The following is a 115,343-nucleotide window of genomic DNA, read 5'->3' on the forward strand; positions in this document are numbered from 1 at the left end:
ACCTTATGACTCCTTTTATTAAGGGAGGAAAGGTTGGACTCTTTGGTGGAGCGGGCGTTGGAAAAACAGTTTTGATTCAAGAACTTATTCACAACGTTGCGTCCGAACACGGTGGGCATTCAGTGTTTGCCGGAGTAGGAGAGCGTGTGCGAGAAGGTAACGACCTCTACCACGAAATGAAAGAATCTGGTGTGCTTGATAAAACGGCACTTGTGTTTGGACAAATGAATGAAGTACCAGGAGCACGAGCTCGTGTTGCGCTTTCAGCTCTCACCATGGCTGAAGCCTTCCGTGACGAAGGCGGAAAAGACGTTCTGTTCTTCATGGATAACGTATTCCGATTTGTACAGGCCGGTTCTGAAGTATCATCACTTCTTGGACGTGTTTCTTCTGCCGTTGGGTATCAGCCAACGCTTGCTGAGGAAATGGGGCTTCTGCAGGAACGTATTACTTCAACTAAGAGTGGTTCTATTACGTCTGTACAAGCGGTATACGTACCAGCTGACGACCTCACTGACCCAGCACCAGCAACAACTTTTGCTCACCTCGACTCAACAGTGGTACTTAGCCGTGCGCTTGCACAGCTTGCCATTTACCCTTCAATCGACCCACTAGAATCTGCATCGACCGCGCTTGCGCCTGAAATCGTAGGGGAAGAACACTACCGAGTTGCTAACGAAACAAAGCGTGTACTTCAACGATACAAAGATTTGCAAGACATTATTGCCATTCTTGGTATCGAAGAACTTTCAGACGAAGACAAAACATTAGTATACCGAGCACGAAAGATTCAGAAGTTCCTTTCACAACCATTTAATGTTGCAGAAATTTTCACTGGAAAAGCTGGACAGTATGTGTCGCTTGAAGAAACTATTCGCGGGTTCGGAGAGATACTCGATGGAAAACACGACAAAGTAGACGAGCAAGATTTCTACATGAAGGGTGGTATTGACGAAGTTCTTGCAGCAGGAAATAAATAATCTCTATGTCAGATAAATCATTTACATTGCAAGTAGTTACCGTTGCTGACGCGCTTTTTGACGGGCAAGCAACAGAACTGCACTGCAAAGGTTCTGATGGACAGATGGTTGTTCTTGCGCACCATGAACCATTTATAACTCGTATTGAAAAAGGAACCTTGAAAGTTGTACCGACAACAGGGGAGCCGCAAGAATTTCCAATAGTAAGCGGCGTGCTTGAAGTTGCAGACAACAAAGCAGTGGTGTTATGCTCAAGGGGTGAGTAGAACATTCCAACGGAAAAAAGAAAACTTTGTGTGTGACAATTGCGGCGCGAATGTAGTAGGTAGTGGCTATACGAACCACTGCCCAGAGTGTTTGTGGAGTAAGCATGTTGATGTCTATCCTGGAGACAGAGCAGCACAATGTGGTGGGCTTATGAAGCCCATCGAAGTACTTCGAGAAGGAGACTCGTATATACTGCTACATAAGTGTATACACTGTCAGTACGTTAAGAAAAACAAATTGGCTCGCGAGGACAATATGGAAACAGTTATCGCGCTTGCGCAAGAAATAGCAAATAAATGAATACTCACGATTTAGTTTACGTAGTACATAAACATGTTGGGGAAACTCCACTTCAGGCAATTGAAGCATCGCGTGCTGAGCGTGGTATTGCTGACGGTATTCCTATGGCGTACGCGGGAAGACTTGACCCAATGGCAGAAGGAAAGCTGTTAGTACTTACAGGAGAAAAGTGTAAAGAGATTAAAAAATTCTGGGATTTAGATAAGGAATATAAGATATCGGTAGTTCTTGGAATATCCAGTGACTCGCATGACGTGCTTGGCCGCCTTTCTTATTCTGCTAATCCACTTAAAACAATCGACGCAGCTGAAATCAAAAAAGCTGTTAAGGATTTTGAGGGCGAATATAGCTGGCCCTATCCTGTCCTTTCATCTAAACCAGTAAAAGGGAAGCCTCTATTCCAGTGGTTCTTGGAAGATAGACTCGATGAAATTGAGATTCCGAAGTCGGAGGGTAAAATTTTTAATATAGAACTAACAAATATACGGACAGCGACCCCAAAGGAACTGAAAAAACGTACGCTCGAAAAGATTCACGCACTGGCAATCGTAACTGATGAATCAAAGCGTTTAGGACGTGATTTTAGGCGTCATGAGGTTATAGATTCCTGGAACACGTGGTACAAAACAGATGCTCAACCATTACAAGTACTCGATATTACCTGTACTGCAAGCTCAGGTACCTACATGCGCACACTGGCACATGAGTTAGGAGAACGATTAGGAACTGGTGCTTTGGCTCTTGAAATAAACAGAACAGAAGTAGGGAAGTACGCACAGTTTGGACCTCTTAAATTTTGGAGAAAAAAATACTAGAAAAATATGGACATCCGATGTCCATATTTTAATATAAGAGCTTCACTACAGAGTTTAAAAGTACACAAGAGATTACCTTGACCAAGGTTCGACCTTGGTCAAAATATACGCATGCCAGTAGGTTATATATATCAGTTAACTGATATATTTCTTCATCTATGAGGGCGAGAAGAAAACTGTATTGAATTGTGTTTAAGAAGACGTTTAAAAATAGTTTCTTGAATACTCCAGTTAACTGGAGTATTTGATGTATGATTGAAATTTTAACGGTAAACGCCTCAGTAATTGAGGCGTTTAGTAAAAAGACCGCACAACAGTGCAGTCTTTTTACCTTTTCTATTCTTCAAACTTTCCGGGCCACCGAGCGTAGATTGAAGGCACCAAGAGCAAAGTAATAATGGTTGCAAAGGCAAGTCCGAACATCAACGCGTACGCCAACGGCACCCAAATAGCTGCAGCAAAGAGAAGTGGTACTACACCAATCACTGTTGTTAAAGCAGTTAAGAGCACGGGGCGTAATCGTGATGTTGTTGCATCGACAATAATCTCGTTAACAGACTTCGTATCTCCAAAACGACGGCGTTGTGTATTGATGGTATCAACAAGAATAATAGAGTTATTTACCACAATACCCGAGAGCGCAATGAATCCCATAATGGAAGGGAAGGAGAGTGGACTTCCGGTTATCATTAAGCCGCCAAAGACTCCGATAAGTGAAAGTGGGACAATTGCGAGCACATACACAGCATAGCGGAATGAATTGAACTGAAGTACAAGAATAGCAAACATACTTACCATTCCAATAATGAGTGCGACGAACATATCTTTAAATGATTGATCAACGTCTTCACTCTCTCCACCAACGGAAATAGAGACGCTCTCAGGAAGTACATACTCCTCAATCTTCTCTTCAAACTCTGCTGAGATTTTTACGGCGTTTCCTTCCTCGGTGAGGCGGCTTGAAACTGTTGCGATACGCTCACCATCGTCGTGTCGAATGGCCGAGCGGCTTGGTTGTATTGATACCGTAACGAAGGATGAAAGGGGGACAACTCCCGTTGGTGTTGCGACTTCAATTTGTGCAAGTGTGTCTATGGTCGTTGCATTTGTTGCAAATGCGTCGGCACCATCTTGTGTATCAAGTGCGAGGCGAGTGATGACATCAATGTCATCACCGAGTTGTTTAATTTCCGTTGCTTCTTCGCCATACAGAGCTGCACGAAGAGTTGTTGCGATAGTTCCAATACTTACGCCTTGAGCAATTGCCTCAGCTCGATTAATACTGAATACAAACTCATTGGTATTATTTTTTGTGCTTGATGTAATGTCAGTGGTGCCAGAAATTTCTTCAAGTACTCGCTCAACGACAGTCGCAGCTTCTTCTAAGTCCGTAAGGCTGTCACCTGAGAGGGTAATCGTCACTGGGGCAAGCGACGGAGGACCATCGCTTAGCTGATCGACACGCATCTGGGATGTATGAATCTCACTGAGCTCTCCTCTAATATCATCGATGATTTCAGTACTTTCTCGCTCTCTATCTTCATCGAGTGTAATAAAGATGTTTGCAAACCGAGCGTTAGACGACGAGCCGCCTGTGGTATTTCCAAAGGCACTGGTGCGCCCTACTGTTGTCACAAAAGAGGTTGCTTCAGGAATGGTGTAGAGAATCTCTTCAGCTTTACGGATTTCTAAATCAGTTCGCTCGAGGATGCTTCCCGTTGGTAGTTCAGCTTCAATGAAAATCCAATCGGAGTCAGTATCTTCAAAGAAGATAACATTCACTGCACCAGTTATTGGGAGAGATAGAGACACTACAAAGAGAGCAAATAGGGTAACAATAATTGTGTTTTGAGATTCACGACTTGCAAGGAATCGGGACAGATGCGCTCGATACCATTCTTCGATTGTGTGCACAATCTCATCACGCTTGCGACTTACCTGAGCTCCGAGCTGTTCATGCGAGCTCTGTTTTATTCGCGTATGCGTGGTTGGAAATAATGGGTTGACCCAAACTAACATGAGGATAAAGTTCCCAAAAGAAGCTAAGGTTCTAGCGAACGTACTTCTTTCTACGATCACTTCTTCGTGTAGAGATTCTTTTGTAGCTGGCTTATTTCGACGCAATAATTTTGTTGCGAACATTGGTACAAATCCAAGTGCCACTAACAAAGATGAAAGAAGGACGAAAATAATGGTAAACGGAATACTTTTTATAAACTCACCGGTGATACCTGAAACCATCAACAGTGGTGCAAATACCGCAACGGTCGTCATTGTTCCGGCAGTTAGCGGAACATGGAACTCACGAACGACATCGAGTGCTGCGCGTGATTTTATTTTTTCGCGCTCTTTGTTAGATTCACCTTCATGCGATTCGAGTTGGTGGAGACGGCGGTTTATACCCTCAACAATAACAATCGTGGAGTCGACAATAATACCAATAGAGAGAATGAGAGCAAAAAGACTTACGAAGTTTAACGTGTTTCCAGAAGCTTCAAGTCCTATAAATGCGGTAAGAAACGAGAGGGGGATAGAAATTGCAGCGATAAGGGCTTCGCGCCACCCAACGGCAAGTAACAACACAATAGTAACCAACAGAACGGTTTGTAGACCACTCCGCGTGAGTGTTGTAAGGTCATCTTGCAAGAGCTCGCCGTTGTCGAATACCACATGAACCTGCATACCCTCAAGCAATTCGCCCTCTTCTTGGAGTTCAGCGAGCTTCGCTTGTACATCTTTGCTCACTGAGGTGATCTTTGCACTTGAGCTCTTAAATACATCGAAAGACACTGACTCGATTGACGGTGCGCTGTTTATACTCGTACGACTATACGTTTTTGGCTCTTGGCGACCATCAACAATGCGTGCGATGTCACGAACGTATATTGGTGTGCCTCCAACAGAGAGGATGGGGATATCAGCAACTTCTTGCGTTTCACTAATATCGCCAGCGAGACGGACAGGGAACTCCGCGTCGCCTAATTGAATATTACCAACCGGAAGTGCTACGTTTGCAGCAGAAATTGCACGCGTTACATCCGTTATTGTAAGACCTAACTGAGCCAGCGCATTTCGGTCGATAACAACAGTTACTTCGCGTTTTTCAACTCCTCCAACACTTACCGATGATACCCCGCGTACCTTTTCTAGTTCATCTGCGGCATCTTCGCCAAGTTGGTACAAGAGCTCCTGTGGAATATTGGCAGAGAGCGTTGCAGTCACAACTGGGTCTGAGCCAAATTCGATTTCAATAATTCGAGGGTCAAGCGCTTCAGTTGGCAATTCACTTTTAGAAACATCGACTTGGTCACGTACGTCACTGATAGATTTCTCTATATCAGCACTTGCCTCAAACTCAATAGTAATATTCGATACGCCCTCACTTGAATTTGAAGTGATGTTTCGTACATCACTCAGACTATTTTTTAGAGGTTCCTCAAGAACATTCGTGACAAGTTTCTCAACGTCTTCGGGGGAGGCACCGGGTAAGACAGTCGAGACAACAGCAATAGGCACATCAACTTCAGGTGCTGATTCTTTAGGGATATCAAATATCGCCGTTATTCCGAGAAAGAGTATCGCGAGAATAAGAATAATGGCAAAGCGGCTGCGTTTCGTAAAAAAGCTCCAAACGTTATACATACATCTGTTAGTTAGAAACTATTACAGTCGCGCCGGCAGCGAGTCCGCGAGCATCAAGAACGATTTCTGTGTCACGAGTAATACCATCGACAATTTCAATGGATGACTGGACAACAGAGCCAAGCTCCACTGCAATTGCTTCAAGAGTACTCTCTTCAGTCACGATAAATACGAATGCATCATCTCCCACAAGTTTAAGAGAGGCTATCGGTACAAGAATTTTTGTGTCGTCTTCACTAATGTTTTGGCTTGCAAGATTGAGAAATTCTACTGAGACACGTGAACCGTGAGTTAATGGTACGTCGTCAGCAACAAGAGCAATATGCACTTCCACCTGACGTTTAACGGGATCAACCCCTGGCGCAATGCTTGTAATAACACCTTCGTGCTTTCGGTTTATAAGCGCGCGCCCACCCACTGCAATACGATCAATTGCGTTTGAAGCGACAAATGTTTCTATTTCGAGTGCATTATCGTTTGCCACAAGCCCAATGTCTTGGAATGAAGTTACGAAATCACCTCTATCAACAGTAAGAATAGTAACAATGCCAGTTACTGGTGCTCGCACTCGTGTGTTTTCAAGCTGTGCAACGGCTTGGGCAAGCGTTGCCTGAGCTGACTCTAATTGAGCTTGTGCAACTTCTACATCTTCCTGCTGTGCTCCAGTCACACCTTGTGATTCGTTTTCTTGCGCTACAGTTAACGCAGTTTGTGCGCCATTAAGTGCACCGCGAGAAGCTGAAAGGGAAGATAACGTACCAAGGATACTTGTTCGTGCAGCGATAGCTGTGGTTTTGTAACTTGCAATAGTTGTTGAAGTAACTGATGCAGTCGTCACTGCGCCGTCAAGTGCAGAAATGACATTGTCGAGCGTATTTTTAATCTCGATCATTTCTGTTTCTAAAGTATCAATTTCTGATAGAACTTGTGCGGTTGATAGGATTGAAACATCTCCTGAAGCCGCAGCATGGCGATTGATAGTGCTTTCCAAGATAAAGCGCCCATGTTCGGCTGCTGTTGCTTGAGAGCTATTTGTTGAAACAAAAGTAAGCTTTGGGTTTGCTCCGTCAGGGTTGTTAAAGAAAACATCAATACCACCTGAAAAAGCTGCATCACTTGCAGCGTAGGCACTGAGTAACGTATTGCGGGCTGAAGCTGTTGCTTCATTCATACCTTGCAGTGCACTTGCAGTATTTGCTTTGAGTACTGCTAGTTGTTCGTCACGAGTACCACCGGACACTTTACTAAAATTTGCGGTAGCCTGTGCGACACTCGCTTGGGCCTGCGCAACGCTTGCCCGTTCGGATGCATTCTCGATTGATGCGATAATAGTCCCAGCTCGCACACGTTGACCAACCGTCGCGTTCACACTCGTTATAACACCTGCTCGTTGTGCGCGAAGATCACCTTGTGTTTGAGATTTTACCTCCCCTGTAGTTTCAAGGACAGATTCAAGCTGAGATACAAGACCAGCGGGTGCAGTTGTTACCTGTCGCGCAACAACTGTTCTTTCTGAATCATCCTCTCCAGTAAACAAGCTCTTGGTTACACCAAATCCTAAAAAGATAACGACAATAAGAAGTGCGATTCCAGTTCGTTTTGTAGAGTACCGGCTTACAAAAGCCCGGGTGCGTGGCATTGGCATTGCGGTATAAGCAGAAATGATTACGTGACCAAGGTCACCTAGCTTTCGTCGCAGAGTTGAGAATGAAATCATATAGTTTGTATAGTTGTAATTATTATTTGTGCCCTATAATGCGTTTAATTATATATATCGTCAAGGTATCGTTGCGCTGTGTAGCTTTTTCTATACAATGGTTGGAATACACATAAAAGCGAACTAATAATACACTATGTTTAAAAATTTTCTCGTAAAAAAGTTGATGAAATCACAACTTAAAAATATGCCTAAGGATCAGGCTGACATGATTGGTGCAATGATTGAAAAAAATCCAGAGCTCTTTATGAAAATTGCAAAAGAAGCACAACAACTTGTAAAAGGTGGGAAGGATCAGATGGCAGCTATGATGGAGGTCAGTAAAAAGTACCAAAAGGAGCTCCAGCAGTTGATGTAATTATTTGACAGATACCCGCAAATGTCCTTTGTTGGAAAACTGTGTTGACAATTTTTTCCCATTTGATATCTTATCGGAACGGTAGTCAGCTTGCTGATTGCCGTACTGGTGACTACTTCAAGTCTTCGGACTCGAAATGGCCACCATGTAGGTCGACTCTTCGGAGTTGATCTACATGGTGTCCGTTTCAATCTTTTGACCTTCGGGGATAGGGAAAGAAATGAACACCAATGAAAAATGTCTACTTCGGTAGGCGTTTTTCATATCTGAGTAAATAATTACAAAAAGCCGCATATATGCGGCTTTTTCTATTGCAACATAGGTATATTTATGCAACTATCAAGCAAGTTTGTACTTTTTGTTCAACTAGTCTAGTCATGAAAGGGAGACTAATAATGGCTACGGTTGCAAAACTTGAATCGACTGAAGAAGACTTCAGTCCAAATACTATTTACCCTGTGACGCTGAACCAAATTCTTCCATTTCCGGACCAGCCTCGGCAACATTTTGACGAACAAGGCATCAAGGATTTGGCAGAAAGTATTCAGGAAAAAGGCCAGCAAACGCCCGTCGTTCTCTGCAAGAACCCCAGTTATCCTGAACATTTTATGCTCGTCGGGGGTGAAAGACGCTTTCGGGCGTTCACTCTCATAAGTCAGCTTACTGGGAAAAATCCTGAAGTCCTTGCGGTGTTTAAGCCGTTCGAAAATGGGGAAAATCATTTCCGGATTGCGTTGCTTGATAATCACCACAGAAAAGGTCTTTGCGAACTTGATGAAGCACATGCATTCGCGAAACTTCATCATAAATTTGGCGACACAATTGCACGTATCGCCAAAGACATGGGAAAGTCAGTTTCCCATGTTAACCAATACATTCTGGTTGCCGGCCTCCCTGAGGAGGTAAAGGAACTGATGAATCCAAATCTTCCCAGAATCGAAAGGCTCAACATAAGTGCGGCAATAAAGATTGCACAAGGGGTTCCTAAGAGCAATCCCGATCTGCGTATTGAACTTGCCAGGGAATCTGTGGAAAGAAGTCTGCCGGTAGTTGAGGTTAGTGCATTCGTCGAAAGGAGAACTGAGCAAGCCGGATACCGCATTGGTGGAAGCAGAAGAAAACCTTCTGATGATTATAAGGCGCTTCTGGGGTTTTTCGGGAGAACAAAAACCCAGCTTAAGCGTCACTGTGCGCATCCAAATATCGAAGCGCTATTCCTAAAACGAGACGATCCTGCAGCTGATAAAAAAGCAGCTCTGGAGAGTATCGATTCCGTTGTGCGACAACTGGAATCACTTCGTCGCAAAATTGCAGGCGATGAAACGTAGACAACCAATGAGACAACAAAACTGGGCAAGACGTTACGACGTCTTGCCCAGTCTTTTTATTGACAATAAACGAAACCTGCGGTTAACTCACGTATAGTATTGTTCCTAACCAACCAACAAAGGAGAGGTTCTATGAAAATTCTCTGTGTAGGTGTTGATGAGACTACGCTAGAATTCTTGAGAGCACATGGATTCGCGATCGAGGAGGGATCGGACATTGAAACTGCTGAAGATCTCGATCCTTACTTGCTGGGTCTTGAATCTGCTGCTGGCCTTGTAGACGTTGAGGCAAGTGGTCTTGGAATTTTCTTTCCACGATCAGTTCGCAATGCAAGAAACACCACGCCACTTGTCGGAATCGCATCGGTCAACAAAGACGAAGCATGGTCAGAAACATGTGCCGAATTTTTGGAAATCGGGGGAGACTATTTGGTCAAACGGCCGGTAAGTCCGCGAGAAGTAATTGCTGCCCTAAGTTCGAGCATACGCCGATCAAACAACGGCTTGCATGACATCGTCTTCTGCGAACTGCAGGATCCTAAATTGGGAGATCTTACTCTCAAGATCAATACAACGACGAGCAGAGTGTATGTCGATGATAAAGAGATCCTTCTTACTGGCAAAGAAAGAAGCTGTATTCGTACGCTTGCTTTGGCCGTAGACAGAGTGCTTTCAAAAGAGCAGATTCTCAACAGCATGTACGCCCTCGAAATTGATGAGCCGGAATTAAAAATTATCGACGTCTTCATGTGCAAGATTCGTAAAAAACTGGCAGAAGTCGATCCACGTGCCAGCATTTTTATTCAGACAATTTGGGGTCGAGGCTACTCTTTGGTAAGCCTGCTTGCCCTAAACAACTCTGAACAAAAGGCTGTGTGACAAAATGGACCCGGAGCATCGAAATGCACCGGGTCCTTTTTTAATGACGACGCGTCACGCGAAGCCCTTTCACACCGTCTTTTTGTAAGGTAGTTCGCCACTCGATAAGCGTGTTCGCGTCGACATCGTACTTTTTTTCTAGTCTCTCAAAAGAAAGGATGCCTAGATCGACAGCTCTCACAATCATCGCCTTACGTCCAGGTGTCCAGCGAGTTATGGTCGGAGGAAGATCTTCTTCCCTCAAAATGGAATTGCCCTCAGCATCATACAGAGTTCCACTCACAGTTATCTCCTTTACCTGTTCAAGTGCCTAATTTGAGTATATGATAGGCCATATATTTTGTCCATATTACCCATTGCTCAAAATAGAAATAATATATGTCACTTTCCATAGGTATCGTAGGACTTCCAAACGTCGGTAAATCGACGCTTTTTAATGCACTCACGAAGAAGTCAGTTACCGCAGCAAACTTTCCTTTTTGTACTATCGATCCCTCAGTTGGTGTAGTTGCAGTACCAGACGCACGTCTCAATCAACTTGCAGAAATGTCGAAATCAGAAAAAACTCTACCCGCCATCGTTGAGTTTGTTGATATAGCGGGACTCGTCAAAGGAGCATCTGAAGGTGAGGGGCTTGGAAACCAATTCCTCGCTAACATCCGTGAGGTAGATGCAATTGCGCAAGTTGTACGTGTTTTTGATGATGAGGATATTACGCATGTACACGGAGCAGTGGATCCTATACATGATATAGATATTATAAATCTTGAGCTTGTTCTTGCAGATACCCAAACTGTGGCAAAACGTCTAGGCACTATTGAGAAAGATGTTAAAGCTGGGAACAAAGAAGCTGCAATTCTAAAAAGTGCATTAGAGAAATTGCTCGTAACTCTTGAGTCAGGAAAACTTGCGAGTGTCACTCGACTGGATGAGAAAGAACTTGTACAGGTAAAAGGCTTGCAACTGCTGACAATGAAGCCCTTTATGTATATCTTAAACAAAAAAAGCTCCGGATTTAATGTCCATGAACAACCAGATGAACGTGGTGTTCAGCTAAAAAGTTTCCTTGAAGACGCAGGGGTATACTGGGTAGAAGTCGATGCAAGCGTTGAAGACGAACTAAAAGATGTGCACGGGGATGACGCACAAGAATTTAGACGTGAGTTTGGAATTCTACAAAGTGGAGTAGATGAGCTTATAAAAACTGGGTATTCGCTCTTAAACTTAATTTCATTCTTCACCACAGGCGAAAAAGAAACACGTGCATGGACAATTAAGAAGGGGAGTACAGCACCAACTGCTGCTGGAGTTATTCACACTGATTTTGAAACAAAATTTATTCGTGCAGAAACTATTTCGTGGGAAGAACTTCTTAACGCTGGTTCGTGGAGTGCAGCAAAAGGAAACGGGAAAGTGCGTACAGAAGGTAAAGAATATATCGTACAAGATGGTGACGTGATGGAGTTTTTGCATAGTTAATTGACTTCAATTATACGCCCATTCATGTACTATATTAGTATTAACGTACTAACATAATTATTTATGAATGAAAAAGCAAAAGTGACACCCAAAGATTTCTTCTTCTGGGCTGGAGCCATGGTCACCTTATACTTCTCGATAGGAAGTTTTATTACACTATCGTTTGAATATATCGACCGTCTCGTGGGCGAAGGTGGTGTTGTTGGTTATGATCCATATTCAAGTGGTATTCGTCTCGCAATCGCAAGCCTCATCGTCCTTTTCCCTGTATTTATTACCTTAACTCGTTTACTACAGAAGGACATTCGTGTTCATCCCGAAAAGAGCGACCTTTGGGTACGCCGATGGTTAATCGTATTAACGATTTTCGGCGCTGCTGTAGCGCTTATTGTTGACCTCATCGTTCTTCTAAACGCATTCTTAGGCGGAGAAGAACTAACCGCAGCATTCTTACTTAAGATTCTCACGGTTCTTATAGTGTTCGGTGGAGTGTTCTACTACTACGTACAAGCAATTCGTGGTGTATGGGTAGAAAAAGAGAAACTTTCGAAAATGATTGGTGCTGGAGTCTCAGGATTGCTCGTTATATTCATCATCCTTGGTTTCTTTATAATGGGTTCTCCTGCAGCGCAACGAGAATTTCGTAACGATGACCAAAGAATAAATGATCTCAGTAGCATCCAATCACAAGTAACAAACTATTATCGCGCAACAGAACGACTACCGGATACACTTGAAGATCTCAAAGACCCACTAGTTGGTGGGTACATTAGTTCCGACCCACAAACAGATGAGGATTATGAGTATGAAAAGACAGGAGCGCTTACATTTGAGCTCTGCGCAACATTTGAGCGGGCATTGCCAGAAATCGATGAAACAGGCGGGCAAAGTAATGACTGGCGCATTCAAGACTTAAAACGAACAGCGGAAGATTGGGCACACGGTGAAGGTCGCACGTGCTTTGAGCGCACAATCGACCCAGAACTTATAAAGCCCTATCCAGAACAGGGAGAAATCCTTCGATTCTAAGACGCTCCTCTTCACGAAGAAAAACAGCCGCTTTCACGGCTGTTTTTCTTTTCCAAATAAGAACCTATGCTACTATTAGCCTCATGCGAAAATACGATTATGCCAAAATTGAAGCGAAATGGCAGAAACAGTGGGAAGCTTTAAAAAGCAACACTATTGATAAAGACGATGCATCGAAAGAAAAATTTTACCTCCTCGACATGTTTCCGTATCCATCAGGTGACGGATTACACATGGGGCACACTGAGGCCTACACCGCTAATGATATATTCTCGCGTTATAAAAAAGCGCAAGGTTTTAACGTGCTTCATGCAACCGGCTTTGATTCTTTCGGGCTACCGGCTGAGAATTATGCAATAAAAACTGGTACACATCCAAAAGAAACGACCAAAACGAATGCAAAGAACTTTGTACGGCAATGGAAAGCGCTTGGTATCAACTATGATTATGATGACGCAATCTTTACTTCAGATTCAAGTTACTATAAGTGGACTCAGTGGTTGTTCTTACAATTTTTTAAGAATGATTTAGTATACAAAAAAACGACGATAGTAAACTGGTGCGAATCATGCAAAACGGTGCTTGCGAATGAGCAAGTAGAAAACGGTGCATGTGAGCGGTGTAAGAATGACGTGATACAAAAACCAATTCCAAGCTGGTTTTTCAAAACAACTGAATTTGCAGAAGATCTAATTACCGGGCATGAAAAAATAGATTGGCCTGAAGCGACACGAAAAAATCAAATAAATTGGATAGGGAAAAGCGAGGGTGCGGAGCTCACGTTTACTATAAAAGAACGAGAAGAAAGAATTGCCGTATTTACCACACGTCCTGATACACTCTTTGGTGCAACGTATGTGGTTCTTGCTCCTGAACATCCTCTTATCGATATATGGACATCCAACGTCCATATATTGGAGAATATGGAAGAGGTAAAGAAGTATGTTGAAAGTGCTCAAAAAAAGACTGATCTAGAACGAACAGTAAATACAAAGGAAAAGACAGGTGTGGAGTTAAAGGGGGTTAAAGCTATTAACCCTGCAAATCAAGAGGAGATTCCTATATACATTGCAGACTATGTGCTTGCACAATACGGAACTGGGGCAATTATGGCAGTTCCGGCTCACGACACTCGAGATGCTGAATTCGCGACAACTAGAGACCTTCCTGCACTAAGAGTTATCACGGGAGGAGAAACTGGCAAGACAAATCCAGTTGAAAAAAATAAGAAAATTGTAGTTACTGATTCTGCTAAGGTAGCCATAGAAGTAAAGCTAAACGTGTACTCTGGAGAAGGGGAATTGGTTAATTCAGGAGAATTCGACGGCCTTACTTCAGGCGAGGCAAAGCAAAAAATTACTGAAAAAGTTGGAGGAGTAATGAAAACCACCTATAAGCTGCGTGATTGGTCAATCTCTCGACAACGCTACTGGGGGACTCCTATCCCTATTGTGTACGACCCTGAGGGTACTGCTCATCCTGTACCAGAAGAACATCTACCATGGATACTTCCAGAGGATGTTGATTTTGTGCCCACTGGCGAAGCACCACTTGCAAAGTCAAAGGAACTACAAGAGAGAACTGAAAAAATATTCGGAAAAGGATGGGCGCCAGAAGTAGACACTATGGATACCTTCGTGTGTTCCTCATGGTATTACTTACGCTATCCAGACCCTTTTAACGAAGAAGAATTTTGCAGTGAGAAGCGCTTGAAACATTGGCTACCTGTTGATCTCTACATTGGAGGCGCAGAGCATACGTATTTACATCTCATGTACGCTCGTTTCTTTACGAAGGCACTAAACAAAATAGGACTTTTGGATTTTGATGAACCATTCCTAAAGATGCGTCATCAAGGAATGGTCCTTGATGAGCACGGTGTAAAGATGAGTAAATCGAAGGGGAATATCGTAAACCCAGATGACATGGTCAAAAGGTTCGGTGCTGACGCTGTTCGTATGTATATGATGTTTGCCGCACCGTTAGCCGATGAAGTTATCTGGAATGAAAATGGAATAGTAGGAACCGCTCGTTTCCTTGAACGGTTTTGGAAATTACAAGAATCACTTGTTGAGACATCCTCGAGAGAATCAGAGCGCGCGGTACATAAACTTATCCGTAAGGTGGGAGCTGATATCGAAGATTTGAAATTCAATACAGCTATAGCTGCGTTTATGTCATTCCTTAATACAATTGAACGGACAAGTATCAGTAAAAAAGAATACGCGACGGTTATACGCCTTCTTGCACCATTTGCACCACATATATCTGAGGAGCTCTGGGAGGCAACTAGTGATTCGAAAGAATCAGTTCATACGCAACCATGGCCACACTACGATACAGAGCTTGTGACTGATGAGAATGTGAATATTGTAGTACAAGTAAACGGAAAACTTCGTGGACACGTGCAGGTTCGAACAGATACACCTGAAGAGGGTGTGATTGTAGCCATACGAACTGACGAGAAATTGTCATCGTACTTAGAATCTGAACCAAAGAAAATTATCTACGTTCCTAATAGGCTAATTAATTTAGTAGTCTAGAGAAATGTTTGACAAATATGTGATTACGTGGTTTTATGGTCTGACGTAGATATTTTTGCTCGCAAGGGCGCGCTCGAAATGGATTTGACGTGACAGCATTGTCGTGATAAAACTGTTCTACACAAAGAGATTCAAATTATGGATACTATAAAAATTACATTCAAACCAAAGCAAATTTCAACGCGTTTGGTAAAAGTCATTGATAACGACCGCGCACGTGATGTGCTTATGCGTCGTTACGGTTTAACTGATACGGGCGATATAGAAACACTCGAATCTGTTGGGCAATCATATGGCATCACACGTGAGCGAGTTCGCCAAATTGAAAATCACGCCCTTAAGAGCATTCAAAAATCAAAAGATTACCAGGAGCTGGCAGAAGCGTTTACTGAACTTGCACAAACAATTGATCAACTTGGAGGCATTGCACCTCAAGAAGAACTTTTGAGTCACCTCAGTGCGAAACCAGCAGAACAAAACGATATTCTTTTCCTTCTACATGTTGGAGACGCATTTAATAAAAAGAAAGAAGGTGGAGACTTTGTACACCACTGGTTCCTCGATGAAACTCAGGCAAAAATCATTCGTGATGCCACCCAGAACCTCTACGGAACACTTGCCGATACTGTTGTCCTTCCAGAAGAAGAAATCATTTCTCGTTACAAAAGCGAACTAGCAAAAGCACAAGTTGCACAAGATAACGCAGAGACTCTTTTACGATGGCTTTCTCTATCAAAAAAAATTGCTCGTAACCCGCTTGGCGAATGGGGTCGTGCATCATCACCGTCAGTTCGCGTAAAAGGAATGCGTGATTTTGCATACCTAACCTTAAAGCGACATGGTTCACCTATGCACTTCTCAGAAGTTGCTCAGCAAGTAGAAGAACTCTTCGGACGCAAAGCGCACGTTGCAACAACACACAATGAACTTATCAAAGACCCGCGATTTGTACTTGTGGGACGTGGCTTGTACGCACTTGCAGAATGGGGGTACTCAAAGGGCGTTGTAAAAGATGTTATTCGTGACCTGCTTAAAGAACACGGGGCGCTTACTAAGAAAGAAATTATTGACCGAGTAAAACGTGAACGATACGTGAAAGACAACACCATTGCCGTGAATCTACAAGATACCGATACGTTTGTACACCAAAAGGACGGTCGTTACGCTCTCGTCTAACCACAATATACTTTAAGCTATCTGTAGCCACGCTTAAACGCGTGGTATTATAGAGCGTATTGCTATGATGTCCTTCTTTAAGATTAAAGATACCCATTACCTAGGCATTGCCTACTGGGTCCCACTGCTGTTTCTTTTTATAGTTCTGAGTGTGATTCTTAGTACATTGTACCCGCCACTTATCGTGGCTGTTCTGACATGGATTTTTATATTGGCTCCACTCTGGGCACCTGTAGTTCTTGGTACCATATGGTGGTCGCAGTGGATTAAGTATATCCGAGCAAATTTCATTTCTGCTCAGCCACAAGTACTCTTAGAGATAAAACTTCCTCGACAAATTTTAAAAACACCAAAAGCTATGGAGGCAGTTCTTTCTGGGCTCCATGTTGGTCCTGGAGAAACAACGTTTATATCTCGTTCTTGGGAAGGAAAAGTGCGGCCGTGGTGGTCACTTGAGATTGCTTCAATTGAGGGCAAGATACATTTTTATGTGTGGGCGTGGGAAAAACATCGAGATTTTGTTGAATCACAATTTTATGCACAATACCCAGACATAGAGATTCACGAGGTGGAAGACTATTCTGCAGGTCTAACTTATGACCCAAGCAAAAATAATGTATGGGGAATGGAATATAAACTTGCTAAAGACGATGCCTATCCAATCAAATCATACATAGACTTCGAACTCGACCAAGATCCAAAAAAAGTCGAACATGTTGTTGATCCATTGTCAGGTGTGTTTGAAAAGCTAAGCTCATTAGGACCTGGAGAACAAATGTGGATTCAAATTCTCATTCGACAAAATAAAGGCGCCACTATCGATCATACGTTCGGACGTCGAACTAAATCGTGGAAAGACGAGGCTCAAGAAGAGATTGAAAAAATTTACAAAGACTCAAAGCCGCAGGAAATCGATATCGCTACCGGAGAGATTACTGAAGGGAACTACCCACTCTTAAAACCAGCACAAGTAAACACAATCAAGGCACTCGAACGCAGTGTTGATAAGCAAGGATTCGATGCAGGCATACGGGCGGTGTACATAACAAAGCCAGATGTCTTTAAGGGAAACAAAATTCCTACAAACATAGTTAATCTTTGGAGCACATTCGGTTCTGGCCATTTAAATAAATTCGTTCCGGGTAATACATGGCATGTATCGCTTGATTATCCATGGCAGGATTTTAAAAATATGCGCGCTGCACATTTTTCACACCGTATACTTGATGCGTACCGTCGCAGAAGCCTCTTCCATCCACCCTACGAGCGGCCTCGATTTGTACTCACAACCGAGGAGTTAGCAACTATTTATCATTTCCCAACAGAAGAAACAAAAGCGCCTGGAATCCAACGGATATCATCCACCAAAGGGGATGCGCCAACAAACCTTCCAACATAGTATGTTTGAGCACTATAAAGAAAAACTAAAAATGTCTTTTGAACGTCTGTATGTTCGTTTTATATCACATCACGAGAGTGTAAGTGATGCAGTGTACGATTGGCATGACACACGACTAGACAACTTAAACCGGCGAACATTCGTTATACTCGCAATTGGTTTAATTTTTGTATCTGTACTGTACGTAGAAAGTTTTCATCCAACGGATGATTTTCCTATTGAACAGTACATAACAATTGAAGAAGGGGAAACGTTGCAATCGCTTGCCCAAGTACTAGAAGACGAGGACATCGTACGAAGCGCCCACTGGTTAGAAATTCTTGTTCGGCTCCGTGGTGGACAACATTCAGTTCACGCCGGAGATTATCTGTTTGCAAAGCCAGTCGGAGCGTTTTCGGTAGCACGCATTATTACCACTGGAGCGTACGGTCTTGAGCCAATTAAAATCACTATTCCTGAAGGGGCTACTGTTGCCGATATGGCAATCATTTATGACAGGCGGCTCTTCAAATTCGATGCAGACAAGTTCCTCCGCGATACGAATGATCTTGAAGGCTACCTTTTCCCCGATACGTATCATTTCCTTCCGAATGTTCGTGAAGATGAAGTAATCCGTGTAATGCAAGATACATTCCAATCGCGTATTGCAGAGTTTGAAGACGACCTTGCTGAATCTGAGTATTCGCTTCATGAAATAATTACACTCGCTTCTATTATTGAGAAAGAAGCGTGGAAGCCAAAAGACCAAAAACTTATATCTGGCGTACTACACAATCGTCTCGACGACGGTATGCGCCTTCAGGTGGATGCAACGTTTACATACACGCACGACAAGGGTACCTATGACATAACACTCGCTGAACTCAAAGACGAGGAAAACCCCTACAATACATACGTGCATAAAGGACTCCCACCCGGACCAATTGCGGCAGTTGGTGAATCTGCAATAAGCGCAGCGTTGAGACCAACACCAAGTAGTTTTTATTTCTATCTCGCTGACCGTACTGGAACAACCTACTTCAGCGCAACGTACGCCGAACATCTTGCAAAAAAACGAGTATACGTTGACTAAGTAGAGGTGGTTATATATTCTCCTCATACCTATGAAAAAAGTTTTTGTTGCACTTTCAGGTGGCGTCGATAGTTCAGTTGTCGCTCACATATTACAAAGCCAAGGGTGGGATGTTACCGCGGTTTTTATACGTGTGTGGCAACCTGATTTCATGCCCTGTACCCAAGACGAAGAAGAACGCGCGGCACTTCGTGTCGCAGCATCACTCGGTATACCATTTCGACGCCTTGACCTCTCTGACGAATATAAGAAAGGTGTCGTTGATACAATGATCTCAGAATATCGTGCGGGGCGTACACCAAACCCTGATGTGCTGTGTAATGCTGAGATAAAATTTGGTGCATTTCTTAAATACGCCAAACGTGAAGGAGCTAACAAAATAGCAACAGGTCACCACGCTCGTGTACATACGTCTAATGATACATACACACTCCTACGTGGGGTTGATGAAACTAAAGATCAAGCGTATTTCTTATGGAAACTCACTCAAGAAGAACTGAGTCATACGTTGATGCCAGTTGGTGAAATGTCTAAGACAGACGTTCGAGAATATGCAGAAAAACACGCGCTTCCAAGTGCACACAAACCTGATAGCCAAGGGCTCTGTTTTATTGGTCACGTTGATATGAAAACGTTTCTAAAAAACTTCATCGAAGCAAAGTCAGGACGTGTGCTGGATGAAAACGGAAAAACAATCGGAAATCACGAAGGTATTGAATTCGTTACTCTTGGACAACGAGGGGGGTTCACCATTACAGACAAAGACGCTCATGGTCGCGTGTACTATGTTGTACAAAAAGATGCAGCAGCTAATACAATTACTGTTTCTACCCAACAGAACACTATCGACACAGAAAAGGTGGAGATAAAACTTACCGATACCAACTGGCTTATGCCAATTGTGTCTTCAAAAGAATATACGTGTGAAATTCGCTACCATGGTCTACCTATTGTGTGCACGGTAGAAATAACGGGAGAACATGAAGCACGTGTGCATACAACTACTCCAATCCTCGTAGCAAAAGGACAATCTGTTGTCGTGTATGAAAAGGATGTCTGCTTCGGCGGAGGAGTGGTTGCCTAATTTTATACACGCGAAAAAATGTAATATTTTTCTCTTCGCGTATAATCAGCCTATATGGCTACATTAATTACAAAGATGAACGGTGAGCAAGAACCGTTTAATCCAGAAAAACTAGACCGTTCACTTGCACGCGCTGGAGCCTCAGCAGACATACGCAAAAAGATTGTCCAACACGTAGTCGAGACAATTCATGATGGCATAACGACACAAGAAATTTACCAACATGCTTTCGATTTGCTTCGCACAGAAGAACGACAACCAGTTGCGGCTCGCTATTCAGTAAAACGTGCCGTATTAGATTTAGGGCCTTCTGGATTTCCATTTGAACAGTTTGTGGCTGCAATTTTTGAATCGATGGGATATACGGATGTACAAACAGGAGTTGCTGCACAAGGAAAGTGTGCACCGCACGAAGTTGACGTCATGGCTGAACACCAAGGAAAACGCATTGCCGCTGAAGTAAAATTCCACAACAGCCTTGGTATCAAAACAGATTTAAAAGTAGCTCTCTATGTAAAAGCTAGATTTGATGACCTAACTAATAAGGGACGTGCTGTTGATGAAGGGTGGCTTATTACAAATACACGGTTTACTCGTAATGCAGCGCGCTTTGGAAATTGCAGTAACATGCATTTGTTGGGCTGGGACTACCCGCGAGGTCGTGGACTTGAAGTTCTTATCGACCAAGCGGGGGTACACCCAATTACCGCACTCACTTCTATTAATCAAACAGAGAAACGAGCATTGCTTGATGACAACATTGTCTTATGTCGACAGATGCCAAACACTGATGAAGACATGGCGCGCTATGGGATACATGGGGACAACCAAGAAGCTGTTCGCGAAGAGGTGAATGGGCTTTGCACTATCCCAAAAGTTACACCCATGACAGCACAGTAATTAATCGCTACAATACACATATATGACAAAAATAATTGGAAGCTTTGGGGTAGGATTCGTTCTTGGACTTATTATAATTTTAGGATGGAATGCCTATACTGATGCACGTTTAGAAAAAGCGCCAGGACAGACAACAGCACCAGACTCAATCCCTGCAGAGGCGATTGCCCCTACAATAAACACCCAAGACGGTGACCCAGTAGCAAACGAAGAAATAACTGCAGCTACACCTTCGGAATATATAACAGTAAACGACCAATCTGCTGGGAGTGCAGTAACCGTTAGTTTTGCAACACTTTCAGCAAACGGCTGGATTGTAGTACACGAAGAGAGAAATGGATTTATCGGAAATGCGCTTGGTGCTAAGCGAAAAGATGCCGGTACTCACCAAAATACTGTTATTCCACTTTTGCGTGATACACAGGAGAATACTCGTTACTGGATTGTTCTCTATAGCGATGACGGTGATAAACAGTTTAATCTTTCTACCGATTTTCCACTTCGAAATACTGAAAACGACCCAATTACTAGTTCATTTCAGGCACAATAAGTATGTTCTTCGAATTTGATCCAACTCTTTTCACTATCTTTTTTCAGCTCACCCTTGCCGCAGTGCTCGGGCTCATTCTTGGTGCTGAACGATCTATCGCCGGAAAAAGCGCCGGAATGCGAACATTTGCGCTTGTATCACTTGGTGCCTGTTTGTTTACCGTTATTTCTATTCTTATAACAACAGAATACTTTGGGAAGGTAAACTTTGATCCAATGCGTGTTCCTGCAGCTATTATTACTGGTATTGGATTTATTGGTGCAGGTCTTATTATGTTTCGCCAAAACCTCATGCGCGGATTAACAACAGGTGCAGGTATGTGGATTGCCGCTGGAGTAGGAATGGGAGTTGGCTTTGGCTTATATGCCATCGCAGCATACACAACAGCTTTAACACTCTTCATCTTCACTGCTGTATGGTTTATCGAAGCAAAATTGAAAGTACACTTTGGTCGGCATAATGTAGAACCGATACGCGGTACTGAGGGCGAGACAGAAGAATAGAAAGGTATGTCTTCTTTTTATAAACCTCATCGAAAAACAGATTGGAACTACGGTGGCCCGCGATGGAGATTGTCTCGATCAAAAATAGATCTTTTTGTATCGTGTCCTCGCTGTTTTTATATAGACAACAAATTAGGAACTGCACGTCCTCCAGGCTTTCCATTTAACCTTAACTCAGCAGTTGATGCTCTATTTAAGGTTGAGTTTGATTTGCATCGTAAGGCTCAAACACCACACCCGATTATGGAAGAGTACGGTATCGACGCCGTGCCATTTCAACACGCGGACATAGACGAGTGGCGCGAAAACTTTAAGGGTGTTGCCGTGTTGCATGAGCCAACGGGCTTTACTGTTTCAGGGGCGGTAGACGATGTGTGGGTAAACAAAGAAGAGGAGTTATTCGTTGTTGACTATAAATCAACAAGTAAAGACGAACGCATAGACGCACTCGACCAAGACTGGCATGATGGATACAAACGACAGATGGAGATATACCAGTGGCTGCTTCGACAAAAAGGCTTCACTGTTTCTAACACTGGATATTTTGTGTACGCAAACGCACGAAAAGACAAAGAAATGTTTGATAATCGCCTTGATTTTGAGACAACCCTCATTAGCTACGATGGAAATGATAACTGGATTGAACAAACTCTCGCCAACATACAACTATGTCTTGATGATCCACGGATTCCGAAAGCATCAACTGAATGCGATTACTGCACATACCGTGAAGCAGTTGGGACTGTTGTACTCAAAAACAAAGAAGCCCGCACAAGTACCAACTCACCAAAAGAAATACCGAAACAGAAAAAGAATGATACGCTTTTTTAGTATGACCAAGAATGTTGCATTTTCAGAAAAAGTAAGAGATGTAGTGCGCGCTATACCGAAAGGGGAAGTGCGAACCTATAAAGAAGTAGCGATTGCAGCTGGTTCACCTCATGCTGCACGCGCCGTAGGTACTATAATGCGGAACAACTATCTTGAGGACGTACCGTGTCATCGAGTTATTCGTTCAGATGGTGGTTTAGGTGGCTACAATCGAGGTGGCGTTGCAAAAAAGAAAGAACTTCTTACTCGCGAAGGATTTTATAAAAAATAAACACCACCACAAGAGTACTTCACTATTTCTAAACACTGCGTATTAAGAAAAATGAACGCCTCAATTGACTGAGGCGTTCATTCATTTTGCCCATTAACCACGGTGTTTCCTGCCGTTTTTGTCTCTATACTTTTAAAAGCTTCAAAAACGCTTTTTCGTCTGTGTGAGGACCAATGATTGTCAGGTTTAGGTTCTCTGTTTTAAACAAATCTTTTGCAACCTTGAGCAGTTGTTGTGCCGTGACCGCATCTACTTTTTTATTGAACGCATCGAGGCCACTTTTCTTACCACGCACAAGTGCTGTGTACCCAATAAACTGTGCCTGTGCGTCCGTAGTATCAAGAGACAGGGCGAATGTTCCTTTTACGTACTCTTTTCCTTTTTGTAGCTCTTGTGATGTCACAGCTTTTTTAGTTATCTTCTTCAATTCTTTCACAATCATAGCGATAGCGTCGTGTGCACTGATGTTTGCAACTCCCGCTCGCATGTAAAAACTTCCGACATCACTGTACACATCATTTTCTGCGCGCACGTAGTAGGCAAGCCCTCTCCTTTCACGAACTTCACTAAAAAGCCTACTCGACATACCGCCTCCTAAAATTGCAGCGAGCACTTCGGCTGCTGCTTCATTCGCATGGTCAAACGGATATGAGGGTACTGATATCACAAGGTGTGTTTGGTCGGTTTTCTTCTTTTTTATATTCACGCGAGGTTCATGTTGCTCCTCTTCGTACGGAGCACATTCAGGAGTCTCGCCAACTCTCATGTTCTTAAATAGTTTCTCTGCTTCTTTGAGAACCTGTGTCTTAGAGAAAGAACCAGCAATACACAGTGCTGAGTTACTCGCCACATAGTTTCGATTAAAGTATTCAGTGAACTGCTTTCGTGTAAATGAAAGAATGTTTTTCTTTGGCCCAAGGATAGTTCGCCCCAATGGGTGGTTCGCACCAAACAACGTAATGTCGGCATCATCTAACACTGAGCGCATTGGCATGTCTTCGTACATATTAATCTCTTCGACAACCGCACCTCGTTCTCGTTTTATTTCTTCTGGTGGCAATGTTGGATTCAGGAAAATATCTGAAATAACACTCAACGCAGTACTAATGTGCTTCTTATCTACCTTAGCGTAATACGCAGTGTGATCTTTTGACGTAAACGCATTCATTTGCCCACCAACTGCATCTATCTCTTCTGCTATTATCCGAGCACTCTTTCTGTTCTTTGTGCCTTTAAAAAGCATGTGCTCAAGGAAGTGAGCCATACCGTTTTCTTCTTTTGTCTCATACCGTGAGCCAGTTCCTGTCATCACCATAACGGTTACAGACTCTGAGCCGGTTGAAGGTGCGAGCAATACGCGCATTCCGTTTTTTAGTGTATGTGTTTCAAATTTCATAGTCTGCATAGCATACCTCTTTTGCTCAGATTCACAAAAGTGGTATGCTAGAACAATGTTATTTTGGGGATTAACGCTAGGAATTATTGGAAAAATTTTACTCGGTGCAACGGTCATTATGGTGCACAGTAAGATTACTCACGAGAAACGAATTGACGGGCTTGTCCTTATGGAAATGAAACGAGAAAAGAGGATTGCTCTCTTAGGGATTGCTCTGATGGTTATTGGGTATGTTCTTGAGCTTACTTTCTATGACTTCCTTGGATTTATATCGTTCTAGTGGTACGTTCTTGTAAATAGTGATATGAATGCAAATGATGTTCGAACAAAATATTTAGATTTTTTTGCCGCACGTGGACATGCGATTATTCCGTCTGCTTCCATCGTTCCAGAAAACGATCCTACGACACTTTTCACTGGTAGTGGCATGCAGCCGATGCTTACCTACTTTCTCGGAGAAACACACCCAAAGGGAACACGCATTACCGATTCGCAAAAGTGTTTTCGTGCTGAAGATATTGACGACATAGGCGACAATAGGCATACCACTTTTTTTGAAATGCTTGGAAACTGGTCGCTCGGCGATTATTTCAAGGAAGAACAAATTCCGTGGATTTTTGAATTCTTAGTAGATGAAATAGGACTCGACCCTAAAAATTTATACGTCACTGTATTTAGCGGTGAAGAAAAGAACAACATTCCAAAAGATGAAGAAACCCCAATGCTTTGGAAAAAAGTGTTCGATGAGGCTGGTCTAGATTCAAAGATAGTCGACATGGGATCGCAAGCAGACGGTGCATCAAAAGGAATGCAAGACGGTCGAATATTCTATTACGATTCAAAAGAAAACTGGTGGAGCCGAGCAGGCGTGCCCGATAATATGCCAGTTGGTGAACCCGGAGGACCAGACTCTGAAATGTTTTATGATTTTGGCACTGAACATGACACACGTTTTGGCGAGCATTGCCACCCAGCGTGCGACTGTGGACGATTTATGGAGATTGGAAACTCTGTATTCATGCAGTATGTCAAAAAAGGGGAAGGAGTTTTTGAAGAACTCGAACACAAAAATATAGACTTCGGCGGTGGGCTAGAGCGAATTGTAGCTGCGGCACAAAACATGCCGGACGTATTTCTTGCAGTAAGCTCACTTGCGGATATCATTCGCCACCTCGAAAATGCTAGTGGTAAAAAATACGAAGAAGACGTACGAAGCTTCCGTATCATTGCCGATCATATTCGTGGTGCACTCTTTATGATAGGAGATGGGGTGCGACCATCCAATACAGAGCAAGGATACTTTGCTCGTCGTCTTATTCGTCGGAGTGTTCAATATGCTGATGCGTTAGGCATTGCCGAAGGAACATTAGTTGATGCCGTGAGTATTGTTACCAAGTCCTACGAGGAACACTATCCAGAACTTACAGAAAAAGAGACAGGAATAAAAGAACTCTTTGCTGCTGAAGAAACTAAGTTTCGAAAAACACTGACTAAAGGTATGCGAGAATTCGAAAAACTTGCTGAAACTGGAACCATAACTGGGGAGCAGGCATTCCTTCTCTTTACCACGTATGGATTTCCTATTGAACTCACTCAAGAACTTGCAGAGCAAAAAGGTATCATTGTAGACAGAGATGCCTTCACTACGTTCATGAAGGAACACCAAGCAAAAAGTCGCTCAGGAGCTGAGCAAAAGTTTAAAGGTGGACTTGCTGATCATTCAGAAGCCACAACAATGCTTCATACGACACACCATATTTTACTTCGCGCATTACAGATTGTTCTTGGAGATCACGTGAAGCAGCGGGGAAGTAACATTACAAGTGAACGGCTTCGTATTGATTTCTCCCATGATGAAAAAATGACTGATGAGCAAAAAAGTGAAGTGGAACGGATAGTTAACGAACAAATTGAAGCAGGTGTTCCTGTCATGAAGACAATACTGCCGAAAGAAGAAGCTGAACGGCTTGGAGCTCAAAAGGAATTCGGCCAAAAGTATCCAGACATGGTTAACGTCTATTCTGTTGGACCCAAAGATGCCACTGAGGGCGACCCAAAAATTGAACAAGCATACTCGCTTGAATTTTGTGGAGGACCACATGTTACAAACACAGGGAACATCACCGGGGTATTTCGTATCCAAAAAGAGCAAGCATCTTCAGCAGGAGTACGTCGCATTAAGGGAGTACTTGAATAACCTTTACACAGAGCCTACGTGTCGCTCTACCGAAGCATTGCTATACTAATAGATATGGATGTTCTTTCACTCTTGCAGAAAAAAACATACTCACTTGTTTTTGATATCGGCAGTGCAACGGTTGGTGTTGCAATAGCGAGGTATTCAAAAGGTAAACCTATACACATACTGTTTACGCACAGAGAACTCATACAGTACGGTGAGACACAAGGTGCTACTGCATTGGGAAACTACCTTGCAGATACTATTGAAAAGGCTGGGAGCAAGGCACTCGAAGCATTAGGTACATTAGGTGATCGAGATATTTCGTACTCTCTGTACGCCTTTGCTCACGCTCCATGGGCACACACACGTGCGCAACACGTTGAAGGAAATCTCCAAAGTGAAGTCCCAATTACCAAAGAATTGCTGCAACAATTTATGGCAAAAAAAATGCCTGTTTCGAAAGTCCAAGGGAGGACGCAACTCGAAAGACATATAACCAAGATTACCCTGAATGGATATCCGACACTCGATCCGTACGGAAAAAAAGCAACACACATTGCAATAACTGCACTGGAAAGCGATGTGTCAGATGTTGTCCACAATTCAATATCTAATGCATTTCAAAATGTATTTCCAAATCATCGTGTGAGTCTGGACTCTTTTCTTTTTGCCGCCACTCACTTACGAGAGTTTTTTGAGAAATCAGATACCTATACAATGATGGATATAAGTGGTGAATATACTTCCTTGAGCATCATTCGCGACGACACTATTGCTGCAAGTACCTGGGCTGGATTTGGGACCGAGTATCTTATACGGTCATTGCTTACCGGAGAAAAAACTGATAGGCAAAGTGTCGTATCAGAACTCGCTATGTACATTGATAATACATGTACCCCATCTCAGTGCAGAAAAATTGAAACTGCGCTTGTAAGCACTGAACAGGAGTGGGTAAAAGCATTCGGTGATGCTTGCGCAACTTTGAGCAAGCACTCCCGAATTCCAACCCGAGTATATATATCAGTTGATACTCGTTATGGAAAATGGTTTAAGACAGTTATTGAAAAAATTGATTTTGCTCATTTCACCATTACCGGGAAGCCTCTTCAAGCACATATTTTAAACCTTGATAGGACACAAAAGCCCATAAAATATAAAGAGGGAGTGAAACAAGATACTGTATTGGCTTTAGGGGTGTTGTTTGTGGATAAATAGGCACTTTTGGATGACGTGTTTATCGTTTTTATTGGTATACTAAACAGATATGGGAAGAGCTATTTTTGATGATATCAAACCACCAGAGGAAAGTGGTAACAACGATGACACTGCCTCAGCTGCAGACCACTCAATACGAAACGTAGCACCTCTGGAAACACAAGAGCGAGAAACTCGACGTGCAAAGCGCGCAGAGCGCCGAAGAGTTCCTGAAGTGTTTGAAGGAACTACTGCAAAAAAACGATCAAGTGCACGTGGGATTATTACAAAGTATGGTGTATGGGCATTAGCTGTTGTAGTTCTTGCATTAGCACTGTCAGTTGTTGGCTTTGTCTTTATTGGTAAAACAACGATAGACATCGTACCTCAACAAGATGCTGTAACTCTTTCATCAAACATTGTGTACACGGCATATAAAGATGCTGAGGATGGGGAATTACAATATGCAGTTATCACACACACTACAGAGGCAACCGAAACAATTACCGCAACAGGCAGCGAGACAGTAGAAGAAAAGGCGTCAGGTAAAATAATTGTTTACAACAACCATAGCTCAGCATCGCAACGCCTCATTAAAAACACTCGCTTTGAAGCGCTAAACGGTGAGATTTATCGAGTACGAAACTCAATAGTCGTTCCGGGTAAGAAAAGCGATGGAACTCCAGGAACTATCGAAATAACAGTTCATGCGGACAAGGCAGGTGAGGGTCAAAATATTACTGCGATTGGTTCAAAGTTTACTATTCCAGGCCTTAAGGGCGATCCACGATACGATACATTTCATGCAGAATTAAGTGCTCCAATCATAGGAGGTTTTGTCGGAGAACGTGCAATTGTAGATGAGGATGTTCTTAACGCAACACAGACAAAACTGCGAGGACAATTAAGGGACGCGGCACTGGCAACAACGCAAGAGCGTATATCAGACACTATGGTGTTCTTTGGAGAAAACTCTCTTTTTACTTCTTTCGAATCAGCACCGGTAACATATACGAATGATAACGAAGCACTCGTTCGAGAAATTATGTACACTCATGCAGTAGTCTTTAACGAAAACGAACTCGCCCGTATGCTTGCATCCGCTGCACTTGCAACGCCAAACGACGGGGAGATATTGATCGACAACCCTGATGATCTTTCTATGACTATCGTTAACAAGGATGGTGTCGACATACAAAATGATGCACTTATACAATTCACTTTCGAAGGGAGAGCTGCTCTAACATGGCAGGTGGATACAGAATCACTAAAGCAAGATCTTGTTGGCAAAAACAGTGAAGCCTTAAATACTGTTATGAGTGGATATCCCGGAATAAAGAGTGCACAAGCAACAATTAGACCATTTTGGAAGAGTGAATTCCCATCAGAAACGGCTGGAATATCAGTCGAACTACACCCGGTAAACTAATTCTTAGTAGTATTTTCTCTATTTTTAGCACATCTCGTCTGACTGGCGCAGATGCCAAAATAATCTAGCTTTACTCTTTATCCACAATACGGCAGAAGGGCTTGTCAAAATGAGTACATTCTGTTACGATAGCGCAGCACTGTGAGTGAAGATACCAATGAAAACAAAGATATTGTAGAGGGAGTTGTCGTAGAGGCACTGCCGAACGCACTTTTTCGTATTGAACTCAAGAACGGTGAAGAGGTAATTTCTTACCTTGCAGGTAAGATGCGTTTGCATCGAATCAAAGTTTTACTCGGTGATACAGTTCAAGTCAAAGTTGATCCGTACGGTGGTAGAGGAAGAATCGTGAGACGTGGTTAATCGTCCACATTTTTTAATTATATGAAGGTTAAAAGTTCAGTAAAAACACTCTGTAAAGAATGCAAGCACGTTCGCCGTCGTGGACGCCTTTTTGTCATTTGTAGCAACCCACGACATAAACAACGACAAGGTTAATTTTTAATATACTATGCGAATATCTGGTATCACAATCCCTGACTCAAAGCGTCTCGAAATCGGCCTCACCGAAGTTTTTGGTATTGGACGCGTTCGCGCAGAACGAATTCTTACTGAAGCAAAAGTTGATTTCGGAAAGAAACCTACAGAATTAAGCGCAGATGAGGAAAGCAAAATCTCGGAATTAGTAACTGCACACAACATTGAAGGGGAACTGAGACGCGATATCAGTGGAAATATAAAGCGTTTGAAGGACATAAAAAGCTACCGAGGTGAACGACACTCACGTAACTTACCTTCACGAGGACAACGAACAAAGACAAACTCGCGTAGTGTTCGAGGAAACGTTCGAAAAACTATGACGAGTGGTCGCCGTAAAGTAGATAAGAAATAATATGGGTAAGAAACGAATTGTTAAAAAGTCAGGTGGTACTGTAAACAAGGGATTGCGATCTCGAGCACTCGGAAACTCACCGAAGCGAAAAATGCTTTCTGGTATTTTGTACGTTCAAGCAACATACAACAACACGAAAGTACAGCTTACTGATGGAGAGGGTAACTCTGTTATGTGGTCATCTTCAGGCGCACTTGGTTTTGCAGGAGCAAAAAAGGGAACTCCTTTTGCAGCTGCGAAAGTAGGTGAACTTATTGCTGAAAAGGCACAGACAATGGGATTGAAATCAGTAGACGCTATCATTAAAGGAGTTGGCGCAGGACGTGAATCAGCTCTTCGGGCGTTCGCCGGAAAAGGTATCGACATTACTAGTATCTCAGACCAGACACCTGTTCCATTTAACGGTCCTCGTCAACGTCGTCCACGCCGTGTCTAATACACAATATTTTTATGTTATCTAAACCAAAATACAAAATCTGTAAACGTCTCGGTAATGGAGTTTACGAGAAATGTCAGACAGAAAAATTTGCTCTTTCTGAAGCTCGTGTAAAGAAAACCTTTAAACGAAGAAAAAACTTAAGTGACTTTGGACGTCAGTTACTTGAAAAGCAAAAAGTACGATATGCCTACGGAATTACTGAGAAACAACTTCGGAAGTATGTAGAAAGTGCAGTACGAACGAAGGAACCAGCAGCAGAACTTTTCAAAGGACTAGAAACTCGATTAGATAACACAGTATACCGATTAGGATTCGCGCCAACACGTCGCGCAGCGCGACAAATGGTTAGTCATGGTCATGTTACCGTAAACGACAAGAAGATGACCGTTCCGTCACACATTGTAAAAACAGGTGACACAATCTCAGTTCGAGAAGCAAGCAAGATAAAACCTTTGTTTGTTGGAAACATGGATACTATTACTAAACACACGGCACCAAAGTGGCTTGCGGCAGACTCGAAGAAGCTTACTTCATCAGTTAAGGCAGCGCCGGAATACAGTGCCACAGATTCAATCTTTGATTTCCCAGCCGTATTCGAGTTCTACAGTCGATAATATTAATTCATTAGTAATTTTAAACCTATTTGTATGTCAGATCACCAAGTAACAGTCCCCTCAAAACCACGCGTTATAGATGAAAAGGATTTCGCAGGTACTTACGAAATCAATGGTTTATACCCCGGCTACGGGCACACACTCGGCAACTCCCTTCGCCGAATCATTCTTTCATCACTTCCAGGTGCTGCTATTACGCATGTAAAGATTGATGGTGTTTCTCATGAATTCTCAACTATTGAAGGAGTTTCAGAAGACACAGTAATGCTTTTACTTAACCTTAAACGTGTACGAATTAAGATGCTTACTGAAGAACCGCAGGTTTTACGGTTACGTGTAAAAGGTCCAAAATCAGTTACTGCTGCGGACTTTGAAGTTCCTGGCCAAGTTGAAATTTTAAACCCAGAACAACATATTGCCGAAGTATCAGGAAAAATAGACTTCGATGTTGAAGTGACTGTCGAGAGAGGTTTGGGATACGTTGCAAAGGAAGTACATCAGAAGGAGAGAGTAGACATTGGAAGTATCGCACTTGATGCAATTTTCTCACCAATCCGGCGAGTTAATTACGAAGTCGAGAATATGCGTGTCGGTGATCGTACAGACTTCAACCGATTGCGTGTATTCATCGAAACTGATGGAACAATTACTCCACGAGAAGCGCTTGAAGATTCAATCGCAACTATGATCCATCAACTTAAGGCGGTGATTGGTTTCCAAGAAGAGACTGAAACACCAGTTGAAGAAACACCGGCTAAAGAAGAAGAGGAATCGGAGCCAGTGGAGGACAAGAAAGAAGCTGACAAGGAATCTTTCAAGACTCGGATTACTGAACTCGAACTTTCTCCTCGCGTTGAAAGCTCACTTGATGAATCTGGAATCCGTACTGTTGGAGGTCTTGCACGAAAGCACGAAGAAGACATCCTTGCCATCGAAGGGCTTGGTCAGAAGGGATTGCAGGAAATTAAACGATCATTATCTAATCTTGGAATTACACTTCGCAGCTAATCTGTGTTAGAGTATCGCAGCTCATGAAGCATCATAAATCACAACGTAAATTTGGCCGAGTACGGAAAGTCCGTGTTGCTCTTTTGCGTAGCCTCGTACGAAGTTTGGTACTACACGAACGTATCGAAACAACTATTGCAAAGGCTCGTGAATTACGACCACAGGTTGAGAAGCTTATTACCGTGGCACAGAAAGATACACTTGCGTCACGTCGTTTAATAGCAGCACGTCTTGGAAACGATACGGAAGTATCAAAGAAACTGCACGAGGTATTGGCACCACGTTACAAGGAGCGTCCGGGAGGATACACACGTATTAGCAAACTGGGAACATTTGAAGACGCAAAGCGAGACAAGGCAATCATAGAATTTGTATAATATGACTGACAATATGACCAAAAAGCGAGAACATACTATCGATGCAAAAGGAAAGCGACTTGGTCGCCTTGCTTCATCAGTGGCGCATATTCTCCTCGGGAAAGATTCTACGGATTTTGCAAAAAACATTATTGCACCAGTTACAGTAACAGTAGAGAATGTTGATGCACTTGAAATCACCGAAAAAAAGCGAGAAACAAAGATATATGATCGCTACTCTGGATACCACGGTGGTCGCACAGAAGAGACTCTTGAAGAATTGATCGCAAAGAAGGGTGTTGCAGAAGCTTTAAAGAAAGCGGTATACAACATGCTTCCCGGCAATCGTCTTCGTAAGGAGCGAATGAAAAATTTGATAATTAAGTAATATGGCTAAAGACGAAAAATACATTGAAGCAGTAGGGCGACGAAAAACGGCAACAGCTCGTATTCGTTTATTCCCTGCAGCTAAAACAACGTACGTTGTGAACGACAAGAAAGCTGATGAATACTTCCCAACAGCTCACCTGCAAAAGATTATAAAAGATGCATTTGTTGTAGCTGAAGGAGTTGCCTTTAAGGTAAGTGCTAAGGTGATGGGAGGTGGTGTCCCAGCTCAAGCTGAAGCAATCCGTCTTGGTATTGCACGAGCACTTGTGAAAGACGACCAGATGCGACGAAAAGAGCTCAAAGCAGCTGGATACCTAAAACGAGATCCTCGTATGAAGGAACGAAAGAAGTTTGGACTTCGTGGAGCACGGCGTGCTCCGCAGTGGTCAAAACGTTAAAAGAAAAGCGACACGAAGGTGTCGCTTTTTGCATTTGTGCTATATAATCACGCCAATGAAAAAGGAAGAAGAAACAACTGAAGAAATTGTCTACGAAGAAGATCAGGGCGCTGAACTTGTAAAGAAGCTTCGTGCCAAATTAAAGAAATGCGAGCAAGAGAAGAAAGAATATCTCGATGGCTGGCAACGCCTAAAAGCTGACACAGTAAATGCTCAGAAGAATCAGAAACAAGGTTTGGAATTATCTCAGAAACGTATAGTGCAAAATTTCGTTCAGGAATTGCTCCCAGCACTAGACAGTTTTGATATCGCAACACAAAGCGGTGCGTGGGAAAAGGTAGACGTCGTGTGGAGACAAGGTATTGAGTATGTACACGCGCAGCTTTTAACTAGTCTAGAAAACAGTGGGGTTGAAAACTATGGTGTAGTAGGTGATACATTTGACCCAGCACTCCATGAAGCTGGAGGACACGCTGAAGGGGGGGAGAGTGATATCATTGCGCGTGTTGAACGACGTGGATACAAAATGGGAGATACTGTTATTCGCCCTGCACAAGTTGTGGTATACAATTAGAAAAATATCCTGTCAAGATTGCTGCACGTCACACTTGTAGCTACAATGTAGCCACAATGTCTGTTAGAAAGCATTACATTATTATTGGTAATAGGCGACATGGGTACACACTCTATCCCGCACAAAAAGTGACAACTCTTGTTTGCAAGAGCGCAAATATATCAGCACGGTTTCCTAATGAGGAAATCCCAAATATTCTTGCTGATTTACCTCAAGCAATCTTAGAGCGATACGGGACAGTTGAGAGTGAGCCGCAAACTGAAGTTCTTCGGTTTCGAGTCTCAGAAAGTGAGAAGGAGCAGATAGAACAAAACGCCTATGACGCTGGTTACGAATATGTTTCCGCATATTTACGTGATGTGTCGCTGCAAAGAACAGACACCAATTAAGACTTAAAAGATACTAATTAACTAACATACTATGTCTAAAATTTTAGGAATCGACCTCGGTACTACAAACTCAGCAATGGCTATTGTTGAAGGCGGAGAACCAGTAATAGTTGAAAACACCGAAGGAGCACGAACGACACCATCTATCGTTGGTATTTCTAAGAATGGAGAGCGTATGGTAGGAGTTCTCGCAAAGCGTCAAGCTGTAACGAACCCACAAAACACCATTTTTGGTGTAAAGCGTTTTGTAGGACACAAATTCACTGACGCGTCAGTGCAAAAAGATAAAGATATCGTCCCGTACGAACTTAAAGAAGGAACAGATAAAGGAGTTATGATTACGCTTTCAGGCAAAGAGTATCGACCTGAAGAAGTTTCAGCAATGATTCTTCAAAAACTTAAAGCAGATGCTGAAAAGAAAACGGGTGAGACGATAACAGAGGCGGTCATTACAGTACCTGCATACTTTGATGATGCTCAGCGTAAGGCAACGAAAGATGCGGGTAAAATCGCGGGACTTGATGTAAAACGCATCATTAACGAACCAACGGCTGCTGCTCTTGCGTATGGCTTCAATAAGAAGAATGACGAACAAATAGTCGTATTCGACTTTGGTGGTGGAACCTTTGATGTATCAGTACTAGAAGTTGCAGATGACGTAATTGAAGTAAAAGCGACAGACGGTGACTCACACATGGGAGGACGCGATATTGACCAAAAAATTATAACGTGGATCGTAGATGAATTTAAGAAAGAGTCGGGTATTGATGTAAGTAAAGATGCTCTTGCCCTTCAGCGTCTTGATGAAGCAGCCGAGAAAGCGAAGATTGAACTCTCTACTGCAGCAGAATCAGAAATAAATATTCCATTTATTACCTCAGATGAATCTGGTCCAAAACACCTTATTTTAAAGCTCACTCGGGCAACTCTTGAAGAGCTTGCAGATGAATACGTACAGCAAGCGCTTGCCATTACAAAGCGAGCAGTGGAGGCAAGTCCTTTTGAAATTAATGATATCGATGAGGTAATTCTTGTTGGTGGACAGACTCGAATGCCTATCATTGTTGAGAAAGTGAAAGAGCTGTTTGGCAAAGAACCAAATAAATCTATCAACCCGGATGAAGTAGTAGCGCTTGGAGCCGCACTACAAGGTGGCATTCTACAAGGAGACGTTAAGGATGTGCTCTTGCTTGATGTTATTCCACTTTCATTAGGAATTGAAACTATGGGCGGTATTGCAACGAAGCTTATTGAACGAAACACAACAATCCCAACAAGTAAATCTCAAATATTCTCTACGGCAGCTGAGAACCAACCTTCAGTTGAGATTGTAGTATCACAAGGAGAACGTGAAATGGCAGCAGACAATAAAATTCTTGGACGCTTTGTACTTGATGGTATTGCGCCTGCTCCACGTGGTGTTCCTCAAATTGAAGTTACTTTTGACATCGATGCAAACGGTATCTTGCAAGTGAAAGCGCTAGACAAGGGAACCAGCAAAGAACAATCAATTCGTATTGAAGGAAGCTCGGGGCTATCAGAAGAAGAAGTAGAGAAAATGAAAGCCGATGCTGAGGCGCACGCTGATGAGGATAAGAAAAAACGAGAGATTATTGAAGTGAAGAATACCTCAGAACAAATTGTGTACGCTGCTGAAAAAGCACTCAAAGAACATGGAGAAAAAGTTGACGAAGCAATTACAAAAGATATTACAGAAAAAATTGATGTACTAAAGAAAGCACGCGAAGGTGATGACGTAGCTGCTATTACTACAGCCTCAGAAGGCCTCAGTGCTGCTATAAGTAAGATTGGAGAAGCAATGGCCAAGCAAGCAGAAACAACACAACCTGAAGGTTCTGAAGAGTCAAAAGAAGATGCTCCTGAAGATCAAAAAGACGCAGGTGAACAAGAACGTGATGCAGAGTTTGACGAGACTGATGAGAAGAAGTAGTCTGATGGCACAATGAAAGATTATTACCAAATCCTCGGATTACAAAAGAGTGCAACTGATTCTGAAATAAAGAAAGCATTTCGTGCACTCGCACAAAAATACCATCCAGATAAAAAGACTGGCGACGAAGCTAGATTCAAAGAAGCCAGTGAAGCCTACGCAGTACTTGGAGATAAAAAGAAGCGTGCTGAGTACGATACCTACGGACGTACGTTTGCTGGCGGTGGACAACAACAAGGTGCTAGCTTTGGCGGGTTTGATTTCTCACAATTCCAACAAGGGTTCGGCGGCGGTGCCGATGGCGTTGAATTTGACCTTGGTGATATATTCAGTGAAGTATTTGGAGGTGGCGGAAGATCGCAAGCACGTCGCGGGCGAGACATTTCGATGGACCTCGAGCTTGATTTTAAAGATGCTGCCTTCGGCATAGAAAGAACAGTACTCTTAAACAAAGTTGGCTATTGTAGTGAATGTGAGGGGAGCGGTGCCAAAGACAAACGAGATGTGAAAACATGTACCACCTGCAACGGTAAAGGTTCTGTACACGAAACACGCCGTTCAGTACTAGGTACCTTTACCAGTGCACGAGAATGTAAGGAGTGTCATGGTATCGGAAAGATTCCTAAAACTCCTTGCAAAACTTGTAAAGGGAAGGGTGTACTCCAAAAACAAGAAGAAATTAAGCTCGCGATTCCTGCCGGAATTGATAATGGCGAAATGATTCGTCTTATGGGAAAAGGAGAGGCTGTGCAAGGAGGTACCGCAGGAGATTTATATATAAAGATACATGTGCGTCCGCATAAAGATTTTGTTCGCAGCGGGAAAGATATTCGTATGAGTTTGAATGTAAAGCTCACTGATGCACTTTTAGGAAGTACGTACACGATTCCTACTCTTGAAAAGAATGTAGATCTTAAAATTCCAGCAGGTATTACGCACGGCGAGGTGCTGAGGATAAAAGGCAAGGGAATACCTCGTGAAGACAGTAGCCGAGGAGACCTCCTCGTTGCGGTTCATATAGATCTTCCGAAAAAATTATCGCGTTCTGCAAAAAAACTTATCGAGGGGCTACGAGACGCAGGTATCTAAAATATCTGTATGTCACAGTTTTCTTCTTTCTCAATACGGAAAATACAGCTTTTAACACCATCGCTTCTACAAGGTTTTGCGTGGCCGTTCGGTCGCTTTGCAGTACATTTTTTTACCCATCTTACAATAGAGGGTAAAGAGAACATAAAAAAAGCATCGCACTATAGGAAACAAAACGATGTCGGTACTATTTTTGTAGTAAACCACACACATGAGCTCGATTTTCTCTTTCCTCTTGTTGGAGTGTCACCATTATCATCCCTATTCCCCATGTTCTATGTTGCGCATGCGAGAAAAAAGTATAGTGAAAAAACTGGATTCGGACTCAGGCGATATATTTATAGCTTTCCTGCTTTTCTAACATCATGGGGTGCGCATCCATATATCGCAGATCAAAAGGATTACAGTAAATCAATGCCCTATCACGAAATTTTATTGCGTAATAAAAAAAGTGTTTGTATCTTTCCCGAAGGAGGAATACGAAAAGAAGGTGCGGACCGGAAAATCCGTGGAGGGGTAGCTTACCTTGCTGAAGCAACAGGAGCGGCAATTCTTCCTATAGCCATTTCAGGTGCAAAAGGTATGAATTCACGCTCCTTCTTTAAGAGAGAGAAGATGATTACTATAAAATATTTACCGCCACTTTTCATAAAGGATATCGAAGATACTACTCTACCAATACCTGAACGCTACAAAGATTCTGCAAAAAAACTAATGAATATCATTGAACAGAAAGTAAAAACTAACTAACATAGCCACATAAAACGAACCTGATAACTGCTATACTTTTATCATGGGTTCACTTTTTAAATTAATCTCGCATACGGCTCGAGATTTGGTTGATTTACTTATTCCTCAGCAAGGATACAAGGATATGTATTCATTTGCTTTTCTTGTACATCCTCGAGATGAACGAGATATGCATAGACGTTTCCCATTCCTAGCTAAAACACCTGCATGGCTCAAACGTTTGATACAACATCATTTTTGGCCTATTACAGTCTCACATATAACAGGATTACAGTCTGCGGAGAGCGGAGAAGAAATTCCTGGGTTTGTAATTACAATCCCGATGACCGCTGATGAAATGTTAAAAAACCGAGAGCGTGCTAAAAAACAAATAATTCGTGCTACTACATTAGCTCGCAATAAGGGTTCAAAAATTGTAGGTCTTGGTGCACTTACTTCCTCATTGTCTCGCGGAGGACTAGACTTACTAGAAATAAACGGTATCGCCGTAACGACAGGACATGCGTATACTGGCTACACGGTAACACAGACACTACTGAAGCAACTAAATGACGCACAAGTCAATTACAAAGAAACGGATCATCCTATTGGAATAGTTGGAGCCGCTGGATCAGTTGGTTCTATTTCGGCAGAAATTCTTGTACATGCTGGAGTAAAATCTCTTCTTCTTATTGATATAGATAGAAAGATGGAGTCAGTAAACAATTTAAAAACGCAACTGATTTCTTTAAATCCAAACCTAAAAATTGAATGTAGCACAAACATGGGAATACTAAAAAATGCACTTGGAGTTATTACTGCAACAAACGCACCAGATACCTTGGTAAAAGACGAACACATTTCTGCTGGCACAATTATTGTAGATGATGCACAACCAAGTGATATATCTCCAGAATTATATGACAGGGAAGACGTGCTGGTTCTTGAGGCTGGTGCGGTTCATACACCCAACATATCTACCAACTTCAATATGGGACTTGCTAATCGCAATGATAACTTCTGCTGTCTGGCAGAAGTCCTGATTCTGGCTTCTAAAAAGCACGCCCACAACTTTGTAATAAATAGAGCAACTCTTAGTGACGTCGAGCACATACGAAAAGGCGGTGATGAATTAGGCTTTACACTTGCAGAAGCGCAAAATGAGCATGGGGTCATTCATAAAGAAAAAATACAACGAGTAGCATCACTTGCCCAAAAACGCTAACCTTCATTATGAATCTTTCATTCGACACGATAAACGCACTTATTGCCCTCGCTACTGTAGCGAACCTGCTGTATGGATTTCTCGTATATAAGAGAAACAGTGCTTCAGCAAGTAATATAGCTTTCTTCTTGCTTACCATTGCAGTCACGGGGTGGGGAGTGACGATGATTATTTTTCGTAGCACAACAGCTATCGAAATAGCATTAAACGCGTCCTATTGGCTTTATGCCGCTGCGGCTGCAATACCAACATTCTTTTTATTATTTGCCATATTGTTTCCAAGTGAGAAGTATGTTCTAGAATCAAAACACACTGCTTATATTTTTATCCCGTTTAGCCTAGTCCTTTTTTCTATTTTCTACCCTGACCTATTTATAAAAACTGTAATCTTTGAAACAGGTAAGGAGCATGCAATCGTCTTCGAGCCATTTTTACATATTGGATACGCCTTATATGTGAGCGGGATGTTTTTAGCCAGTTTTTTTGTTCTTATTAGAAAATATGCAAAGAGCGCTGGAATACTGCGCTCACAAGTTATATATATCTTGATAGGAGCTTTAGTACCAACCTTCGTTGGCTTATTTTCAAATCTTCTCCTACCAATCATGGGAGAATTTCGTTGGAATTGGATGGGGCAAATTAGCATAGCAGTAACAACCGGGATAATAACGTACGGTATTCTTCGCCATCGTATATTTAACATACGAATTATTGCAACAGAAATTCTTATTTTTATAGTATGGTTTATTGCGTTCTTACGAATAATTTTTTCAGATACTCCCCCTGCTGTTATATTCAATACAGTCGCGTTTCTTGCACTCGTAACTGTTGGATTCTGGCTCGTACGAAGCGTATCTAGAGAAGTCGATACGAGAGAAGAGTTAGAGGTTCTTACTAAACAATTAAAAAAAGCAAATGGTCGTCTTAAAGAACTTGATAGACAGAAGTCAGAATTCCTTTCAATAGCAACTCATCAACTTCGTGGTCCACTGGCAGGTATACGTGGGCATCTATCATTAGTTATAGACGGCTCATACGGAGAAATTCCACAAAAGGCACTGACTATCATAGCGAAGGTATTCGAGGCAAGTGGTACTCTTACGGGGACAATAAACGATTTTCTTAACGTTTCTCGTATTGAACAAGGTCGTATGCAATACGATAAAGAGCACTTCCGTTGTAGTGAATTGGTAAAAGACATCACCGAAGAACTCCAGCCAGTGGCACAAGCGAGGAAACTTGAACTCAAATTCGTAAATAAGTGTATAGGAACGTGTGGGATATATGCTGACAAGAATAAGTTGCGACATATATTTACAAACCTCATTGATAACGCAATTAAATATACCGAAAAGGGTTGGGTGAAAGTAACCGTATACGATGATGAAAAAGAAGAGAGGATACGCGTAGAAGTATCAGATAGTGGAATTGGAATAAACACAACAGAAAAGGAGGAGCTCTTCCAAAAGTTTGTAAGAGCACGTGGTGCTTCAGGAATAAATGTAAATGGGACAGGATTAGGACTCTACGTCGCTCGTCAAATGGTCGAAGCGCATAAGGGTAAAATATGGGCAGAATCAGAAGGCGAAGGTAAAGGATCGACGTTTATCGTAGAATTGCCAACAGCTACTGATACACCGGATGCGGAAGAGAAATAGCGCTTTCCAAAGCCGTTCAATGCTGCTACCATGCCTATTATCATGCAGGAAAAAAAGCGATTACTCACCGGCTTACAGCCTTCAGGGACACTCCATATAGGAAATTACTTTGGTGCACTTAAGCCATTTGTGGATTTATACGATTCATACGATAGCTACTTGATGGTTGTTGACTATCATGCGCTTACTACAATGCGAGACCCTGAACAATTACAACAGAACATTCGCAATATTGTTAAAGACTATCTTGCTGTTGGTGTTGATCCCGAAAAAATTACTTTGTTTAAACAATCAGACGTAGCGGCACACACTGAACTAGCGTGGATTTTTGAATGCTTAGTGACTGTACCATTTCTTATGCAAGCACATTCATACAAAGACAAAGTTGCAAAAGGACTAGAAGCGAACGCCGGATTATTTAATTATCCAATGCTTATGGCGGCCGATATTCTTCTCTATGACACACAAGTAGTCCCTGTAGGGGAAGACCAACGGCAACACATAGAGTACGCACGTGAAGCAGCACATAAGTTTAATAATGCATTTGGAGAAACATTCACTGCGCCAAAAGAACATATCGTTGACGGTGTAGGTGTTGTTCCTGGAACTGATGGAAAGAAGATGAGTAAAAGCTACGGGAATACTATTCCATTGTTTGGTACAAAAGAGGAAATCACTAAAGCAGTAATGGGAATTGTAACTGATTCATCTGGCGGGCGTCCGGAGAATGTATACGCGATACATAAGTTATTGCGATCAGAATCAGAACTAGAAACCCTCTACAAAGAAAAAGAAGGTAATTACAAAGAGTTAAAGGAGGCACTCATCGAAGACATTGAAACGTTAGTTGCACCAATGCGAGAAAAACGAGATAGCATCACTGATGAACAAGTACGAGAGGCTCTTGCATCTGGTGCAGAGAAAGCACGAGCATACGCTCACGTAAAGATGCAAGATGTTAAAAACAAAATTGGTGTAACAGTATAATTATGGAAAGAACCACAATCGGAGATATTTCAGCACACAAAGGAAAAAAGGTACACATCAAAGGATGGGTAGATGTTCGACGCGATCACGGGAAATTGATGTTTCTTGTCTTGCGAGATAGAAGTGGCACAGTGCAAGCTATTATAAAAGATGGCATTGAGGCTTTCACAAAGGCACAGAAATTACGCGAACAGTGGGTAGTAAGTATCCAGGGAATTGTTACTGAGCGGCCAGAAAAAATGATCAAGGATGAGCAAAATGGGGATGTAGAGTTACTCATAGAGGATCTGCAAATTCTTTCAGAAGCTGCGGAACTTCCCTTTGATATGGAAGCTGAATTAAATCTCGACACCTACCTCGACAACATGCCGCTAACACTACGAACACAGCGTGCGCGAGACGTTTTTACAATTCAAGCAACTATAACTGAAGCGTTCCGAGGCTTCCTACGAGATAATGGATTTACTGAGTACCAAGCGCCGGCGCTTGTAGGTGGAGATGCTGAAGGTGGAGCTTCGGCCTTTAAAGTGAATTACTATAACGATAAGGATGCCTACTTAGCAACGAGCCCACAGCTCTATAAACAAATTATGGTTGGAGTTTTTGAAAGAGTTTTCAGTATCGGGAAAGTATTCCGAGGAGAAGAACATGCGACATCGCGACATATTTCTGAATATTCTTCTTTGGACTTTGAGATGGGGTTCATTGAGGACCACAAAGATGTAATGGAAATGACTCAAGCCGTTTACACTTACATTTCTAAAACAATCGCAGAACGTCATGCTGACATACTGAAGCGATTCGGCATTGAAGCACCTAAAACTCCAGAAAAGTTCCCAGTGCTGAAATTAAGCGAGGCTCAAGAAATCATTGAGAAAGAATTTGGAGGTAAAGCAGTTGGCGAACCAGACCTAGAACCAGAGCATGAGCGACAGCTATCTGAATGGGCTCTCAAAAACCATGATTCTGATTTTGTGTTTATTACACATTATCCAGTATCAAAGCGCCCATTCTATACATACGAAGATAAAGACGAACCAGGGACTACAAAAAGTTTTGACCTATTGTTCCGCGGTCTTGAAATCACCACCGGAGGACAGCGAGTACATGACCATGACGAAATGATAGAAAAAATAAAGGAAAAGGGAATGAACCCAGACCTCTTTTCTTTCTATCTGCAGGCATTTAAGTACGGCATGCCACCACACGGTGGTACAGGTAACGGACTTGAACGTGTAACTGAACTTATGCTTGGTCTAAAAAATATCCGTGAAGCAACGCTCTTCCCTCGCGACATGAATCGCATTGATACTCGCCTTTCAGAATAACGTATATGAAATTCCACATTAACCAAAGTCCTACAAAAAAGCACGTAAAGGTTTCTTTTGATGCGAAAGAAACCCTGCGCGTAAGCGAAGATACTATCCGTATTGGTGTAGAAGGTGCAAAAAAGATTTCAATGAAAAAGTTTTCACGCCTTGCACGAAGTGTAGTGCGTACTGCACATATGCATCGCGCGCCACAACTAACCATAGCCTGGGATGAATTCACGCAGTTTCCTGTGCTTGCTAATTTTTCTGATGCTGAACTTGCAGAGCGCATCGCAATAGAAATGCTTCTTGCAAACTACTCTTTTACTGAATACAAGACAACACCAAAAAATGGATGGCCAACAGTCAAAGATGTTCTTCTCACTGATGTCCCAACAAAGAGTCTTTCCACTGTAAAGTCAGCACTAGCACGCGCTACTATTATTGGAGAAGAGATAAATGCTGCACGAACTCTTGCAAACACTCCCGGGTGCGATATGCCACCAAAAAAGATTTCATTCGCTGCACAAAAAGCTGCAAAAGGTATCGCTGGGTTAAAAGTAAGCGTCTTGGGTACAAAGGAAATGACAAAACTAGGCATGGGGGCAATTCTTGGTGTAGGCCAAGGTTCGGTGCATGAGCCACAATTTATCGTACTTGAATATTCTGGAGGAAAAAAAGGCGAAAAACCTTTGGCCCTGGTAGGAAAAGGTATCACCTACGATACAGGTGGACTGGGCCTCAAACCGGCAGACGCCATGATGGGTATGCATATGGATATGACAGGAGGTGCACTGGTAATGCATGCAATTATCCTTGCCGCACGATTAAAAACTAAAAAGAATATTGTGGCTGTGGTTGCTGCAGCTGAAAATGCTGTTGGCAAAGAAAGTTACCGCATGGGGGATATTCTCAAAGGGATGTCAGGAAAAATGATAGAAGTACGTCATACAGACGCAGAAGGTCGTCTTGTGCTATCTGATGCGCTTACGTACGTACAGAAAAAACATAAACCGGGTCTTATTATAGATGTCGCGACTCTTACTGGTGCTGCATTAGTCGCACTGGGTCAGTCTGCTTCAATACTTCTTTCGCGCGACGAAAAGTTAGCTTGGGATATACATCTCAAAGGAAATGCTGTCGGTGACTATACGTGGCCGCTACCTTTATGGGATGATTTTAAACCAGAACTTGAAAGTAAGGTTGCAGACATATCAAACATCGGAAGAACACGCTATGGCGGCACAATAAATGGCGGTATGTTCTTAGGAGAATTTGTAGATGAAAAGCAGCCATGGGTGCACATAGATATTGCACCTCGCATGGAGGCAGTAGAAGGAGACCAACTCGCGGACGGTGCAACAGGAGAGCCAATGCGCCTACTTCTTGCATTAGCCCAAGACTAACTCACTATACACAACTAAAAGCTCCAACTACACGGTATAATACAAAACATGGCATCGGTATTTACACTAGAAGTGGGGGAATTTAAAGGACCACTCGAACTTCTTCTTGATCTTATTGAACGACGAAAACTTGAGGTTAGTGACATTTCTCTTTCGACAGTTGCAGATGAGTATGTCGAATATATAGAAGACAGGTCCCACATACCTCTTTCTGAAACAGCACAATTTGTAGTTATCGCATCGACATTACTTCTTATAAAATCGAGAGCCCTATTACCTTCACTAGCACTTACTACTGATGAGGAAGAAGATATACGTGATCTTGAGCACAGATTAAAGCTTTATGCCCATGCACGCCACGCTGCAAAATTACTACGAGCGCACTGGGGTAAAAGCGCGTACTTACCAAAAAATCCGCAAAAGAGTGAGGTTATTTTTGCGCCAGCAAATGACATCACCGAGTCGAACATACTTCTGGCATTAAAGAAAGTAATGGAAGCTATTCCAACTTTTACAAAAGCTCCTATTGCTCAAATAGCACGCGAAATTAGACTTGAAGATATTATAGATAGCCTTACTACACGTATGCAGTCAGCTTTTACTGACTCTTTCAAAAACCTAACATCTAAAGCTGACAGAGTAGAATCTATTGTTCATTTTCTGGCACTCTTAGAATTGGTAAAACGCGGTACACTAGGAGCACAGCAACAAGGAAATTTTTCAGACATAACAATGAACCACGAAGATGTAGACACACCACACTATGGATAATACTATTCCTCACAAATTACAAGCTGTGCTTTATGCGCACGGTGGCGAAATGAAGAAAAGTCAAATACTGACTGTCCTCAGTATTAGTTCAAGTCATCTTATCGAGGCACAAAAAACGCTCCAAGAAATTATTGCAGGGCAGGGGATAGAATTATTTGAGACTGACACCACGCTATCTCTGCGAACTGCAACACAGTATGTAGATTTTTTGAAGGAGCTGCGGCAAAAAGATGATGAAAAAGACATCGGAACTGCAGCGCTTGAGGTGCTATCCATAGTTCTGTACAAGAACGGTACGTCTCGTAGTACAATTGATTATATTCGCGGGGTCAATTCAAGCGGTACACTGCGTCAGCTTGTTCTACGTGGACTGTTAGAGCGATCACGCAGTACGACAGATACACGGGCATGGGTTTACACTGCTACCCCCGAATTGCTTGCTCATATAGGAATTTCCTCATACCATGAGCTTCCTGAGTACTCAGAACTCTCGTCTGCACTAAACGAGCAAGAGCAGCTGGAAATTCAACAATTACACGATGAACAATAATTCAAATGCATTCTTAAGATATATGGCGCTATTTTCACTTATAGGTGGGGTGGGACTAATAGCAAGTTCACTAAATATTTTCTTTACCCAAGCAGCAGCAACACAGCAAGCTTCAGTAGTGCTAGCAGTAGAACAACCATATGATTTCTCTGACACTACTGTCATGGCAAAGAGTGCGTATGTTTTTGATATAAACGAAGGAAAGGCACTTTTCAAAAAAAATGCAGAAGCTCAGTTACCATTAGCGTCAATCGCAAAAATTCCTGTTGCACTATTGGCTAAAAAATATCTTGATCCAGAAGAAATGATTACGATTACTCCATATGCGCTGACACCAGAAGGCGACTGGGGATTTACAATAGGTGATTCATGGAGAGTACGTGATCTGATTGATTACACACTGATGACATCATCTAATGATGGCGCAGCAGCTCTTGCTGAAAGTATTGAAATAGAAACAGGGAAGAAAATAGTGACGCTGCTAGACGAACAAGTAAGCGAAATTGGATTACAACAAACGTACTTCCTTAATGAAACAGGTTTAGATAGCAGCATTGCATTCAGTGGTGCGTATGGGTCAGCACAAGATATAGGAGCACTCTTTGCTCATGCGTATGCTGTTGCACCCGATACACTCATGGCCACTGCAATCTCAGAACGTACGTATTACAGTGCAGAAGGGTTGGAGTACGAAGCAAAAAATACAAATAAGGCAATTGGGCAGCTTCCTGGTCTTGTCTTCGGAAAAACTGGTTTTACTGATTTAGCTGGGGGTAATCTTGCTGTTGTTACTGAATCAGAACCAGGACATCCTTTTGTAATTGTTGTGTTAGGCTCAACGCTCGAAGAGCGCTTCAATGATGTTGTGAAATTAACACGCGCAACACTGCGCACCCCTGCTAAATGATATGGAACTTCTAAACATTATTAAGATAATTACTCCAACACTTGTAGCCTTTACAATTGGAATTCTTATTACACCTTTGCTAACAAAGCAGTTATATCGACACGGTGCCTGGAAGAAGAAGCCTGGCAAGCAAACACTAGAAGGAACGGAAGCAATTGAATTTAATAAGCTCCACAAAGAACGAGAACGTGAAGTACCACGTATGGGAGGTATTATTATTTGGATGAGTGCACTTATAACCATCTTCGGATTTTGGTTTGTTTCGTTCATCTGGCCATCAGCAGAAACTATAAAAATGGACTTCCTCAGTCGTGCACAAACATGGATACCACTATTTGCACTTGGTACCGGTGCGTTAGTAGGTCTTCTGAATGATATATTGGACATCTATTTCAATGGTAATGGCCTTTCTCTAAGGCGGCGCCTTACAGTGGTAATTGGAGTCGCACTCTTCATTGGTTGGTGGTTTTATGAAAAATTGGAAATTATATCTGTGGGAGTACCTTTTGGTGAACCTATCGAGATTGGATGGTTGATTATTCCATTCTTCGTCCTGGTGACTTTGGCAATCTATGCAAGTGGTATTATCGACGGTATCGACGGATTAGCAGGGGGGGTGTTTGCTATGATTTTTACCGCGTATTCAGTCATCGCACTAGCACAAAACCAAATCGATCTTGCGGCATTTTCTGCGATGCTTGTTGGAGCAATCTTGGCATTTTTATGGTTTAACATACCACCGGCTCGTTTCTTTATGACAGAAACAGGAACCATGGCTCTCACTCTTACGCTCGCTACGGTAGCCTTTATGACAGATACGTTAGGTGATGGTATAGGTATTGCCGTTCTCCCAGTGATTGGCTTCCTACTCGTTGCTACTGTTGCAAGTGTGATTCTTCAGGAATTCTCAAAAAAGGTTTGGAAACGAAAACTCTTTAGAGTTGCCCCCCTACACCACCATTTTGAAGCATTAGGATGGCCAAGTACAAAAGTCGCTATGCGGTACTGGGTACTGGGTGCAGTCTTTGGTTTTTTTGGTGTCGTCTTAGCACTCATCGGATAGGGTTATGCGCGGCGTCGGAAACAAAATAGACCGACCACTTCTTATAATTATTGCGCTACTTGTATTTGTAGGATTCTTTTTGTTTTCCTCTGCCTCTCTTGGTCTTCTTGCTCGCGAAGGCGCGCGTTTCTCTTCTGTCGCCTTCAGTCAGCTCGTGCTTGGAATCGGACTTGGATCAGTTGCTCTTTTTATTGTAAGTCGCATTCATTATCGATTTCTTAAACAGTATTCAATTTACTTCTTCATTTTCGCCTTAATCCTTACATTGCTTGTTTTTGTACCATCTTTTGGGTTCTCCTCAGGTGGTGCAACACGATGGATATCTCTTTTTGGCTTAGTATCTATACAACCAGCAGAAATACTTAAGATTGCTACAATACTCTACCTTGCAACTTATCTTGCAAATATGCGCGGTAAACTCAGTTCATTTAAAACCGGTCTTATTCCGTTTGCACTTATACTTCTTGTTCCAGCTATCGTCCTTCTTCTTCAACCAGATACGAGCACACTTGTAGTAATAGCAGCTGCAGCGGTTGGCATGTTTTTTGCTGCCGGTGCTAAATGGCGAGATATTGGAATCCTCATACTTGTCGCCATACTTGCTCTTGGTGTCCTTGTTACAGCCCGTCCGTATGTGCTCGATCGTATCACTACCTTCATGCATCCAGCACAAGACCAACTCGGGTCTGGTTACCAAATAAAGCAATCTCTTATTGCTGTTGGTTCTGGAAAAATTGCCGGCCGTGGTTTTGGCCAAAGCGTTCAAAAGTTTGGCTATCTGCCTGAACCAACAGGGGACTCAGTGTTTGCAGTTGCAGCAGAAGAGTTTGGTTTCATTGGTGCAGTTTTAATACTCGGGCTCTTTGTTGCGCTTGTTATTCGCGCACTATGGGTTGCCGTCCGTGCACCTGATTATTTTGGAGGTTTAGTGGTTATAGGGCTTACGCTTCTTATTAGTACACAAGCGCTTATAAACATAGCTTCTATGCTTGGTGTAATACCTCTTACTGGCTTACCTTTGCCATTTATTAGCCACGGCGGAACAGCCATGCTCGTTATGCTCGCAAGCATGGGAGTAATCTTGAATGTTTCGAAATATGCAAAATAAACCCTTTGTTAGTGGCCTTCGTGCGGTTATACTAGTGGAATGAAAATCGTTTTTACAGGTGGCGGCACGGGAGGACACTTCTATCCCATTATTGCTGTAGCAGAAGAAATACACGAAATTGTACAAGACGAAAAGCTCCTCAGTCCTGAACTGTACTATATTGGTCCGAGTGTCTTGGATTATGAAGCCCTTGCTGAACAAAATATTACCTGGAAGAAAACGAGTGCTGGTAAAATGCGGCGCTACTTTTCAATACGAAATGCTTTCGACTTAATTAAAGTAACCGTGGGTGTAGTTCAATCAGTAATACAATTGTTCTTCCTATATCCTGACGTTGTATTCAGCAAAGGTGGCTATGCTGCTTTTCCAACTACGTTTGCTGCACGTATTCTTCGTATACCTGTGATAGTTCATGAATCAGATGCACATCCAGGTAGGGCAAATGTTATTGCCTCAAAATGGGCTCGAGCAGTCGCCATTTCTTTCCCGGGAGTTTCTGAGTATTTCCCTGGAACTGACAGATCTAAATTCGCACTTGTTGGAAATCCAATTCGCCGCGTTCTCTTCAAACCAGCTCGTGAAGGAGCCCATTCATATCTAAATCTAAAAGATGACATACCAACACTTCTGATACTTGGTGGCTCACAAGGAGCTCAGACAATCAACTCCGTGGTTCTTGATGCACTACCACAATTACTAGAAAAGTATCAGGTAATCCACCAAACAGGGAAAGACAACATCGAACATGTACGTGGTATTGCAAGCGTTTCTCTGCGTGATAATCCAAACAAAGATCGATATCGTCCATTTGGCTTCTTGAACACACTTGCAATGCGTATGGCAGCAGGTATTACCTCTGTTGTTGTAGCTCGGGCTGGAGCTGGAAGTATATTTGAAACTGCAGCGTGGGGAATTCCTGCAATAATCATTCCATTACCGGAAGATATATCTCATGACCAAACAAAAAATGCATTCGCGTATGCTCGCGAAGGAGCTGCTACTGTTATGAAACAGAAAAATCTCTCAAAGAACCTACTTATTGCTGAAATCGATCGAATTATGGAAAGTCCTGAGATCCAAGCAGATATGACCGATGCTGCAAAACGCTTTGCACAACCAGAGGCTGCAAAGAAGATAGCCCGAATGATTATAAATACCGCACTAAAGCACGAAGAATAGATATGTCAGAAAAAATAATAGTTCGCTTTCCGCCATCCCCAACTGGAAGTCTTCACATCGGAAACATCCGTACACTTCTTTTTAATTATCTCTTCGCACGACAAAGTGGTGGGGAAGTTGTAATGAGGTTTGAAGATACAGACAGAGAGAGAAGCGGTATTGAGCACGAAGCGCTAGCACTCGAGGCACTTAGTGAACTCGGATTAGACTTCGACAAAGGTCCGTTCCGTCAATCTGAACGAACTCAAAAGTACGTAGACGCACTACAAGCAATGGTCGAAAAAGACCTCGCCTACGTTGCAGAAGAATCAGAAGGGGAGGCAGGGAAGCATGTCATTCGTTTCCGCAACCCGAATAAGAAAATCACTTTCAACGATTTAGTACGAGGAGAAATAACTATCGACACAACGGACTTTGGTGACTTTGTGATTGCTCGTTCCGAAACAAATCCTATTTACCATCTCACAGTAGTAGTAGATGATTTAGAGATGGGCATTACTCACGTGATTCGCGGAGAAGATCACATAACTTCAACCCCACGCCAAATTCTTCTCATTGAAGCTCTCGGTGGAACAATACCAACATACGCCCACCTTCCACTTATCATCGGGGACGATAAAAAGAAACTGGGAAAAAGACATGGTGCGGTAACATATCAAGAATTTCGCGATCTTGGTTACATACCCGCTGGAATTCTTAACTACCTCGCACTATTAGGGTGGAACCCTGGAGATGACCGTGAGTTTTTTACCAAAGAAGAACTCATAAAAGAATTTTCCCTTGAACGCGTAAACAATTCTCCTGCGTCGTTCTCGTACGAAAAATTTGATTCTGTAAACAAACACCACCTATTAGAACTGCCAACAGAAGAATACAAAGCATATGTAAGTGCATTCCTTGCGGCACATGCTGACGGTTCAAAAATAGCAGGACATCCTAATTTCGATGAAATAGTAGAGAGTATATTACGTGAGCGGGTGCACAAATTTTCAGATATTACTACCATGCTTAATGAAGGAGAGTTTAACTGGATTATTAATCAACCAGTAGTAAAAGCAGAAGATATTCTCTGGAAAGAGACTCCCGCTGAAACTATCAAAAAGCACCTAGAATATGCCTACAAAACGCTTGAAAATGCCTCAAAATGGACTCCTGAGAGCATCAAGGAACAATTATGGTCCTATGCTGAGGAACAGGGAAAAGGAGAGGTTTTATGGCCTTTACGGTTCTCGCTAACCGGTCAAAAAAAGTCACCCGACCCATTTACTGTAGCTTATATTCTTGGAAAGGAAGAGGTTCTTAATCGTCTACAAAATGGCATACAGTTGTTAGAATAATTATCTATGATTCTTTCCATTCGAAGTTTATTTGTTGGATTTTTAATCGCCACACTATGGGTACCAGTCTTTAGTGATGCCCAAAATGCAGACGATCTTCGAGACAAGATAAACGAACAACAAAGCGAAATCGCTGAAATTGAAACAGAAATCAAAAAGTACGAGCAGCAACTGACTGAAATAGGAAGAGAGAAACAGACACTTGAAAGTGCCGTTAAAGAACTTGATGTCTCTCGCCAAAAAGTGAGTGCAAGTGTTTCTCTCGCACAGCGTCAAATTAACGCAACAAATTCTAGCATCAGTGAACTTTCAGATGATATCGATGCGAAAGAAATACTCATAGGCCAAAATCAGGACGCGTTGGCTGAAACACTTCGCCGGATACACGAAACCGAGTCTGGTTCATTCGTTGAGGTAATCCTCGGAAGCGACGATATTTCAAACCTCTGGAATGACCTAGATAGTATCCAGCAATTCCAAATTGTCGTACGAAACGAAGTGGAAATTCTTGCGGAACAAAAAACACAACTTGAAGACGTTAAAACAAAAAAAGAAATAGAACAAGGTATTCTTGTTGAGCACAAAACAGAATTGTCTACACAAAAACGCTCCTTGGATATTAACCGCCAAGCAAAAAACAACCTTCTTAAAGAAACTCAAAGTCGCGAATCTACCTACCAAGAACTCATAGCAATTAAACGACAGGCTAAAGAAGAGTTCGAAGCTCAACTGCGAAGTTTTGAAGCTGAATTACAATACATTTTGGATCCGACAACAATCCCACCAGCAGGGAAGGGTGTGCTCAGTTGGCCTCTTTCAAATGTAACCATTACACAGAATTTCGGAAACACGAAGTTTGCAAGCTCTGGTGCATACAACGGGAGTGGCCATAACGGGGTAGATTTTCGTGCAGCAATTGGTACACCAGTAAAAGCCACCCTCTCAGGAAACGTAAAAGCAACAGGGAACACAGATGCGTTCAGAGGATGTTATTCCTACGGTAAGTGGATACTTATTGAGCACGTAAATGGTCTTGCAACGCTCTATGCTCACTTATCTGATATAAACGTAAGTCCAGGAGAAGCTGTTGGTACTGGAAAAGTTATTGGCTACTCAGGTAACACAGGATTCTCGACCGGCCCTCATCTTCACTTTACTGTGTACGCCAGTGACGCTGTACAAGTCGTACGACTTGGCGACGTTAAATCAAGAACAAACTGCGCAGATGCAAAAATTCCAGTAGCATCATGGAGTGGATATCTTAACCCTCTCGATTATCTTTAGTACGATTTCTAGCAGATAAGTTCTTCAGACACTTTGCGGCGGAATTAGTTTCCTATCCTAGGTTTCTCTGCATACAATGCATCATAAGGAAGTGATGTCGCACAATTTTTGGGAGGCAGAAGAGCTCCAAGACAGGCGATAGAGGTATCAAAGTGTACCAAAAGTTTACACGAAGGTTTCAGGGAGTTTCATCCTGATATAGAGACAGCTTTATAGATAGAAAAATATGCGAATCCGAACAAAAAATTTTGAAAATAAAAAATAGTAAAAGTATAAAAACGAACGTAAAACAAAAGAGTGCAAAAGAAGTAACAATAGTCGTCGAAAGCGATGGATTAAACCTAATCCGCACATCCGCATCACTACAGCCATTCTTACATTGCGTGATGTCGCAAAAGATATATTGTAGGGCGTATAACACTTCTTTCCCGTCACTCTCCTGTTAAAGGAAGACTAGGAAGAAAACATTATATGCTCTACATTTAAGTAGAGTAAATAATGAAGTATAAACGTCCCACAACCCGACCGAATCCTGTTTCTCATTTTGATGAGGTGTCTGATATCGTGCCTACTGAAAAAGGGGTGTCCTCTACCCTGTCTCAAATACCTACTGCAAATTTTTGAATAATTCTTTCTGCCTCTATGCGGCCTGTATCCATCAACATGCACTCGCCTTCTCTATATGTAATCAAACGTGTCTTATGCAACTTTTCAGTAAGCACCTCTTTCTTAAACCGATGTTCATTTTTATATTCAATTGATTCAAACAACTCAACATCTAGTTGTTCATCTTTATAAAAAAGCAATACCAGCACCTCTTCCTCTGTCTTCAACCCAGTGTATTGCACCCTAACTAGCGACCCATTTTTCCAAAGCAGTGGAATTTGCCGCTCTGTGATTTGATTAACAATTTGTTGAGTATCTTCAATTGATAAATTTGATTTTAATCGAACTATCTCAGATAAGACCCATTTTATAGAATACAGAATCAGCGTAGAGTCCATTTCATTTGCTGAAACTAACCCAGGAACATGTCCTACGCCGCGCTTATTGCGAATATTATAGACGCTCCACAAAATCCTTGGGATAAATTGCCTGAACGCAATATCCCCTGATGCGTCTTGATAACGCTTTATTTCCCTCTCATCAAATCGTATTAGAGACTGAGAAAATGGTGTTCGCTTAAGATTAAGCTCTATCTCAATAATTCTGCGTACTACTTCAACAAAGTGACCTGCATCAAGTTCAGACGGCTTCCATTTTCTAATAGCAAAACTGTTTTCAACCTCTGTGTAAGACTGTATTAATTTATCAGCAATATCGTTTCCATATGCTGACTGCAAAAATTTATGAACTATCGGATTCATCGTTTGAACGAATGGACTTGATTAATTTTACCGCCTCCTTTTTTCCTGGGTTTGAAAGAGCGGCAACCTGATCCTTTCCCTTTCCTGAAATAGTTATCAGCTTTGGCTGGCTTTTAAGGTGTGCAGCAAAATTCTTTTTATGAAGGCATCCCTGTTTTTCACACTGAGATCTAATTTTCGACGTTGAGTCTTTTGTTTCGTCACCACCAGTGAGTTTTTCAAGTAAATATAAGTATATTAATGCTGCTTCTTGTGTATTTTTCTTATCATTGTTTTTATGTTGAAGGTCATAAACTAGCCTAATCTCACCATCTACCAACTGGGCGATATCCTCAAAATCATCGTCTCCTATATGCTCATCGGCGATATCATCCTTATGATTGTCCTTATCTGGAATGTTCTTTACTTTTTTTGTTTTAACCTGCCCAATCGTGTTACGAATCTCTTTATCAAAAGACTCTATCATCTCCCTTACAAACTTCTCTGTCCCCATAACCTCAAATATTCCATCGTTGAGAGAGAAGACTGCGTGTGTTTTTTCCTTTTCCATATAAAGACATATTCCTACTGTTTAAGGACATTATCAAGTTCAATAGGTGCATAAGTCGTTTGATGTCTTTTTCTTGACCTAAACCTCTACAGTTTATCTCCCCCCACCCCGCCGCATCCATTGAACACCACGGAACAATCTGATACATTTCTTGTACTGGTTGATGTGTACTGGCCACCACATCACTTCCCGCAAGGGCGACACAGTCGGCTAACGCACAAGGTTTAGAGTGTGGGGATGCGCAACAATGATAGCGCTTGTAAAAACCGATCCCCACTATACTCTACTCCTTGTGCGTTTTTTGATATCCATATAAAAACCCCCAGGAGGAATCATACGCGTCATCGAAACACACTAGATTCAACTCCCAGGGGTCAGTCCCTGCACCTGGTCGCTATTATGCAAGAACTACGAGGGAGGTCCTACCAAAACCTATATCCCTCGCAGGTACATTTATACTTGAATGGTTAATGGTTTGCAATGTGTTTCCCTACCCTGTTGTGGTGTTTGGGTGAAGCTATCCCCATTCGCACATCCACCCTATTGCATTCCACCTACATCGAGGCGTAGTATGCGAGGATATGTTAAAAGAACGACAGGCAGCAATTCCTATTACGGATGAGAACACTTACTATCTATATATTGATGATTCAGGAGAGCGTCTCTCCCATGTACCACAAAATCCAAAACGAGATGATGGATTGGACTATTTTGCTCTAGGAGGAATTCTGATCAAGAAAACTGACCGTGATTTCGCAATCACTAAGTATAAAGAGCTCAGAAAAAAATGGAGGCTTACGTACCCTCTTCATTCAACAGAAATTCGTCGTTTTCGCAAAAACTTTATTTGGCTTATTGACACTAAAACCAGGGAAGAATTTATGGTTGATCTTGAAAAGTTTTTGTATGAAATACCTGTCATTGGTTTCGCAGCAGTGATTGATAAAGTTGGATACAACAAACGATATGAGGAACCGTATGGGGAAAAACGTTGGTGGTTATGTAGAACTGCCTACTCTATATTAATTGAACGAGTAGCTAAATATGTTCATTCCAAAGATGGGTATCTTAGAGTCGTTTTTGAAAACGCTGGTACGAATGAAAACAAAGCAATATTACAATACGCTAAAGACCTTAAAGATACTGGGATGCCATTTAATAATGACAATTCTTCTAAATATGGGGCTTTTAGTCCTGATGATTTCAAAAAAGTTGTGCTCGGAGAACCTAAACGTCACGAGAAAAAATCTCCTCTAGTTCAAGTTGCGGATATATATTTATACCCAATGGTTCGAGGTGGCTATTATAAGGATTATCCACCCTATCAAAGCTTATTAAAAAGAAAAAAACTAATAGACGCACTCCTGCCTGGTGCTGATTTAGATAGTATGGGGATCAAATACAGCTGTTTTGATTCTCGGTAGATGGCAAAATTTAGATAACAAAATCCCCAGTCGAAACTGGGGATTTTGCCAGCCCGCAACGCGGACTCGGGGGCGTGGTGCCCATACCTAGAATATATCATGTAATATGTCTTATTACAAGAATTTGGGGATAGTTCCGACCGCTTAACAGAGCCATATTTTGGCCATTCTGTGTACAATTCGTTCTTTTTTTATTAACATTCGTAATTTGACAGACCTCCCTCAAAAAAATAAAATTAAAAATATTCAAAAGATTTTTAATTTTATTTTTTTGAGGTTACTTTATTGTATAATCCAAAAATAATTTAAACATTCTCTGTTTATTACAGATTGTGTTTAACTGGCTCGTTTAATTCTTATGGTAAGATTCATCTGTGAAATTTGATTTAGCAGATTTATTTTCATTCCTAGCAGGATTAATTTTGGGAATACTTCTAGGAATTGAACTCGTAGTAGATTTTCTAAATAAATGGCAAACAATTGTAGGTGCACTTATTGGAGCCGCTGCCCCACTCATAGTTTATTTTATAGGAAAACGACAGGACGAATATTATGCATATCTCGTACGGCTTGATAAGAGCCTCTCGCTAGCTGTTGTGAACTTAAGTGAAATTGATAATACTCTACATACATTTGTACGCGGAAGCTTGCAGAAACTAATAGATTCTGTCACGCAGACAGCAAAGCAAGATGAATTTGTTGCAAGAGCTTTTGTTCCTCTTCTATTTACTTACGAACTTCCTGAGGAGATTATTAAATTGAGCACCAAAACTGCATACATAGATAATAACTTACTACTCGTATATTCACGTTCTAAGGAGCTAGATCCTATGGTCGCAGACATAGGAAGACAATATGATAAAACGTACGAACTGCAGCTAACTTTGGTGGGCTCGAAAATGACTCCTGGTTCACAAATTACGACGGACTTGAATTCCATGTACGCTCAGAACCTTGAATCATTCAAAGCGTATATCGAAGAATATTGGGCTAAAAACAATATGCCGATTTACCTTAAAGAACTTGTTCAGTTGCAAGTTGCTGTCAGAGAATTGCGAGAAATGCGACGTCTTGGTTGGATAGTATGGCGCTGGAAATATGAAAAGGGAGCAGCTGATGATTTTGCTGTCATGCAGGAGTCTATCGACAAATCTTTGGAAAAGAAAGTTGGAGAAAGATTAGACCTAATCAAAAGAACAGCCTTTAATCGCTACAAGAAGAACGATTAAAGGATTTTCTGTGCCAATTCGGATCCATAAATGGAGGAAAATATATATTTCCAATGATTTCGATTTCTTTTGAATCACCCCCCCTTTTTTCTTTATTTCATCATTCATATAAAAGGTGTCGCAAAACAACGCTAGTGCGTCACCTCCCCCCACCCCGCCGCACTGCCAATTCCTTATCATTGACATACAGTATAGACATGGTATAGTACACCTCCACAACAGCAAGGAGTTTCAAATGAATCTCGCAGATTTTCTTATAGCACTCGTCATTCTTGCGGTTATTGGTGACATCATCGTGATGATTATCCAAGCCGTTTGAGCAGAGAGCTGATTGAAACCTGAGTACATGTGGAAGGACTCAGCTTCATGATTCCAGGCTGAGTCCTTTACTGTTTTTATTCAATATCGCCGCACCCAAATAGAAAAGTCTCAGAGTACGCGGTGCAATTTGCATACACCCTCTGAGACTTCAGCCAGACAAATGAAAACAATTCACCTGCTCTATTAAGGCTTCTTCTTTTATATCATAAGTGGTGTGGTGGTGCTACTTCCCTGCCATACTCCTCATTTGATGGGAGTTTAATTATCTACTTATATTCTGTACATATAAAAAGGCGCCCAGACAGAAGTCTGGGCGCAAGGGTTTGGGGTGTGCGTGATTAGCTACGGCGCCGATCCTCTTTATAATGCTTGCTATCGCTTGAAAAGTCAATGTTCATTGACAACTACCCTACCGTGGGTGCAGAATATGCATCCACTTCAACAAATACAAGGAAAAGAAGATGTCAAATCACGGTTTTCACCTTATCCCTCACGCAGGGATGTCGTTACTTGAGAAAGCGGCGTGGGTCTTCATCTTGCTTCTCATTGGTGCTGGGCTAGATTTTTTCCTAGTCTAAATTTGAGTTGAATTGGAGAGCCTAGCTCTTCACAGTGTTTTATATACGTGTGATTGAGCTGGGCTCTTTCTATTTTATTTAGTGAGATAATGGCTTAATATAAACCTGAAATGAATGAACGCCACCGCAGGAGTACTTCCATTATTTCTAAACACTGCGTATTAAGAAAAATTGGTCGCTCAATTTATTGAGGTGTTTGTTTTTTGCTGTTTTAACCATTTTACAGTTCTAAATCGTGTATTTGCAGTTCCCCACTTGTTGCATCGAGCCACCGTACACCAGAAGGAACAATTTTAAACATCACAAAGTCCTCCCTATCTTTCACATAGTACTTTGCTGGGTTTTTTGCAGTAAACCATGCAAGTCTCTCTGCTGTTTTCTCGTGTGGTATTTCTTCTGCAATACCCTGTATGTCTACAACCTGTAATGGGTCAATACTCTCTTGGACAACAGCAACAGATACGTGGTTGTCAGCCTGCAATGCTTTATATTTCCCGAAGCACTCACAGGTACCAAAGTAGATAGTAAAGTCATCATCCACAGCATAGAGCATGAGTGATGAGTTTGGATGCTTTTCAATATCTAAGACAGTAAGTACCATCTTTCTGTGTCCCTCTAAGAAACTAAGGGCCTCATCTTTTAAGATTTCGTTTGTCTTTTCTTCCATAAGTTCTATTTACTGCTTCCTACCTTTTCAAATGCTCGAAGAACTTCTATCGGCATAGCGAACACAACTGTGTTGCTCTGGTCTGAGCTAAGATCGTTTAGTGACTGCAGTGTTCGCAAGTGAAGTGCACCAGGTGCAGAGGCCAGAATATCGGCTGCTTTTGCCATGTTGTCGGCTGATATTACCTCACCTTCAGCCTTAATGATAACAGCTCGTTTTTCTCGTTCTGCTTCAGCTTGTTTTGCAATTGTTCGTTCCATATTCTCTGGAAGTACAACGTCTTTGAGCTCTACATTATCGACTTTAATTCCCCAGTCATCACTCGCCTCATCAACAATTATGCGGATTTTATCTGAAATTTTCTCACGCCCTGCAAGAAGCTCGTCAAGCTCAACCTCCCCTACCACGTTTCGCATAGTGGTTTGCGCAAGCTGACTTACGGCAAAGAAGAAATCTTCTACGTTAAGAATAGCCTTATCTGCATCTGAGACTTTATAATAGATAACAGCATTTACGCCCACTGAGATGTTGTCTTTCGTAATAGCTTGCTGCTGCGGTACATCTACTGCCTTTACCCGCATATCTACCTTTCTCATTTTTTGGAATACAGGTATAACGATGCGCCACCCCGCTTTTCGCAAACCAGTAAAGCGCCCCATAGTAAACATAAGCCCCTGTTCGTACTGATTGATTTGTCGCAATACTGCGACCGCGATACCAATAGCTACGATTATAAGTACAAAAAATTCCATACGCACATTTAGTATTAGTCTAATATAAACCTATTATAGTCTTTTCAGGCTTCTATTGCCACGGAATATCGAATTGGTCGAATTCGGGCAGTAGTTTTTCGTTGTATAGCAGTCGGTTTATTACCTCAGCATGACTTAACGCACCCGTGAGCGCATTGTGTGGTTGTGGCTCTTCTGGAATACCGCAGTAGTTTAAGACTGCATCGAGATTTAGTGCGCTACGCTTATGTTCAGCGTCGAGTGGTGGGACACCTCCCCCTTTAATGATGTGCATCCATGCAAGTGAGTGGCTGTCGATTGTACGGTGTGCAAACGGATAGTTAATCCCTGCTCGGTAACACGCCGCTTTTACAAAATCTCTATCGAAAGAAACATTCTGTCCACCGAATGTTTTGTCTTCTAGCGGCTCCGTCCATGCAATAAACTTTTCGATTACTTCTGCTTCTGTCTGCTTTGTTGGGTCAGTAATCTCTTTTTCTGTAAATCCGTTTACCTCGAGTGCTCCTTCCATAACATGAGCTCCGTCCCACATACGACACTCTTCGTAAAATCTATTGTCGGGATTTTTGAGGTCGAGTGCCCCAAGGCTCACAATGGAGTGCTTATCTGACTCTGTTCCTGACGCTTCTATATCTAAAATCAACATATCGCTTAACTATAAACTACCAGCTAAAAACTACCAACTTATTTCAAACCTTTACAATTTCCTGCTGGAGAATATCCTGCACTACGTGCTTCTTCGATAGAAGCAAACCATATCTTGTTTGCTTCATTCATAGTCCGAGCGCTTGAACACCATGGAAAATGGTATTTGCTACCATTTTTTGATGCTACAAATAGCCCACCGATAGATATTGGCTCCTTAGTGTCTGTTTCGGCATCAAATAAACGTACAGCAGGTTGTACATCCTCGTAATTAGACAATCTGCCCAAACCAAATGCTGAAATGCCTACAAAAAGTACAATCAGTGCGAAAAGAACATCTTGTGCCCAATCACCAGTTTCGGCCTTGATTTGCAAGACTCGTTCAAGTATACTTTGCCACCAGTTCGCCATGCGGACATCATACCTTACATTTATATTATATGGCACATAGAAAAGCCGGAGGTTCGGCAAAAAACCTAAGAGACTCAAACCCAAAGTATTTGGGAACTAAACTAGCGGATGGCCAGAGTGCACAGATCGGATCTATTATCGTACGTCAGCGTGGAACTAAGATTCTTGCTGGAAAGAACGTAGGGCTTGGAAAAGACCACACTCTTTTCGCACTTGCTGAAGGTACTGTAAAGTTCCGAAGTGCTCGCAAAATACGTTTCGACGGAAATACAGTTATAAAGAAGGTTGCAGACGTTCTCTAAGTTTTAAATAAAAAACAAAAAACACCCACTTTCGTGGGTGTTTTTTGTTTTTTATTTAGTTCTACTCTTTTGTTTGTACTGAAAGTACTACCGGAACTTTAGTAGTACCAACCTGAACATGTACTGTGTGTTCGCCAATTTCCTTAATTGGCGTATCAATAACAACTGAAGCAGCTTCAACTTCAACACCTACAACATCTTTAATATGAGCGGCGATAATATCTGCGTGCAAAGCCTCAAATAAATGCCCTTTTTCATTTGTAGTTGCTCGAATAACCAACCCTTCTCCTTTTAGTTTTTTTAAACTTCCTTCCAGTACAGCCTTTGTTTCTTCTTGTTTCGAAGCTCGTTCTGTTTCTGCTTTCTGTGCATTTTTTATTTTCGCGTCTGTCGCAACTTCTGCAAGCCCATGCGCAATAAGAAAGTTTTGAGCATATCCATTTGATAATTCCTTTACTTCACCCTTTTGTCCAACTTTTGCTACATCTTTTAAAAGTATTACTTTCATATATCTTTTCTGTATTTAATTAATCGAGTCACAAGAGTACTTCCATCTACTTAGAATGTAAATACTCTACAGCTCGCTCCATAATGTAGTCTCGTTCTACACCTTCTTCTTCATCTTCTGGGAACTCCACTACAATATCTGGTTCAATACCCTCTTGTGTGATGAAAACGTCTCCCTTGAGAAGCCATCGAGCAATAGTGACTTTCAGCGACGTCTCAGGTGTTATATCTATAAGTTCCTGTACAGATCCTTTACCAAAACTCTGTGTCCCAACTAAAGTTGCAACACCGTGCTCGTGTAATGCACCTCCAAGAATTTCAGACGCGGAAGCTGAACCACCATCAATCAGGATTACGAGCTCTAAATCATCATTGAATACATCGTATCCACGACTTCGGTGAATTCTATTTTCGCCATTGCCTCCATAGTCTTCGGTGACAACAATCTTGCCACTCGGTAAGAACCAACTTGCCATATCTACCGCAGCGTCGAGGTACCCACCTGGGTTCCCACGTAAATCAATAATGAGTTTCTTATAATTTGTTGCTGCAAATTCTTTTAATGCTAATCGAAACAACTCGGAAGACTTCGCTGAGAAATTATACAGTTCGATAACAAAAATACCGTCAGCACGTCGTTGTGTTTCGATAGTTGGAATTTCAATAGTATCTCTCGTTACACTTATTTCGAGCATATCGCTCTCACCTTCTCTGACAATAGTAAACACAACATCAGTACCCTTTTCTCCTCGAATAAGACTAACTGCAGCGTTTATGCCCATATTTTTTGTAGACTGCCCGTCAATTTCGATAATTCGATCACTACTTTTTATACCAGAGTTATATGCAGGAGTTCCTTTTAAGGGCGAGACAACAGTAAGCACTCGATCACGAATTGCAATTTCCATTCCCACCCCTTCAAAACTACCACTAATATCATCATTAAATACTTCTGCTTCTGTCGGTGGCAAAAATACCGTGTACGGGTCACCCATAGACTCAACAAGACCGGTGATCATACCCCATACTCTTTCCTGGTCATTTTCAGATTCACTGTTTTCTGTAGTGGTTGCAGTTTGTACAGTTGTTGTCGCATAGGCATCAATAAAACGTTCATCAAGAATATTCCACGCCCGCCATACCGGATTGAAATCAACAGCAGCAGGTTGCGTACTTGCTATAGAACCTGCAGCAAACGCTGAAAGTCCGTAACGATTAAATTGTTCAGCCAAAACACCTTTGCCACCTACGAAAACACCAGCCACAAATGTAATGGTGATTATGAGGACTCCGGTGAATACGGAGCGAAGTGATATACCTACCATCGCACTATTATGCCATGTAGCTATCTGCATTCAAAATTCTCAGCTGGTTATACACGCATAAAACCAATAGCTTCAAATTCGTACAGTATACTTACAGGTAATGTTACATCGCCATGAATACAAAGACCTCGTCTGGATAGATTTTGAATGCCCGACACTTGAAGAAGTACGCCGCGTAGCAAATGAATTCGGTATCAACCCATCAGTTGCCGACGAACTTCTCTCACCAACACTTCGTCCTCATACAGAGAGGTACGATGAATATCTCTATCTCGTTTTGCATTTCCCTACACTGCAACACCCAGAGCACACTGCAGTAGCACCTGAGCATGAAGTTGATTTTATTATTGGAAAGAACTTTATTATCACAACACGCTACGAAGAGCTGACTACATTCGTAGAATTTCGGAAAGTGTTCGAGGTTAACTCTTCACTAGAAGAAGGTCATATTAGCGAAAATGCTTTTGATGTCTTCTTATTACTCACAAAACGTCTCTACCGTATTGTTGATGTTGATATTGATAAAATTAGAGACACACTTGAATACATCGAGAAAGAAATCTTTGAAGGACGAGAGCGTGAGATGGTTGAGGCACTTTCACGAGCTGGACGCGATATTCTAAATATTAAACAAGGTCTTGACCCTCATCAAGATATCTTAAGTTCTCTCAGCGAACTAACTGTCGAGTTTGCAGGAAAAGAGTACGCGTCACAAATACGTTCCATAGAAAACATGTACTATCGCTCACGCAAGCATACGACGCGTATCTGGCAGACGATGGTTGAATTAAGAGAAACAAACAACTCCCTATTGAGTACAAAGCAAAACGAAGTTATGAAGATTTTTACCATTCTTGCGTTCGTTACGTTCCCGCTATCACTCGTTGCTTCTGTTTTTGGGATGAATACGCTCCATACACCTTTTGTAGGAGGTGAGTATGACTTCTGGATTGTGATAGGACTAATGGCGTGTGCAACTTTCTTTATGTTCCTCTTTTTCCGCCACAAACGTTGGTTGTAGAAAGGCACCTACCTAGTATATAGTGATGGCTATAAACAATATGCAGATAAAGCCAATTCTTTTTTATAATACTCTATCGAGAGAAACTGAGACTTTTAAAAGCCTTAAGGAAGGTAAGGTTCGACTGTATAGCTGTGGGCCAACTGTTTACGACCGCGGGCATATTGGCAACATGCGCTCGTATGTACTATCTGACATTATTCGACGGACGCTTGAATACAACGGGTACGAGGTACAGCAGGTTATAAATATAACTGACGTTGGACATTTGACTGGTGATAATGAAGGGGACGCAGATACTGGTGAAGACCGTCTGGAAAAAGCAGCGGCCAACTTAGGTGAGTCAGCACAAGATATTGCGAAGAAATATACTGAACTCTTTTTCACAGACATACAACGTCTTAACATTGATACCGAAAAAGTAGAATTCCCTCGTGCTACTGAATACATCAACGAGCAGATAGCGATGATTCAGACGCTAGAAGATATTGGTTATGCATATAAAACATCTGATGGCATATATTACGACACATCCATGTTCAAAGACTACGGAAAATTAGGTGGTATCAATACTGGCGCATTAGAAGAAGGTGCTCGCGTCGAAGCAAACAAAGAGAAACGCAATCCGACAGATTTTGCATTATGGAAGTTTTCTAGCCCAGACCAACAACGACAACAAGAATGGGAGTCACCATGGGGTATTGGTTTTCCTGGTTGGCATATTGAATGTTCTGCAATGAGCCGTGCTCTTCTTGGGCGTCAAATTGATATACACACTGGAGGAATCGACCACATCCCTGTTCATCACAACAATGAAATTGCCCAAAGCGAAGTAGTGAATAAAAAGAAATTTGTTAATTACTGGTTACATAATGCATTTATAAATGTAGAAGGCCGGCGCATGGGTAAGTCAATCGGAAACCTTATAAGTCTCGACCAGGTTATCGACCGTGGCTTCTCTCCCCTTTCATACCGATACTGGCTTCTTACCGCACACTACAGAACTCCTGCAAACTTCACGTGGGATGCGCTTGAGGGCTCACACACAGCGCTAAAGAAACTGCACAGATATTTTGTAGATGAACTGAATGTTGCACTCGGTGTTGTAGATTCAAAATACAAAGAACAATTCCATACATTTATAAATTCAGATTTAGATACACCAAAGGCCATCGCCTTGGTATGGGAGCTTGTTAAAGATGATTCTGTCTCGGTGGAAGACAAACGCGCGACACTTCTAGACTTCGATACCGTTCTTGGCCTTGGGTTAAATGAATCTGATGAGTCAATGGTAAAACTTCTACATGGCGGTGGTCAAAAACTCTCTGTTTCAGATATCCCTACAAACGTAAAAGTAATCATAGACGAGCGTGAACACGCACGAGAACAAAAGGATTTCAAAAAAGCTGATGAACTGCGAGAGCAATTGGATGCAGAGGGGTATGAAATAGAAGATACTGATGAGGGACCAAAACTATCAAAAAAAGAGGCGTAGACATTCCCTTAACACAGCCTTATTTGAGTACTATCCACACGCGATTCACATACCCCCATGTCGTCAATAGTGGGGTCGGAAGATGGAACGTGCTAAAATCTCTGCATGACTGAGACTCGTATACCACCACAAGATCTAGAATCCGAACGCGCTCTTCTTGGTGCGATAATGCTCAAGCCAAATGCTATGTACGACATGTCAGACATGGTTGTACCTGATTCTTTCTATGCAGCAAAACACGGAATTATATTTGAGGGAATGCTCGCACTCTTTAACAAAGGTGAACCTATCGATCTCGTTACCCTATCTGGAAACCTTGAGTCACAAAAGAAACTTGAACAAATTGGTGGTCGCGGATACCTATCAGAACTTGCAGGAGCAGCACCAGCTGCAACAAACGCACTGCACTATGCTCAAGCTGTAAAAGCAAAACACATTCACCGCGAACTGATTACCGCAGCGGACTATATTGGAGAACTCGGGTACAAAGAAGATGGTGAAATAGACAAGCTTCTAGACGAAGCACAATCTACAATTTTTCAGATTGCGAATACTTCTACGCTACAAAAATTTGTTTCAATTGGTGAAGAGTTGAAAGATGCATGGAAACGACTGGAGTCACTCCAAGAAAATAAAGATGAAATTCGTGGTATCCACACTGGCTTCAAAGATTTAGATAACTTACTTGCTGGATTTCAGAAGTCAGACCTCATTATTTTAGCCGCTCGCCCTTCTATGGGTAAGACATCTTTGGCGCTAGATATCGCCCGACAAACTGCCATCAAGCATGGCAATTCAGTCGGTTTCTTCTCATTGGAAATGTCCGCGCAGCAGCTAACTGACCGAATGCTTGCATCAGAATCTAACGTAAATGGTTGGCGTTTGCGTACAGGCAATTTATCGTCTGACGAAGAATACGACCGTCTTCGTAATGGTATGGATCGCCTCTCTTCGGCACCAATTTATATTGACGACAAGTCAGAACGTACCGTGTTACAAATGCGTTCAATAGCACGACGTCTTAAAGCGGAAAAAGGTCTTTCGTTAATTGTTGTTGATTACCTACAACTTATTGTTCCTGGTGCAACTCGCCAAAGTGATTCTATGGTGCAACAGGTAACTGAAATATCCCGTTCTCTTAAGGGGATGGCTCGTGAACTTGATGTGCCAGTTCTTGCCCTCTCACAACTTTCTCGTGCTGTAGAACAACGCCGTGATCACCCACGTCTTTCTGACCTTCGTGACTCAGGTTCTATTGAGCAAGATGCCGATGTGGTGATGTTTATTCACCGCGATGACAAAATGAACGATAACTCAGACCGCCCTAACATTGCTGATATTATGGTTGAAAAGCACCGAAACGGTCCCGTAGGACGTATTGAGCTCTACTTCAACGATGAACAAGCAACGTTCAACACAATCGAAAAAAATGACTTTGGAGATTTTGCTGAAAGTAATGACACTAATAATCAGAACGATGAATTCTAGGATGTTTTAGTATGAACGATCTCGATACACTCACAGAACTATTTACCCAATTCCCTGGTATAGGCCCGAGACAAGCGCGGCGGTTTGTTTTTTTCTTACTGCGCCAGAATGAGGGATACCGCAATACATTTATACGAGCTATTCAAAATACTGCCGCACAGGTAAAACAATGTTCTCGCTGTCTACGATATGCGCAGCTACACGTTAAGACCCCAATATGCGACCTGTGTGCTGATTCAAGCCGTGCCGATGATCTACTCATGCTTGTTGAGAAAGATACCGATGTTGAGCAAATGGAGAAAAGTGGTGCGTACACTGGACGATACTTTGTTCTTGGTGGAACATTTTCACTAACTGGCAAAAAGAGCTACATACGTGAAAAAGAACTTACTGCTTTTTTAAAGAAACATGGGTTTGGACTTACAGAAATAATTCTCGCCCTTTCTGCAACGCCTGATGGAGAGTACACAACCGACTATCTCACTACTAAATTTAAAGAAGACCCTGAACTAACTGGGGCAACGGTAACTGTTCTTGGACGTGGCCTTTCAACTGGTTCTGAGCTTGAATATGCTGATGCTGCTACTTTGAAGCAGGCGTTGAAAAACAGAGTCTAAAAAGCGCTGCCAGAGGCAGCGCTTTTTTTATATACAAGTAATTTATTTTGGTTACCCTATCTTTGTGATCTTTACGCGGGTATACGGTTGTCGATGTCCTCGGTTCTTGAAGTAGCGACTCTTTGAACGGAAGCGAATAACAGATATTTTTCTCTCTCGTGCGTTCTCAACAAATTCAGCAGTTACCTTCGCACCTGAAACAGTTGGCTCTCCTACCTTGGTTGTTTTGCCGTCATCTACAAGAAGTACTTCAGTAAACTCAATCTTTGCCCCTTCTTTGTGCTCGCCATCTAATTTTTCAACATTAAGCGCATCTCCTTCACGAACAATATATTGCTTACCTCCAGTTGCAATCACTGCAAAAGAGCTAGACTTTTTTGCAGCCTCTTTCTTAGGTGTAGCTTTCTTAGCTGCTACTTTCTTAGCAGCACTCTTGGGTGTTGCCTTTTTTTCGTCTTCTTTCTTTGTAACCTTCTTTTCAGCCATAGTGGCGCAATATTACCAGAAGGGTTCAAAAAAGCAACGGGTACGGGCTATTTCTTAGAATGATTAGAACCCCACTAGTCTTCTCTGTTTGGTTTTTCGATGCTTTCTATCTCAATCCCAGGCGCTGTACCGGTTATACGAAGAACGTCTTTATCTACCTTACCAAGCTCCTTATACCCCGCATTATAGTGGTTTACCGTAGTAGAAAGTGAGTTGCCGAGCTTTTCGTAATAGTCATCATACTTTTCGATATGCTTTCCGAGCTTGCTCACGTTTTTGATGATATCTTTTGCTTTCTCTTCTATATCCATCGCCTTGAGACCTTGCAATACTGTCTGCAAATACGCTAAAAATGACGTAGGAGACACAATGATGACCTTATGTGTTCCCGCGGCGCGTTGTATTAAACTTTCATCCCCTGTCCCAACTTTGTTGGATAGTAATTCGTAGTAAATTCCCTCAGACGGAATAAACATAAAAGCAAATTCTGTCGTCCCTTCTTCTGGGCGAATATATTTTGAAGTTTCTGTAATACGAAGTTTGAGGTCGTTCACAAATGCCTTTTCAAACTGCACTCGCTCTGTTTCGTCCTTTGCCTCAACCATTCTATTGTAATTCTCAAGAGAGAATTTTGAATCAATCGGAACTACTTTGTCCTTTACGAATACAACAGCATCTACAATCTCTTTATCCGGAAAGCTATACTGCATTCTAAAACTATCAGGAGGAAGAACATTCTGTAATACTGACTCTAAATAATACTCGCCCAAGATTCCTCGCTGTTTCGGATTCTTCAAAACATCCTGTAGTTGCCGCAATTGCTCGGTAAAAGACACTACTTGTTTATTAGTTTCTTCCAGACGGGTAAGTTTCTCAGTAACGTCCCCTACTACTTTCTGCGAACTCCGAAGCTGCTCACGCATACTTTCGTTTATGTCTCGTGTACTGTCCCCTATTTTTCGGTCAAACAAATCACGGAGGCCATGAATCTCTTTCTGCAAAAAATCAACCCCATTATCAGGCTTGGTATTTTTAGTGCTCCGTATGAAGTACCACAGAACAAGCGCGTTGCTTGCAACAATTATAACGGCGAGGCCAATGAGTACCATTGTTACAGAAGTCATGATGCTAGTATACCAAAACAATACTCTTTCCCTATATGCGTATTAACGCCGTGACTTCTTTTCTTTAAATATAAAATGTTTTGCAATTTCTACACCAATTAAACTTGCAAAGCCTAAGCTAAACAAAACGGCTAATTCTTGGAGAGATAGCGGCCGTAATGAGAGTAATTGCTGCATTGGTGTCACCGAGATGACGAACAAAAGAAGTGTTGAGTTTATCGCAAATGCTCCTAATAAAAACTTGTTTGAGAAAAAATTGATGCGCCAAAATGGTTGAGAAAGATCACGAAATGCAAACGCAAAGAGAATAGAATCTATTGAAAGCATGATGAATATGATGGTTCTGATTTTGTCGATGTGCACTCCTACAGATAAGAGAATGAAAAAGAGCCCAAGGAGCGTCACACCGGTGATTATACTGACGGAAAAAATAAACCAACGGGCTTGTTTTGTGAGAATACTCCGTACACCTCGCTTCCCTGGCTTTTGTTTCATTGCACCTTTCTCCTTTGGTTCAAAGGCTAACGGGAAACTCATGAATCCTTCTCCGATAATATTCGCCCAAAGAATTTGTGTTGGAAGTAATGGCAGTGGAGCGCCAGCTGCGAGTGAGCCTCCTATTACTATAATTTCACTGAAGCTCGTCGAAAGAAGGGACGCTACAATTTTTCGTAAATTTGCAGTAATTCGCCTTCCCTCACCAATAGCAGCGGTTATCACAGAGAAACTATTGTCGATAAGAATAAGATCGGCTGCCGCTTTGGCAACGTCTGTTCCGCTCCCTACGGCAATACCAATGTCTGCTGCGGCAAGCGCTGGTGCGTCATTTACGCCGTCTCCTGTCATAGCTACTACCTCTTTTGCATTTCGAAGTAACCGCGCAACACGCAATTTCTGCTCAGGTAGGACTCGGGCAATTATCTTGTGTGAATTGAGTGCTTTTAATAATTGTTTATCGTCCATCTCACTTATCATGACGCCAGTGAGCACAGGGGCGTCAGTACGTGTATCGATTCCAACTTCCCTTGCAATAGCACGAGCTGTCTCTGGATAGTCTCCTGTTGCCATAATAACCCTTGTTCCTGCACTCTTTGCCTCCTTAATAGCTTGCGCAACATCTGGCCTTACTGCGTCACGAAATGCCAATAATCCAACAAATACAAACTGATGTTTTTTTGATGGCTTAAGGACTTCATCGGGAACTGTATCACTCGCTGTTTTTATATACGCAATCGCAGTAAAGCGCATACCCTCAGAAGAAATCTTTTTTTGTATTTCTGAGAATTTCTTTCGTGTCACTTCATCCATTTTGCGCTCTCGCCCGTTTAGGAAATATTTATCTGAGTTAGCGAGGAGGTGCTCAGGCGAACCCGACAAATACACTCTATTACCCTTTTGAGGGCAATTATTTAGCGATATAGCATATCGACGTGACGATTCGAATTGGACAAAATCAATACGTTCAAATCCATTCAAAAATAAATCAGCCTGAGACAATCCCGCTTCTAAACCACCTTCCATTATTGCCTTCTCAATAGGCCTGCCTCTGACAAGTAATTTCCCTGCCTCTTCTGGATCCTCCTCAACAAATGCATCGGATGAGAGAACAGCCATTCGTAATAATTCTTTATTATCGGAAATTGCCGCAGTTTCATTTTGCTCTATCCCAGAAAAAGTATAGAGACCACTCAAAATCATTCTTCCTTGCGTGAGCGTTCCTGTTTTGTCTGTCAAAATAACGGTGGTTGAGCCAAGGGTTTCCGCTGCGAGCAGATTCTTTACCAATCCACCTTTTCGCAGTACTGCTTCCATACCGATAGCGAGCACGACAGTAACTGCAGCAGGAAGACCTTCGGGCATCGCGGCAACCGCTACCGCTATAGCAAGAAGAAGCATTGATGATATAGGTTCACCTCGCAACAATCCAAGGGCGAGAATGATGACGAGTGCAAAACCTACCATCCCCATTAAAAATCGAGCAATTTTCTGAATATTCTTTTGCAATGGAGTCAGTGAATCCATTGCATCATGAGTACTTTTTGCTATCTCACCAAATCGAGCACTCTCGCCTGTCGCAACCACAATCCCTGTCGCACTTCCTTCTGCAACAAGTGTACCCATCCATGCAATGTTTCTTTGTTCAGATGGCGGGAGCGCACGCCCAAGAGAAGTGTGTAACTTTTCAACAGGAAGCCACTCCCCTGTTAGAGCAGCTTCATTCACCGCAAAATTCTTAACCTCAAGTAAACGTATGTCTGCAGGTATCATCGTACCTCCTTGTAAAAACACTATGTCGCCAGGAACTAAAGACTCTGCAGCAACCACTTGCTGCTTCCCCATACGTAATACTGTTGCGTACTTTTCTTGAGATTTCTCTAACGCTTCAAATACGCGAGCTGCCTTACCTTCCTGTAGTACTCCAACAACGACATTAATGATTACCGCTACAATAATAACTGTCGTGTCTAAATAGGCACCTAAAAAGATAGTTGCAGCACCCGCTGCTAACAAGACGAGCGAAAGCGGACTTCGCAACTGCTTCAGTACTGCATCAATGAGATAGAACCCTTGGTCTTTGGGAAGTGCGTTTGGACCATATTGCTTTTGTCCTTTCTCTAATTGTTTTTGAGTAAGTCCATAGTCTTTGTCTGTTCCAAATAGTGCCAGGACCTTATCTCCTGTAAAACTGTGCCACGCTTTAGAATGTTGCATATTGCTAGTATTGTACCATTCAACTCCTCCGTAAAATTGATATAATACACATATATGTTACATACCCAACTTAAAGAAGACATGAAGACCGCACTAAAATCGAGAGAAGAACTTCGCCTCTCTACATTACGTGGTCTTTTGAGCGCACTTACAAATGAACTCGTTGCACAAAGAAGAAAGCCTGATGAACTACTCGAAGACGATGGGGTTCTCTCAGTGATAAAACGAGCAGTGAAACAGAGAAAGGATTCTATTGAACAATTTGATAAAGGTGGTCGCACTGACCTTGCCGATAAAGAGAGGAGTGAAATGGAAGTTCTCGAAGAGTATCTTCCTGCACAAATGTCGAGAGAAGATGTGGAGACAGCTGTCGTCCGCGTACTCGAAACAATGCCTGATGCAGAGTTAAGTAAAGCGGGGATTGTTGTCGGTGCTGTTATGAAAGAACTACAAGGCAATGCAGATGGTACGGTGGTAAAAGAAGTTGTCACCGAAAAACTCTCATAATATCGACTGTAGTCACAGACGCACGTACATACCCACTTAGGACATCGGATGTCCTAAGTGGGTATATTGCTTTAGCGTATTTTCATCTTTGCATTAAGACCAAGCATAAACAAAGCAACGAAGGCTGCTATTACGAACGCGATACGCATATCTAAATAGAGTACAAGAACTGCCATAAGGAGAAGCATGACAATGCGCCCAACAGAAAGTGCCATTTCTTTCAGTGCGGTGTATTCATCTACATATCTACCATTGTCCGCTGCCTGCTCATAGGTGGTAGCATCGAATGAAAGAGAGTTAACAGTTCGTCCAAAGTTGTGATAACTGTCAGCTGCAAAAACCTCAAACGGCGTCTGAACAAATATTTTTGTGACCCACCCTGTTGTCGCCATAATCACTCCAACCCACAGCATTCGTTTCTGACTCCAGGTGTCAAAAAGTTTGCCTACAAATGTCCGTAATGCAATAACAACCACAACAGTGAGTGACGCAATGATACCCAGTACGGTAAATCGCTCGTCAAGTAGCGTGAAGATGTAAATTGGCCAAAAGAGAGTTATCGCCATGCCTTGTGCGCCATTTGCGAAATTTGCAATAAACAAAGATCGATTTCCATGGGCAAACAAATGTTGAAATGTTTCCATATATCCCCAACTATACCGTTCGTACGTGTGACTCATAAACCACAACGGAATCATCGCAAAAACCATTATGAAAATGGAGAAAAGAAACACGGCATCAAACCCGGCAGATGAGATAATCAAACCACCAATCGTTGGTACTGCAATAAGTACGACACTCGCGGTGTTGCGCAATATAGCCAGTTGCCTTCCGCGCATTGATTTATCAAGGCCATTAGAAAAATCGACGTGATAAGGAACCCAGTAAAGTGCACGATACGCAGCAATAAATAAAATATACAGTACCGTTACATATTCTGGATTACGTGGGAACAAATAAAGTGCCACTATAGAAAGCACCGCGAATACAAGACCGAGCATTATCATTCGACGTGTTCCTATTATTCCGAGGAGTCTCGAACTTAATGGAGTCAATAAAAGATGCAGCCCGTAAATGGACACAAAAATTGCAATAACCAATTGGAGATCATAATTGAACTCTCGAAAAAAAAAGATTGGAAGAAAAACCCCAAGTGCACCAAGAGAAATTCGCATCAACGTGCGGCTTGCATACAGTGCCACGAGATCTCGTGAAAAGTGCGTTTTCTTATATAGTGCGTGCACTACTTTCTCTGCCTTATCTTGGAGTTCATCCATAGAAATTAATTATATAGCACTGCAGCGTAATATTTTGAGCAATACACAATAACCCTTCGCGTAAGCGAAGGGTTATTTCTGTTTAGAGGGCGGTTCTTAAATCTTTCCCACAAGATCTAAACCAGGTTCAAGCGTATCGTCTCCTGGATTCCAGTTTGACGGGCACACTTTCCCATCGTGTTCAGCAACAAATTTGGCCGCCTGAATCTTTCGCAACGTCTCTTGCACATTCCGTCCAATGTCATTGTCATGTATTTCAGCAACGCGAATAACGCCTTCTGGGTCGATAATAAATGTCCCACGAAGTGCTACACCCTCGTCAGCAACATGTACACCAAATGCGTGTGATAATTCATGTGTTGGGTCAGCTGCCATCGGGTACGTAATCTTGCTTATAGCGTCCGATGCATCGTGCCATGCCTTGTGTACGAAAATTGTGTCAGTTGATACCGAAATCACCTCAGCTCCTTCTGCTTGGAATTTTTCGTATAGTTTTGCAAGATCTTCAAGCTCTGTTGGGCACACAAACGTGAAGTCAGCGGGATAAAAGAAGAGGACAGTCCACTTACCGTGTAAGTCACTCATGCTCATCTTTTTTGTCTTTTCGTCTTGAAATACTTCAAATTCAAAGTTGGGTACAGAATCACCTACGGTCAGCGGTCCAAAAAGTTCAAATTCGTCATACGTGTCGTTTGGTTCCATAATATATTGTATCTAGTGAGTAACGGCTATATAGTAACATAATGGATACGGGCAGTGAAAAAATTATTGTTATTGTTGGTACCAACGCGTCTGGAAAGAGCTCGTTAGCAGTTCGGCTCGCCAAAAAGTATGGTGGTGAAATAATTTCAGCTGATTCACGCCAAGTCTACAAAGGTCTGGACATAGCGACGGGAAAAGTCACCAAAGAAGAAATGGGTGGTATTCCCCATCATCTTATTGATGTTGCTGACCCAAGAGAGGTTTATAGTGCAGCAGACTTCGCTACACAAGGACGAAACGCTTTGTCTGACATACTTTCTCGTAAGAAACTTCCAATAATTGCTGGTGGTACAGGTTTTTATATAGACGCACTTTTAAATCCGTCCTTGCTTGCGTCAACTCCGCCAAACGATGAACTACGCAAGGGGTTTGAACTACTACCGGCTGATGTTCTTTTTGCTCAACTCAAAAATATCGACCCACGACGAGCTGCGGTACTAGAAGAAAAAGGTGAGCAAAATCTTGTACGACGCATTATACGCTCACTTGAGATTGCACTTGCACCAAAGCGAAAGGATATCGAAGCAAAAAATAAAGTCCTTGAGCTTGATGTACTCTGGATTGGAGTACGATGGGATAAAGAAAAACTTAAAGAGCGGATACACGAACGCACGCTTATTCGATTAGAAAATGGCATGATTGAAGAAGCTCAAGAACTACATAAAAATGGCTTGTCATGGAAGCGCATGGAAGAGCTCGGTCTTGAGTACAAACATCTTGCTGACTATTTGCGCGAGAAGATTACAAAAGACCAACTCATTGAATATATAGACCGAGATGATGCACGGTATGCAAAACGGCAGCGAACGTGGTTTAAGCGAAATGAAAAAATTAATTGGTTTGAAGGAGGTAAATTAGACGGAGTTGAAGATTTGGTTGAGAAGTTCTTGCAGTAATTAATTACGTAATTAAATAGGTAATTAAATAGGTAATTAGTTACGTAATTATCACGGTGTTAATTCTGTGATAATTCAGTTTTAATTCAGTAGCAGCAATGAGAACGACCAGATTTTTAAGAAGTGCAGCGACTATAAAAATCGAAGTGCTCCTGTAGTGAATCGACGTCAGCTCACTAAGTATAATTTTGACTGCATGGAAACGATGAGAGAATCGGTCACCTCTGCTAAATAGCCTGTTCGCACTACGTGCTCCATTCTATTAAGCGACGCGACCCCGCCGTCGCCGACAAGCCTGATTCCACTTCGCTTCATCATCTTGTGTACCGGCGACTCTTTTCGATTCTCTCACGACCGGTAAAACAATAGCGTGGATACTACCGTATCCACGCTATTGTTTTATTGCGGGCGATGAGAGAATCGAACTCCCGACATCGGTTTTGGAGACCGAAGTTATACCACTTAACTAATCGCCCAGTGCACACGAGTATATCACGATTTTTAATAGAATTGAGTGTAGTTCGCGGAAGAGATAAGCAGCAAATAAGCCGTACAAAACGTACGGCGAATGCGGCTGCGCAATTTCTAACAAAGAAATACGCCAATTCTATTAAAAATCTATTTCTTCAGTTCCTTGTGTGCCTTCTTCCCCTTACACCACTTACAATACTTGTTTAATTCAAGCTTTTCGAGGTTTTCACCCTTAATCCGTCGTGACGTCCAGTAGTTAATACGTTTACATCCAGAACACGCTAGTTTTTTCAATTTATCTTGGCTCATGTAGCGGTTACAGTAAACAATTGGTGGCTATATGTCAACTTTAACCTGGCAAAAATGGTTCAGACAAATCTTGTTTGGTACGCTCCTCTAGCCCCCTGCCAGTTAAGGTGACCAAGATCGTGTTCACCACAAGCCACGCAACGAGAACGATGATGAGCCCGATGACTACTGCACCAAAAATCTTCTTTCCTTTTTCAACATTACTCGCATTCCCAGTGTCAGAAAAGAAAAGCCATCCAGCGTATGCAAACATAACCGCAGATGAAATGACCGCAATGCTTACAATTAGATTGAGTATATTTTGACCAAGTGTGACAAGAGAGCCCCAATCACAATCTGGTCCATTACACGGAACTATACCTTGAGCAAAAACTCCTAACGGTACAATTAGCAATGCTGTTGCTAAAAGTATATATGTTAAATGTCTTTTCATAGCTTAATCCTAACATCGAACATCAACATCCTCTAGAAAAAGATGTGTAAACAGATATGATTGAATATTGGTGTTTTTTTGATACACTCACACGACCTGCGTCGGTGGCAGAGTGGTCAAATGCACGAGGCTGTAAACCTCGCGACTTCGGTCTACGCAGGTTCAAATCCTGCCCGGCGCACATATGTGAAGAAAAGATGCTATTCGACTAGAATAGCGTTTTTTCTTTGCATCGTTGAGTTGTTCATGATTTGAAAGACGGAAACGCGCCTGCGGGGCAGGATTAAGCGTTGAGTCCGGCCTGGAGCACTTAGTATAATCAAGCCTGCACAAGGCGTAGATTGTACTTAGTGACTGGTGGTCAAATCCTGCCATCATTCACTCTTTTCAAAACTATTGACACTCTAGTCTATTAGTCCTATAATAAAAGTTGGACAACCTTCAACTGAGGAGTAACGAATATGGATTCGTATACATGGTATTGCATTAAGAGATTTCTTATTGCTGTTTTCAAAGTGCCGGTAACCGTTCCACTCACAATACTTCTGTTTGCTCTTGCGCCGTTCTCCGTTTCTGATTCCCCTACGGCATTGGAAATTCGAACTCTGTTTGCGTCACAAACAGAGTTCGTACGAATTGTGAGCGTGATTATTTATATCGTGCTTGTTGACTTTATGTATGGTGCTAGCACAAAGCACCTGTCAAAAGTCTTGGAGACTTGGAAAAATCTAACTCTCCAAATACGATACGGAGACACCTAAGCAAACGTGCGTCCAAACCCCCGAGCCACCCAGGTTGCTCGGGGGTTAATATTTTATAGATTTCTACCTACTAAACCCCAACCACCTTCCTAGCCCGCTTTACACCTACTCTTTTGCGAGCTTTGGCTTTCTTTTTTGAATCGAAAACAAATTTGTCGTCCTTAACGTCCACCTTCACTACACCTCCCCCCATCATTCCTTCAGATACCATCATAGTCGCGATTGGCGTCAGAACCTTGCTCTGTATCAACCGCTTCAATGGACGTGCGCCGTAGCGCGGATTATATCCTTCCTTTGCAAGATATGTGAGCGCTGCAGTCGAAAATTCGAGTTTTATATTCTTTTCCGCAAGACGCTTCTGTACAATAGCAACCTGCATTTCAACAATATTCTTTATCGCTTCGACTGACAAAATATCGAAGAGTATAATCTCGTCAAGCCGGTTTAAGAATTCCGGTCGGAAGAAGTCGCGCAAGGTTTTCATTACCTTATCCTTACTGTGAACATACTGAGCACTTTCACCTTGATCATCAGTAAACCCAAGTCGGCTCATTTTATCAATGTGCTCAGCACCAAGGTTACTTGTCATAATGATGATCGTGTTCTTGAAGTTTACCGTACGCCCTTTTGCGTCGGTAAGATGTCCGTTATCAAGCACTTGCAGGAGAATGTTAAATACTTCAGGGTGTGCCTTTTCTATTTCGTCAAACAGCAAAACTGAGTATGGACGGTGTCGCACCTGTTCAGTCAGTGAGCCTCCCTCATCGTGTCCAACGTACCCAGGAGGTGAACCAATCATCTTAGAAACAGAGTGTTTCTCCATGAACTCCGACATATCTACTCTAATGAGTGCTTTATCGTCATTAAACATAAATTCAGCGAGTGCTTTTGTGAGCTCGGTCTTTCCAACTCCTGTTGGCCCCAAAAATAGGAATGATCCTATAGGGCGGTTCGGATCAGAAATACCTACTCGAGAGCGTTTTACTGCGTCAGCAACCTTCTGTAGTGCGTCTTCTTGTCCCACAATCCTGCCTCGAAGTGTTTCTTCCATACGAGATAGTTTATCCAACTCCCCTTCAAGCATTCTCTGCACTGGCACTCCTGTCCAGCGCGAAACGACATCAGCAATATCTTCTGCTCCAATTTCTTCACGAAGTACGCGGCGAGAACTTTGTAACTTCTTAAGCCGAGTCATCTTTGTTTGCAAATTCTTTTCCAGTTCAGGAATTCGACCGTAGCGAATTTCAGCGGCAGCTGCTAAATCAGCAGTTGCCTCAGCTGATTCTGCAATCAGGCGTACTTCTTCAAGTTCTTGCTTGATGCTTTTTATTTCAGAAAGCGTTTCTTTTTCATTCTTCCATTTTACTTCTAGTTCACGAGATCCTTCCTTTAATTCTGCAATCTCCTTTTCGACTGTTTTTACCCGAGCTTTTGCCTCTTTCTCTCCTTCTTTAACATCTTTCTTCAGTGCCTCTCGTTCAATTTCGAGACGCATTATCTTTCGATGTGCTTCTTCAAGTTTCGGAGGTTTATTCTCTAGTGAAATACGTAGTGCTGAAGCAGCTTCATCAATAAGGTCTACTGCCTTATCAGGTAAGTATCTCTCTGTAATGTACCTACTACTTAACTCCACCGAAGAAACTATGGCTTCATCGGTAATGCGCACACCATGAAATAGCTCATACTTTTCTTTAAGGCCACGCATAATAGCTATCGCATCTTCAAGTGATGGCTCATTTACATGTACTGGCTGGAAGCGCCTTGTAAGCGCTGGGTCTCGCTCTATGTGTTTCTGATATTCGTTAAGTGTTGTAGCGCCAATAACACGAAGCTCACCTCGTGCAAGTGCAGGCTTAAGCATGTTTGAAGCATCCATCGAACCTTCAGCGGCTCCAGCACCAACAATAGTGTGAATTTCATCAATAAAGAGAATGATGTTTCCTTCTGCACGCTCTACTTCTTTCATGATTGCTTTCAAGCGTTCTTCAAATTCCCCACGAAACTTTGTACCGGCAATAAGGAGTCCTAAATCAAGCGATACGAGATCTTTCTCTTTCAAAGACTCTGGGACATCGCCAGTTGCCATGCGTTGCGCAAGCCCTTCTGCAATAGCAGTTTTTCCTACACCTGCTTCCCCGATTAGTATTGGGTTGTTTTTTGTGCGTCGTGACAGTATTTGGATAACACGAGTTATTTCAGTATCTCGCCCAATAACAGGATCAAGTTTATTTTCTCGTGCTAACTCTGTAAGGCTTCGCGTAAATTTAGCAATCGCACGATTCTGTTTTGGTGCCTCAATATCAGTTATTTTTCCATCTTTAATATCTTCGTAAATCCCAGTTACTTCTTCGCGACTGATTTGGAATCGTGCGAGTACCTCAGCTGCGTTTCCTGGATTCTCTAATATAGCCAACAGCAAGTGCTCTGTTGAAACAAATTGATCTCCAAATGTACTCGCAATCCTCGGCGCGCCATCTTGCAACACCTGTGCTAACTCTGGAGTAAGATATAACTGAAATGAAGACGACATAGTAGTAGCTCCAGTACTTCCACCGTCTAATGAATCGATAAGTGAATCGGCAAAATGAATAGTATCTATCTCTAGTCGTTCAAGTATAGAGAGTGTCATGCTTTCATCTTGCAACAACAAAGATGCAAGTAAATGCAAAGGGCTCACGTGTGACTGTCCACGTTCGATAGCAAGCTGATGCGCTCTGTGCACCGCTTCTTTTGCTTTGGTTGTGAAATTCTGAAATGGCATAGTGCTATTTTATAGAGACGAGTAAACGTGTAAAGTCTTACTGGGCAACCTCTTCTTCTGGAGTATCTTCTACAACTTCTTCAGTTTCTGTGGTGGGTGTTGCAGCTTGGGCAAACGCTGCTCGAATCGGTGCAAATGTACTAATACCAACTTCTCGAGAAGCACCGGTGCTAATACCAACAACTTCCCCATCAACATTTATAAGTGGTGCTCCTGGCGCAATTTTTGTCCCACTGATACTTGTTCCAATATATCCACCTTCTCCAAGTTCTGTTGCAATACCCTGGGTTATGCTTCCATTACCTACAAATGCCACAAGAGTCTGTCCAAGCGAAAGCGCAGCTTCAGAAGACGATACTGCAGCAATTCCAATACGTTCGGCTTCTACTTGAAGTAAGGCAACGCCACGCGCACCACCTTCGTACTGTAGTGTTGTTGAGGCAAGTTCCTCATCTCCTAAATCTACCGAGTATGTTCCTCCTTCTTTAAGAACCGATGCGTCGACTGCAAGTGTTCCTTCTGCATCAATAAATACACCAAGTGATACGAACGCTGCTGTTTCCGAGTCGATAACACTCACAATTTTTGACTTGTTGTCAGCAATCGCTGCTGCAATCAAATCTGCTTCTTTAATTATGATTGTGCGCTCCTTTGTTATGACAGTTGCTTGCTGTGTTTCTGCTGGTGCCACCTGCTCAACAGTTCGTTCAACAACCCGTTGCACAACTCGTGTGACATCAGCCGGTGCTTCCTCAATCAAAGAGACGGTAACAATTCCTGTAGCAATAGATGTGACAAACGAAACAAGCATCGTAAGCAATACGATTTGTGACTTGTTTAGTTCTTCTAGATTCATAGCCATATAGTATCGCACCTCTCCCGCTTATCCAATGCAGGTACGGGTGTGTATACGCAGAGTACAACGACTTGAAAAGCGAGTCAATGATTAGGAGAAACTCCGATAGGCTTTTACTGCTTCAGAAACTTTTGAAACAATCAGTGGGACATCTTCAATATTGGTATCGCGCCCAAATGAAAAACGAAGTGCACTTGTAGCATGCCATTCTTCTTTCCCTAACGCAGCCACAACATGAGATTTGCTGACACCACTTCTTTCAAGACATGCACTCTTTGTTGAAAGTGCGAGTCCTCGTTGGTCGAGATACATGGCAACATATTCGGAATCAATTTTAGAAACTGATATATTTAAAATGTGTGGTGTTTGGTTTTTCCCATCTCCGTTAACTTCTATGTCTGGAATTTCCTCTGTAAGTGCTTTCAACAATTCATTTCGTATGTCGTCTAATCTAACGCTTTCTGATTCACGCAATTGAGTGTATTCCTCAAAAGCCGCGGCAAAGCCAGCATACAACTGAATGTTTTCAGTTCCTGGACGAAGTCCCTGCTCTTGGCTTCCACCTCGGAGAACAGGAGAAATTTTAACACCACGCCGGATATATAAAACACCTACCCCTCGTGGACCAAACATTTTTCCAGAATCTAAACTCATAAGGTCAACCCCTAGTCCTTGAGGTACAAGTGACTGATATAGTCCTTGGCATGCGTCAGTGTGGAATAGTATCTTCTCGAACTTTCTACCATCAACTATGGGGGTTCTTTGCTTTAGCAACTTACCAATCGCATGTATTTGTTGGACTGTTCCAATTTCGCTATTCACTAGAGCTACTGACACTAAAACCGTATTCTCTTGTATAAGCGCTTCGACTGATTCAGGTGTTATAACCCCTTGCTTGTTTGGTGATACAACATCAACGTGAAGCCCTCGTCGAATAAATGGTACGAACACATCTTTAACCGAAGGGTGTTCAATAGCACTGACGATAATTCGACATTCATTCATTTCCACCCCATCTTCCTCAAGAGCATCAAGGTACCCAGCTAGTGCGAGGTTATTTGCTTCAGTTCCTCCTGAGGTAAAAATGAGCTCTTGTGACTTAACGCCTAAGATTTTAGCAATACTACTTCGGGCATCGTCCCGAATTCGAGCAGCCTCTAGTCCTTCACTATGCAATGCTTGTGGATTGGCAAAATACTTTGATGCATCATTGTATGCTTTCAGTGCACCATTAGAAACAGGAGTACCAGCTGCATAGTCCAGAAATATTCTTTTTTGTTTACTTGTAAACATACTGGCTATTGTAAGCGGCAAAGTCAGAATGTCCATGCTACAATCTCGCACATGGAAATGATATTTGAAAACTCTCTTATAACTTTACTTCCTACAGTTCTTCCCTACGTAATGACGTTTGGCATTATTCTTTTACTTATATGGAATATCGTTCTGGAAATACGGCTTCGCCGAATAACACGCGGAGCAGACGGTAAGAATATTGAACATCATCTTGCTGCCATTGCTCGTGATTACCAAGACCTAAGCGACTTCAAAAAGACTGTAAAAACAAACCTCACTACACTTGATACTCGTTTACAAAGTAGCATCCGTGGTACCGGTATAGTGCGCTTTAATCCATTCGCAGGCAGTGGAAATAGCAAACCATCGTTTGCAACAGCTTTCATAACAGAAGAAGGGAACGGTTTTATCCTCTCAACACTTCACGCACGTAACAGTGTAAGTATATACTGTAAAGATATCGCCAGCTTCAAAAGTGAGAAGGAACTTACTGAAGAAGAAGCTCTCGCCCTTGAAAAAGCAAGGAATTCGTTGCATACTTGATTTATCAAGCCTACGGGGTGGGTGGGTTTCAACAGAGCGCTACTTAGCGCTTCATTTTAATATGACTGATTCAAAAACTAACATACTACGTTCTCCAGTTATAGCTGTTATGGGGCATGTTGACCATGGCAAGTCGGCTCTATTGGATTATATTCGAAACACTAATGTTGTCGACTCAGAAGCTGGTGGTATAACCCAGCATGTTTCAGCTTATGAAGTTGAGCACGAACACGAAGGCGTGGTAAAGAAAATTACTTTCCTGGACACTCCTGGACACGAAGCGTTTGCAAAAATCAGAGCACGTGGTGCTTCAGTTGCTGATATCGCAATTCTTGTTGTGTCAGCCGAGGAAGGCGTAAAGCCCCAAACGTTGGATGCATTGCGTGCTATACAAAAATCTGAAATTCCCTACGTAGTTGCAATAAACAAAATAGACAAACCAAACGCTAATCCAAATACAACGAAAGCAAGTCTTATCGAAAACGAGATCTATATTGAAGGGATGGGAGGAGATATTCCTTTTAACGAAGTGTCCGCAAAAACAGGAGAAGGTGTGAGTGAACTTCTAGACACCCTATTACTTGTCGCTGAACTAGAAGAGCTAACTGGGGACACAACACTACCAGCTGAAGGAGTTGTTATTGAGGCTCATAGAGACCCCAAAAAGGGTGTTGCTGCAACACTAATAATAAAAAACGGAACACTAAGCAGTGGAGAATATGTTGTTGCCGATAACTCACTTGCTCCTGTTAGGATTTTTGAAAATTTTGAAGGTAAACCAATAAAAGAAGCTAGTTTTTCGAGCCCTGTGCGAATTATCGGATTTGATTCACTCCCAAGTGTCGGATCCACATTTCGTGCGTATGAACGTAAGAAAGATGCAGAATTGGCAAAAGGAACAGGGTCATCAAATCGTCCTACAATGACAGCCTTGCATGAAGAAGATGAACGGCATCTTATCCCCCTTATCATAAAAGCTGATGCCACTGGAACACTCGAAGCTATTGAGCACGAGCTTCTAAAACTTGGAAACGAACGTATTGTTATAAGTACAATTCTTGATGGCGTTGGTAATGTCTCAGAGAGCGATGTCCAAACAGCACTTGCTTCAAAACACGACGTACTTGTTGTTGCGTTCAACGTCGGTGTAGATGCTTCTGCACGAGATATCGCAATGCAAAATGAAAAAGAAATACATTCATTTAATATTATTTACAAACTAAGTGAATGGTTAGATGAAGTAATAAAGTCAAGGATACCTAAAATGGAGGTGGAAGAAGAAATTGGTTCTGCAAAAATACTCATGTACTTCTCTGCAATGAAAAATAAATACGTTGTCGGTGGCAAGGTAAAAAGTGGCAAAGTAACAAAAAATGGAAAGGTTCATATAAAACGAGCAAATGAATTGGTTGGGAACGGTGTCATCAAAGAGCTTCAAAGTGGAAAACAAAGTGTAGATACAATTAACGAAGGTGATGAATTTGGTGCCCAAATTGAGGCAGATATCGCATTAGAAGTTGGAGACACTATTGAATGTTTCGAGCTCGTAATAAAGTAGTATGGAATCACAACGCCAACAAAAAGTATCTGAGCAAATAGCACACCTTGCTGCTGATTACCTCGGACGTGAATCGAATCGACAGTCTCTTATAACAGTGACTCGTGCCGACATTTCGCCTGATCTTTCAAAAGCCACCGTCTATTTCACAGTGCTTCCAGATAGCTACCAAGATACCGCATTGGATTTCGCAAAACGCAAGCGAACCGAATTTCGGTCATATGTTAAGAAGCATACCGCACTACGTCGACTCCCCTTCTTTGATTTTGAAATAGATCATGGAGAAAAACACCGACAGCATTTGGATACGCTTGAAATATAACCTCGCCATTGAATTCTACGATAAATACAGTAGTATGGTGCAAACCCGCCTATAGCTCAGTTGGTAGAGCAACCGCCTCTTAAGCGGTGGGTCCTAGGTTCGAGTCCTAGTGGGCGGACACGTTGAAACAACGTATGCCGGAGTGGTGAAATTGGTAGACACGTCAGCCTTAGGAGCTGATGCCGCAAGGCGTGGAGGTTCAAGTCCTCTCTCCGGTACAAGCACAAAACGCCGAGGTATGTCCTTGGCGTTTTGTATTGCAAATATGAACAAAATTCTTATAGTGTCTATAGTGTTCGCACATTTTTGGGTTTTGATATAAGGAAAAGTTTGATGCCTTACGTATATAAGTTCTTACTCTGTTTTCTCTTCTTTTCCTATTTGCTTCTGATTACATTCGTCGCCTATCAATTTGGCTTTGTGGCGTTTTTACTGGTGTCACTCTCGATATTGGTAGCCGCGTTGGTTTCATCCGTTTTGGCTCTTCAGTTCGATTAAGAACCGATCAGTTATTGGAATCCTCCTGCCTTCATCTTGGTAATAGGAACAAAAACCCAAGCTCTCTGAGCTTGGGTTTTTTTATCAATGCAAAATCCCCTAACGTCTAATTTTGAAAGAAGTTTTTGTGCCGAAGGCGGGATTCGACCACCAGTCACTAAGTATAATTGTTCGCTATCGCTCCAATTCTACTAAGTGCTTTTGGTCTGAGCTCGCCGCTTCCCCGTGCTGAAGCACGCGCGGCTCCGCTTTTCGAATCCCTAAGATATGCATGTGTAAAAAAAATACCAGAAGAAACCTGGTACTTTTTACACATGTGCCGAAGGCGGGATTCGAACCCGCGCGGCCTTGCGGCCAAGGGATTTTAAGTCCCTCGTGTCTACCAACTCCACCACCTCGGCATGTAGGCTCTAACTATAAACTAAAAACGTGTAAGTATAAACTCCTTCTTGGGTTCAGCTGGAATCGACGACCAGTTACTAAGTATAATTGTTCGCTACGCTCCAATTCTACTAAGTACTTTTCGTCTGGGCTCGCGGTTTTGTTGCCTTGGTTAGGCAATAAAACATCGCTGCGCCTTGCGATTCCCGACGAAAGGTACTCAAATACCTTTCTCCCGAGACTCACGCTCACTTCGCTCACTTTGAGGCTCGGGCGGGAATCGCACCCGCGCATGGAGGTTTTGCAAACCCCAGCGTTTCTACTTCGCCACCGAGCCTATATTGTTTTCCGTTTCGTACCCGTGCATGGAGCAAGAGACCATTCTGCGCAAGCCCCAGCCAAATCTTACTTTCTACTTCACAAACCCCAATAGGCACTATACTAGCATGTCTGTGTGTAGCAAAAAAGCGCCACACGACGCTTTTTTTACTTAGAATAACTCAAGAATGTAGTAGCACTACTTTTACGTTAGTTTAGCTTTGTTGGATCTCCCAACCCAAATGTTTCAAGAATGATATTTATTATTCCAAACACCGTTGCCATAATAAAGACACCAAGAATACCCCACAGCATGTGTTGTACTCCTGTTTTGCGTCCTTCAGGATTATCCATCTGCGAAAGAAAAACGACAAGACCCCACGTAAACAGAAATATACCAACTGAGAATATAAGGAGAACGATCGGATCGATTATCGATCCAACTATCTGACTAATCACCTCCTTCCCATCCATAGATATTAGTTGTAATTTCTCTGAATTGCATCAGGAACAATAGGCGCAGTTCCTTCTACTTGGAAAGTAGACTGTAGAATACGAACAATTCCCCAAATACTTACCATCACGAAAATAACGATAATCCCCATGAACATAATGCTTATACCCTTCGAACGACTTTCTGAGTCTGAAGTGTTAAGCATGTACATTGCGAGCCCCCAAAAGAATACGAGAACTGCGATTGCAAGCACCAATGGAATTAGTCCATTTATGATGTTACTAACCGTGCTGATTGTGTGACCTAATGTCACCGCGTCGGCCGTTGCAGGAAGCAGTACTGCCAATCCTACAAAAAATATTGTACTTAATTTTTGCATTGTATATGAAATAAATTACTAAAAGTATGCTACTCAAAGCTACTCTTTACATGGTAGCGTACCCGCATACCGTTACAAGAGAACACTTTCTTTTATGTGGATAGTCGCTTTACACAAGACCTCTACTCAGCGTTTGTTGTAACACAGATATGATTCCCCAAATACTTACCATCACGAAAATTATCAGAATACCCCAATACAATGTTTGTTGGAGTTTTGCTCTCTGTTCAGCATTGCCACCGTCATATCCCCATAGATTCTTAACCAAACTAGCAAAAAAGAAAACAATCGCCACGCTAAATAGCAGCGTGGTTCCGAGATTCACCAACCCAATAAACTGTCCTACCAACGCTTTAAAATTGGCAGGTGCAGCGAACACAATGCTCGTAGGTACGACAAAGCTAAATAAAGATACCGCCATAATCTGAACTTTTTTATCAATCATACTATCCACTGAGTATTGGACTAATAGTGTTGTCTATAAGCGTTGCAAGTGCCACAGCACCCAGCAAAAGAGCAACACCAATCACAGTCCATAAAAAGTTTGTTTTTGCCTTCTTAAGTCCATCTGAATTTCCTTGTGCTGCTACAAACAAGAAGCCGGAGTATACAATTGAAACGACAGCCAGTGGAAATAATAAGTATACAACCACCTGCACAAATGCTTCTGTAAATTTTGAGATACTAGACAGTTCGCTCCTTAGGGGGTTTGAAAAAGCTTGCGCAAAGACCATTTCTGGCGCCGCTAACAACGCAAGAACGAACATAAAAAAGATATCCTTGCAATATTTATTCATATACATTATATAATACCATGCGTCTTAGGCTCTCAAGGTATATCTGTATATAGCTAAAACCTACCTTCTTGAAACTACGTACAGAAAAAAAGCCAAAAGTACAACCAGCAAGGTGGCAGCAGAAAATCCGGCTAATGTATCACTCACTAGCTCAACAATTGCCCATAATGAAAGAAGTAAAACGCCTCCAATAGTCACTTGCAAAGCCATTTTTTTTGCTTTCGTTATACCGTCGGCACTTCCTTGTGCTGCTACAAACAAAAAACCTGTCCACACTATAAATACAACAAGGACTGGTGTACCTATATACACAACAGCCAGAACCAAACCCCGAAGCATGTCTGTTATGAATTTGATGACTAATGGATTTTGAAACGAAGCTGCCTCGACAAAAATTGGTATAAGAGATGAAGTACAAACTACAATAAGTGCACGAAAAAGCATACCTATCTATTTATTACTGCACGTAATTCTTCATCGGCTCGCTGAATAGTTTCAGATAGCCGACGCGATCCAGATGTTACATCCCCCACCATTCGTCTGAATATATCATTGGTGTCTTCTGCATGAGGATCGAGCCATGCCCTGCTAATAAGCGCTGCGTTACGAAAGATGAGATCCAGTGGATCGCTTGGCTCTTTACTCAAAATGTCACGTCTGGGAGAAGGTATGCCAACGGCCTCAGCTAATAACCGTGATGGCTCAGCACCTGTTAGATACAGTGCCATTTCTGTACCCCCAAACACGTTTCGTGCTGCTTTAGGTACTGCTAATGCGTACATTTTTCCGAACGTAAGTGTCTTTTTCTGTTCACCTGAACGAATTTGAGGTAGCGGAGCAACATCAAAGTTAATGTGTGCATTTTTCGCTTTTATGGTTTCTACTTCGCTGGCATACCCTACATACAGTGCTAACTTTCCTTGCGCAAATGCATCTAGAGAATTTGTGAGTGAACGATTCCATGTGTACACACTTTTGACAGGGTCAGCAAATTCAGTGTAAAAGCGAAGCGCAGTCTGTGCAGGAATTGTATCGTTATTTTGGCTTCTTGGAGAAAGCGCGGCAGTTAGCTGTCCGTCTTGCTGTCGTGTAACTATAGAGCCACCAGCTTGAAGTATAAGGGCAGAAATAATATCTTTAGCGTGATTAACGTTATCAAACTCACCAAATGCAATAGTTGCTTGCCCGATGTTGTTTGCTTTATCGCGTTGCGTTATACGCTCTGCTAGCAAAAAGAGTTCGTCCCAAAATTGTGGTGGTTGCGAAAAGCCACTCTCCGCAAAGATGTCTCGGTTCCAATACAACACTAAGGGATCTACCAATAGAGGAAGCGCTTTGATGCCAGCTGAGGTGCTCAAGAATATTTCTGCTTCATCAATATATGTATCTTTAAACTCACGTTCGCTTATGGTTTCGTATGGAATGGACTGAACCTTATTCCAATGACGAAGTAAGTTTGATTGGTCAAGAATAAACAAATCTGGACCCGTACCGTTTGCCAGAGCCTCTACAAGGTCTACTTGAAACTCATCCTCTGGCACCTCTCGATACTTCACGTTATTGACTTCAGAATTTTCGTCTGCCAATGTACGAAAGTGTGCCTCCATCACATCTTCATCAAAACTACCCCATACAGTCACTTCACCAATATCGCGGTTGTTATTGCCACCCGTAAAACTAGCAAACACTAACACTGCAACAACAATAAAGAAAATGAATACTCCGAGAATTACTATTTGAAATGGATTCCGTTTTTCTTGCATATATTATATTAATTCTTGTGCGACTGTGCGCGAAATAAAATCTTCTTGTGACGTACTTCTCTGAGAATCTGACGCAAATGCCTTTTTAAATAATAACCCATAGTGATGTTCTCCTGCATCAAAAGTTCCCTTCGCTACAAACCCATTGTCGTTACAGATAAGATTAGCTTCAGCAGGGGTAAGTATCAATTGTTCTGGAGGACCAATACCGCCATAGGATTCGTTCCAATCGATAATCGCAAGTATACCTCCGGGCTTGAGTACACGATACGCTTCCTTTATTGTATTTATCTTATCATCCACCTGAAAAAGAGTATTCGATAAAAGCACCCCGTCGAGTAATCCATCTTTCAGTTTTACACCATCCACAGATTCGATATCACCCCATACAATTTCTATATTTTCGTATCCTTTTTGAACTGCTGCATTTTGTGTGCGGGTCAGCAAATCTTTTTGAATATCTACCGAATATACAACGCCGGTCTGCCCAACAACATCTACAAGCGCAAGTGTGTACGCACCTGAACCTGAACCAAAATCAGCAACTTTCATACCCTCTCGAAAGCCTAAACGCTTCACGTTCTTCTTTGGATCAGAAAAAGCTGGGTTATTTACATCAACACCGAAACCTTGAGATTCTCTTCGAGTTTGTGCACTCACTGTATTTTCAGGAAGTTTTGTACCTCCGGCGAGAGCCATAGGTCCAACTGCCTTAGTTTGTGTGGTATCTATCGTTACATTAATATCCTTGCCGCCTACGTTAATGTGAGCAGTCGCATTGTTTCTCGCATGAGGTTCCATGCGTTCTATTATAACGTACGAAGAAGAGTCTCGTAGTGACTATTCCCCACTTGTATCAGCTTCTTCTGTAAGGGTAACCATCGAGGCAATTGAGTCTCCAGCACGCAGTTTCATAATTCGAACACCTTGCGTTTGTCGTCCTTGTAATTTCACTTCATCGAGACTCGTTCGAATCACCTGTCCTTTCTTTGAAACTGCTACAAGTTCTCCTCCAGTACTTTCAATAACCTCAGCACCGATAATCTCCTTAGTCTTTGGTGTAATTTGCGCTGTCTTAATACCAGTACCTGAACGTTTCTGTACTTTATATTCACTTATCTTTGTTTTCTTTCCATATCCTGTTCCAGACAGTACAAAGAGTGCCTTGTCTTTAGAATCTTTTTCGACAACTCCAGCGCCGATAACCTCATCGTCTTTACCGAGTTTCATACCACGAACTCCTGCTGCAGTGCGTCCCATTTCACGTACATCACTTTCTTGGAAACGGATCGCCTGTCCGTTTCGGGTTACTAATACAACGTCGTCGCCTTTCTTTAAGAAATGAGTAGCAATGAGTTTATCTTTTCCATTAAGTTTAATGGCAATGAGCCCACTCTTTCGTACATCCGCAAATTGATCTGCATTTGTTTTCTTTACTGTTCCTTCACGCGTCACCATTGCAAGCGAAAGCTGGTCTTCTTTCTTTGCATCTTTAGGAACTGGTAACACAGATGTTACGTTCTCGTCTTGCTCAAGTTGCAAGAAGTTCATAATAGACTTGCCTTTGGTTGAACGCTTTCCTTCTGGTATCTCGTACATCTTAGTGCGGTATACTTTTCCTTTGTCGGTGAAGAACAACAGGTCGGCATGAGCGTTAGCTGTAAGGAATGTTTTTACAACGTCCTCTTCTTTTGTGTTCATGTCAATAACACCAACACCACCACGTTTTTGGCGACGATACTCGCTTGGGTTTGTTCGCTTTATGTAACCCCCTTTAGTAAGAACCAGCGCAAATTCATCATCAGCAATAACATCTTCCATAGAGAAGTTCTTCGTTCCTCGCTTCATTATTTTTGTTCGTCGCTCATCACCAAGACGCTCAGTAACCTCTTTTAACTCTTTCTTAATGAGTGTCATTAGTTTCGCTTTGCTCTTGAGTAGCCCTTCAAGCTCAGCAATAATTTTCTTAAGTTCAGCAAGTTCTTCTTCGATTTTCTTTCTCTCAAGGTTCGCCAGTTTCTGCAAACGCATTTCTAAAATAGCGGTTGCTTGTATTGCTGAGAACTTGAACGTCTTCATTAATCCAACGTGTGCTGTTGGAACATCTTTACTTTTTTTAATAAGAGCAATTACTTTATCGATATTATCGAGCGCCTTCTTCAGACCAAGCAATATGTGTTCACGGGCACGCGCTTTATCTAGATCAAATTGCGTGCGACGTTTTGTTACCTCAACTCGGTGACTGACATACGATTCAAGCATCGGTTTGAGTGAAAGTGTTTTAGGAACACCATCCACAATGGCAACCATGTTGTAATGGAATGTTTCCTCAAGTTGTGTGTGTTTGTATATATAGTTAAGGACTGACTGCGGATGCGCAGTTCCCTTTAGGTCGATCGCTACTCTAATGTCTGTGGTAGATTCGTCACGTAGTCCTTTTATTCCTTCTAGCTTCTTTGTTTGAACGAGCTCAGCAATCTTTGTAATAAGATTCGCTTTGTTTACACGGTACGGAATAGACGTAATAATTATCTGCGCTCCACCCTTAGCAGTTTCTGTAATCTCCGCTTCACCTCTAACAACAACACCACCGCGTCCAGTTGCGTAAGCTTGTGCAATATCTTGTTGATTAAACGCTATACACCCTGTTGGGAAGTCCGGACCTTGAATAAATTGGAGTAAATCTTCAGTCGTACTTTTGGGATTATCTATAAGATGTACAACAGCATCAGACACTTCACGGAAGTTATGAGGAGGAATGTTTGTTGCCATACCAACAGCAATACCAAGCGTTCCATTAAGAAGTAGGTTTGGTACAGCAGCAGGAAGTACAACTGGTTCTTTTTCAGTGTTGTCGTAGTTTGGTCGATAATCTACGGTATTCTTACCAAGGTCACGTAATAGTTCAGATGCCATGTTTGATGTCTTTGCTTCTGTGTAACGCATAGCAGCTGCGTTGTCTCCGTCAATTGAACCGAAGTTACCTTGTCCGATAACCAGAGGGTATCGCATTGTAAAGTCTTGTGTAAGGTTTACCATTGAGTCATATACAGCAGTATCACCATGCGGGTGATACTTACCGATAACCTCACCCACAACTGTCGCTGACTTTCGTGTCTTGCCGCCCGGAGTTAAGTTCAGCTTATCCATAGCGTACAACACTCGTCGGTGTACTGGCTTCAGACCATCGCGTACATCAGGAAGTGCACGAGACGTAATAACGGTCATTGCGTAATTAATATATGCTTCCTTCATTTCAGAAGAAATACCTTGAGAAATAATTCCCTTGGTTGATTCTGGTTCCTTTGGACTCTCCTCGTTATTCTTTTCTATTTTTTTCTTTGCTGCCATAATTAGTTATCAGAATCTAATTCACTTTTATCAATAATAATATTGTCGACGTGGACATCTCCATCTTTATCAACATACACATTCACGGCGTTGTCACCACTTTCCTGTGCATTTGATTCCTCCAACGAATCCTTCAATTGCTGATACTGTACGGAAAATTCATCAAAAGTTCCAGCTATCTCTGAAGTCGTATCGCGAAGACTTTCAATTGCAGACGCTCCTTGATTTGAAACTTCAACCTGTACGATAGTACTATCACTACGGAAAAAAGTAACTCCCCACAAAAGGAACAACACTAATGCCACAACTCCTGCAGCGACCGCGGCAAAGGCAAGACGCTCTTCTTCTGGTCTCTGCCTCATGTCATCAATAAACCGCATACAAGTATATTATGACTGCAAGACAACTACTTCGCCAGACTTCCCTTCTAAGTCTTTCCTTTTAATAGTAAGTTTCTCGACTGGCTTTGTACTTTCGGCTCCCGCTTCTTTTAAGAATGTTTTAAGTGCTCCGGCGTCGCCTATACCATCGTAATGTATTGGGATCACAACTTTTGCTTCGTATGCAACAGCAAGAGCATGTGCTTCAGACGCGTCTAACACTCCGCCTCCGCCAATTGGAATAAACAAAACGTCTACACTATCCATATCTTCAACAATAGAAGGGTTGGGTTTCTTGTCTGAAAGTGTACCAAGGAAAAGAATGTTCATGTCTTCGATTCGAACTGTATAAATGGTATTGATGGTTGCGTCAGTACTATACTCTGATGTTGAATCGAAACCCTTTACAAAGACTCCTTGAATTTCGTATTCTCCTGCTCCGCGGACACTAAACGGTTCTTTTGCATTTCGCGTTACCTCATCTACACCGTTAAAGTCTGGATGATTTAATGTGACAAATACGATGTCAGCACCAAATCGCGTTGGTGTCATTTTTGATTTCTTTGAGACTGGGTTAAAAGCAAGTGTCTTATCGCCAAAACTAACTTTTATAAATTCCCCTTTGTGATGTGTGATTATCATAGATTGAATGCAAGCAAATCCGCCATACTAAATGCGGACTGGCATCCATTATAGCACGGATTATATTGCTTTTTAAGCCAAGCAGCGTATAGTAGAGCTGCCCTTTCAAGGGCATTTTATTAACTCAATGTAGCATACTAACCCTCTTGTACATGAACAGCTCATGAACACTGGTACAGAACGTATGGTACATCAATTATATAATGAGTAAAAAAGACGAACTCGAAGAATCGAGTAACGAACAAGAACCTCGGAGCAAAAAAGACTCCCCAATGGCAGCGCTTCTTAGCGAAATACCTGCAAGTCCAGAATTGGGCGACCTTGTAGAAGGACCGGTTGTAGATATTGACAAAGGACGTATCTACATCGACCTGCACCCATTTGGTACAGGTATTATTTACGGACGAGAGTATCTCTCGGCACGTGACATTTTAAAGAATGTAAACCCAGGCGACACTGTTGCTGCTAAGGTTTCTGGTATAGAAAACCCTGACGGTTACATCGAAGTATCACTTCGTGAAGCTCGCCAAGCGCTCGTATGGGGTGAAGCAGAAGCCGCAATGAAAAACAAAACACCTCTTGAACTCCCTATTAAGGATGCAAACAAGGGTGGACTTATTGTTGAATGGCAAGGCATCCAAGGATTCCTTCCTGCCTCACAGCTTTCTGTCGATAACTACCCACGAGTACCAGATGGCGACAAAGATAAAATCTTTGCTGAGCTTAAGCAACTCGTCGACAAAAAACTTACGCTTCACGTTATTACTGCTGATGCAAAAGAACAGAAACTTATCTTTACTGAAAAAGGTATCGATGCAGAAGAGAAAGCAGAAATGGTTGATAAGTATCGCGTTGGTGATGCTCACGACGGTGAAATTACCGGAGCAACCGACTTTGGCGTATTCGTAAAACTAGAAGACGGTCTTGAAGGTCTCGTGCACATATCAGAAATGGACTGGGCACTTGTTGAAGATCCTAAGAGTCGCTACACAGTTGGCGACAAGGTACGCGTACAAGTTATTGAAGTGAAAGATGGCAAGGTGTCACTTTCTATCAAGGCACTTGTTGAAGATCCGTGGACCGCAGCATCTAAGAAATTCAAAAAAGGCGACAAGGTTAAGGCTGTTGTTATTAAGTACAACAAACACGGAGCTCTTGCTTCTATAGAAGAAGGAGTAGCCGGCCTTGTACATGTATCTGAATTTGGTGGAAGCGAACAACTACGAGATGAACTTCGTCTTGGCAGTCTCTACCCATTCACAATTACACTCTTTGATCCAGTCGAGCACAAAATGACGCTCTCGTTCAAAGATGCACCAGTTGCTGAAGTTGCAGCAAAAGAAGAATAGAAATTCTTCTTGGAGCATACAAAAAGGCCCGCGTAAGTGGGCCTTTTTGTATGCAACTTAATGTAAAAAGTTATTTCTCAAATGTGTACTCAGTCATTGATTCAAGATCGATATTAAAGTATTTCTCATGAATTACCTTCTGATCTTCAAATAACGCATCACCCCAACTAAGGTTAAGTAGTGCAGCACCTTTTTTAACCTCTTCTTCAGAAGCTCCTTCTATTTCTAAGACCATTGGTATGAGTGGCCAATTATCAATCTCAAATGTAATGTCGCCCAATGTATACTGTCGTCGCTTCTTTTCTTGGTGGAGGAATATGGGTATTTCGATTGATTCAAAAAACTTAACCGCAGCTTCGGGCGAAGATACAGTAAATTCCACCTCTTCAGTGCTATCAACTTCCCACGTAGAATTTGCTTTATACGTAACCCACGTTTGAGTCCCGTCCGTACGTACGCGAATACGACGTGCCTTTCCAACCCACTCTTCTTTTTTAAATATCCACTCTTGAAAAAAGTACTCTCCTTTAAGTACAGCACCAATAGATTCTAATTTCTTTTCAATTTCCTCTTGATTTAAATTAATCCAACGCGCTTCTATTTCTCGATAATCAGTATCACTCATATATTTTCTAACATTAGTTGTGTATATTCATTGCCTTTACTCGCCCATCAACAATAATACTTTCAAGCGCTGTGTTTGTTGCGGTAAAAATTTTCTTCAGTGCCTCTTGTTCTTTTTTCGTAAATTCACCAAGAAGAAAGTCGTGCACTTTACTATCTCCGTTTGGCTTTTTTATTTTTCCACTCGGTGTCGTTGGTGCAACCCCAATGCGTACACGTACAAAATCTTTTGTCTTTACTGCACGAATTATTGACTCAATCCCCTTATGTCCACCGCTACCTCTACCAAACGCTATCTTTAGAGTTCCAAATGGTAAGTCGATATCGTCGTACACTACAACCAGCCGCTCTGCAGCTTTTGCACTCGTTACCAATTCTCTCACTGCACTGCCCGATTTATTCATAAATGTGTTTGGCTGCAAAATAACTGCTGTGTGTTTGCCAACGCTCCCCTTACTCATCTCACTCTTTGTTTTTTTATCAGTGACGAACCCACCGAACTCTTGCGAGTCCTCAAAAGCAGCAACTGCCAATCGCCCAGCGTTGTGTCGTGTGTGTTCGTATTCTTCTCCGGGGTTGCCTAATCCAACTATTATAAATTTCATGTTCCTAAGTGTACCGCGCACCACTAAAAAGAAAATACCTGCTCTGAAACAGAGTTAACTTTGCGTCAAGAGAAACAGTTGTAGTACAATGCCTGACATGTCAGCTGATTTACATCACGATCCTTCATCAGTGGATGAACAGGTTGAAGCTACTCCAGCAGAGAACACGCACAAGAAGCCACTCAGCTCAACTCGGAGCCTTATTTTCTTTGCACTCATTGTGCTCATGATTGTTCTTCCCATTCGTTTGTATGTTGCGAAACCTTTTATCGTGTCTGGTACTTCAATGTTCCCTACTTTTAACACGTGGCACTACCTTATTATCGACCAGCTTACGTACAAATTCGAAGAACCAACGCGTGGAGACGTAGTGGTATTCCGCTTCCCTCAAAATCCTTCACGGTTCTTTATAAAACGTGTCGTCGGGCTTCCTTTAGAAACAGTAGAACTCGATGGAAACACGGTAACCATACGAAATACTGAATTCCCTGAAGGCTTCACTCTAGACGAGCCGTATGTAGACCATGCATACACCAAGGAATCACAGCTCGTCATGGAGCTTGGTGATGATGAATACTTTGTCCTTGGCGACAACCGTAAAGCAAGCGCCGACTCACGATACTGGGGACCACTTGAGTTTGAGCGTATCGTTGGCCGTGCATACATTCGTCTCTTCCCATTCAATTCAATAGACGTTCTCCCAGGAGAAGCAACATACATTATTAAAGACACTAATACTGAATAACCATGTTAACTATCTCACACACAAATTGCGCAAGTACTGGAGAATTACTCGACCGCGCACTCGACACCATCGAGTTCTACGGATTCGACTCAGTCGACCACATGTTTAAGGGACGCAAGGTTAACAGAAAGGTAAAGCAGAGCACTACCCCGAGCGTTGCATTGCCAACAGAAAAGAAACTCGCAGCAATGACAAAGAGTTTCGTATCTCACAAAATGCATCGAGATGAACTCCCCAACTTTTCGTACCAAGTCGAACACAACAATTCAAAAATATCTACACTTGGTCTGTACGCATCAGGAAGCCGTTCTGCAATTACCGAAGGGGTCATCATTGCAACACTCGCGACAATAGCTCGAGACAGTGGTCTGCAAAATACCGTTATGCACATAAATAGCATTGGGGATAAAGAATCATCAGTGCGGTTTGTGCGCGACCTCACAAGCTACCTACGCTCGCATATTAACGACATGCCGACCTATGCTCGTGAAGAGATGCAAAGCGGAAACATCATGCGTGCATTCACTCGCCTCTCAGAAAAGAACCATGAAATAGTTGGTGGTGCACCAAACTCTATGGAGTATCTAAACGACGAAAGTCGTGCGCACCTGCGAAGTGTTCTTGAGTTCACTGAAAACATGGGAGTACCGTACGAGCTCGACCCGACTATTTTAGGAAGTATTGATTGTTGGCAACATACTATCTTTGAACTGCGTGTTCCAACTGAAAATGGCGGTACGGTAACACTCGCGCGAGGTGGCCGGCATGACACACTTGCTCAGAGAAGTTTCCGAACTGCTATGCCAATGGTGAGTGCAGTTATCGAACATGAAATCCGAGGTCGCGCAAAACCACGACGCCGAACACAACGAAACCCCCACTTCTTCTTTGCGCAACTAGGACCCGAAGCAAAAAGAAAAAGCTTCACCGTTATGGAGCGGCTTCGCGAAGCTGGTATTCCTATTCGTCAGCAAGTTGCCGTAGATAGTATTGGTATGCAATTAGAGAATGCCGAGAAATACACTATCCCCTACACAATCATTATCGGGCACAAAGAAGCACTTGAAGACACTGCTATCGTGCGAAACATGCACACACGCTCACAAGTAGTAGTGCCTCTCACAAACCTTGCAAGCTACCTCAAACGACTAAAGGTTTCGTAACATATTCTGCATAAGCAACTTGTAACAATTACCTGCTTAGAGTATTCTGAAAGTAGTCAGCTCGATGGTCGAGTTGATGAACGTTAGATCAAAGAAGGGATATGGGTATTCTCATGAAGAAACCTGAGTTTCATCCACCACCACTGACAGGAGTTGCTACTGCAACAACTGCCAGCTCGACGAAAATGGACGTCGCCTAGTTCGCCTGTCAGAACAGCACGTCAAGTGAATTGATTTAACGAACCCGTCGCATCCTAGGAGGAATGCGGCGGGTCTTTGTATATATACGGATAATCAAATCACTGGCACTTTGGTGCTACCTATGATACAGTTTTCCCCGTTATGGCAACAAACATACAAGTAGAAAAAACAGGAACTGAGAACACTGGCGCAGTATTGCGTAAGTTTACTCAACGAATGCGTTCGGCAGGGATTGTTCAGAAAATGCGAAAAATCCGTTACCGAGCACGACCTGTTTCAAAGAACATGCAACGCGCAACTGCGTTGCGGAAAATCGAACGTCGCGGCGATTTTGAGCAGCTTATCAAAGAAGGAAAGCTTTCAGATAGTGTTCGCGGAAAACGAGTAAAATGGCGCAAATAAACTCACACTTTGATATTACACACACAACACAAGGCACGCTTCCAAGCGTGCCTTTTGAAAAAATTAAGAACACGATACTTGGGCAGTCCTACACTCTCTCTCTCGTCCTTATGGCAGATACACTGGCAAAACGCTTAAACAAAGAACACAAAAAACGAACCAACCCAACCAACATTCTTTCGTTTCCTCTTTCCGACAAGGAAGGTGAAATCTTTTTAAATATTCGTCGCGCGAAGCGCGACGCAAAGAAATTCGGTCACACTACCAACCAACACATAGTCTTTCTATTTATTCATGGATGTTTACATCTTAAAGGTAACGTACATGGTGAAGAGATGGAGAAACAAGAAGAAAAGCTCCTCAAGAAACTCTATTAGCCTTTCTAGCATCTACTGAGATATTTACGTAAATATCTCAGTAGATGCTTTTCGCACAGTTGCAGAATTTGATAGTGGCTCTACAGAAGGCTACAATAAGAAAATATGCGTAAAAATACTATCGTAGGTATAGATATTGGTACTTTCTACGTCAAAGTAGTTATTTCGCAAATACAAGAAAACGGTACCCCTCCTCACATTATCGGTACCGGCTCTGCCCTCTCGCGCGGTCTTAGGCATGGATACATAACGAGTCAGCACGACATAACCGAAAGTATAAAGAAAGCAGTGGCTCAAGCTGAAAAGGAAGCAGGGCTTACAGTAGACCGCGCCTATGTTTCTATTGGCGGTGTTGGTCTTGAAGACAAATACTCTCAAGGAGCAGCTATTGTCAGTCGTGCAAACTCCGAAGTGTCCGAGATTGACGCCGAGAACGCGCTTGCGGAAGCTGAAGCGCTCATAAGTCGTGAGCTTTTAAATAGAAAAGTCATCCATGCAATACCTGTTTCGTACTTACTTGATGGCAAACAAATACTCGGACGACCAGTTGGCATGCACGGTTCTAAACTTGAAGTAGAAGCGCTCTTTGTAACGGTGCTTGAACAACACCTTGACGACATCATCGCAGTAATCGAAGCGGCAGGAATTGAGACCATCGATATCATGGCATCCCCAATTGCTGCAAGTTTAGTAACACTTACCAAACAACAAAAAATGGTTGGTTGTGTGCTGGCAAACATTGGAGCAGAAACTCTTTCAATTGTCGTCTTTGAAGAAAACACCCCCATCTCATTAAAAGTCTTCCCTATTGGTTCAACCGATATTACAAACGACATCGCATTAGGGCTTCGTCTTCCACTACCTGAAGCAGAACAATTAAAGCGAGGCGTCGTAACTGGCGAATCAGTTCCACAAAAAAAGTTGGACGAAATAATTGCAGCTAAATTACGACAAATGTTCTCTCTTGTACAAGACCATTTAAAGAAGATAAACCGAGCTGGACTGCTACCAGCTGGAATTATTCTCACAGGAGGCGGTTCGGGTATTGCAACTATTGAGGACTACGCACGCATTGCTCTTAAACTACCTTCAGAAACCACTGGTCTTCGACTCGGTGAGCAGCAACTAAAGGATGCTTCGTGGGCAGTTGCGTATGGTCTGTGTATTTGGGGTGCATCTTCAGACTCAGACACTATCGGTATCGAAAATGCGCGAGCTGCTGGAGTGAAATTTTTCTCCTGGTTTAAGCAATTTTTACCTTAAAAAGAGGTGTTTTCTTAAAACTTTCCTTTACCCTCTCCACTTGGTATTATACGTACATTACATGACCATTCTGGTCTGTAGGTGTGTGCTGTCCTTTTCTGTAGTGCCCTACAGACTTATTTAAAGTAACAAAATATAACCATGAAGCAGGTAAAGCCAGAAGTTGAAGCATTCGCGCGAATACGTGTTATCGGTGTTGGAGGATCGGGTAATAACGCGATAGACCACATGATTAAGGCAAAAGTACAGGGCGTTGATTTCATAGCCGTCAACACAGATGCACAAGCGCTGCATCACTCAAAAGCAAAGAAAAAAATCCACATCGGTAAAAACCTCACCCGCGGACTTGGTACCGGAATGAATCCAGAGCTTGGGCGTCGTGCAGCTGAAGAAACGAAAGAAGAAATTCACGAAGCAATTAAGGGTTCCGATATGGTATTTGTTACTGGAGGAATGGGTGGTGGTACCGGAACAGGAGCTGCACCGATTGTTGCGCAAATCGCTCGTGAATCTGGGGCACTTACTATTGGTATTGTTACAAAACCATTCTCGTTTGAAGGGCAACAACGTGCACGTCTTGCTCGCGAAGGTTCCGAGAACCTCAAAAAAGAAGTTGACGCGCTTATCACTATTCCCAACGACCGCCTTCTTACTACCGTAAAGAAAGACACCGGCATTAAGAGCGCGTTTGAAATGTGTGACGATATACTCAAGCAAGCAGTAGAAGGAATCTCTGACCTTATTACTACACCAGGAATCATCAACGTTGACTTCGCAGATATCCGCGCAGTTATGGAATCAGCAGGTTCTGCATTAATGGGTATGGGTATGGCTGCAGGCGAAGGGCGTGCAGTTAAAGCAGCACACGAAGCCATCCAATCCCCTCTTCTTGATGTATCAATCTCTGGAGCAACTGGTGTTCTCTTTGCAATTGCTGGTGGCGACGACCTCTCAATGCTTGAGGTACAAGAAGCAGCTAATGCTATTACTGAATCTGTTGACCCTGATGCTCGTATTATCTTCGGTGCTATTTCAGACAACACACTTAAGAAAGGCCAGATAAAGATTACTGTTATTGCAACAGGCTTTCCTGAAAACAATAAAGCAAAAGAAGCAGAAGCATCTCGCAAAGGCTCATTTTTTGGAACGAGCACTCGAGAAGAAAAAAAATCATCAGACGCAGAAGCTGCAATCCCAGCAAAAAGCGAACCAGAAATAGAAGAGAAGCAAGCACCAGCTGCAATTCACCACACTGAAAGCAAGCCGGTAGAAGTTATTGAGAAGAAAGTCTCTGCAGCCCCAACAAAGCGCGAAGCTCCACAAACAAAAAAAGAATCTTTAGAAGACGATGACGACTGGGGTGCAATCCCTTCATTCCTTCGACGATCAAAGCTTAAATAATAGTTTTTAATAATTAGCTCTTTTTCACTATGTTCGATCTTACAATTATTGGTGGTGGCCCAGCAGGTACTGCAGTCGCTGTGTATGCTGCACGAAAGCGCCTTAAAAGCGTTCTGATAACTGAAGAATGGGGCGGTCAAAGTAATGTCTCGGAAGATATCCAAAACTGGATAGGAACACCTCATATTTCAGGTGGTGATCTTGCAAAATCGTTCGAAGCGCATGTGCGTGAATACGCTGACGATGTAATCGAAATACAGTCGCCTGCCAAAGTAGAGACCATAGAAAAAATCGAGGGAGGATTTAAGGTTGTAACAAACAAAGGTGAGAGCTACGAATCAAAAGCAGTGTTTGTTGGTGTTGGATCAAGCCGCCGCAAGCTCCCCGCAAAAGGTGCAGATAAGTTTGAACACAAAGGTCTTACCTACTGTGCATCGTGTGATGGACCGTTATTTACTGGCCGAGATGTAGTGGTAATTGGCGGTGGTAACGCAGGCTTTGAAACAGCTGCGCAACTTCTTGCGTACACAAATTCAGTAACACTACTTGAGTTTAACGATACATTCCTTGCTGATGAAATTACCGTAGAGAAACTCATGAAAAACGACAAATTTAAAGCCCTGAAAAATGTTGAGATAACCGAAGTGGTCGGTGAGGCATTTGTGACCGGTGTAAAGTACAAGGACCGTGCAACGGGAGAGGAAACAGAACTCGCAACCGGTGGTGTGTTTGTAGAAATCGGCATGATTCCTAACACACAAATGGTTAAAGATCTTGTTGAACTTGATGAGCGCAACATGATAAAAGTAGACCCGTATACACAACGTACAAGCGTAGAAGGTATCTGGGCAGCCGGAGACTGTACCGACGGTCTCTACCACCAAAACAACATAGCAGCTGGTGACGCTGTGAAAGCAATCGAAGACATGTACGGATACTTACGATAAGTACTAAATATAAAAAAATAAGTATAGAGAAAGGCGGGAGTGTGACCTCACACTTTCCGCCTTTCTTACTTTTGAATAGTGAATTTACGAACTGTGCACCACTTGGGATTCTACCGGACTTACTTTATTCGGCAAATTGCATTGAACGCCAGGAAGGCAGGTGCCATTCATAGCGTGCCCACATCCAAGACATGGACTATAGGGAAGTTTTTTCCCTTGCGTTCCCCCGTGATTACTTTTATTACCATCCGCATCATTTTTTGGCATTTTTGCCCCTTCAAAAGTAGCGTACAGAACCACAACCTCAATGGCTGCTCCCCCCATACGCATTGACTAGTAAAACATCGTTGTTGCTTATTTTCAAGTAAATCAAAACCCCTCGCAGTTAACTGCGAGGGGTTTTGATTTACTTGAGTTGGTTTTTTGTGTAGTTAGGCTTCGTGTTCAACTACTACTTCACCGTCTTCGTTGTCAGTAGGAGAAAAACTAAGGAGTGCTGATGCAAGCACATCACGCTGTGTGTATACAAGTGAGAATGCTCCAAGAGCAACAGCAAGCAGTGTAAGAATGTACGCTACATCACCTGCGCCTGTGTATGGTACTTGGTTTAGTGGCACATACGTAATAGTTGGTTGTGTGGTGTGTATAGGATATGCTGTGCCGTAGCCACCATAAGGTGTTACTCCAGCAGAACCTATTGGGTACACAGTTGCACTACAGTTTCGTGTAGTTCCATTTGGCCATCGTGCATTCAGGGTATATGTTTGTGCTACCCCAACATTTGGAACTACTCGTGAACCAGTGCTTCCTACGTTACCTACCCCATTATCGATAGAAACGTATGATGCGTTACCAGCATCCCATGAAAGAATCGCTGTTCCTCCAGGAACAACAAGATCAGGGTTAACCCACAGAGAACATGTTTGGTTTAACTGCCCACTAAAGAAGTTGTTGCTGTTAAACGAATACGACGTTGTTGGCTGAGCAACTACTGTACACGTATCCACGCCTGCATTTCCCGTTGCAGTGAGTGTATAAGTGGTAGTGTTGGTTGGATACACTACTACAGAGTCGGCATCTGAAACAATACCAATACCACTAATGTGAATAGTGTGTGCATCGTAGACTTTCCAAGAAAGTGTTGTTCCGCCATTATTAAATGGTTGTACGATTGTGTTGAATACACACACTGGAGCATTCATCGCACTTGCAGTAGCCGGAGCAATAACTGCCACAAACCCTAAGGTAAGGGCAACGATAGTTGCAACTGCTGTATATTTTGCTGTTACCATATACATAAATTAAATTTCTAAATATAAAAACTCTTTTGTTTCCAAAAGAGCATTTCTATACACACTTTCTTGATACTCCTCCTATGAAGAATAATCAATAAGTGCAAGTATTATAGTACATATATTGGGTAGATGTCAAGAGGTTGGATTTCCAATTCAGGGAGACTCGGCGTCAGCTCACTAACCAAGCCCAAGACAAAGCAAAGGGCCCAAACGCTATCATGCGGGACCTTGGCTTATCTAGTGGGCGATACAGGACTCGAACCTGTGACCTTCTCAACGTCAATGAGACGCTCTAGCCAACTGAGCTAATCGCCCGTGTATGTTTTATGTCGCGCCATAGTACCGTGTAGGCGTAACTACTTCAAGCAGCTCTATTTTTGAAAAACGCACGAATATAATGCAAAACGACAGCAACAATACCTATCGCAAGTAGGTAACTAATAAAGAGTGTCCAAAACGAATATGGTACATCTCGCCACACGCCAAGAACCGTTGCTGTCCACCACGACGTAAACGAAATAGCACTCCCTAACCACAAGGGCACCCAACGCTTTGCAAGCGCAACTGCGTTCAGCACAATTATGACCGTAATGATTTCTTTCACCCAAACTTTATGACTCGTGAGCACCCAATCACTTCCGCCGGCAGTTAGCCACCACCATACAAGCACAATACCTGAGAGTACAACAATGACGGTTCCTACACGGATAATGAAGTAGTTTGCGTGCATAAGTGCTTTTTCACTTGCATCCACCACCCCATCTTTAAGTGCTTTGTTAATTTGCACTTCCGCAATAGTCGCACCACCGACACCTAAAATAGTTCCCACAATGTGCAACAATACGAGTGCTGTATGTAAATCCATATACCAGTATTATAACAAAGGTGCTCCTATCAATAAAAAAGGATGTTAACTACAAGACTTGCCATATTTGACAACATATGTCATAATGTTGCGAGTTTGTAGATAGGGAGATCTCCGATGGAAGAAATTCTTAAAGAGGTGCGTACACTGCTTGAAGCAGAAACACTCGTACCCGTCGAAGTAAGTAGTCGACTAAAACTCGCCGTAAATTCGCTGTTCGCAGCGAACGTCAAATTGCTTGCGTTAGACGATTCTGAAATTTGTGCCCTTATGGAGAAGCACCCTGGTGTTCGAGAAATCTTTGAGGATTCAGATCCTAAAGAAATCGCTTGGGCACTCAGGCTTGCAAACGAGACCAGAAACAGGAGCGGCTAAGAAGTATGTACTACTTCTTGGCCGTTTTTTTCATTTTTTGCGCCGTTTGAACCACGTAGTCGTGCACTTCACGAAACGGAACTCTCATAATAATGCTAAGTGAGCTTGAGCGACTCCAGTTACCATCAGTCTTATCTTCTGGGCTAGTTCGTACCGCATAAATGTAGCCATCATTTTTTGCCTTGTATAAGTGCCTGAATCTCGAACTATAATATGCTCGGGCGATGTCACCATCTCTATGATCTTGTTCTGTAGCTTTTATGTTCCATTCACCATTTGATTTTGGATGAATATCTACAGGAGAAGTGTGATACCCTACCCCGAATCCATATCGGTTTGATACTTCAACTAGATGCTTTACTGCCTCTACAGGAGTTTTCTTCTCGTTGATGATTTCGTCGTGCAGTCGTTGAAAATTCCTTTCTCTCAATTCATGTGGTATCGCTGTTGCTATAACAACTTCACTGTCTGTATAAGAAGCGAGGGCGGCTCGAATATCTTCAATATGTTCTTCATCTAAAAAATCTTCTAAATCTTCAAAAAACTTATCTAGAAGATGCTGTTTCATATACTGATCAAAAAGAAAATCTGCTGTTTCATCAATACTTGCTTCAAATCCCTTTGATACGGATTCCAATTCTTCGTTTTCCAAAGGTTTATGTTTGGCACTTAAATTATCTATTCCCATGCGTAACACGATACCATATCCAAAATCTTGGATAAATACACCCCGTCTAGCTAGAATTTTTTGTATAGAAAAACCACCTTTGTGTTGAGGCACAAAGGTGGTTTTCGGCCAGATGGAATTTTAACCAAATGGAGTCATCGTTTCTTTAACCACGTAATTAACTTTGGGAAAAAGATCCGCATTGCTTGAGATTTTCATGATCTCCAGCGCTCCAGATTCTGAAACCCATCCCATCTGCACACCAATCGCCATGCAGTAGGCTTCGTCGACCATCTCTGGAAAACCAGAAAAAGCAAGAACAACACCAGACTGAGTGCCTCTGGAAAGATTGATCGCACCTCCCCACCGCCCAAGACTAGGATTTCGAGATTGCCAACTCAAAATATGCTTGGGATGGCGAAGCAGTCGCTCTGGCTTCTCTTTTGTAGCAAACTCGATATACTTTTCGAGTTTTTCTTGGTTTGGTTGCCCAGCAATCAGCTTTGGCAAGAGTACGGTTCCGTCTGCATAGCGAGCATGAAAACAACCCCCTAACCTGCCTTCACCAAAAACTTCAGCAATGACAAGGGCGGTCAATTCAACAATATCTTTTAGTCGAAGGGCATCTGATGGCAGCTTCTGATCTTCGCTCATATCTTTTCCTTTCTGGATGAACAAAACTATCGAATACACTGCACTCTTTTATGAAAGTTTGCAAGTAATAAACGCCTCAATAAATTGAGGCGTTTAGTTTTTATATACGCAATTAATTACATACTTAATTACGTAATTCACTCAATGCATATTTGGTGATTGTTAATCTACTTCGTTTTAAACCACGGGATGAAGACACTGGTAGTTCGCTTGTATTCTGCAAAATCTGGGTGCTCGACCATTTTCTTCTCAAGCAATGGGACTCCAGAAACTTTAAGGATCAAAAAAGTAATAGTGAGCGGACCGACAATGGTACCCCATCCATACGGCACCGAAAGTGCGATAAGCCATATCCCCCACCAGAGTGTTACTTCGCCGAAGTAATTTGGGTGACGTGTGTATCGCCATAGACCAGAGGTCATGAGCTTGCCTTTGTTTGCAGGATTTTTTATAAATTGTTTAAGCTGTCGATCACCAACTACCTCAAACACAAAGCCAAGTAGCCAAACCCCTACGCCAACTGCAGTAAAGAGGTTGAGAGCGACATTGGTACCCATGATGACAACAATCGGTAACGCGACGAGAAAAAGTAGCGCACCTTGCAACATGTACACTTGTAGATATGAACGCGGATAAAACCACGCACCCCATGTTTCGCGCCATACACGATACCGATAATCCTCACCCTTTCCTTTATGCCGAGCTGCGATGTGCCATGCGAGACGAACTCCCCATATTGTTACAAGTAGCACTACCAGTATGCCCTGCATACTACTGCCAGCACTAATGAATACGGCTGCCCACGCTAATACTACAAAGCCAAGGCCCCACGCAACATCAGCCACATCATTTCTTTTTTTGACTACAGATATAACGAACCACAGGTTCATGTATATAAAGAGAACACCAGCGAGTGCTACAAAGTAGCTCATAGTCCTATTTTAGTTGCAATGAAGTAGGTAATTGTTGATACAGAAGCGGCTAACACTGCGCCCCACACCATATCAACTATCGTGACGAGTAGTGGCCAATCTTTAAGTGTTGCAAGGTTGGTGAGATCGTAGGTTGCATACGTAATGAAGCCGAACAAAGCGCCAAACACAAGCGCGTGGACCCAAAGACCTTTTTCCATCGCTGGCGCGACTGCAAAAAGAACAAGGCCAGCAATAAAAATGAGATAGAAGATTATCGCAGCAGTCCAATTAATGTCGCTCTTCATTAAAAAACCAATTTGGTTTTGATAAAAATTCTTTGCCACGAGTCCAAGCCAGATCATATCGATGGCAAAGAACACAGGGAGTGCAACGAGAAAAAGTTTTACGAACATATTATTTATTTATATACGTTATGGTTAATTGTAGTGCAGTTGCAAACGTACCCCACAAAAGATACGGGATGTTCACGTATACAACCCAGCGTAGTTCTGGTACTCGATACCATACTAGTGCAAGTGCCCACATAAGCGTACCAACAACCAGTAAAATATCTAGTGACGCGAGCAGATTATTTTTGAGTCCAAACTGTATTGGTGTAAACGCGAAATTAAAAACGAGATTTAGTGCAAAGGGTACTGCAATTATCCATGGAATTTCCTTTGTGATTACTTTATAGAAAATGGTTCCAAAAGATACTGCAATGATTGCGTAGAGCACCGTCCACACTGGACCAAACAGCCACGCGGGGGGCGCCCAAAAAGGTCTAGTGAGCTCTAAGTACCAGTCTTGTGTAGGCATGTATATATAGTAACGCGAACACGCTTTTTTAACTATTACTGCGTGGGGTCTACAACACGTACAAAAAACTAGCGATTAATCGCTAGTTTTTGTGGTTATTCCACGGGGAATCGAGGGTCAAGTCACTAAGTTCATATTTCGCCTTACAGGCTCATCTTCACTAAGTGCTTCCTCCCCGGGCACCACAAGAGTACTTCTTGTTTTCTAAGCTGAGTACTCCAGTTAACTGGAGTATTTATTCGTAACTAACAAATATATTCGATACATGAAGGAAGCCCCGCGAAAGAGTTTTCTCCCGCGAGGCTTATACAACTTCTTCACTTTCTCAATATCCTCACAATTGCAATTATCGCAATCGCCCCCCAAAAGGTCTGAACGACCAGTACAGGGGGTACTTCTCGAATAACAGCATAAGTGGCATAGAAGCCTACTGCTGTGAGGTTGAGAATATTGAATTTAAGGCTCTCACCACTCCACCTGCCCGAGGATACTAGATAGTATCCAATAATAAGGCACGCGGCACCAGTGTAGCCCATGGACTCGATAGCCCAGTATTCCATCACATACCTCCGTGGTTAGTGACATCCAATGTAAATAATGACACGTATAGTAGATATTGTCAATATTTACATACTGCCTCTCTCCTTAGCAAAAACATCCAATTAATTGGATGTTTTTGGCGAAAATTGTAGAGAAACTAAACACCTCAGTTTACTGAGGCGTTTGTTTAATGACTACGGGGAATCGGCGCAGCTCACTAAACTCTCCGCCAGCTGGCGGATCGTTAAGTGGCTCCTGCCCTGACTCGGCGACAAGCACTCGTTCCGCTCGTCTTGTATACCGCCTCCGTCTTTCGATTCCCCTTACAACCTACAAAACGCTAAAAGCCCAGTGCGTTGCACTGAGCTTTAAGCATTTGTGATTCCACGGGGAATCGAACCCCGATTTCCAGGATGAAAACCTGGTGTCCTAACCGTTAGACGATGGAACCATAGCTACACGTACATTATGTTCCTAAATCAGTTCCAAGACATCAGGTTTTAACCTAGTGTCACCATAGTCTAATTGCGTTAGACGATGGAACCAGAACTACGTTTGTAGCGTGAGCTATACTACAACATTTTTTCGTGTCATGCTATTCTCTGTGCATCATGGAGGAGTGCCCGGAATGGTAACGGAGCGCTTTCGAAAAGCGTCGTGCGCAAGCACTTGGAGGTTCGAGTCCTCTCTCCTCCGCTAATGACAAACTGTATGGACGCGAGCAGCGTTCATACAATATTGTCGTTCGGATGAAGAGGGCTCGAAAAAAGTGTGCTGGCGAAGCTCGACGAAACGAAGTGCAGTCGACAGCACACGGCGGGGTCGCGTCGCTTAGTATTTTAGAAGCGAGGTGCGAGCGTACTCAAATACTTAGCAAAGGTGACCGAGTCCTCACCACAAGAGTACTTCTTGTTTTATAAATAAAACAATGTCGCTCTCCTCCGCTATGAAATAAACATTTGAGATGCGATAGCATTTTAATCGTATTATTTTACGACGTAATAGGACTCGGAAAAGCTTCTGGTATACACATTCTCTTTCTCTTGTGTATGATACATCCGTATGAGAATACTTTCCGTAGAAACATCCTGTGATGAGACAGGTCTGTCTATAGTAGATACGCAACGCAGTGAAAGCGGTGTTTCTGTAGAAGTACGTGCCGACACACTCCTTTCGCAAGCCCTGCTTCATGCTGAGTACGGTGGTGTATACCCTAGCCTAGCAAAACGTGAGCATGCTAAGAACCTCGGTCCTCTTCTTATTGAAACACTTAAGCAGGCTGACATGTTTACCCCTGCTAAAGAGCCAAAAGTTACCAAAGAAACTATTCAAGCTATAAAAGAGCTCCTCTATCGTGAACCAGAGCTTTTTGTACACCTTACTACCCTTCTCATTAACATCGAAAAGCCCGATATTGATGTTATCGCTGTGACGCATGGTCCAGGGCTTGAGCCTGCTCTATGGGTTGGTGTAAACTTTGCAAAAGCGCTCTCACTTGCATGGAACATACCGGTGATGCCTCTTAATCATATGGAAGGGCATCTCGCTGCTGCATTTACTACTGAAGTAGCTAAAAAGCAATACACGCTAAGCAAACCACAACTTCCTGCTCTTATAATGCTTATCTCGGGTGGCCACACCGAGCTCGTGCTCCTTAAAAAATGGTTCTCTACAGAAAACAGGAATGATTATGAAAAGATTGGTTCAACACGCGACGATGCAGTCGGAGAAGCATTCGACAAGACAGCACGTTTGTTAGGACTCCCGTATCCAGGTGGTATAGAAATTGCAAAGCTTGCAGAGGCAGCGCGCGAAGAAAATCTACCGCATCCATATTCATTACCGCGTCCCATGCTCAAAACTGATGATTACGATTTCTCATTTTCTGGACTAAAAACAGCAGCTCGAAACCTTGTGCAAAATATTGGAAATCCTACTGATGAACAAAAGAAGCAAATCGCTCGCGAAATCGAAGATGCTATAACCGAAGTGCTTGTTACAAAAACAAAGCGCGCTATAGAAGAGTACGGTATTCGCTCGCTTGCAGTTGGTGGTGGGGTTTCAGCAAGCACACATATTCGCGCAGCTCTTGAGGCACTCATCGAAGAATACGAAGACATGACACTCTACAAGCCAGCACGCGAGCTAAGTACAGACAATGGACTAATGATTGCGTTTGCTGCAGCAATGAACACATACAAAACTGACAATCTTGAAACTATTTCCGCCAACGGGAATCTCTCGATAGACTAGAAAAAGACAGCGCTAGATATGGCTATAAACGGTAACCAATGCTACTATTGGCACACATGCATGACGAACAGCCAAACATACCTGAGAAATTTCTAAAGCCGTACAATCCAGCGGAATCCGAAGAAACTATTTACAAACAATGGGAAGATTCTGACTATTTTAATCCTGACGTATGTATCGAAAAAGGTGTCACTGACAAAGATGCAGAATATTTCTCAATTGTTTTACCTCCACCAAACGTAACCGGGACTTTGCACTTAGGACATGCATTAGAGAGTTCTCTGCAAGATACTTTCGTACGTTTTAATCGAATGCTAGGAAAACGAACGCTTTGGATTCCTGGTACAGACCATGCCGCAATTGCCACACAATCAAAAGTAGAAAAAGAATTGATAAAACGAGAGAAGAAAAACCGTCACGATTTAGGACGTGAAGAATTTCTCATTCGTGTGCAGGAATTTGCACAAAAATCGCATGACACGATTGTTACGCAAGTAAAAAAAATAGGTGCTTCACTCGATTGGTCACGCGAGGCATTTACTCTCGATGATACCCGCGCTCATGCCGTACGTACTGTATTTAAAAATATGTACGATGCTGGTCTTATTTATCGCGGTAATCGTACAGTCAACTGGGATCCTAAAGGACAGACAGTGATTTCAGATGACGAGATTGTATATGAAGAACGAACCGAAAAGTTCTACTACTTTAAATACGGCCCATTTGTTATTGGTACTGCACGACCCGAGACAAAGTTTTCTGATAAGTATGTAGTGATGCATCCTGACGATAAGCGCTATAGTAAGTACAAACACGGACAAACTATTAAAGTTGAGTGGATTAACGGCCCAATAACTGCAACCATAATAAAAGATGAAGCAAGCGATCCTGAAATGGGTACGGGTGTAATGACCATCACTCCATGGCACTCAGCAGTTGACTTTGATATTGCTAAAAAGCATGACCTCGAAATGGAACAAATTATCGACCAGTACGGAAAACTCTTACCAGTGGCTGAAGAATTTGCTGGTATGAAGATTCTCGAGGCACGTGAAAAGATAGTTGAAAAACTTGAGGGAAAAGGGCTCGTAGAAAAAATCGATGAAGCGTATGTCCACAATATACCGACTGCCGAGCGCAGTGGTGGGCTAGTGGAACCACAAGTAATGCGGCAGTGGTTTATCGATGTTAATAAGCCATTCACTCTTCCCCACTCGGAAATTAATGGTATTCCTTCGGGTTCAGAAACAACACTCAAAGAAATAATGCACACGACTGTAACAAGTGGGCAAATTTCAGTACTCCCTGAGCGCTTTGAAAAAACATACCACCACTGGATTAATAACCTTCGTGACTGGAATATTTCGCGACAATTATGGTACGGACACCGTATTCCAGTATGGTACAAAAAACAAAGCGGAGAGATAACAAATCCAGGGAAAGAAGAACTACTAGTAGCGCCAGAATTTACTCCTGATGACAGTTGGGAGCAAGATCCAGACACACTTGATACGTGGTTCTCGTCAGGACTATGGACATTCTCGACATTAGGCTGGCCTGCTGACACTGATGACCTAAAGGCTTACCATCCTACATCTTTAATGGCACCTGGATATGAAATTCTCTTCTTTTGGGTTGCGCGCATGATTCTTATGACTGGATTTAATCTGGGTACTATTCCTTTCAAAACAGTCTACTTACACGGTATGTTGCGTGCAAAAGATGGTCGCAAGTTCAGCAAATCACTAAATAACGGTGTCGACCCTCTGGAGATTGTTGAAAAATATGGCGCAGATGCACTTCGTTTTGCCCTTGTTATAGGGGTAACTCCAGGCAACGATATGAAGTTTGATGAAGCGCAAGTAAATGCGTATAAGAAATTTGCGAACAAGTTATGGAATATCACTCGATTCATTTTCACTGAAACCAGCGGGCACGACCACGCTACTGTTCCAACGCTTACCGCACGTGATGAAGAAGTCCTTAAAGAACTCAACGAGACCACAGCATTTATGACCGAGCACTTAAAAAAACACCGTATCGATCTCGCTGCAGACAAAATATATCAGTACCTATGGCATGAAGTTGCCGACGTAATCCTTGAAGAGAGTAAGCCGCTATTAAAAGACGGTAGCGATATTGAAAAAAAATCACGCCAATGGCTGCTCTACGAAATACTTACTCAATCGCTAAAAACCTTACACCCATTTATGCCATTTATTACGGAAGAAATTTGGCAATCATTACCACACAAAGAAAGCGACATGCTTATGGTTGCAAAATGGCCAACTACAAAATAGTGCGCAACTGTTTTATTTTATAGAAAAATAAAGTGATACAATACACGTAATGGATTTATCAGTGATTGCATACGCTACTATTGGCGGTGTTGTTCCTGCCCTTATTTGGGTATGGTTTTGGCTCAAGGAAGATGCAAAACGACCTGAGCCAACCCAACTCATTGTCGCAGCATTTCTTATAGGTATTATTGCTGTCATTACAGTAATACCATTACAAAAGCTCGCGATGGTATTTTTTTCAGGCACTACCATGGTTATAATATGGGCTGCAATTGAAGAAGCGGTGAAATTCGCTCTTGCTTACTTCACCGTCCTCGCACACAAGGCAAATGATGAACCGATAGATGCGCTCATTTACATGATAACGATAGCGCTCGGATTTGCTGCTGCAGAAAACACACTCTTTTTAATAGATCCTATTGCAAACGGTGGCTTTGTCGAAAGTATACTCACTGGAAACTTTCGCTTTCTTGGAGCAACACTGCTTCATATACTCTCCTCGTCTGCAATTGGTTTAGCTCTTGGGTTAGCATTTTACAAACGTCCACTCATAAAATTCTGGTACGGGCTTGTTGGTCTTATCCTTGCTATTGTTTTGCATGGAGCCTTTAATTTCTTTATACTTAGAAGCGACGGAAACGATTTGATGCGTGTCTTTGCCTTTGTCTGGATAGGTTTAGTTATCCTTCTTATTGCATTCGAACACGTTAAGCGAATTACCAGAAACTAGTAAACACACTCATTATGCGAAAGCCTTCCTTCTTCGAAAAACTCACTGGTTCTATTGCACCAGACGACTATGATGACCTTTTTGAAGGTGGTACTGAGGAACAACAACGTGTCCCTGCCCAATCTTCTGGACTCGTACAAGACGAGGCAACCGAAATATCGACGAATACTCAAACCCAAGCAGAACATCCTGGGCAATGGGAAGAAGAAATTGAGGAGGAAGTGCAAGAAGGAGAGCTTTCTGTTGATATATATCAAACGCCTGACGCTATCGTTGTAAAAGCACTCGTTGCTGGCGTAAACCCATCAAATATTGATATTTCACTTACCCGCGACATGATAACGATTCGTGGAAACCGAGAAGAACATAAAGAAACTACAGGGGAAAACTATTTCTATAAAGAATTATTTTGGGGATCATTTACTCGTACCATATTGTTACCTGAAGAAGTAGATGTTGATGCTGCTGATGCGAGCACAAACCATGGAATACTCGTTATCCGACTGCCTAAAATAAACAAAGAACGTCAGACTAAGCTGAAAGTAAAATCGCGATAATAAAAATCCGCACAATTGTGCGGATTTTTTATTACTGAATGAAGCCACTGCTTTGTTCCTTCCACAGTTCATGGTACACACCCTCTGTGTTTTTAGATAATTCTGTGTGTGTTCCGTCTTCTATAACAGCACCTTCTTTGAAGACTAGTATTCTATCCATGTCTTGGACAGTACTTAACCTGTGAGCGATAACAAGTGTCGTTCTTCCCTTCATAAGTTCTTTCAAAGCATCTTGGATATGACGCTCACTAATAGAGTCCAATGAGCTTGTTGCCTCATCGAGAATGAGTATTGGTGCGTTTTTAAGCATTGCTCGTGCGATAGCTACCCTCTGACGTTCCCCTCCTGAAAGTTTTACACCGCGCTCACCTACTGGAGTATCATACCCATTCTGTAGAGTCTCAATAAACTCATGAGCATGAGCACGCTTTGCTGCGATAACTATCTCTTCGTCAGTCGCATCTGGTTTACCGTAGGCAATATTCTCTCGTAGTGACCGGTGGAAAAGTATCGGCTCCTGCGGTACATACGCTATCGAACTACGCAATTCGTCTTGCGTGATACTTGTTATATCCTGTCCATCAATACGAATAGTTCCCTCATCAATATCGGTAAAGCGTAGT

The 115,343-nt window shown here is 42.4% G+C and carries 118 protein-coding genes and 9 tRNA genes (2 of these 127 running past the window's edge); 80 read left to right on the plus strand and 47 right to left on the minus strand.

From position 1 onward, the window contains the following. The 4 genes in view from atpD to JXR01_00915 are tightly spaced (at most 5 nt apart) and all read left to right on the plus strand, a layout consistent with a single transcriptional unit that may run on beyond the window. Positions 1-980, plus strand: the 3' portion of a protein-coding gene (atpD, locus tag JXR01_00900) for a F0F1 ATP synthase subunit beta (protein ID QSH39720.1). The gene continues 400 nt to the left of window position 1, outside the view; only the last 980 of its 1,380 coding nucleotides appear in the window; its start codon lies off the left edge, out of view; it ends in the stop codon at positions 978-980. A gap of 5 nt (positions 981-985) precedes the next feature. Next, on the plus strand, positions 986-1,246 hold the full coding sequence (locus JXR01_00905) for a F0F1 ATP synthase subunit epsilon (GenBank protein ID QSH39555.1): 261 nt from the start codon (positions 986-988) through the stop codon (positions 1,244-1,246). Then, the gene (locus tag JXR01_00910; protein QSH39556.1) at positions 1,239-1,547 is read left to right on the plus strand and encodes an RNHCP domain-containing protein; all 309 of its coding nucleotides are present in this window, start codon (positions 1,239-1,241) and stop codon (positions 1,545-1,547) included. The genes JXR01_00905 and JXR01_00910 overlap by 8 nt, the downstream gene beginning before the upstream one ends. Next, a complete protein-coding gene (locus tag JXR01_00915) occupies positions 1,544-2,362 on the plus strand; it encodes a hypothetical protein (GenBank protein QSH39557.1) in 819 nt (272 codons plus the stop codon). Before JXR01_00910 ends, JXR01_00915 begins: the two co-directional genes overlap by 4 nt. 336 nt (positions 2,363-2,698) lie before the next feature. Here the strand turns inward: JXR01_00915 and JXR01_00920 are convergent, their stop codons facing one another. Beyond that, on the minus strand, positions 2,699-6,004 hold the full coding sequence (locus tag JXR01_00920) for an efflux RND transporter permease subunit (GenBank protein ID QSH39558.1): 3,306 nt from the start codon (positions 6,002-6,004) through the stop codon (positions 2,699-2,701). A gap of 7 nt (positions 6,005-6,011) precedes the next feature. Next, positions 6,012-7,721 carry an HlyD family efflux transporter periplasmic adaptor subunit gene (locus JXR01_00925; protein ID QSH39559.1) on the minus strand — a complete coding sequence of 570 codons (1,710 nt, stop codon included), beginning with the start codon at positions 7,719-7,721 and terminating at the stop codon, positions 6,012-6,014. A gap of 136 nt (positions 7,722-7,857) precedes the next feature. Here JXR01_00925 and JXR01_00930 point away from each other — a divergent pair, with 136 nt between their 5' ends. From JXR01_00930 to JXR01_00940, 3 genes are all read left to right on the plus strand, one after another. Continuing rightward, the gene (locus tag JXR01_00930; GenBank protein ID QSH39560.1) at positions 7,858-8,079 is read left to right on the plus strand and encodes a hypothetical protein; all 222 of its coding nucleotides are present in this window, start codon (positions 7,858-7,860) and stop codon (positions 8,077-8,079) included. A 395-nt stretch (positions 8,080-8,474) separates the two neighbouring features. Beyond that, positions 8,475-9,407, plus strand: coding sequence for a ParB/RepB/Spo0J family partition protein (locus JXR01_00935; protein ID QSH39561.1), 933 nt, complete (start codon positions 8,475-8,477; stop codon positions 9,405-9,407). Between the two features lie 132 nt (positions 9,408-9,539). After that, the gene (locus JXR01_00940) at positions 9,540-10,286 is read left to right on the plus strand and encodes a response regulator transcription factor (protein ID QSH39562.1); all 747 of its coding nucleotides are present in this window, start codon (positions 9,540-9,542) and stop codon (positions 10,284-10,286) included. A 40-nt stretch (positions 10,287-10,326) separates the two neighbouring features. Here JXR01_00940 and JXR01_00945 read toward each other — a convergent pair whose 3' ends face one another. Further along, positions 10,327-10,569, minus strand: a complete 243-nt coding sequence (locus JXR01_00945) for a DUF1153 domain-containing protein (protein ID QSH39563.1) — start codon at positions 10,567-10,569, stop codon at positions 10,327-10,329. A 95-nt stretch (positions 10,570-10,664) separates the two neighbouring features. Here JXR01_00945 and ychF point away from each other — a divergent pair, with 95 nt between their 5' ends. The 12 genes from ychF to JXR01_01005 all read left to right on the plus strand — a co-directional run bounded on the left by ychF (position 10,665) and on the right by JXR01_01005 (position 23,123). Next, complete coding sequence (ychF, locus tag JXR01_00950; GenBank protein QSH39564.1) at positions 10,665-11,765, plus strand: redox-regulated ATPase YchF; 1,101 nt, start codon at positions 10,665-10,667, stop codon at positions 11,763-11,765. Positions 11,766-11,828: 63 nt separating this feature from the next. Further along, positions 11,829-12,794 carry a hypothetical protein gene (locus JXR01_00955; protein ID QSH39565.1) on the plus strand — a complete coding sequence of 322 codons (966 nt, stop codon included), beginning with the start codon at positions 11,829-11,831 and terminating at the stop codon, positions 12,792-12,794. Between the two features lie 83 nt (positions 12,795-12,877). Continuing rightward, complete coding sequence (locus JXR01_00960; GenBank protein ID QSH39566.1) at positions 12,878-15,337, plus strand: leucine--tRNA ligase; 2,460 nt, start codon at positions 12,878-12,880, stop codon at positions 15,335-15,337. A gap of 138 nt (positions 15,338-15,475) precedes the next feature. Continuing rightward, on the plus strand, positions 15,476-16,513 hold the full coding sequence (locus tag JXR01_00965) for a hypothetical protein (protein ID QSH39567.1): 1,038 nt from the start codon (positions 15,476-15,478) through the stop codon (positions 16,511-16,513). Positions 16,514-16,577: 64 nt separating this feature from the next. Beyond that, positions 16,578-17,912, plus strand: coding sequence for a hypothetical protein (locus tag JXR01_00970; GenBank protein QSH39568.1), 1,335 nt, complete (start codon positions 16,578-16,580; stop codon positions 17,910-17,912). Between the two features lies 1 nt (position 17,913). Further along, entirely contained in the window at positions 17,914-18,984 is a 1,071-nt protein-coding gene (gene mltG, locus JXR01_00975) for an endolytic transglycosylase MltG (GenBank protein ID QSH39569.1), read from the plus strand. Between the two features lie 31 nt (positions 18,985-19,015). Next, on the plus strand, positions 19,016-20,068 hold the full coding sequence (mnmA, locus tag JXR01_00980; GenBank protein QSH39570.1) for a tRNA 2-thiouridine(34) synthase MnmA: 1,053 nt from the start codon (positions 19,016-19,018) through the stop codon (positions 20,066-20,068). Positions 20,069-20,122: 54 nt separating this feature from the next. Continuing rightward, the gene (locus tag JXR01_00985; GenBank protein QSH39571.1) at positions 20,123-20,968 is read left to right on the plus strand and encodes a restriction endonuclease; all 846 of its coding nucleotides are present in this window, start codon (positions 20,123-20,125) and stop codon (positions 20,966-20,968) included. Between the two features lie 22 nt (positions 20,969-20,990). Beyond that, positions 20,991-21,518: a hypothetical protein gene (locus JXR01_00990; GenBank protein QSH39572.1), complete on the plus strand. Its 528-nt coding sequence runs from the start codon at positions 20,991-20,993 to the stop codon at positions 21,516-21,518. 2 nt (positions 21,519-21,520) lie between these two features. Further along, on the plus strand, positions 21,521-22,021 hold the full coding sequence (locus JXR01_00995) for an MgtC/SapB family protein (GenBank protein QSH39573.1): 501 nt from the start codon (positions 21,521-21,523) through the stop codon (positions 22,019-22,021). 6 nt (positions 22,022-22,027) lie between these two features. Then, positions 22,028-22,852 carry a PD-(D/E)XK nuclease family protein gene (locus JXR01_01000; GenBank protein QSH39574.1) on the plus strand — a complete coding sequence of 275 codons (825 nt, stop codon included), beginning with the start codon at positions 22,028-22,030 and terminating at the stop codon, positions 22,850-22,852. 1 nt (position 22,853) lies between these two features. Beyond that, the gene (locus JXR01_01005; protein QSH39575.1) at positions 22,854-23,123 is read left to right on the plus strand and encodes an MGMT family protein; all 270 of its coding nucleotides are present in this window, start codon (positions 22,854-22,856) and stop codon (positions 23,121-23,123) included. Between the two features lie 124 nt (positions 23,124-23,247). Here JXR01_01005 and JXR01_01010 read toward each other — a convergent pair whose 3' ends face one another. Continuing rightward, a complete protein-coding gene (locus tag JXR01_01010) occupies positions 23,248-24,519 on the minus strand; it encodes an insulinase family protein (GenBank protein ID QSH39576.1) in 1,272 nt (423 codons plus the stop codon). 55 nt (positions 24,520-24,574) lie between these two features. Here JXR01_01010 and JXR01_01015 point away from each other — a divergent pair, with 55 nt between their 5' ends. From JXR01_01015 to JXR01_01165, 31 genes are all read left to right on the plus strand, one after another. Further along, positions 24,575-24,799, plus strand: a complete 225-nt coding sequence (locus JXR01_01015) for a hypothetical protein (protein QSH39577.1) — start codon at positions 24,575-24,577, stop codon at positions 24,797-24,799. 24 nt (positions 24,800-24,823) lie between these two features. Further along, on the plus strand, positions 24,824-26,716 hold the full coding sequence (locus JXR01_01020) for an alanine--tRNA ligase (GenBank protein ID QSH39578.1): 1,893 nt from the start codon (positions 24,824-24,826) through the stop codon (positions 26,714-26,716). A gap of 54 nt (positions 26,717-26,770) precedes the next feature. Next, entirely contained in the window at positions 26,771-27,916 is a 1,146-nt protein-coding gene (locus tag JXR01_01025; protein ID QSH39579.1) for a hypothetical protein, read from the plus strand. Between the two features lie 49 nt (positions 27,917-27,965). After that, positions 27,966-29,324: a hypothetical protein gene (locus tag JXR01_01030; protein QSH39580.1), complete on the plus strand. Its 1,359-nt coding sequence runs from the start codon at positions 27,966-27,968 to the stop codon at positions 29,322-29,324. Positions 29,325-29,465: 141 nt separating this feature from the next. Continuing rightward, positions 29,466-29,687 (plus strand): translation initiation factor IF-1, encoded by a 222-nt coding sequence (infA, locus tag JXR01_01035; GenBank protein QSH39581.1) that lies wholly within the window; start codon positions 29,466-29,468, stop codon positions 29,685-29,687. 21 nt (positions 29,688-29,708) lie between these two features. Next, the gene (gene rpmJ / locus JXR01_01040; GenBank protein QSH39582.1) at positions 29,709-29,822 is read left to right on the plus strand and encodes a 50S ribosomal protein L36; all 114 of its coding nucleotides are present in this window, start codon (positions 29,709-29,711) and stop codon (positions 29,820-29,822) included. Positions 29,823-29,835: 13 nt separating this feature from the next. Beyond that, the gene (gene rpsM, locus JXR01_01045; GenBank protein ID QSH39583.1) at positions 29,836-30,216 is read left to right on the plus strand and encodes a 30S ribosomal protein S13; all 381 of its coding nucleotides are present in this window, start codon (positions 29,836-29,838) and stop codon (positions 30,214-30,216) included. 1 nt (position 30,217) lies between these two features. Then, positions 30,218-30,652, plus strand: a complete 435-nt coding sequence (rpsK, locus tag JXR01_01050; protein ID QSH39584.1) for a 30S ribosomal protein S11 — start codon at positions 30,218-30,220, stop codon at positions 30,650-30,652. Between the two features lie 14 nt (positions 30,653-30,666). Continuing rightward, positions 30,667-31,269: a 30S ribosomal protein S4 gene (gene rpsD / locus JXR01_01055; GenBank protein QSH39585.1), complete on the plus strand. Its 603-nt coding sequence runs from the start codon at positions 30,667-30,669 to the stop codon at positions 31,267-31,269. A 33-nt stretch (positions 31,270-31,302) separates the two neighbouring features. Beyond that, a complete protein-coding gene (locus JXR01_01060) occupies positions 31,303-32,277 on the plus strand; it encodes a DNA-directed RNA polymerase subunit alpha (GenBank protein ID QSH39586.1) in 975 nt (324 codons plus the stop codon). Positions 32,278-32,300: 23 nt separating this feature from the next. Then, complete coding sequence (rplQ, locus tag JXR01_01065; protein QSH39587.1) at positions 32,301-32,654, plus strand: 50S ribosomal protein L17; 354 nt, start codon at positions 32,301-32,303, stop codon at positions 32,652-32,654. A gap of 1 nt (position 32,655) precedes the next feature. Further along, positions 32,656-33,021 (plus strand): 50S ribosomal protein L13, encoded by a 366-nt coding sequence (rplM, locus tag JXR01_01070; GenBank protein ID QSH39588.1) that lies wholly within the window; start codon positions 32,656-32,658, stop codon positions 33,019-33,021. 1 nt (position 33,022) lies between these two features. Further along, positions 33,023-33,421 (plus strand): 30S ribosomal protein S9, encoded by a 399-nt coding sequence (gene rpsI, locus JXR01_01075; GenBank protein QSH39589.1) that lies wholly within the window; start codon positions 33,023-33,025, stop codon positions 33,419-33,421. A gap of 55 nt (positions 33,422-33,476) precedes the next feature. After that, positions 33,477-33,995, plus strand: coding sequence for a nucleotide exchange factor GrpE (locus JXR01_01080; protein QSH39590.1), 519 nt, complete (start codon positions 33,477-33,479; stop codon positions 33,993-33,995). Between the two features lie 56 nt (positions 33,996-34,051). Beyond that, a complete protein-coding gene (locus JXR01_01085) occupies positions 34,052-34,384 on the plus strand; it encodes a hypothetical protein (GenBank protein ID QSH39591.1) in 333 nt (110 codons plus the stop codon). Positions 34,385-34,415: 31 nt separating this feature from the next. Next, on the plus strand, positions 34,416-36,335 hold the full coding sequence (gene dnaK / locus JXR01_01090; GenBank protein ID QSH39592.1) for a molecular chaperone DnaK: 1,920 nt from the start codon (positions 34,416-34,418) through the stop codon (positions 36,333-36,335). Between the two features lie 12 nt (positions 36,336-36,347). After that, positions 36,348-37,424 (plus strand): molecular chaperone DnaJ, encoded by a 1,077-nt coding sequence (gene dnaJ / locus JXR01_01095; protein ID QSH39593.1) that lies wholly within the window; start codon positions 36,348-36,350, stop codon positions 37,422-37,424. 9 nt (positions 37,425-37,433) lie between these two features. Continuing rightward, entirely contained in the window at positions 37,434-38,174 is a 741-nt protein-coding gene (locus JXR01_01100) for a 1-acyl-sn-glycerol-3-phosphate acyltransferase (protein QSH39594.1), read from the plus strand. A 43-nt stretch (positions 38,175-38,217) separates the two neighbouring features. Next, positions 38,218-39,378 carry a hypothetical protein gene (locus JXR01_01105; GenBank protein QSH39595.1) on the plus strand — a complete coding sequence of 387 codons (1,161 nt, stop codon included), beginning with the start codon at positions 38,218-38,220 and terminating at the stop codon, positions 39,376-39,378. 8 nt (positions 39,379-39,386) lie between these two features. Next, complete coding sequence (locus JXR01_01110; protein ID QSH39596.1) at positions 39,387-41,036, plus strand: hypothetical protein; 1,650 nt, start codon at positions 39,387-39,389, stop codon at positions 41,034-41,036. Between the two features lie 42 nt (positions 41,037-41,078). Next, positions 41,079-42,023, plus strand: a complete 945-nt coding sequence (trpS, locus tag JXR01_01115) for a tryptophan--tRNA ligase (protein ID QSH39597.1) — start codon at positions 41,079-41,081, stop codon at positions 42,021-42,023. A gap of 2 nt (positions 42,024-42,025) precedes the next feature. After that, positions 42,026-43,351 carry an aspartate--tRNA(Asn) ligase gene (gene aspS / locus JXR01_01120; GenBank protein QSH39598.1) on the plus strand — a complete coding sequence of 442 codons (1,326 nt, stop codon included), beginning with the start codon at positions 42,026-42,028 and terminating at the stop codon, positions 43,349-43,351. Positions 43,352-43,356: 5 nt separating this feature from the next. Beyond that, on the plus strand, positions 43,357-44,739 hold the full coding sequence (locus tag JXR01_01125) for a leucyl aminopeptidase family protein (GenBank protein QSH39599.1): 1,383 nt from the start codon (positions 43,357-43,359) through the stop codon (positions 44,737-44,739). 48 nt (positions 44,740-44,787) lie between these two features. Then, the gene (locus tag JXR01_01130; GenBank protein QSH39600.1) at positions 44,788-45,510 is read left to right on the plus strand and encodes a segregation/condensation protein A; all 723 of its coding nucleotides are present in this window, start codon (positions 44,788-44,790) and stop codon (positions 45,508-45,510) included. Then, positions 45,503-46,060: an SMC-Scp complex subunit ScpB gene (locus JXR01_01135; protein QSH39601.1), complete on the plus strand. Its 558-nt coding sequence runs from the start codon at positions 45,503-45,505 to the stop codon at positions 46,058-46,060. The genes JXR01_01130 and JXR01_01135 overlap by 8 nt, the downstream gene beginning before the upstream one ends. A gap of 22 nt (positions 46,061-46,082) precedes the next feature. Further along, positions 46,083-46,967, plus strand: coding sequence for a D-alanyl-D-alanine carboxypeptidase (locus JXR01_01140; GenBank protein ID QSH39602.1), 885 nt, complete (start codon positions 46,083-46,085; stop codon positions 46,965-46,967). Between the two features lies 1 nt (position 46,968). Then, positions 46,969-48,030: a hypothetical protein gene (locus JXR01_01145; GenBank protein QSH39603.1), complete on the plus strand. Its 1,062-nt coding sequence runs from the start codon at positions 46,969-46,971 to the stop codon at positions 48,028-48,030. A gap of 4 nt (positions 48,031-48,034) precedes the next feature. Beyond that, positions 48,035-49,138 (plus strand): putative lipid II flippase FtsW, encoded by a 1,104-nt coding sequence (ftsW, locus tag JXR01_01150; protein QSH39604.1) that lies wholly within the window; start codon positions 48,035-48,037, stop codon positions 49,136-49,138. A gap of 39 nt (positions 49,139-49,177) precedes the next feature. Next, positions 49,178-50,317: an undecaprenyldiphospho-muramoylpentapeptide beta-N-acetylglucosaminyltransferase gene (gene murG / locus JXR01_01155; protein ID QSH39605.1), complete on the plus strand. Its 1,140-nt coding sequence runs from the start codon at positions 49,178-49,180 to the stop codon at positions 50,315-50,317. A 2-nt stretch (positions 50,318-50,319) separates the two neighbouring features. Next, complete coding sequence (gene gltX, locus JXR01_01160; protein QSH39606.1) at positions 50,320-51,654, plus strand: glutamate--tRNA ligase; 1,335 nt, start codon at positions 50,320-50,322, stop codon at positions 51,652-51,654. Positions 51,655-51,660: 6 nt separating this feature from the next. Beyond that, entirely contained in the window at positions 51,661-52,938 is a 1,278-nt protein-coding gene (locus JXR01_01165) for a peptidoglycan DD-metalloendopeptidase family protein (GenBank protein QSH39607.1), read from the plus strand. Between the two features lie 599 nt (positions 52,939-53,537). Here the strand turns inward: JXR01_01165 and JXR01_01170 are convergent. Next, a complete protein-coding gene (locus JXR01_01170) occupies positions 53,538-54,281 on the minus strand; it encodes a hypothetical protein (GenBank protein ID QSH39608.1) in 744 nt (247 codons plus the stop codon). 4 nt (positions 54,282-54,285) lie between these two features. Continuing rightward, positions 54,286-54,855, minus strand: coding sequence for a hypothetical protein (locus tag JXR01_01175; protein ID QSH39609.1), 570 nt, complete (start codon positions 54,853-54,855; stop codon positions 54,286-54,288). Positions 54,856-55,436: 581 nt separating this feature from the next. Here JXR01_01175 and JXR01_01180 point away from each other — a divergent pair. Further along, positions 55,437-56,279 carry a DUF3800 domain-containing protein gene (locus JXR01_01180; protein ID QSH39610.1) on the plus strand — a complete coding sequence of 281 codons (843 nt, stop codon included), beginning with the start codon at positions 55,437-55,439 and terminating at the stop codon, positions 56,277-56,279. A 374-nt stretch (positions 56,280-56,653) separates the two neighbouring features. Next, on the plus strand, positions 56,654-57,508 hold the full coding sequence (locus JXR01_01185; protein QSH39611.1) for a hypothetical protein: 855 nt from the start codon (positions 56,654-56,656) through the stop codon (positions 57,506-57,508). 1,119 nt (positions 57,509-58,627) lie between these two features. Here the strand turns inward: JXR01_01185 and JXR01_01190 are convergent. The 4 genes from JXR01_01190 to JXR01_01205 are packed head-to-tail and all read right to left on the minus strand — an operon-like array spanning position 58,628 to position 60,882. After that, the gene (locus JXR01_01190; GenBank protein QSH39612.1) at positions 58,628-59,074 is read right to left on the minus strand and encodes a pyridoxamine 5'-phosphate oxidase family protein; all 447 of its coding nucleotides are present in this window, start codon (positions 59,072-59,074) and stop codon (positions 58,628-58,630) included. 5 nt (positions 59,075-59,079) lie between these two features. Beyond that, positions 59,080-59,826: a slipin family protein gene (locus JXR01_01195; GenBank protein QSH39613.1), complete on the minus strand. Its 747-nt coding sequence runs from the start codon at positions 59,824-59,826 to the stop codon at positions 59,080-59,082. Positions 59,827-59,878: 52 nt separating this feature from the next. Continuing rightward, on the minus strand, positions 59,879-60,472 hold the full coding sequence (locus JXR01_01200) for a 3'-5' exonuclease (GenBank protein ID QSH39614.1): 594 nt from the start codon (positions 60,470-60,472) through the stop codon (positions 59,879-59,881). A gap of 38 nt (positions 60,473-60,510) precedes the next feature. Then, complete coding sequence (locus JXR01_01205) at positions 60,511-60,882, minus strand: hypothetical protein (protein ID QSH39615.1); 372 nt, start codon at positions 60,880-60,882, stop codon at positions 60,511-60,513. Between the two features lie 29 nt (positions 60,883-60,911). Between JXR01_01205 and rpmA the strand changes: the two genes are divergently transcribed. After that, the gene (rpmA, locus tag JXR01_01210) at positions 60,912-61,184 is read left to right on the plus strand and encodes a 50S ribosomal protein L27 (protein ID QSH39616.1); all 273 of its coding nucleotides are present in this window, start codon (positions 60,912-60,914) and stop codon (positions 61,182-61,184) included. A 61-nt stretch (positions 61,185-61,245) separates the two neighbouring features. Here rpmA and rplI read toward each other — a convergent pair whose 3' ends face one another. Then, positions 61,246-61,692, minus strand: coding sequence for a 50S ribosomal protein L9 (rplI, locus tag JXR01_01215; GenBank protein ID QSH39617.1), 447 nt, complete (start codon positions 61,690-61,692; stop codon positions 61,246-61,248). Between the two features lie 46 nt (positions 61,693-61,738). After that, entirely contained in the window at positions 61,739-63,046 is a 1,308-nt protein-coding gene (locus tag JXR01_01220) for a S41 family peptidase (GenBank protein ID QSH39618.1), read from the minus strand. Positions 63,047-63,116: 70 nt separating this feature from the next. On the opposite strand from JXR01_01220, the gene JXR01_01225 reads away from it, so the two are divergent. The 4 genes from JXR01_01225 to recR all read left to right on the plus strand — a co-directional run bounded on the left by JXR01_01225 (position 63,117) and on the right by recR (position 67,637). Next, positions 63,117-64,037: a magnesium transporter CorA family protein gene (locus tag JXR01_01225; protein ID QSH39619.1), complete on the plus strand. Its 921-nt coding sequence runs from the start codon at positions 63,117-63,119 to the stop codon at positions 64,035-64,037. Between the two features lie 40 nt (positions 64,038-64,077). Next, a complete protein-coding gene (locus tag JXR01_01230) occupies positions 64,078-65,532 on the plus strand; it encodes a cysteine--tRNA ligase (protein ID QSH39620.1) in 1,455 nt (484 codons plus the stop codon). A 105-nt stretch (positions 65,533-65,637) separates the two neighbouring features. Then, positions 65,638-67,020 (plus strand): replicative DNA helicase, encoded by a 1,383-nt coding sequence (gene dnaB, locus JXR01_01235; GenBank protein QSH39621.1) that lies wholly within the window; start codon positions 65,638-65,640, stop codon positions 67,018-67,020. An 11-nt stretch (positions 67,021-67,031) separates the two neighbouring features. Further along, the gene (recR, locus tag JXR01_01240; GenBank protein QSH39622.1) at positions 67,032-67,637 is read left to right on the plus strand and encodes a recombination protein RecR; all 606 of its coding nucleotides are present in this window, start codon (positions 67,032-67,034) and stop codon (positions 67,635-67,637) included. Positions 67,638-67,688: 51 nt separating this feature from the next. Here the strand turns inward: recR and rplU are convergent, their stop codons facing one another. The 3 genes from rplU to JXR01_01255 all read right to left on the minus strand — a co-directional run bounded on the left by rplU (position 67,689) and on the right by JXR01_01255 (position 71,959). Beyond that, positions 67,689-68,123 (minus strand): 50S ribosomal protein L21, encoded by a 435-nt coding sequence (rplU, locus tag JXR01_01245; GenBank protein ID QSH39623.1) that lies wholly within the window; start codon positions 68,121-68,123, stop codon positions 67,689-67,691. Between the two features lie 74 nt (positions 68,124-68,197). Then, positions 68,198-69,247: a DNA recombination protein RmuC gene (locus JXR01_01250; GenBank protein QSH39624.1), complete on the minus strand. Its 1,050-nt coding sequence runs from the start codon at positions 69,245-69,247 to the stop codon at positions 68,198-68,200. A 42-nt stretch (positions 69,248-69,289) separates the two neighbouring features. Beyond that, complete coding sequence (locus JXR01_01255; protein QSH39625.1) at positions 69,290-71,959, minus strand: HAD-IC family P-type ATPase; 2,670 nt, start codon at positions 71,957-71,959, stop codon at positions 69,290-69,292. 54 nt (positions 71,960-72,013) lie between these two features. Here JXR01_01255 and JXR01_01260 point away from each other — a divergent pair, with 54 nt between their 5' ends. Next, positions 72,014-72,466, plus strand: a complete 453-nt coding sequence (locus JXR01_01260; GenBank protein QSH39626.1) for a GatB/YqeY domain-containing protein — start codon at positions 72,014-72,016, stop codon at positions 72,464-72,466. 71 nt (positions 72,467-72,537) lie between these two features. Here JXR01_01260 and JXR01_01265 read toward each other — a convergent pair whose 3' ends face one another. Both JXR01_01265 and JXR01_01270 read right to left on the minus strand, forming a co-directional pair. Next, entirely contained in the window at positions 72,538-73,743 is a 1,206-nt protein-coding gene (locus JXR01_01265; protein ID QSH39627.1) for an MFS transporter, read from the minus strand. 96 nt (positions 73,744-73,839) lie between these two features. Then, positions 73,840-74,445: a redoxin domain-containing protein gene (locus JXR01_01270; protein QSH39628.1), complete on the minus strand. Its 606-nt coding sequence runs from the start codon at positions 74,443-74,445 to the stop codon at positions 73,840-73,842. Positions 74,446-74,486: 41 nt separating this feature from the next. Here JXR01_01270 and miaA point away from each other — a divergent pair, with 41 nt between their 5' ends. Then, complete coding sequence (gene miaA / locus JXR01_01275) at positions 74,487-75,401, plus strand: tRNA (adenosine(37)-N6)-dimethylallyltransferase MiaA (GenBank protein QSH39629.1); 915 nt, start codon at positions 74,487-74,489, stop codon at positions 75,399-75,401. Positions 75,402-75,806: 405 nt separating this feature from the next. Here miaA and JXR01_01280 read toward each other — a convergent pair. The 3 genes from JXR01_01280 to JXR01_01290 form a co-directional block, all read right to left on the minus strand. Then, positions 75,807-75,877 (minus strand) — tRNA-Trp (locus tag JXR01_01280). 142 nt (positions 75,878-76,019) lie between these two features. Further along, positions 76,020-76,181 (minus strand): 50S ribosomal protein L33, encoded by a 162-nt coding sequence (gene rpmG / locus JXR01_01285; protein QSH39630.1) that lies wholly within the window; start codon positions 76,179-76,181, stop codon positions 76,020-76,022. Positions 76,182-76,221: 40 nt separating this feature from the next. Then, positions 76,222-76,614, minus strand: coding sequence for a hypothetical protein (locus JXR01_01290; protein QSH39631.1), 393 nt, complete (start codon positions 76,612-76,614; stop codon positions 76,222-76,224). A gap of 98 nt (positions 76,615-76,712) precedes the next feature. On the opposite strand from JXR01_01290, the gene JXR01_01295 reads away from it, so the two are divergent. Together JXR01_01295 and JXR01_01300 are read left to right on the plus strand one after the other, a co-directional pair. After that, a tRNA-Tyr gene (locus tag JXR01_01295) sits at positions 76,713-76,795 on the plus strand. A 280-nt stretch (positions 76,796-77,075) separates the two neighbouring features. Then, on the plus strand, positions 77,076-77,375 hold the full coding sequence (locus JXR01_01300) for a hypothetical protein (protein QSH39632.1): 300 nt from the start codon (positions 77,076-77,078) through the stop codon (positions 77,373-77,375). Between the two features lie 70 nt (positions 77,376-77,445). Here JXR01_01300 and JXR01_01305 read toward each other — a convergent pair whose 3' ends face one another. The 3 genes from JXR01_01305 to JXR01_01315 all read right to left on the minus strand — a co-directional run bounded on the left by JXR01_01305 (position 77,446) and on the right by JXR01_01315 (position 82,285). After that, complete coding sequence (locus JXR01_01305) at positions 77,446-80,136, minus strand: AAA family ATPase (GenBank protein ID QSH39633.1); 2,691 nt, start codon at positions 80,134-80,136, stop codon at positions 77,446-77,448. 37 nt (positions 80,137-80,173) lie between these two features. Then, positions 80,174-80,992: a trypsin-like peptidase domain-containing protein gene (locus JXR01_01310; protein QSH39634.1), complete on the minus strand. Its 819-nt coding sequence runs from the start codon at positions 80,990-80,992 to the stop codon at positions 80,174-80,176. 90 nt (positions 80,993-81,082) lie between these two features. Further along, on the minus strand, positions 81,083-82,285 hold the full coding sequence (locus JXR01_01315) for a cysteine desulfurase (protein QSH39635.1): 1,203 nt from the start codon (positions 82,283-82,285) through the stop codon (positions 81,083-81,085). A 51-nt stretch (positions 82,286-82,336) separates the two neighbouring features. On the opposite strand from JXR01_01315, the gene JXR01_01320 reads away from it, so the two are divergent. The 5 genes from JXR01_01320 to JXR01_01340 all read left to right on the plus strand — a co-directional run bounded on the left by JXR01_01320 (position 82,337) and on the right by JXR01_01340 (position 84,929). Next, positions 82,337-82,831 carry a DUF4446 family protein gene (locus JXR01_01320; protein QSH39636.1) on the plus strand — a complete coding sequence of 165 codons (495 nt, stop codon included), beginning with the start codon at positions 82,337-82,339 and terminating at the stop codon, positions 82,829-82,831. Between the two features lie 61 nt (positions 82,832-82,892). Further along, positions 82,893-84,389: a translation initiation factor IF-2 gene (gene infB / locus JXR01_01325; protein QSH39637.1), complete on the plus strand. Its 1,497-nt coding sequence runs from the start codon at positions 82,893-82,895 to the stop codon at positions 84,387-84,389. Position 84,390: 1 nt separating this feature from the next. Next, a complete protein-coding gene (locus JXR01_01330) occupies positions 84,391-84,711 on the plus strand; it encodes a ribosome-binding factor A (protein ID QSH39638.1) in 321 nt (106 codons plus the stop codon). 45 nt (positions 84,712-84,756) lie between these two features. Continuing rightward, positions 84,757-84,829, plus strand: a tRNA-Lys gene (locus tag JXR01_01335). Between the two features lie 18 nt (positions 84,830-84,847). Continuing rightward, positions 84,848-84,929: transfer RNA gene (locus JXR01_01340), tRNA-Leu, on the plus strand. A 597-nt stretch (positions 84,930-85,526) separates the two neighbouring features. Here JXR01_01340 and JXR01_01345 read toward each other — a convergent pair. From JXR01_01345 to JXR01_01400, 12 genes are all read right to left on the minus strand, one after another. After that, positions 85,527-85,610: transfer RNA gene (locus tag JXR01_01345), tRNA-Leu, on the minus strand. Positions 85,611-85,855: 245 nt separating this feature from the next. Continuing rightward, positions 85,856-85,927 (minus strand) — tRNA-Cys (locus JXR01_01350). Positions 85,928-86,118: 191 nt separating this feature from the next. Then, positions 86,119-86,382, minus strand: a complete 264-nt coding sequence (locus JXR01_01355; protein ID QSH39639.1) for a hypothetical protein — start codon at positions 86,380-86,382, stop codon at positions 86,119-86,121. A gap of 5 nt (positions 86,383-86,387) precedes the next feature. Next, on the minus strand, positions 86,388-86,741 hold the full coding sequence (locus JXR01_01360) for a hypothetical protein (protein ID QSH39640.1): 354 nt from the start codon (positions 86,739-86,741) through the stop codon (positions 86,388-86,390). 109 nt (positions 86,742-86,850) lie between these two features. Further along, on the minus strand, positions 86,851-87,186 hold the full coding sequence (locus JXR01_01365; GenBank protein ID QSH39641.1) for a hypothetical protein: 336 nt from the start codon (positions 87,184-87,186) through the stop codon (positions 86,851-86,853). A 1-nt stretch (position 87,187) separates the two neighbouring features. Continuing rightward, on the minus strand, positions 87,188-87,538 hold the full coding sequence (locus JXR01_01370) for a TrbC/VirB2 family protein (protein ID QSH39642.1): 351 nt from the start codon (positions 87,536-87,538) through the stop codon (positions 87,188-87,190). 60 nt (positions 87,539-87,598) lie between these two features. Continuing rightward, positions 87,599-87,982: a hypothetical protein gene (locus JXR01_01375; GenBank protein ID QSH39643.1), complete on the minus strand. Its 384-nt coding sequence runs from the start codon at positions 87,980-87,982 to the stop codon at positions 87,599-87,601. Positions 87,983-87,984: 2 nt separating this feature from the next. Beyond that, positions 87,985-89,301 (minus strand): extracellular solute-binding protein, encoded by a 1,317-nt coding sequence (locus tag JXR01_01380; GenBank protein ID QSH39644.1) that lies wholly within the window; start codon positions 89,299-89,301, stop codon positions 87,985-87,987. Positions 89,302-89,304: 3 nt separating this feature from the next. Beyond that, a complete protein-coding gene (locus JXR01_01385) occupies positions 89,305-90,102 on the minus strand; it encodes a class I SAM-dependent methyltransferase (protein ID QSH39645.1) in 798 nt (265 codons plus the stop codon). A gap of 39 nt (positions 90,103-90,141) precedes the next feature. Then, a complete protein-coding gene (gene gyrA, locus JXR01_01390; protein ID QSH39646.1) occupies positions 90,142-92,652 on the minus strand; it encodes a DNA gyrase subunit A in 2,511 nt (836 codons plus the stop codon). Between the two features lie 2 nt (positions 92,653-92,654). Further along, positions 92,655-93,032, minus strand: coding sequence for a hypothetical protein (locus tag JXR01_01395; GenBank protein ID QSH39647.1), 378 nt, complete (start codon positions 93,030-93,032; stop codon positions 92,655-92,657). Positions 93,033-93,041: 9 nt separating this feature from the next. After that, positions 93,042-93,674 carry an MBL fold metallo-hydrolase gene (locus JXR01_01400; GenBank protein QSH39648.1) on the minus strand — a complete coding sequence of 211 codons (633 nt, stop codon included), beginning with the start codon at positions 93,672-93,674 and terminating at the stop codon, positions 93,042-93,044. Positions 93,675-93,877: 203 nt separating this feature from the next. Here JXR01_01400 and JXR01_01405 point away from each other — a divergent pair, with 203 nt between their 5' ends. Then, positions 93,878-95,023, plus strand: coding sequence for a S1 RNA-binding domain-containing protein (locus tag JXR01_01405; GenBank protein QSH39649.1), 1,146 nt, complete (start codon positions 93,878-93,880; stop codon positions 95,021-95,023). Positions 95,024-95,093: 70 nt separating this feature from the next. Here the strand turns inward: JXR01_01405 and JXR01_01410 are convergent, their stop codons facing one another. Both JXR01_01410 and JXR01_01415 read right to left on the minus strand, forming a co-directional pair. Beyond that, positions 95,094-95,648 carry a CYTH domain-containing protein gene (locus tag JXR01_01410; protein QSH39650.1) on the minus strand — a complete coding sequence of 185 codons (555 nt, stop codon included), beginning with the start codon at positions 95,646-95,648 and terminating at the stop codon, positions 95,094-95,096. A 13-nt stretch (positions 95,649-95,661) separates the two neighbouring features. After that, positions 95,662-96,252: an aminoacyl-tRNA hydrolase gene (locus JXR01_01415; protein ID QSH39651.1), complete on the minus strand. Its 591-nt coding sequence runs from the start codon at positions 96,250-96,252 to the stop codon at positions 95,662-95,664. Positions 96,253-96,349: 97 nt separating this feature from the next. Here JXR01_01415 and lepB point away from each other — a divergent pair, with 97 nt between their 5' ends. From lepB to JXR01_01450, 7 genes are all read left to right on the plus strand, one after another. Then, positions 96,350-96,997 (plus strand): signal peptidase I, encoded by a 648-nt coding sequence (lepB, locus tag JXR01_01420; protein ID QSH39652.1) that lies wholly within the window; start codon positions 96,350-96,352, stop codon positions 96,995-96,997. Between the two features lie 2 nt (positions 96,998-96,999). Continuing rightward, positions 97,000-98,160: a hypothetical protein gene (locus tag JXR01_01425; GenBank protein ID QSH39653.1), complete on the plus strand. Its 1,161-nt coding sequence runs from the start codon at positions 97,000-97,002 to the stop codon at positions 98,158-98,160. 342 nt (positions 98,161-98,502) lie between these two features. Then, entirely contained in the window at positions 98,503-98,763 is a 261-nt protein-coding gene (locus tag JXR01_01430; protein ID QSH39654.1) for a hypothetical protein, read from the plus strand. Further along, entirely contained in the window at positions 98,751-99,140 is a 390-nt protein-coding gene (ybeY, locus tag JXR01_01435) for an rRNA maturation RNase YbeY (protein ID QSH39655.1), read from the plus strand. The genes JXR01_01430 and ybeY overlap by 13 nt, the downstream gene beginning before the upstream one ends. A gap of 105 nt (positions 99,141-99,245) precedes the next feature. Continuing rightward, positions 99,246-100,403 (plus strand): cell division protein FtsA, encoded by a 1,158-nt coding sequence (gene ftsA / locus JXR01_01440; GenBank protein QSH39656.1) that lies wholly within the window; start codon positions 99,246-99,248, stop codon positions 100,401-100,403. Between the two features lie 141 nt (positions 100,404-100,544). Further along, positions 100,545-101,804, plus strand: a complete 1,260-nt coding sequence (gene ftsZ, locus JXR01_01445) for a cell division protein FtsZ (GenBank protein QSH39657.1) — start codon at positions 100,545-100,547, stop codon at positions 101,802-101,804. Positions 101,805-101,833: 29 nt separating this feature from the next. After that, on the plus strand, positions 101,834-102,751 hold the full coding sequence (locus JXR01_01450; GenBank protein QSH39658.1) for an FAD-dependent oxidoreductase: 918 nt from the start codon (positions 101,834-101,836) through the stop codon (positions 102,749-102,751). A 431-nt stretch (positions 102,752-103,182) separates the two neighbouring features. Here JXR01_01450 and JXR01_01455 read toward each other — a convergent pair whose 3' ends face one another. The 3 genes from JXR01_01455 to JXR01_01465 form a co-directional block, all read right to left on the minus strand. Further along, entirely contained in the window at positions 103,183-104,043 is an 861-nt protein-coding gene (locus tag JXR01_01455) for a hypothetical protein (GenBank protein ID QSH39659.1), read from the minus strand. Between the two features lie 244 nt (positions 104,044-104,287). Beyond that, a tRNA-Val gene (locus tag JXR01_01460) sits at positions 104,288-104,361 on the minus strand. A gap of 46 nt (positions 104,362-104,407) precedes the next feature. Continuing rightward, positions 104,408-104,911, minus strand: coding sequence for a hypothetical protein (locus JXR01_01465; protein ID QSH39660.1), 504 nt, complete (start codon positions 104,909-104,911; stop codon positions 104,408-104,410). A 117-nt stretch (positions 104,912-105,028) separates the two neighbouring features. Between JXR01_01465 and JXR01_01470 the strand changes: the two genes are divergently transcribed. Continuing rightward, positions 105,029-105,286: a hypothetical protein gene (locus tag JXR01_01470; protein ID QSH39661.1), complete on the plus strand. Its 258-nt coding sequence runs from the start codon at positions 105,029-105,031 to the stop codon at positions 105,284-105,286. A 10-nt stretch (positions 105,287-105,296) separates the two neighbouring features. Here JXR01_01470 and JXR01_01475 read toward each other — a convergent pair whose 3' ends face one another. From JXR01_01475 to JXR01_01500, 6 genes are all read right to left on the minus strand, one after another. Next, positions 105,297-105,974 carry a hypothetical protein gene (locus JXR01_01475; protein QSH39662.1) on the minus strand — a complete coding sequence of 226 codons (678 nt, stop codon included), beginning with the start codon at positions 105,972-105,974 and terminating at the stop codon, positions 105,297-105,299. A 120-nt stretch (positions 105,975-106,094) separates the two neighbouring features. After that, a complete protein-coding gene (locus tag JXR01_01480; GenBank protein QSH39663.1) occupies positions 106,095-106,607 on the minus strand; it encodes a hypothetical protein in 513 nt (170 codons plus the stop codon). Positions 106,608-106,774: 167 nt separating this feature from the next. Beyond that, the gene (locus JXR01_01485; GenBank protein ID QSH39664.1) at positions 106,775-107,539 is read right to left on the minus strand and encodes a DUF1295 domain-containing protein; all 765 of its coding nucleotides are present in this window, start codon (positions 107,537-107,539) and stop codon (positions 106,775-106,777) included. Continuing rightward, the gene (locus JXR01_01490) at positions 107,536-107,934 is read right to left on the minus strand and encodes a DUF2177 family protein (protein ID QSH39665.1); all 399 of its coding nucleotides are present in this window, start codon (positions 107,932-107,934) and stop codon (positions 107,536-107,538) included. The genes JXR01_01485 and JXR01_01490 overlap by 4 nt, the downstream gene beginning before the upstream one ends. Before the next feature lies 1 nt (position 107,935). Next, positions 107,936-108,340, minus strand: coding sequence for a tryptophan-rich sensory protein (locus JXR01_01495; protein QSH39666.1), 405 nt, complete (start codon positions 108,338-108,340; stop codon positions 107,936-107,938). A 919-nt stretch (positions 108,341-109,259) separates the two neighbouring features. Further along, positions 109,260-109,331: transfer RNA gene (locus JXR01_01500), tRNA-Glu, on the minus strand. 162 nt (positions 109,332-109,493) lie between these two features. Here JXR01_01500 and JXR01_01505 point away from each other — a divergent pair. The 5 genes from JXR01_01505 to JXR01_01525 all read left to right on the plus strand — a co-directional run bounded on the left by JXR01_01505 (position 109,494) and on the right by JXR01_01525 (position 114,720). After that, positions 109,494-109,576, plus strand: a tRNA-Ser gene (locus JXR01_01505). A gap of 366 nt (positions 109,577-109,942) precedes the next feature. After that, a complete protein-coding gene (tsaD, locus tag JXR01_01510) occupies positions 109,943-111,133 on the plus strand; it encodes a tRNA (adenosine(37)-N6)-threonylcarbamoyltransferase complex transferase subunit TsaD (protein ID QSH39667.1) in 1,191 nt (396 codons plus the stop codon). A 56-nt stretch (positions 111,134-111,189) separates the two neighbouring features. After that, positions 111,190-113,433, plus strand: coding sequence for a valine--tRNA ligase (locus JXR01_01515; protein ID QSH39668.1), 2,244 nt, complete (start codon positions 111,190-111,192; stop codon positions 113,431-113,433). A gap of 49 nt (positions 113,434-113,482) precedes the next feature. Continuing rightward, a complete protein-coding gene (locus JXR01_01520; GenBank protein ID QSH39669.1) occupies positions 113,483-114,163 on the plus strand; it encodes a PrsW family intramembrane metalloprotease in 681 nt (226 codons plus the stop codon). Between the two features lie 14 nt (positions 114,164-114,177). Beyond that, on the plus strand, positions 114,178-114,720 hold the full coding sequence (locus JXR01_01525) for an Hsp20/alpha crystallin family protein (protein ID QSH39670.1): 543 nt from the start codon (positions 114,178-114,180) through the stop codon (positions 114,718-114,720). Between the two features lie 31 nt (positions 114,721-114,751). Here the strand turns inward: JXR01_01525 and JXR01_01530 are convergent, their stop codons facing one another. Next, on the minus strand, positions 114,752-115,343 hold the end of the coding sequence (locus JXR01_01530; GenBank protein ID QSH39671.1) for an ABC transporter ATP-binding protein. It continues 1,169 nt past the right edge of the window; 592 of the gene's 1,761 nt are visible here — the last part of the coding sequence; its start codon lies off the right edge, out of view — the gene reads right to left on this strand; the stop codon is at positions 114,752-114,754.

Source organism: Candidatus Kaiserbacteria bacterium (genome assembly GCA_017134395.1).
Classification (GTDB): Bacteria; Patescibacteriota; Minisyncoccia; order Phycocordibacterales; family UBA2100; genus UBA2100.

What these genes read in the sequence shown, in the direction of transcription:
- JXR01_00905 (QSH39555.1), top strand. Translation starts at nt 986, where the DNA reads ATGTCAGATAAATCATTTACATTGCAAGTAGTTACCGTTGCTGACGCG.
- JXR01_00915 (QSH39557.1), top strand. Translation starts at nt 1,544, where the DNA reads ATGAATACTCACGATTTAGTTTACGTAGTACATAAACATGTTGGGGAA.
- JXR01_00920 (QSH39558.1), bottom strand. Translation starts at nt 6,004, where the DNA reads ATGTATAACGTTTGGAGCTTTTTTACGAAACGCAGCCGCTTTGCCATT.
- JXR01_00925 (QSH39559.1), bottom strand. Translation starts at nt 7,721, where the DNA reads ATGATTTCATTCTCAACTCTGCGACGAAAGCTAGGTGACCTTGGTCAC.
- JXR01_00930 (QSH39560.1), top strand. Translation starts at nt 7,858, where the DNA reads ATGTTTAAAAATTTTCTCGTAAAAAAGTTGATGAAATCACAACTTAAA.
- JXR01_00935 (QSH39561.1), top strand. Translation starts at nt 8,475, where the DNA reads ATGGCTACGGTTGCAAAACTTGAATCGACTGAAGAAGACTTCAGTCCA.
- JXR01_00940 (QSH39562.1), top strand. Translation starts at nt 9,540, where the DNA reads ATGAAAATTCTCTGTGTAGGTGTTGATGAGACTACGCTAGAATTCTTG.
- ychF (QSH39564.1), top strand. Translation starts at nt 10,665, where the DNA reads ATGTCACTTTCCATAGGTATCGTAGGACTTCCAAACGTCGGTAAATCG.
- JXR01_00955 (QSH39565.1), top strand. Translation starts at nt 11,829, where the DNA reads ATGAATGAAAAAGCAAAAGTGACACCCAAAGATTTCTTCTTCTGGGCT.
- JXR01_00960 (QSH39566.1), top strand. Translation starts at nt 12,878, where the DNA reads ATGCGAAAATACGATTATGCCAAAATTGAAGCGAAATGGCAGAAACAG.
- JXR01_00965 (QSH39567.1), top strand. Translation starts at nt 15,476, where the DNA reads ATGGATACTATAAAAATTACATTCAAACCAAAGCAAATTTCAACGCGT.
- JXR01_00970 (QSH39568.1), top strand. Translation starts at nt 16,578, where the DNA reads ATGATGTCCTTCTTTAAGATTAAAGATACCCATTACCTAGGCATTGCC.
- mltG (QSH39569.1), top strand. Translation starts at nt 17,914, where the DNA reads ATGTTTGAGCACTATAAAGAAAAACTAAAAATGTCTTTTGAACGTCTG.
- mnmA (QSH39570.1), top strand. Translation starts at nt 19,016, where the DNA reads ATGAAAAAAGTTTTTGTTGCACTTTCAGGTGGCGTCGATAGTTCAGTT.
- JXR01_00985 (QSH39571.1), top strand. Translation starts at nt 20,123, where the DNA reads ATGGCTACATTAATTACAAAGATGAACGGTGAGCAAGAACCGTTTAAT.
- JXR01_00990 (QSH39572.1), top strand. Translation starts at nt 20,991, where the DNA reads ATGACAAAAATAATTGGAAGCTTTGGGGTAGGATTCGTTCTTGGACTT.
- JXR01_00995 (QSH39573.1), top strand. Translation starts at nt 21,521, where the DNA reads ATGTTCTTCGAATTTGATCCAACTCTTTTCACTATCTTTTTTCAGCTC.
- JXR01_01000 (QSH39574.1), top strand. Translation starts at nt 22,028, where the DNA reads ATGTCTTCTTTTTATAAACCTCATCGAAAAACAGATTGGAACTACGGT.
- JXR01_01005 (QSH39575.1), top strand. Translation starts at nt 22,854, where the DNA reads ATGACCAAGAATGTTGCATTTTCAGAAAAAGTAAGAGATGTAGTGCGC.
- JXR01_01010 (QSH39576.1), bottom strand. Translation starts at nt 24,519, where the DNA reads ATGAAATTTGAAACACATACACTAAAAAACGGAATGCGCGTATTGCTC.
- JXR01_01015 (QSH39577.1), top strand. Translation starts at nt 24,575, where the DNA reads ATGTTATTTTGGGGATTAACGCTAGGAATTATTGGAAAAATTTTACTC.
- JXR01_01020 (QSH39578.1), top strand. Translation starts at nt 24,824, where the DNA reads ATGAATGCAAATGATGTTCGAACAAAATATTTAGATTTTTTTGCCGCA.
- JXR01_01025 (QSH39579.1), top strand. Translation starts at nt 26,771, where the DNA reads ATGGATGTTCTTTCACTCTTGCAGAAAAAAACATACTCACTTGTTTTT.
- JXR01_01030 (QSH39580.1), top strand. Translation starts at nt 27,966, where the DNA reads ATGGGAAGAGCTATTTTTGATGATATCAAACCACCAGAGGAAAGTGGT.
- rpmJ (QSH39582.1), top strand. Translation starts at nt 29,709, where the DNA reads ATGAAGGTTAAAAGTTCAGTAAAAACACTCTGTAAAGAATGCAAGCAC.
- rpsM (QSH39583.1), top strand. Translation starts at nt 29,836, where the DNA reads ATGCGAATATCTGGTATCACAATCCCTGACTCAAAGCGTCTCGAAATC.
- rpsK (QSH39584.1), top strand. Translation starts at nt 30,218, where the DNA reads ATGGGTAAGAAACGAATTGTTAAAAAGTCAGGTGGTACTGTAAACAAG.
- rpsD (QSH39585.1), top strand. Translation starts at nt 30,667, where the DNA reads ATGTTATCTAAACCAAAATACAAAATCTGTAAACGTCTCGGTAATGGA.
- JXR01_01060 (QSH39586.1), top strand. Translation starts at nt 31,303, where the DNA reads ATGTCAGATCACCAAGTAACAGTCCCCTCAAAACCACGCGTTATAGAT.
- rplQ (QSH39587.1), top strand. Translation starts at nt 32,301, where the DNA reads ATGAAGCATCATAAATCACAACGTAAATTTGGCCGAGTACGGAAAGTC.
- rplM (QSH39588.1), top strand. Translation starts at nt 32,656, where the DNA reads ATGACTGACAATATGACCAAAAAGCGAGAACATACTATCGATGCAAAA.
- rpsI (QSH39589.1), top strand. Translation starts at nt 33,023, where the DNA reads ATGGCTAAAGACGAAAAATACATTGAAGCAGTAGGGCGACGAAAAACG.
- JXR01_01080 (QSH39590.1), top strand. Translation starts at nt 33,477, where the DNA reads ATGAAAAAGGAAGAAGAAACAACTGAAGAAATTGTCTACGAAGAAGAT.
- JXR01_01085 (QSH39591.1), top strand. Translation starts at nt 34,052, where the DNA reads ATGTCTGTTAGAAAGCATTACATTATTATTGGTAATAGGCGACATGGG.
- dnaK (QSH39592.1), top strand. Translation starts at nt 34,416, where the DNA reads ATGTCTAAAATTTTAGGAATCGACCTCGGTACTACAAACTCAGCAATG.
- dnaJ (QSH39593.1), top strand. Translation starts at nt 36,348, where the DNA reads ATGAAAGATTATTACCAAATCCTCGGATTACAAAAGAGTGCAACTGAT.
- JXR01_01100 (QSH39594.1), top strand. Translation starts at nt 37,434, where the DNA reads ATGTCACAGTTTTCTTCTTTCTCAATACGGAAAATACAGCTTTTAACA.
- JXR01_01105 (QSH39595.1), top strand. Translation starts at nt 38,218, where the DNA reads ATGGGTTCACTTTTTAAATTAATCTCGCATACGGCTCGAGATTTGGTT.
- JXR01_01110 (QSH39596.1), top strand. Translation starts at nt 39,387, where the DNA reads ATGAATCTTTCATTCGACACGATAAACGCACTTATTGCCCTCGCTACT.
- trpS (QSH39597.1), top strand. Translation starts at nt 41,079, where the DNA reads ATGCAGGAAAAAAAGCGATTACTCACCGGCTTACAGCCTTCAGGGACA.
- aspS (QSH39598.1), top strand. Translation starts at nt 42,026, where the DNA reads ATGGAAAGAACCACAATCGGAGATATTTCAGCACACAAAGGAAAAAAG.
- JXR01_01125 (QSH39599.1), top strand. Translation starts at nt 43,357, where the DNA reads ATGAAATTCCACATTAACCAAAGTCCTACAAAAAAGCACGTAAAGGTT.
- JXR01_01130 (QSH39600.1), top strand. Translation starts at nt 44,788, where the DNA reads ATGGCATCGGTATTTACACTAGAAGTGGGGGAATTTAAAGGACCACTC.
- JXR01_01135 (QSH39601.1), top strand. Translation starts at nt 45,503, where the DNA reads ATGGATAATACTATTCCTCACAAATTACAAGCTGTGCTTTATGCGCAC.
- JXR01_01140 (QSH39602.1), top strand. Translation starts at nt 46,083, where the DNA reads ATGGCGCTATTTTCACTTATAGGTGGGGTGGGACTAATAGCAAGTTCA.
- JXR01_01145 (QSH39603.1), top strand. Translation starts at nt 46,969, where the DNA reads ATGGAACTTCTAAACATTATTAAGATAATTACTCCAACACTTGTAGCC.
- ftsW (QSH39604.1), top strand. Translation starts at nt 48,035, where the DNA reads ATGCGCGGCGTCGGAAACAAAATAGACCGACCACTTCTTATAATTATT.
- murG (QSH39605.1), top strand. Translation starts at nt 49,178, where the DNA reads ATGAAAATCGTTTTTACAGGTGGCGGCACGGGAGGACACTTCTATCCC.
- gltX (QSH39606.1), top strand. Translation starts at nt 50,320, where the DNA reads ATGTCAGAAAAAATAATAGTTCGCTTTCCGCCATCCCCAACTGGAAGT.
- JXR01_01165 (QSH39607.1), top strand. Translation starts at nt 51,661, where the DNA reads ATGATTCTTTCCATTCGAAGTTTATTTGTTGGATTTTTAATCGCCACA.
- JXR01_01175 (QSH39609.1), bottom strand. Translation starts at nt 54,855, where the DNA reads ATGGAAAAGGAAAAAACACACGCAGTCTTCTCTCTCAACGATGGAATA.
- JXR01_01180 (QSH39610.1), top strand. Translation starts at nt 55,437, where the DNA reads ATGTTAAAAGAACGACAGGCAGCAATTCCTATTACGGATGAGAACACT.
- JXR01_01190 (QSH39612.1), bottom strand. Translation starts at nt 59,074, where the DNA reads ATGGAAGAAAAGACAAACGAAATCTTAAAAGATGAGGCCCTTAGTTTC.
- JXR01_01195 (QSH39613.1), bottom strand. Translation starts at nt 59,826, where the DNA reads ATGGAATTTTTTGTACTTATAATCGTAGCTATTGGTATCGCGGTCGCA.
- JXR01_01200 (QSH39614.1), bottom strand. Translation starts at nt 60,472, where the DNA reads ATGTTGATTTTAGATATAGAAGCGTCAGGAACAGAGTCAGATAAGCAC.
- JXR01_01205 (QSH39615.1), bottom strand. Translation starts at nt 60,882, where the DNA reads ATGGCGAACTGGTGGCAAAGTATACTTGAACGAGTCTTGCAAATCAAG.
- rpmA (QSH39616.1), top strand. Translation starts at nt 60,912, where the DNA reads ATGGCACATAGAAAAGCCGGAGGTTCGGCAAAAAACCTAAGAGACTCA.
- rplI (QSH39617.1), bottom strand. Translation starts at nt 61,692, where the DNA reads ATGAAAGTAATACTTTTAAAAGATGTAGCAAAAGTTGGACAAAAGGGT.
- JXR01_01220 (QSH39618.1), bottom strand. Translation starts at nt 63,046, where the DNA reads ATGCAGATAGCTACATGGCATAATAGTGCGATGGTAGGTATATCACTT.
- JXR01_01225 (QSH39619.1), top strand. Translation starts at nt 63,117, where the DNA reads ATGTTACATCGCCATGAATACAAAGACCTCGTCTGGATAGATTTTGAA.
- JXR01_01230 (QSH39620.1), top strand. Translation starts at nt 64,078, where the DNA reads ATGCAGATAAAGCCAATTCTTTTTTATAATACTCTATCGAGAGAAACT.
- dnaB (QSH39621.1), top strand. Translation starts at nt 65,638, where the DNA reads ATGACTGAGACTCGTATACCACCACAAGATCTAGAATCCGAACGCGCT.
- recR (QSH39622.1), top strand. Translation starts at nt 67,032, where the DNA reads ATGAACGATCTCGATACACTCACAGAACTATTTACCCAATTCCCTGGT.
- rplU (QSH39623.1), bottom strand. Translation starts at nt 68,123, where the DNA reads ATGGCTGAAAAGAAGGTTACAAAGAAAGAAGACGAAAAAAAGGCAACA.
- JXR01_01250 (QSH39624.1), bottom strand. Translation starts at nt 69,247, where the DNA reads ATGACTTCTGTAACAATGGTACTCATTGGCCTCGCCGTTATAATTGTT.
- JXR01_01255 (QSH39625.1), bottom strand. Translation starts at nt 71,959, where the DNA reads ATGCAACATTCTAAAGCGTGGCACAGTTTTACAGGAGATAAGGTCCTG.
- JXR01_01260 (QSH39626.1), top strand. Translation starts at nt 72,014, where the DNA reads ATGTTACATACCCAACTTAAAGAAGACATGAAGACCGCACTAAAATCG.
- JXR01_01265 (QSH39627.1), bottom strand. Translation starts at nt 73,743, where the DNA reads ATGGATGAACTCCAAGATAAGGCAGAGAAAGTAGTGCACGCACTATAT.
- JXR01_01270 (QSH39628.1), bottom strand. Translation starts at nt 74,445, where the DNA reads ATGGAACCAAACGACACGTATGACGAATTTGAACTTTTTGGACCGCTG.
- miaA (QSH39629.1), top strand. Translation starts at nt 74,487, where the DNA reads ATGGATACGGGCAGTGAAAAAATTATTGTTATTGTTGGTACCAACGCG.
- rpmG (QSH39630.1), bottom strand. Translation starts at nt 76,181, where the DNA reads ATGAGCCAAGATAAATTGAAAAAACTAGCGTGTTCTGGATGTAAACGT.
- JXR01_01290 (QSH39631.1), bottom strand. Translation starts at nt 76,614, where the DNA reads ATGAAAAGACATTTAACATATATACTTTTAGCAACAGCATTGCTAATT.
- JXR01_01300 (QSH39632.1), top strand. Translation starts at nt 77,076, where the DNA reads ATGGATTCGTATACATGGTATTGCATTAAGAGATTTCTTATTGCTGTT.
- JXR01_01305 (QSH39633.1), bottom strand. Translation starts at nt 80,136, where the DNA reads ATGCCATTTCAGAATTTCACAACCAAAGCAAAAGAAGCGGTGCACAGA.
- JXR01_01310 (QSH39634.1), bottom strand. Translation starts at nt 80,992, where the DNA reads ATGAATCTAGAAGAACTAAACAAGTCACAAATCGTATTGCTTACGATG.
- JXR01_01315 (QSH39635.1), bottom strand. Translation starts at nt 82,285, where the DNA reads ATGTTTACAAGTAAACAAAAAAGAATATTTCTGGACTATGCAGCTGGT.
- JXR01_01320 (QSH39636.1), top strand. Translation starts at nt 82,337, where the DNA reads ATGGAAATGATATTTGAAAACTCTCTTATAACTTTACTTCCTACAGTT.
- infB (QSH39637.1), top strand. Translation starts at nt 82,893, where the DNA reads ATGACTGATTCAAAAACTAACATACTACGTTCTCCAGTTATAGCTGTT.
- JXR01_01330 (QSH39638.1), top strand. Translation starts at nt 84,391, where the DNA reads ATGGAATCACAACGCCAACAAAAAGTATCTGAGCAAATAGCACACCTT.
- JXR01_01355 (QSH39639.1), bottom strand. Translation starts at nt 86,382, where the DNA reads ATGGATGGGAAGGAGGTGATTAGTCAGATAGTTGGATCGATAATCGAT.
- JXR01_01360 (QSH39640.1), bottom strand. Translation starts at nt 86,741, where the DNA reads ATGCAAAAATTAAGTACAATATTTTTTGTAGGATTGGCAGTACTGCTT.
- JXR01_01365 (QSH39641.1), bottom strand. Translation starts at nt 87,186, where the DNA reads ATGATTGATAAAAAAGTTCAGATTATGGCGGTATCTTTATTTAGCTTT.
- JXR01_01370 (QSH39642.1), bottom strand. Translation starts at nt 87,538, where the DNA reads ATGAATAAATATTGCAAGGATATCTTTTTTATGTTCGTTCTTGCGTTG.
- JXR01_01375 (QSH39643.1), bottom strand. Translation starts at nt 87,982, where the DNA reads ATGCTTTTTCGTGCACTTATTGTAGTTTGTACTTCATCTCTTATACCA.
- JXR01_01380 (QSH39644.1), bottom strand. Translation starts at nt 89,301, where the DNA reads ATGCAAGAAAAACGGAATCCATTTCAAATAGTAATTCTCGGAGTATTC.
- JXR01_01385 (QSH39645.1), bottom strand. Translation starts at nt 90,102, where the DNA reads ATGGAACCTCATGCGAGAAACAATGCGACTGCTCACATTAACGTAGGC.
- gyrA (QSH39646.1), bottom strand. Translation starts at nt 92,652, where the DNA reads ATGGCAGCAAAGAAAAAAATAGAAAAGAATAACGAGGAGAGTCCAAAG.
- JXR01_01395 (QSH39647.1), bottom strand. Translation starts at nt 93,032, where the DNA reads ATGCGGTTTATTGATGACATGAGGCAGAGACCAGAAGAAGAGCGTCTT.
- JXR01_01400 (QSH39648.1), bottom strand. Translation starts at nt 93,674, where the DNA reads ATGATAATCACACATCACAAAGGGGAATTTATAAAAGTTAGTTTTGGC.
- JXR01_01405 (QSH39649.1), top strand. Translation starts at nt 93,878, where the DNA reads ATGAGTAAAAAAGACGAACTCGAAGAATCGAGTAACGAACAAGAACCT.
- JXR01_01410 (QSH39650.1), bottom strand. Translation starts at nt 95,648, where the DNA reads ATGAGTGATACTGATTATCGAGAAATAGAAGCGCGTTGGATTAATTTA.
- JXR01_01415 (QSH39651.1), bottom strand. Translation starts at nt 96,252, where the DNA reads ATGAAATTTATAATAGTTGGATTAGGCAACCCCGGAGAAGAATACGAA.
- lepB (QSH39652.1), top strand. Translation starts at nt 96,350, where the DNA reads ATGTCAGCTGATTTACATCACGATCCTTCATCAGTGGATGAACAGGTT.
- JXR01_01425 (QSH39653.1), top strand. Translation starts at nt 97,000, where the DNA reads ATGTTAACTATCTCACACACAAATTGCGCAAGTACTGGAGAATTACTC.
- JXR01_01430 (QSH39654.1), top strand. Translation starts at nt 98,503, where the DNA reads ATGGCAACAAACATACAAGTAGAAAAAACAGGAACTGAGAACACTGGC.
- ybeY (QSH39655.1), top strand. Translation starts at nt 98,751, where the DNA reads ATGGCGCAAATAAACTCACACTTTGATATTACACACACAACACAAGGC.
- ftsA (QSH39656.1), top strand. Translation starts at nt 99,246, where the DNA reads ATGCGTAAAAATACTATCGTAGGTATAGATATTGGTACTTTCTACGTC.
- ftsZ (QSH39657.1), top strand. Translation starts at nt 100,545, where the DNA reads ATGAAGCAGGTAAAGCCAGAAGTTGAAGCATTCGCGCGAATACGTGTT.
- JXR01_01450 (QSH39658.1), top strand. Translation starts at nt 101,834, where the DNA reads ATGTTCGATCTTACAATTATTGGTGGTGGCCCAGCAGGTACTGCAGTC.
- JXR01_01455 (QSH39659.1), bottom strand. Translation starts at nt 104,043, where the DNA reads ATGGTAACAGCAAAATATACAGCAGTTGCAACTATCGTTGCCCTTACC.
- JXR01_01465 (QSH39660.1), bottom strand. Translation starts at nt 104,911, where the DNA reads ATGGATTTACATACAGCACTCGTATTGTTGCACATTGTGGGAACTATT.
- JXR01_01470 (QSH39661.1), top strand. Translation starts at nt 105,029, where the DNA reads ATGGAAGAAATTCTTAAAGAGGTGCGTACACTGCTTGAAGCAGAAACA.
- JXR01_01475 (QSH39662.1), bottom strand. Translation starts at nt 105,974, where the DNA reads ATGGGAATAGATAATTTAAGTGCCAAACATAAACCTTTGGAAAACGAA.
- JXR01_01480 (QSH39663.1), bottom strand. Translation starts at nt 106,607, where the DNA reads ATGAGCGAAGATCAGAAGCTGCCATCAGATGCCCTTCGACTAAAAGAT.
- JXR01_01485 (QSH39664.1), bottom strand. Translation starts at nt 107,539, where the DNA reads ATGAGCTACTTTGTAGCACTCGCTGGTGTTCTCTTTATATACATGAAC.
- JXR01_01490 (QSH39665.1), bottom strand. Translation starts at nt 107,934, where the DNA reads ATGTTCGTAAAACTTTTTCTCGTTGCACTCCCTGTGTTCTTTGCCATC.
- JXR01_01495 (QSH39666.1), bottom strand. Translation starts at nt 108,340, where the DNA reads ATGCCTACACAAGACTGGTACTTAGAGCTCACTAGACCTTTTTGGGCG.
- tsaD (QSH39667.1), top strand. Translation starts at nt 109,943, where the DNA reads ATGAGAATACTTTCCGTAGAAACATCCTGTGATGAGACAGGTCTGTCT.
- JXR01_01515 (QSH39668.1), top strand. Translation starts at nt 111,190, where the DNA reads ATGCATGACGAACAGCCAAACATACCTGAGAAATTTCTAAAGCCGTAC.
- JXR01_01520 (QSH39669.1), top strand. Translation starts at nt 113,483, where the DNA reads ATGGATTTATCAGTGATTGCATACGCTACTATTGGCGGTGTTGTTCCT.
- JXR01_01525 (QSH39670.1), top strand. Translation starts at nt 114,178, where the DNA reads ATGCGAAAGCCTTCCTTCTTCGAAAAACTCACTGGTTCTATTGCACCA.